Raw genomic sequence first — 94863 nt, forward strand, 5'->3', positions numbered from 1 at the left:
CCAATGTACATGCCGGGGCGTTTGCGCACCGGTTCGAGCCCTTCGAGGACTTCAATACTGTCGGCGTTGTAGTCATCAGGGCTTTTGCCCTGAAACAGGTCGTCTGCCATACCGCTGCTCTTTTGCTGTTTGGCGCCATTATGTCAGGGCCAAACAGCAGGGGGAAGACGAATTTGGCTTAGGCCGCGTGGCGGTCCTGTGCCTGAAAGCGTGTCAGGGGCTTCTTCGATACGCCACGGCGAGGGGCTCGGAGTAGGCCAAAGAACCAGCGACGGTCGTCGAAATGGGTGCGAGCAAAAGTCATGTCAATCTCCCAGGTCTTTATCCTTGTTTAATAGACCGTGGGAATGTGGCTGGATTGGGCTGAGGCCCAAACAAAAAGTGATTCTTTTCAATTGCTTTTGATGGATTAACAATCAGCCGAGGGGCTAGGATTGTTTCGAAGATTTGGGAGTTCCGTCGCGAAATTGGGCAGCAGTTCTTTGTTATATGTCCCACGGTTTTCGTTCCACCACGCTTTGGTGTTGTTAGCCTTGAGCTCTGCATGGAACGCTCTGGCGGTTTCGATGATGTCGGCCATTGCGGGCTTCCTGTGATTAATCCTACCGCATCATTGGCGATCGTCTAGCATGAGGGTTTACGCGGTCACCGAAGGGGCGTAGCCCTTCAGCATGGAACGGATGGCGCAGTCATATGGGGAACACAGCCGGGCAGCGTTGAAGTTGGGCCTGCCCCTGATTGCGAGCAACCTTGCGCAGTTTGCCATTCATATCACCGATACAGTGATGTTGGGCTGGTATGATGTGACGGCTTTGGCAGCTGTCACGCTCGCCACCACCGCCTTTTTCGTGACCTTTATTGTGGGTGCAGGCTTTGCCATGGCGGTGACGCCTTTGGTGGCCGCGGCGGAAGAAGAGGGCGATGACACGCAGGTGCGCCGGATCACGCGGATGGGTCTATGGTTGTCGGTTATCTATGGGGTCGTATTCACAATCCCATTCTTCTGGGCAGAACCGATTTTGCTGGCTACAGGCCAGACGGAGACGATTGCGGCCTTGGCGCATGACTATCTGGTCATTGCCTCTCTGGGGATGGTGCCTGCGCTATTGGTGATGACGTTGAAGTCCTATCTGGCGGCGTTGGAGCATACGGGGATCATTTTGTGGGGCACGGTGGCGGCTGCTGTGATGAACGCCTTCGTCAACTCCGCGCTGATTTTTGGCAACTGGGGTGCGCCGGAGCTGGGGATTCAAGGTGCGGCGATTGCATCTGTCCTATTACAGGTGGTCACGGTTGGGATCTTGTTGGCCTATGCGCTGAAAAAGCTGCCGCAGCATCAGTTGACGCGCAACATCCTCAAATCCGATTGGGAGGTGTTTGGCCGCGTGTTCCGGCTTGGTTGGCCGATTGGCCTGACGTCCTTGGCGGAAGGCGGGCTGTTCTCTGTTAGCGCGTTCCTGATGGGCTGGATCGGGGAGTTGGAATTGGCTGCCCACGGCATCGCAATCCAATTGGCGAGCCTCACGTTCATGGTGCACATCGGGTTGTCGCAGGCGGCTACCGTGCGGGCGGGTCGGGCGGTGGGACGCAAGGATGAGGAGCAGTTGCGCAAGGGTGGCATTGCGATCATCGGACTTTCGGCGGTGTTCGCATTGTTCACAGTCGCGCTCTTCCTGATCGTGCCGGAGGTCTTGATATCGCTCTTCATCGACCCTGATGAACCGTTGAAGGGGGAGCTTATTCGGATTGGTGTCCTGCTCTTGGCGTTTGCAGCGCTGTTTCAGGTGGTCGATGCGGCGCAGGTGATGGCGCTGGGGTTGCTACGCGGGGTGCAGGACACCGCGGTGCCGATGGGGATGGCGGTGGTGAGCTATTGGATCATCGGCATGCCGGTCAGCTATTATCTGGCGTTTGTCACGGGCTTGGATGAGGTCGGGCTGTGGCTTGGGCTTGTGGTCGGCTTGGCGGTGGCGGCTGTTTTGCTGATGGCGCGCTTCTGGACAAAGAGCGTGCATATTGAATAGCGGTGCACATCGTCGCAAAACCGTTACAAATCGGACTTAGGCGGTTCGGGGACTGCTGCTAAGGGGGGCCTTCCATGACAACTTATGCGCTGAACGGTTTGGGCCGGATCGGGAAGCTGGCGCTGACGCCACTGTTGGAGAGCGGGGCGGAGATCGCCTTTGTCAACGATGCGGTGGGCGATCCAGCGATGCACGCGCATCTGTTGGAGTTTGACACCGTGCATGGGCGTTGGGACGCCGAGTTTGTGGCGGCCGAGGACAGCATCACGATTGATGGGCAGCGCATTCCGGCGCTTAGCACACGGCGGATTGAAGAATTGCCGCTCGACGGGGTCGATGTGGTGATCGACTGCACGGGGGCCTTCAAGACGGAAGCTGCCCTTACGCCTTATTTCGCGGGAGGGGTGAAAAAGGTGGTGGTGTCGGCCCCGGTAAAAGACGGTCCGACCGCGAATATCGTTTATGGTGTGAATGACGGCATCTACGACCCTGCCACGCATCAAATCGTGACAGCGGCGAGTTGCACAACGAATTGCTTGGCCCCAGTGGTGAAGGTCATTCACGAGGGGGTGGGCATCAAACACGGGTCGATCACGACGATCCATGATGTCACCAACACGCAAACCATTGTGGACCGCCCCGCCAAGGATTTGCGGCGCGCGCGGTCAGCGCTCAATTCCTTGATCCCGACGACGACGGGATCTGCCACGGCGATCACGCTGATCTATCCGGAACTGACGGGTAAGCTGAACGGCCATGCGGTAAGGGTGCCGCTTTTGAATGCGTCGCTGACGGATTGTGTGTTTGAGGTTGCGCGGGAGACGACTGCCGATGAGGTAAACGCCTTGTTCGAGGCGGCGGCGGATGGGGAGCTGAAGGGCATCCTCGGTTATGAGACGCGGCCTTTGGTGAGCACCGATTACGTCAACGATGCGCGGTCTTCGATTGTCGATGCACCCTCCACGATGGTGGTCAACGGCACGCAGGTGAAGGTCTATGCGTGGTACGACAACGAATGGGGTTATGCGCATCGTTTGATTGATGTGGCGCGGATGGTAGGCGACAGCTTATGACTCGACCGGCCGGATTTGCCGCTTACATCACGGTGACGTCAGTCTATTGGGCGTTCATGCTGACCGATGGGGCCATGCGGATGTTGGTGCTGCTGCACTTCAACACGCTGGGTTTCTCGCCGGTGCAGCTGGCTTATCTGTTTGTGCTTTATGAGATCGCGGGCGTGGTCACGAACCTGTCCGCAGGCTGGATCGCGGCGCGGTTTGGTCTGACCTCAACGCTCTACGCAGGCCTTGCCATTCAGATCGGGGCGCTGCTGGCCCTGGCGCAGTTGGATCCGGCGTGGTCTCTGACGGGATCGGTTGTTTTTGTGATGGCCGTGCAAGGCGCGTCGGGCGTGGCGAAAGACCTTGCGAAGATGAGTTCCAAAAGTGCGGTGAAAATATTGGCGCCACAAGAGGACGGGAGCTTGTTTCGCTGGGTGGCGGTGCTGACCGGATCAAAGAACGCGGTCAAGGGGCTGGGCTTTTTGGTTGGGGCTGCGGCGCTGGCGCTTTTTGGGTTCGTGCCGTCCATTTTGGGGATGGCAGTGATACTGGCAGTGATCTTTGCAGTGATCTTGCTCAGGATGCCGTCTGGATTGCCGCAAGGCCGCAAGGATGCAAAGTTCAAAGAAGTGTTTTCCAAGAACTGGAACATCAACTGGCTGAGTGCGGCACGTTTGTTTTTGTTCGGGGCGCGGGATGTGTGGTTCGTGGTGGGTATCCCGATCTATTTCTATTCGGTTCTGTCGGATGGCACGGCGGAGGGGCAGCGCGCGGCGTTTTTCTTAATTGGCGGCTTCATGGCCATTTGGGTGATCCTGTACGGGATTGTGCAGGCGGCTACGCCGAAAGTGCTGCGGGCTGAGACGCGGTCAGGTGGGGTGTTGATCTCTGCCGCGTCATTCTGGGTTGGGGTGCTTATTGTCGTTCCCATCGCGCTGGCCTTCGCGACATTGCTGACGACTGGACAATCGACCGCGCTTACGGTGTTGATTGTGGTGGGTTTGTTGGTATTTGGGGCGATTTTCGCGGTAAACTCCGCCCTGCATTCTTACCTGATCCTTGCGTTCACGGATCGGACCCTTGTGACGATGGATGTGGGGTTCTACTATATGGCGAACGCGGCGGGGCGGTTGGTTGGGACAGTGGCGTCGGGCGCAAGTTACCAGCTTGGTGGTTTGCCGCTTTGCCTAGTCACAGCGGCGGCGATGATCGCCGCCAGCTGGCTTTGTGTCAGGCGGCTGGAGCCTTAGGGGCGGGGGGTGATACTTGCAACACGTCCCATGATTATGCCTCCCTCAGTTTGGCACCGGCTATTTTTACAGCGGCGCGGATGCGGGGGTAGGTGCCACAGCGGCAGAGGTTGCCGGACATGACTAGATCAATGGTTTCATCCGTCGGGCCTGGGTTGTCATAGAAGAGCGATGCCGCCTGCATGATTTGACCGGACTGACAGTAGCCGCATTGCGCGACCTAATGTTCGACCCACGCCTCTTGCACGGCGTGCATGGCCTCAGGGGTACCCAGTTTTTCGATGGTGGTCACTTCGCCGAAAAGATCGCTCACGGCCACTTGGCAGGAGCGCACTGCGACACCGTCGATTTGGACGGTGCAGGCCCCGCATTGCGCGATACCGCAGCCATATTTGGTGCCGGTGAGGCCTAATTCATCACGTAAAACCCAAAGGAGGGGCATATTCGGGCCAACGTCGACCTCGTGTTCCGTTCCGTTCACCGTTAGCTTCATGAGATCACCCTCCCATGCGTAGACATATTGACATTTTTAAAAAAAATGTCAAATTTGACAAAACATAGCAAGATGTAAAATAAGGGCCTTATGGCAAAGTCAGAGACCCATATTATCGAGTCCGCGATTTCTGTGATTTCGCGCTACGGGTACAAGAAGACCACGATGGCCGATTTGGCCGACGCGGCAGGTGTGTCCCGTCAGACGCTTTATAACAAATATCCCAACAAAGAGCAGGTGCTTGTTGCAGCAATCCGGTTTGGAGCCGAAACAGGGTTGGCGCAGGTGGCTGAATTGTGGGCATCTGGGGCGAGTGTTGCTGAGAAGATCGACATGTTTTTCCAGATCGGGCCGCTCAACTGGTACGACATGATCATGTCCTCCCCCGAATCGGCGGATTTGATCGAAGGGTTCAACACCCATGCGGTTGATGAGATGACCGAAGGCACAAAGAAGTGGGTTGAGGCGCTGACCGGTGTCTTCGCCCCGTTTGAGACCAAGCTGGCGGATCAGGGGATCAGCACGGACGCCTTTGCGGATTTCTTCTACACGACAAGTGCTAATGCGAAATACAATGCCACATCGCGGGCGCAGCTTGAGACTCGGCTGGCGACCTTGCGGGCAACCACTCTGGCGACTTTGGGAGAACGCTGATCATGTCTAAGACTATTTTTGAGGTACCCGTGGCGCCGTTGGTGTCGATCCACGGAAGCGATCAATTCTTTCCGTTGGGGCGCATTTTCTGTGTGGGGCAGAACTATGCTGCGCACGCGACGGAGATGGGCAGCACGGCGGACTATGAAGCGCCGTTTTATTTCACCAAATCCCCTGCGTCCGTGGTGTTGAGCGGAGCGACGATCCCTTATGCGTTGAAGACAACGAACCTGCATCATGAGATGGAGTTTGCCGTCTATCTATCAGGCGATGCGTTCGAGGTGACAGAGGCGGCGGCGCTGGATGCGGTCTATGGCTATGGTTGTTCTTTGGACCTGACCCGCCGCGATTTGCAGATTGCGGCGAAGGACAAGCAGCGCCCGTGGAGCGTGGCCAAAGATTTTGAGGATGCGGCGGTGTTGGCCCCGATTACCCCGAAAGAGGCGTTTGGCGCGATTGATGATCAGCGGATTGCGCTGACGGTAAACGGCGACTTGAAACAGGATTCGACGCTGGATGATCTGATCCATTCGGTGCCCGCAATCATCGCAGACCTGTCGACGTTTTATCATCTGCGGGCGGGTGACGTGATTTTAACGGGCACACCTGCCGGTGTCGGGCCGTTGGTGTTAGGCGACACAGCGCAAGGCACAGTAGACGGGCTGGAGCCTGTCAGCATCACCATTGCTTGAGGGGGCGTACCTTGGCAGTCCCTAGGGGAATCGAACCCCTCTTTCCAGGTTGAAAACCTGGCGTCCTAACCGATAGACGAAGGGACCGCTCTTGGTGAGGCGCTTTTAGGGAAACCCAGTGCCAAGGGCAAGAGGGTTTTTTGCAAAATTCCTGGATGATTTTTGGCGGCTAAACGGCTGGTGCTGCGTCTTCCAATCGAAGCTGTGGGGAGGTGCGGCCTTGCCATGTGTTGAGATCCAATCGTCCCGCCAGATGGAAGCGCCCGCCACCGTGTTGTGGCAGCTCTTGCCCAATCGGCCCGTCCATTGCGTTGAACGCGATGGCATCCAGCCGCGCGCCCATCCCGTCACTAAAAGCGACCTTGAGATGGTTGGTGCCCACTTGTTTGGCAAAGAGGATTTGGCAATCAGGGAAAGCAAACCGCGGGGCGGAGGCGCCAGCCCCAAAGGGGCCAGCGGTTTCGAGCTGTTCAACAAGTTCCACCGTCACTGCGCTGGGCATCAGAATCCCGTTGAGCGTTATGTCACGTGGGCCAAGCTTACCCGCGCCTTGCTTGTCGAGCAGTTCTGCCAGCCGCGCCATCGCGGGTTCCAGTTTACCGCGTGCCACGGTCAGACCAGCGGCCATCTTATGACCGCCGCCTTTGAGCAATTGTCCTTCGCCCGCCAAGCGCTGGATCGACGCGCCAAGGTCGATGCCTGTGACGGAGCGGCCCGATCCTTTGCCTTCGTCGCCGTTCAAGCCAATGACCACAGCGGGGCGGTTGGTGAGCTCTTTGAGGCGGGAGGCAACGATGCCCACGACGCCTGGGTGCCAGCCTTCGCCAGCCGCCCAGACAAGCGGCGCGTCCAGCCCGCGTTCGGTGGCTTGCTCCAACGCCAAATCGCGGACAATGTTTTCAATTTCGCGCCGTTCGGTGTTGAGTTCGTCGAGCTTGGCGGCAAGCGATTTCGCCTCTTGCGGGTCGGTGCTAGCCAGAAGTCGTGCACCAAGGTCAGCCTTGCCGACACGCCCGCCTGCGTTGATGCGCGGGCCGAGCAAGAAGCCCAGATGATAGGCGCTGGGGGCGGAGGCCATACCAGCCTCATCCGCCAACGCCACCAGCCCTAGCCGTTCGCGGCGGGCCATGACCGCAAGGCCCTGTCTGACGAAGGCGCGGTTGACGCCGATGAGGGGTGCGACGTCGGCGACGGTCGCAAAGCCCACAAGATCGAGCATCGCCATGAGGTCAGGGCCAGCTTTGCCCGCTTCGCGGAGTTGGCGGTTCGCCTCCACCAGCATCAGGAACACAACTGCGGCTGCGCAGAGGTGGGCGAGCGATCCATCCTCATCTTGCCTGTTGGGGTTTACGACGGCCAAAGCGTCGGGCAGCGTTTCGCCTGCGAGGTGGTGATCGAGGACGATGACATCTGCGCCTTTTGCCGCTGCGATTGGTCCGTGGGACAGCGTGCCACAGTCAACGCAGATGATCAGGTCATGATCCTTGGCGAGGGCGGACATTGCCGCGTCGTTGGGGCCGTAGCCTTCGTCAATTCGGTCGGGGATGTAGAGCGTTGCAGGCTGGCCCATCTGGCGCAACCAATCGAGCAGGAGTGCCGCTGAACTGCCGCCATCAACGTCGTAATCCGCGAAGATGGCGATCTTTTCGAGGGTTGTTGCGGCTGCCACGAAGCGTTTGGCGGCCTTTTCTATATCGCGGAGGCTGCGCGGGTCAGGCAGGAGGTCGCGGAGCTTGGGCTCCAGAAACCCCGTTGCATCAGAAGAATCGATCCCGCGTCGCACCAACACGCGGCACAGTGGAGCAGGTAGACCCGTGACTTGTTCCATCGCGTCGGCCATGCGGTCCTCGGCCAAGGTTGGGCCAATCCAGCGGCGGCCTGTCAGGGACGCCTCCACATTCAGGAAAGCGGGTGTATCTTGTGTGCTGCTCATTGCGCGCCACAATAGAGAGAGGGCGCAGCCTTGGCCACGCCCTCAATTCGTTCTTTGCGAATTTCTTTAGCCCGTCGGGTTGCGGTAGGTCATCCGCCGGACGGAACCGGTTTTGGACCGCATCAGAACGGTTTCGGCGGTGACATATCCGACCTCACGCTTGATGCCAGGTAGGAGAGAGCCGTCGGTCACGCCAGTTGCTGCAAAGATCACATCGCCTGTCACCATGTCGTCGCGGGTGTAAACGCGATCGAAATTGGTGATGCCTGCTTTTTTGGCGCGGGCGCGTTCGTCATCATTGCGGAAGGTGAGCTGTCCGAAGATTTGCCCGCCCATGCATTTCAGCGCAGCCGCAGCCAACACACCTTCTGGCGCGCCGCCAGAGCCCATGTACATGTCAATGCCGGTTTTCGCGGCTTCGGCGCAGTGCATTACGCCTGCAACGTCGCCATCGGTGATCAGACGGATGGAGGCACCTGTGTTGCGGATTTCTTCGATCATGTCTTCGTGGCGTGGGCGTTCCAGCACGCAGACGGTAATGTCGTTGGTGGAGCAGCCTTTCGCGGCGGCGAGGGCTGAGACACGCTCTGACGGGCTCATATCCATCGTCACAACGCCGTCGCGATAGCCGGGGCCAATAGCGAGCTTGTTCATGTAGACATCCGGCGCGTGCAGCATGGAGCTGCGCGGGCCCATTGCGATCACCGCCAATGCGTTTGGCATGTCTTTGGCGGTCAGCGTGGTGCCTTCCAGCGGGTCGAGCGCGATATCGACGCCTGGGCCGGTGCCCGTGCCCACTTCTTCGCCGATGTAGAGCATCGGCGCTTCGTCCCGCTCGCCTTCACCGATCACGACGACGCCAGAGATGTCGAGGCTGTTGAGCTGCGTGCGCATCGCGTCCACGGCAGCTTGATCAGCTGCTTTCTCATCACCACGTCCAATAAGGGGTGCGCAAGCGATGGCGGCGGCTTCCGACACGCGGGCAAGGCCGAGTGACAGGGCGCGGTCGTTAAAATCAGCGGCTTGGGGCATTGAAACATCCATTGGTTATTGAGGATCGGTTACCGAGGTGACCTTCGGGCTGCAATACTGGGTGCGCTAACATACTGTGAAAACGCTAAAGAAAGGTTTGATGTGTGGCGGGTTTAGACCGTCTCGATCCGAATGGTCACGGGGTCGCCTTCGACCAGTCCGGTGGCGACGCAGCCCTCCATCGCCTCATCAATTGCGGTGCGGGTGGTTTTGTGGGTGACGATCAGGATCGGGGCGGAGGGTTCGCTGTGTCCGTATTGGCGCATCCTGTCGATGGAGACGCCCGCATCCCCCAAGACCGCCGCGATTTTGGCAAGCGATCCGGGTTTGTCGACGATTTGCAGACGGATGTAATAGGGCGCGGAAACAGCTGCGCGTGCGGGGCGCGCCTTGACGAGTGATGTGGCGGGCTGGCCGAATGTTGGCAGGCGCAGGCCGCGGCCGATGTCTATGACGTCCGCTGCAACCGCACTTGCAGTTGGCCCTTCACCCGCGCCTGGGCCGCGCAGAACGATCTGTTCTACGGCGTCGCCTTCCAGCACGACCATGTTGGTGCCACCTTGGAGTTGTCCGAGCGGTGAGGTGTCGGGCACAAGGCACGGTGACATGCGCTGTTCGAGGCCGCGCCCTGTCAATTGCGCGACGCCCAGAAGCTTGATCCGGTAGCCCATATCCGCGGCTTGGTTGATGTCTTCGATTGTGACGGAGCCGATCCCTTCAAGGTCGACCGCGTCGAAATCCACCTGCGTACCGTAAGCGATGGAGGCGAGGATCGCGAGCTTATGCGCCGCATCGATGCCGCCCACGTCAAGCTGGGGGTCCGCTTCGAGGTAGCCTAGGGCGTTGGCCTCGTCGAACACCTCTTCATAGGTCAGGCCCGCGTCTTGCATCCGTGTCAGGATATAGTTGCAGCTGCCGTTCATGACGCCCATCACGCGGGTGATTTCGTTTCCGGCAAGCCCTTCGGTCAGGGCTTTCACTACAGGGATGCCGCCCGCGACGGCGGCTTCAAAGCGGATCACCTGACCTGCCGCTTCGGCCTGTTCAGCAAGTGCTTGGCCGTGGATGGCAAGCAGGGCTTTGTTGGCGGTGACCACGTCTTTGCCCGCAGTGATGGCGGCTTCGATGCTGTCTTTGGCGGGGCCGTCGTGGCCGCCCATCAGTTCAACATAGACATCCACATCATCGCGCTGGGCAAGGGCGACGGCATCATCCTCCCATGCATAGGCGGAGAGGTCCGCGCCACGATCTTTGGTTTTGTCACGGGCGGAAACGGCGCTGATTTCAATGGGGCGACCCGCACGCAAGGCGAGTTTGTTAGCATGGTTCTGGACGATCTTCACCATCCCGATGCCAACTGTTCCCAGTCCAGCAATTCCGAGGCGCAGGGGTTTGGTCATGGCAGGCTTCCGTCGGTAAAGATCATACTCCGCGCGGTGTTATCCAATTCGGCGGATCATCGCAACGGATCAAAGGCGATCGGGATCAATTGGAGATGGGCTGTGCGCGCAAGCTGTTGGCCTTGGCGTTGAGCGCATCAATGCGGCTTTGCAGGCCAGCGGTGTCTGGATTGGTCGCTGGCGCCGTCGCGGTGATGTCGTCGATGTTGATGAGGCCCGGATAGGGTGCATTGCGGGCGGCATCGTCGATTGTGCCGTCAAGCTGGGGGAATTCAGCGCAAGCTGTCAGGAAAAGAGTTGTTGCGCTGATGAACCACCGCATGAAGAAGCCCTTGCTTTTGATGGTGCGGGTATACGATATGGGGTTCGCCCTGCGCAACCTATGTGCAGGGCCAATTTTTGTGTGTTGGCGCTAGTGTGCCGGCTTGATAAAGGTGCCGTTGTTGAGGTCTTTGATCGCTTGGCGCAACTCGTCGCGGGTGTTCATTACGATGGGGCCGTGCCATGCGACCGGCTCTTCCAACGGCGCGCCAGATATGAGCAGGAAGCGCATCCCTTCATCACCCGCTTGCACGGTAATTTCGTCGCCGGTTCCAAAGCGGACCAGCGTGCGGTTGCCGGACATGTCGCGTATGTTGACCTCTTCGCCCATCACTTCTTTTTCCAAAAGCACACCTGTGGGTTTGGACGCATCGACAAAGCTGCCGCTGCCCGCGAAGACATAGGCAAACGCGCGGCGATAGGTGTCGATCTTGATCGTCTTTTTCACGCCTGCGGGGATTGAGACGTCGAGGTATTGTGGATCCGCGGCGATGCCATCGACAGGGCCGGTTTTGCCCCAGAACTCGCCAATAATGACGCGCACAGAGGTGCCATCATCATCCACAACGGTTGGGATGTCCTTTGCTTCGACGTCTTGATAGCGGGGTGCTGTCATTTTGAGAGACCCGGGCAGATTCGACCAAAGCTGGAAGCCATGCATCTGGCCGTTGGCGTTTCCGCGTGGCATTTCCTGGTGCATGATGCCCGATCCGGCGGTCATCCATTGCACGTCGCCTGCATTTAGATCGCCGGTGTTGCCAAGGCTGTCGGCATGGCTGACGGTGCCGTCGAGCACATAGGTGATCGTCTCAATGCCGCGGTGGGGATGCCACGGGAACCCTTTTTCAAAGTCTTGAGGGAAATCGTTGCGGAAATCATCGAACAGTAGAAACGGATCAAGCTCCGTCGGGTCTTGGAACCCGAAGGCACGTTGCAGTTTGACGCCTGCCCCTTCCATCTTTGGGACGGCGTGGCGTTGTTCAAGAACGGGACGAATAGACATAGTGTTCTCCTTTGCACCTCAGCTAGTGCGTGCAGAGTGGGGGATCAATAGAACGCATTGTGCATGAACGCACATCAAGGCGACCAAAAAAGCGTCGTAAATGGAGCAGACCTGTGCTGCGCAGGCAATCAGCGTTTGGCCAAAGGCGAGGGAGAAGAGAATGCGCGTCGGGTTTATTGGATTGGGGAACGTTGGGGCCAAGCTTGCAGGCAGCTTGCTGCGCAATGGGCATGACCTGTGGGTGCATGATTTGGATGATGCGCTGATACAGGGGTTCGTGGACTGTGGGGCGATGGCGGCATCTTCCCCCGCTGAGTTGATGAGAGAATGCGAGGCGGTTGTGACCTGCCTGCCGTCGCCTGCGGCGTGCAATGCCGTGGTCAGTGCCATGATTCCGGAGGTGACGGACGGCACAATCTGGATGGAAATGTCGACAACCGATGCGGAAGAGGTGAAACGCCTCGCCGCTTTGGTTGAGGCGCGGGGTGGGGCGGCGGTGGAATGCCCCGTCTCGGGGGGGTGTCACCGTGCTGCGACGGGTAACATCAGCATTTTTGCGGGGTGCGATCGGGCGACGTTTGAGCGGGTGTTACCATTGCTGACGACTTTGGGCCGGCGGGTGTTGCACACGGGGCCGATTGGATCGGCGAGCCTGTTGAAGGTGATGACGAACTATCTGGCGACCGCGAACCTTTTGACCTGTTGCGAGGCGCTGGTGACGATGAAGGCGGCGGGGCTTGATTTGTCGACGACCTATGAGGCGATCAAGATCAGCTCGGGTACATCGTTCGTGCATGAAACCGAAAGCCAGATGATCCTGAACGGCTGCCGCGATATCAATTTCACGATGGATTTGGTGAAAAAGGATATTGGACTGTTTCAAGAGATTGCGGAACGGCATGAGGTGCCGCTGGAAATTAGTCCACTGATGATCAGTATATTCGAGGATGGCATCGCGCGTTTTGGGGAGCGGGCGCAGTCCGATGACATTATCAGGCGGCTGGAGGAGGCGACGGGTCTGGACATTACGGCCCCAGGTTTCCCGGCAGAGATGATTGACGATGAACCGGAAGAGCCGGGCTATGAGGTGGTACCCAATCGGTAGGGTAGTCAATCTTTCGTGCCTTCGCTAAACCAGCGGTATTGTGAGGGAGGCGGCGATGGCTAGTGAAAGTTCTGATCCAATTTATGCCCGTCTTGGGGCTGCCGCCCCGCGGCGGTGGTTTGGATTTCTTGTCGTGTTCGGGCTGGGAATTCTGCTGATTTATTTGAGTTTCGTGAGCCTTGGCGGTGTTATCTCCCGCGCGTTTCTGATCGCCTTCGGAATCCTTTGCATTTATGCCGCTGACAGGTTGAGGATCGCCACGCAAGGTACAGTTTTACTGACAGAAAATGGGATTGAAGCGGGTGACGGGTCACTGCTGGTCGCTTGGGATAACATCAAGCATGTGGAGCGCGGGGCGTTTGCCTTGAAGCCGTCGAATGGCTTCACGGTCCACACGAAAGAGCCAATGCAGCACGCATGGGAGCCTGGCCTTTGGTGGCGGCTAGGGCGTCGGTTTGGCGTAGGAGGTGTGTCGTCAGCGGGCCCGGCTAAATTTATGGCCGAACAGATTGCGTTTAGGCTCGCAAAGCAGGATTAGCAGACTGAGTTGTTTTCGCTTCCAAAGCAGATTTGATCCATCAAGACGTCGCTATCCCAACGTGAGCACTTCTCGCGTGTGATGTCATAGTAGTTCCAGCGTTGACCGAGATGGCTGTAGTAGTAGTCGAGGTAGGTCTGATCACCCCAGTGCGCGATTTCGCTGACCTGGTTATAGTGCTCATCCCGTAGATGCCGAATGTCCCAGTTCTGACAATCCGTCATAACGAAATGTATTGCAGAGTGCCGCCCAAGCTACCTGCAGATCCAAACGCCACGGGGCGATCAGAAAACGCTGAGCCGCGCATGTGCCTCGGCAAACTGTTGTAGGCAGCATTTATGGATGGGTCCAACAAGGCTGCGCTTAATTTCAGGCCCTGGTAAATTGCAGTAGATGCGGGCGGCTCGAAATCATCAATCGCGGTTAACAGATCAGATTTATCTTGTGTGAGCGGGATGATTTGCTCGTAAATCTCAACTGGGCAAACACCATTATTCCAATTGCGGTAAGTGAAGTGCTGAGCTTGCTCCAATTTGTCCATGTTAGGTTCGTCTGCAAGATCGATGGTCGCGCCGGTTGTCGGCCAAATCGTCGTGTCGAAATCTGTGCAACGGAAGTTCACACATTCGGAAAACCAATGCTTGCGCGGCAGGTTAACGGCGTCGAACAGTTCAGGCCCAGCATTTACGTTGGTTGTGTAGGGGATCAAAAAGATAGAGATGCGATCTTTGTGGTCATTTGTCAGCAATTGCTCGACAAAGGCTGTGGACGCTTCTTTCAATTTGCCCATCCGGGTTGTGCCCGCACCGGAAACCCAAGTCCCCATAGAGCCGGAAATATCCAATACGAGCGACACTTCGACATTTCCAACGCTTTCGATCGCTGTCGACGTGGCGCGGGCTGTCAACTGGTTCACGCCCAAGAATTTAAGAAAGTATGTGTTCAGGTCCAATTTGCAGTTCGCGGTAACGCTTCTGAAGTTTGACCCGTTTGTCATGATCGGATCGCCGTCCAGGCAATTCGCGTCCTTTGCTTTTTCAACGCAGTCGCGAACCACCGCGTCTGGATCACCCTGCTGGTCTAGGTCAGCAGCGGCGAGCACGGCACGGTCGACGGCGCCTTGCATAATAGTACGTCGCGATTCAAACCGCATGAAGTCAACGGCCATGCCTACCAAGACGAGTAAGAGAATGAGGATAAAGAGTGTGAAGATCGTCATCTCACCGTCTTCGTCACGGCGGCACCGGCGCAAAAATGCAGCTGGCGATGAGATAGATAACTTGCTTGTCAAACGCGGGGCATAACTCATTGTACTCAATCCTTATTGTTCGTCCGGCAAAACGAAGCCAAGACACGACATCCCAAGGGCTATAGATCATTTGGATGTGTTCGAATTGGGGCGCGTCGGCGAAAAAAATCTACCTTCGGCGTGCGTTCTAGAAACGAATACGGGGTTCCAGGTGCCATTGTTCACAAAGCGGAACCGCTAATAGGTTCTGGATGCCGTTTCGGGTCATCACGTGCGATCACAGATGAGGAAAAGAGGTGTGCTAGCGTCAGTTAATCTTCTAAGGTTCTGAATACCGAGAGTCCTTTTTGCCTCCGTGATATTTGATCAAAACAAAGGAGTGCCAAAATGGCACCTGAATCCTCTAAGAATGAACCGAGTTTTCGCGAGTCCGTCGACATCATGTTTAATCGTGCTGTTGCGCTGATGGGATTGTCGCCGGGGTTGGAAGAGAAAATCCGTGTCTGTAACGCGACCTATACTGTGCGGTTTGGCGTGCGGCTGCGGGGCGACATTCACACGTTTGTCGGATATCGCTCGGTCCATTCGGAGCATATGGAACCGGTGAAGGGCGGTATTCGCTACGCCCCCAGCGTGAACCAGAACGAAGTGGAGGCGCTGGCCGCTTTGATGACCTACAAATGCGCTTTGGTTGAGGCGCCGTTTGGGGGCTCCAAGGGCGGGCTCTGCATCAATCCGATGGATTATGAGGAGCATGAGTTGGAACTCATCACGCGGCGTTTTGCGTATGAATTGGCCAAGCGCGATCTGATCGATCCGTCCCAGAACGTACCCGCGCCAGATATGGGCACGGGCGAGCGGGAGATGGCGTGGATCGCCGACCAGTACCGCCGGATGAACACGAGCGACATCAACGCTGCCGCCTGTGTCACCGGTAAGCCGCCGAATGCAGGTGGTATTGCCGGCCGTGTCGAAGCGACGGGGCGCGGTGTGCAATATGCCTTGCAGGAGTTCTTCCGGCACCCAAAGGACATTGCGGCTGCTGGGCTTGAGGGCACGCTCAAGGGTAAACGCATCATTGTCCAAGGTCTGGGCAACGTGGGCTATCACGCGGCGAAATTCTTGTCCCAGGAGGACGGCGCGAAGATCACGGGCATTATTGAGCGCGATGGTGCGCTGCATGATGAGAACGGGCTGGACGTCGAAGCCGTGCGCGCTTGGATTACCAAGCATGGCGGCGTTGCGGGCTACCCTGATGCGCGGCACCGTGGGGACGGGGCCGAAGTGCTGGAAGCGGACTGCGATATTCTGATCCCTGCGGCGTTGGAAGGTGTGATCAACCTCGACAACGCAGAGCGGATCAAAGCACCTTTGATTATTGAGGCCGCGAACGGACCTGTCACGGCTGGTGCCGACGAAATTCTGCGGGATAAGGGCTGTGTCATCATTCCGGACATGTATGCCAACGCAGGCGGTGTGACGGTGTCATATTTCGAGTGGGTCAAGAACCTGAGCCACATCCGCTTTGGCCGGATGCAGCGCCGCGCGGAGGAAAGCCGCCACCAATTGCTCGTTGATGAGTTGGAGCGTTTGTCGGGCGACAAGGGCCTTGGCTGGGAACTGTCGCCAGGGTTTAAGGACAGGTACCTCAAAGGCGCGGGGGAGTTGGAGCTGGTGCGATCTGGCCTCGATGACACGATGCGCAAAGCCTACCAGGACATGCGGGAGGTCTGGCACGGCCGTGATGACGTGAAGGATTTGCGGACGGCGGCCTACCTTGTCTCCATTGGCAAGGTGGCGGCGAGCTACAAGGCCAAAGGGCTCTAGAGTCATTCGAGCGCAGCGGATGGTGCGTTCGCTGCGCTTTTATTTGCGACGATGACTTCTCGACTCTGCCGACGGCTGGCGGAATAATGCGAATATGAGTCTGCCACCCGGATTTTTGGACGAATTGCGCACCCGACTGTCGATGGGACAGGTCGCGGGGCGGAAAGTGATGTGGGACAACCGCAAGTCCAACCCTGGAAAGGGGGATTTATGGGCGCCATGCCCGTTTCATCAGGAAAAGACCGCCAGTTTCCACGTGGATGACAAGAAGGGCTATTATTATTGCTTTGGCTGTCATGCGAAAGGGGATGCAATTTCTTTCGTGCGTGAAACGGAGAATGTCGGCTTCATGGAAGCGGTGAAGATCCTTGCGGATGAGGCTGGGATGCAGATGCCCGAGCGCGATCCGATGGCGCAGCAGAAAGCGGATGAGAGGACGGAATTGGCCGAAGTGATGGAACAGGCGGTCAAACATTTCCGCCTGAACCTGCAAACTGGTGCGGCAGGGGCTGCGCGGGGTTATCTGGAACGGCGCGGTCTGGATGCGGAGGCACAGGCGCGCTGGAACATCGGGTTTGCGCCGGACAATGGCGGGGTGCTGGCGCATCTGACGGGCAAGGGCGTGGAACAGAAGAAGGTTCTGGATGCTGGCCTTGCGGCTGAAAGTGATCGGGGTGGCTCGCCTTATGATCGGTTCCGCGGCCGGATCATCTTTCCAATTCGCGATGCGCGCGGGCGGGCGATTGCGCTGGGCGGGCGTGCGATGGATCCAAATGCGCGTGCCAAGTATCTGAATTCGCCGGAGACTTTGCTGTTTGATAAGTCTCGAACCCTCTACAACCACGGCCCTGCGCGGGAGGCGGCGGGCAAAGGCAATCCGCTGATCGTGGCTGAGGGGTATATGGACGTGATCGCGCTGTCGGAGGCGGGCTTTCCCGCCACGGTCGCAGCTCTGGGCACGGCGATTACGGAGCATCATTTGCGGATGCTCTGGCGGATCGCGCCGGAGCCGATCCTTGCCTTGGACGGGGACACGGCGGGTCTGAGGGCGGCGATGCGGGTGATCGACATCGCGTTGCCGTTGTTGGAAGCGGGGCAATCCTTGCGCTTTGCTATCATGCCTGAAGGGTTGGATCCCGACGACCTGCTGAAACAGCAGGGCAAAGGCGCGATGCAAAAATTGCTCGACGATGCGATCCCAATGGTTCAACTGCTTTGGCGGCGGGAGACGGATGGCAAGACATTTGACAGCCCCGAACGGAAAGCTGCGCTTGATAAGGCGTTGAGGGATAAAATCAAATTGATCGCGGACCCATCGATCCGGAGCCATTATGGGCAGGCGATCAAAGACCTGCGTTGGCGGCTTTTCTCTGCCCGTCCGAAGGCTGCGGGGGCCGGTCCAAAGGCGAGACCGCGCGCGGGGTACGGACGCTATCAAGCGGATTGGCAGCGCAATGTCGCGCCGATTGCGAGCAGCAAAACTTCTGCATTGGCGTTAGGGGTCAGCAGTGAGGAATATCTTCGAGAGGCTGTCATCCTTGCCACTTTGGTCTCGACCCCTGCGATCTTGGTGGAGTTTGAGAGCGACATCGAAATGATGGAGTTTCGTGACACTTATCACGGACGTTTGCGTGATGTAATCTTGCGGCATGCCGAAAAAGATGACCTGCGCGGCGCAATTGATGCAGAGATTGGCACCAGCGCCCTTGAAAAGCTGTTCGGTCAAAACCATGTCGCCATCACACCAGCAGTGCGACGGGCAGGTGATCTGGAAACGGCCCGTCTGTGTCTGTCTGGCGAGTTTGGGAAAATGCGGGCGCGCGCGGGTCATCCGGCGGAACTTGCCGATGCAATGCAAGAAATCGAAGGCGTAACCGATGAAGGGCTGACATGGCGGTTGGCTCGGGCGGCGGAAGCGCTGGATCAAACCGCGAAGATCGCCGGCGGTGACGACACAGACTACGAAGAAGCCGAAAACGGCGCGAAATTAAACAAAGATGAACTTGGATCGCTTAACGATCTTCTGAATCAGATAGACTTTACTAAGGGTGGGTCACGGTCTAGGTCGTGAATCGCCAAAGGGAACAAGAGCAACAGAGCCAAAAAATAAGCATCTGATGCTTGCGAATCAGTCGTTCAAGGGATTGGTTCGGTTTAATGCGAATCACCCGAATCACTCCGGGTATATGTGACGTATGATGCAAGGGAGCCACCATGGCCGCCAAGGACACGGACGACCGTAAGCCCACCGATCAGGATGACGTATCGCTCGACATGAGCCAAGCCGCTGTCAAAAAGATGATCGCTGATGCGCGAGAGCGCGGATATATCACCTACGATCAGCTGAACGCGGTATTGCCGCCAGATCAGGTGTCCTCCGACCAGATCGAAGACGTGATGTCGATGCTGTCCGAAATGGGCATTCAGGTCACCGAGGAAGAAGAATCCGAAGAGGCAGAGGAGAACCAAGGCTCCACCGAGGTCGCGACCGTCAAAGGTCCAGGCGAAGTTGCGATCTCCACTGGTGAGACGGAGAAGCTCGACCGCACGGATGATCCTGTTCGGATGTATCTGCGGGAAATGGGCTCCGTCGAGCTGTTGTCCCGCGAAGGTGAGATTGCAATTGCGAAACGGATCGAGGCCGGCCGCAATACGATGATCCTCGGGCTGTGTGAAAGCCCGCTCACGTTCCAAGCGATCACCATCTGGCGCGACGAATTGCTCAATGAGGACATCCTGTTGCGCGACGTTATTGATCTGGAAACCACCTTTGGAAACCAGATGGGTGAGGATGATGAGGAAGAGGAAGTTGTCACGTCCTCTGCCACTGCCGCGCCTGCTGAAAAGAAAGAAGAAGCGCAAGAATTGGATGCCGATGGCAACCCGATTGCAAAAGATGATGACGACGATGATGATGACGTTGCAAGCATGTCTTTGGCGGCGATGGAAGCCTCGCTCAAGCCGCGTGTGCTTGAGACGCTGGACTTGATCGCGCGCGACTTTGCCAAGTTGAGCGACATGCAAGACGCGCGGATGTCCGCAACGTTAAACGAGGACAGCAGCTTTTCTGATAAAGAAGAGAAGAAATACCAAAAGCTCCGTCAGGAGATTGTGGACTACGTGAACTCGCTTCACCTCCACAACAACCGGATCGAAGCGCTGATCGACCAGCTTTACGGTATTAACCGTAGAATCATGTCGATCGACAGCGCCATGGTCAAACTGGCCGACCAAGCCCGCATCAACCGTCGTGAATTCATCGACGCTTATCGTGGGCGGGAACTTGACCCGAACTGGCTTGCCGAGATGGGCGAAAAGACTGGTCGCGGCTGGCAGATGTTGATGGAACGCTCCACCGACAAAATTGAAGAGCTGCGCGGGGATATGGCGCAAGTTGGTCAATACGTTGGTGTTGATATCACCGAATTCCGCCGCATCGTGCAGCAGGTTCAAAAGGGTGAGAAAGAAGCCCGTCAGGCGAAGAAAGAGATGGTCGAAGCCAACCTGCGTCTCGTGATCTCTATCGCCAAGAAATACACGAACCGTGGCCTGCAATTTCTTGATCTTATTCAGGAAGGTAACATCGGCCTTATGAAAGCGGTCGATAAGTTTGAGTATCGCCGCGGCTACAAATTCTCCACCTACGCGACATGGTGGATCCGTCAGGCGATCACTCGCTCGATCGCAGACCAAGCCCGCACAATCCGTATTCCGGTGCACATGATCGAAACGATCAACAAGCTTGTGCGGACCGGTCGGCAGATGCTGCATGAGATTGGCCGTGAGCCAACGCCAGAGGAATTGGCAGAAAAGCTGCAAATGCCTTTGGAAAAGGTCCGCAAAGTCATGAAGATCGCGAAAGAGCCGATCTCCCTAGAAACGCCGATTGGCGACGAGGAAGACAGCCAGCTTGGCGATTTCATCGAGGACAAGAACGCAATCTTGCCTTTGGACAGCGCGATTCAGGAGAACCTGAAAGAGACGACGACACGTGTTCTGTCCTCCCTAACGCCGCGTGAGGAGCGGGTTCTGCGGATGCGCTTTGGCATCGGCATGAACACTGACCACACGCTTGAAGAGGTCGGCCAGCAGTTCAGCGTGACCCGCGAACGGATCCGTCAGATCGAAGCGAAGGCTCTCCGTAAGCTCAAGCACCCAAGCCGGAGCCGCAAACTGCGGAGCTTCTTGGATCAGTAAGCCTTGGCAAGTTCGCTGACCAAAGGTCAGCACAATTGGGCTACGTTTATTGCATTCGCGGCCACTGTTAGTCCCACGGTCCTTGTCCCGCTCTGGTCGCTGTTTTTTGTGAAGCGGGCAACGTTCAGCTAGGCCTTCAACCAATGTCATGTTGGCCCGATTGGGATTGGTTGGGTGATCTGTCGAATTATATTCGAGTAAGATCGCTTCTGCTTTTTCTTCTGGCCGGACTTCCGCTAGTTTTATACGTCGGTTTGGTCGTCGTTTTGTTCATCTACGTTAGGAGATTTATGATGTGGTTATTTGGGCAAAAATCGAAGCTCGCTGAAGCCCCAAAAGCTGAAGAGTATAATGGGTACCGCATTTTTGCGGAGCCTATCAAAGAAGGCTCGACCTATCGCCTTGCGGCGCGGATTGAAAAGGACGCACCGGATGGGGTGAAGACCCATCAGGTGGTCCGCGCGGATACGTTCGGGGATTTGGATGAGGCGACGGAGATTTCAGCCGCCAAAGCGCGGCAGGTGATCGACCAGATGGGCGACGCGATCTTCGACTAGAAGAACTCCGATATCTGATCCAACGGCTTCTTGTACTTGGCCACCTCTGGAACAGTCGCATCCTCGGCCGCGTGGCCGACGGTGATGATCATTGTTGGTTTTTCGGACGCGGGGCGGTTTAGGGCGCCATTGAGGAATTTCATCGGGTTCGGTGTATGGGTCAGTGTGCTAAGACCCGCGTTGTGGAGCGCGGCGAGCAAGAACCCCGTGGCGATGCCCACGCTTTCCGGCACGTAGTAGTTTTTGTAACGGGTGCCGTCCTCAAATTCCCCCCACCGCTGCGCGAAGACGACGATCAACCACGGCGCGGTAGTGAGGTGCGGTTTGTTGGCGTCGGTGCCGATGGGTTCGAGCGCTTTGATCCATTCATCCTCAATCCCGCGTTCGTAGAATTTCTGTTCTTCAATCTCGGCCTCTTCGCGGATTCGGGCTTTCATCGCAGGGTCAGAAATGGCGGCGAAGAACCACGGCTGGTGATTAGCGCCGGAGGGGGCTGAGCCCGCCGTCATTAGGCAATGTTCGATCACTTCGCGCGGGACAGGTTTGTCGCTGAATTCACGGATGGAGTGTCGCTTACTCATGTAGTCGCGAAACGCCTCTGCATGGTGGAGCGCGTCCGCGACCGAGCGGGAGACGTGGTGCGGCAGGGGCAGCGCCCTATAAGACATGTTGCGTTTGTCGAGCATGGGTTTCCTCTCTGATCTTGCGGTACCATACGCGCTGCGTCAGGGTCAGGGAAAGGAGTGGGCATGAAGATTTTTGAGATCGAGACGCGTGGGCAAGGACTTTATGAGTTCACCGGCGATGTGGCGCGGTGGGTGCAGGCGTCGGATGTCGGTGAGGGGCTGCTCACGCTATTTGTGCAGCACACCTCTTGTTCGCCGCTCATTCTGGAGAATGCGGATCCAGAGGTGCAGGTGGATTTGCCAAACTATTTCGCCCGCTTGGTGCCGCCGACGACGGACCCGTCGATGTCCTATCTGCCCCATACACACGAAGGGTCGGATGATAGGCCTGCGTATATCAAGGCGGCGATGATGCCAGTAAGCTTGTCTATTTATGTCATGTCAGGGCGTTTGGCGCTTAGAACATGGCAGGAAATTTACTTTTCGAACGTCAGGACTGTCCGCACAGCAGCCGTGTGGTGGCGCATCTGTCAGCATAGGTCGGTGCCAAACCGACACATCATTTGGTGGTTGTGTTTTGGGCCTACCCAAACTCTGGCAAGGTGCCTATAGTATCTGTGGATAACTTGGGAAGATACCCAAGACGAAAGAGATGAGGACAGGCCCATGCGTTGCCCCTTTTGCGGAAACGTTGACACACAAGTGAAGGATTCCCGCCCTGCGGAGGATCACGCAGCCATCCGGCGGCGCCGGTTTTGTCCGGCCTGTGGCGGACGATTCACGACCTATGAGCGCGTACAGCTGCGCGATCTGGTAGTGATCAAGTCCAACGGTCGGCGCGAAGATTTTGACCGCGATAAGCTGGAACGCTCGATCCGGATCAGTCTTCAGAAACGCCCGATTGATCCAGACCGAATCGACCAGATGATTTCCGGCATCGTTCGGCGGTTGGAGAGTATGGGCGAGACCGACATTCCATCGACCACCATTGGTGGGATCGTGATGGAAAGCCTCGCGCGGATCGACACGGTGGCCTATGTGCGCTTCGCCAGTGTTTACAAGAACTTCCAAGCGGCGGACGACTTCGACAAATTCGTCAGTGAGTTGCGGCCTGACGACTCCCCAGCCTCGTGACGACCCACACAGATGTAGATTTCATGCGCACCGCGCTGTCCCTTGGGCAGCGCGGTTTGGGTCGAGTTTGGCCCAATCCGGCGGTGGGCTGCATTCTGGTGAAGGCAGGGCAGGTCGTGGGGCGTGGCTGGACCGCGGATGGTGGACGTCCCCATGCAGAGGTTGTGGCGCTGGCCGAAGCTGGAGCTTTGGCGAAAGGCGCCACGGCTTATGTGACCTTGGAGCCTTGTGCCCATATCGGCGAGACCGGTCCTTGTTCGGAGGCACTGATCGCCGCCGGTGTCGCGCGGGTTGTTGTGGCGACGACAGACCCTGATCCACGGGTGAGTGGCAAGGGGATTGAAATGCTGCGCACCGCGGGCGTCGACGTTGCGGTTGGTGTTTGTAAGGGCGCCGCCAATCGTGACCATGCTGGCTTTTTTGCGCGGGTGTCAATTGGTCGGCCATTTGTCACGTTGAAGTTGGCAGGGTCCGTGGACGGGCGGATCACGACCCGCACGGGCGAAAGCCAGTGGATCACGGGGCCGGAGGCGCGGCATGTAGTGCATGCCATGCGAGCTCGGCATGACGCCGTGATGGTTGGGGCCGGCACGGCGCGGGCCGATGACCCATCATTGAACGTGCGGGGCATGGCTGATGTGCCTCAGCCGGTGCGGGTGGTTGTCAGTCAGAACTTGAACATTCCGACGGATGGTACGATTGCGCGAACGGCAAATGAGCAGCCGGTGTGGGTTCTGCATCAGTCTGGTGCGGCGACCTCGGTTTGGGAAGGGCTGGGTGCGCGGTGCTTTGACTGTGATGCGCCGATGGATTTGGCCAAGGGGCTCGAAGCCTTGGCCGAAGCCGGGTTGACCCGCGTGTTCTGCGAAGGTGGCGGTGGGTTGGCCGCGTCGCTTTTGCGAGCGGGTCTTGTCGACGAACTTGTTGTCTTCACCGCAGGCGTTGGCATCGGCGCGGATGGGATGTCGAGCTTGGCGTCGCTGGGGGTAGAGGCCCTTTCAGACGCACCGCGCTTTGCGCTAGAGGATGTGCGGTCCGTGGGGCCTGATACGATGACTGTCTGGCGTCGCTAGCGCCAAAGGTGGGCGTAGCTCGCAAACAGCCCTTGGAGTTTTGAGAGGCTGCGATTGAAACGCCCGGGCGCGGGTATTTCGCCTTTGTCAAGCCGGTCGACGATCACTTCCACAGGGCAGGGACGACCCGTGACGGGATCGCGGTAGCGCGGATAGTCAATGAGCATAGCGTGGACCAACGCGCGACACGTCGGCGCCAGCTTTGCGCAGCATAGTCGCCAATTTGTGGAAGAACGGGCCGTGCGGGCCCTGCAAGAACAAGAAATTGCGAACAGATGACATGATCATACCGACAACATCCGCATTAATACTTGTTCCTATACCCTGATGATTTGCCAAAAATATGGCAGAGATCTTGGCCTGAAAACTTGTCTGTCGACAGCTTGACCGCTAGGTCAGGGGAAACAGCAAGGAATACCATCATGTTCACTGGGATCATCACCGATATCGGGACCGTGCTTGAGTTAGAGCAGCGCGGCGATCTGCGGGCACGGATCGGCACGGTTTATGATGTGGATAGCATTGATTTGGGCGCGTCGATTGCCTGCAACGGCGTGTGCCTGACGGTGATCGCTTTGGGACGGGAGCCGCAGAACTGGTTTGATGTAGAGATCTCTGCCGAAACTGTTGGTGCGACAAATGTGGGATCATGGCGCGAAGGGGCGCGGGTCAACCTTGAGCGGGCGTTGAAGGTTGGGGATGAGCTTGGTGGCCACATCGTTTCCGGTCATGTAGATGGCGTGGCTGAGGTGGTGGATGTTCGGGATGAGGGCGACAGCACCCGTGTGACGTTCCGCGCGCCAGAGGCATTGGCAAAGTTTATTGCGCCGAAGGGGTCGGTTGCACTCAATGGCACTTCGCTGACGGTGAATGAGGTCGCGGGCGCGGATTTCGGCATCAACTTTATCCCACACACAAAGTCCGAGACAACTTGGGGCGATGTCGCCGTGGGTGACAAAATCAACATCGAAATTGATACGATGGCGCGCTATGTCGCGCGGTTGCGCGAATACGGGTGACCATGTCAAGTCGCGTTTGCGATCAACGTGGCGTCCTGGCCCCTTTCAAACAATTGGCGGGTCGGTTATGCGCTGTGAAACCACTGCATGGGGATGCACATGAGCACCACGTTTGAAACACCTGGTCAGGTTGAACGCGATTGGTCCGACGCGATCTCTCCCATTGAGGAGATCATCGAAGATGCGCGTAATGGGAAGATGTTTGTTCTTGTCGATCATGAGGATCGGGAAAACGAAGGCGATCTGGTGATCCCAGCGCAAATGGCGACGCCGGACGCGATCAATTTCATGGCCAAGCACGGGCGCGGATTGATCTGTTTGACGCTCACGAGCGAGCGGATCGATGCGTTGGACCTGCCGCTGATGGCGAGTCACAACTCCTCCCGCCATGAAACGGCGTTTACGATTTCGATTGAAGCGCGTGAGGGTGTGACCACGGGCATCTCCGCGGCGGATCGCGCTCGGACGGTCTCAACAGCGATAGATGCCTCTAAGGGTGCGGCAGATATTGCAACGCCGGGGCATGTCTTCCCATTGCGCGCGCGGGATGGCGGCGTTTTGGTGCGGGCCGGTCATACCGAAGCGGCGGTGGATATTAGCCGGTTGGCGGGCCTGAACCCGTCTGGCGTGATCTGCGAGATCATGAAGGAAGATGGGGAGATGGCACGTCTGCCGGAACTCGTTTCCTTCGCGCAGCTTCATGGTTTGAAGGTTGGCACGATCAGTGACCTGATCGCTTACCGCCGCCGCCACGATAACCTTGTCAAAGTCCGCAAGACGGAGGCGATCACGTCTGAATTTGGTGGTGAATGGCAGCTGCGTGTTTACTCAGACGAGACACAGGGCGCGGAACATATCGCATTGATAAAAGGCGATATTTCAACGGATGAGCCGGTGCTTGTACGGATGCATGCGCTGGACCCAATGCTGGATATCGTGGGCACAGGGCCGAAGGGTCGCCGAAATGAGTTTGGCGATGCGATGCAGGTGATCGCGGAAGAAGGTCGGGGTGTGCTGGTCCTGTTGCGCGACGTGCATATGCAGATTGACCCAACCGAAGAAGGCTCCCCCCAAACATTGCGGCAGTATGGTGTGGGCGCGCAGATCCTCAGCACGCTGGGCTTGAGTGACATCACGCTTTTGACTAACTCCCCTCAGCCGAAAGTTGTCGGGTTGGATGCCTATGGCCTTGAAATTGTCGGCACGCGCAAGATTTCGGAGATCGGATAATGGCTGGACCGTCCCACTATGTGATGCCGCGTGCGGAGATGGAGAAGCCCACGAAAATCCTGATCGTAGTGTCGCCGTATTACAAAGACATTGCCGACAATATGATTTCGGGCGCCGTGGCGGAAATTGAAGCCTCCGGCGCGACGCATGAGATTGTTGAGGTGCCAGGTGCGCTGGAAATTCCGACTGCGATTGGTATTGCGGAGCGGATGTCAAACTTTGATGGCTACGTTGCTTTGGGCTGCGTCATTCGGGGGGAGACGACGCATTATGAGACGGTCTGCAACGACAGCAGCCGCGCGATCCAGTTGCTGGGACTTCAGGGGCTTTACATTGGCAACGGCATTTTGACCGTTGAGAACCGCAAGCAAGCCGAAGTTCGGGCTGATCCCGCCGATCAGAACAAGGGCGGCGGTGCGGCGGCTGCGGCCTTGCACCTTGTTGCGCTGTCTCGTAAGTGGGGCCGCCAGGACAAGGGGGTGGGGTTCACTTCTGATATCCTGTTGGCTCAAGACGACACCAAGACGGTATGACCCTTTCAAACAACCAAAAACGCAAAATGCGCTCTGCCGCGCGGCTTTACGCGACGCAGGCGCTGTTTCAGATGGAGGCCAGCGGCCAATCCGTCGAGGGCGTGATGCGCGAGTTTGAGGATCATCGCTTTGGCGCGGTCTATGATGATGTTGAGATGCAAGAAGGCGATCTTGACACGTTTCGCAGCTTGATGGAACGGGCTGTGAATGAGCAGGCCAAGATCGACCAATTGACCGATCGTGCCTTGGTCGCGAAATGGCCAATCGCGCGGATTGATCCAACGCTCCGCGCGGTGTTCCGTGCAGCAGGGGCAGAAATGTTGGAAGGCGACACGCCGCCCAAGGTCATCATCACTGAGTTTGTGGACGTCGCTGGCGCGTTCTGCACCGATGAGAAAGAACCGCGGTTCGTGAATGCGGTTTTGGATCACATGGCGCATGAGGTTATGCCGGAGAAGTTCTAGGACGTCAGGCAGTCGATTGAACCGGTCAGAGTGGATTGTCCGCGTTCATCCATTGCGCCCCACACTGCGCCGCTTGGTTTTCAAAGAGTGCAATCCTAGATCTAGACAAAGTTGATGTTGTCGACTTTGGTCTTGCACTGGCGTGTCGATGAGGTGTCGATCAGCAACGCATGCAGTTCGTGAGGGACGACAGTCCAGCAACAGTCTGAAAAGGAAATGGTGGCGGGATCCGCAGCGACCGTCGAAGGTTTATTCCCGAGGACCTGTATATACAGGTGGGCGCCAGATAACTGAACCAGGGCTCAGACAGAGCCAGCTCCCTCGGATTTGCTTAAGGCCACTGGAATGTAACCAACATGCATGACGAGAAGAGCAGACCACCGCCGCCTTTGCAGGTAGGACGAGGTGCGTGCAATCTCAAGCGGTAAATGAAATTATTCAGATGTGACGAGCAGGAGACCGTTGGAGCCAACAAGTGGGTCTGGCAACATCGGGAGGGCAAACCGTTCAATCCAACCTAGCGCGATAAGGGCCAAGCAAACGTCCATGAAGGCGATGTCGAACACTGAACTCATTATTCACTCCCAGGTGTTGATGTTTAATGGATCGTTGAGAACTTGGGCAAGAAAATGGTGGAACTGAGAAAAAGATTCACAATCGGAGGGTGAATGCGGGGCAAATCCATTAGCTCTTGGCACTTCGGGTTGACCGATGTTTATGTTTTGTTCATGTTTGCGGCATGCCGAACGAACTTCCTCCACAAAGCCTGATGCCAGGGCAATTGCTTGCTCGTGGGGTGTCTCGACACCTGCGGCAGCATGATTTTGTTAGTGTTGAAGAGTTGGTGCCGACCTTTGGTTTGCGTGTAGATGTGATGGCATTGGGACCGAAAGGTGAGATTTGGGTCATTGAGTGCAAATCATCCCGTGCAGATTTTCAATCAGACTCAAAATGGGTAGGCTATTTGAAGTGGTGTGACCGCTTCTTCTGGGCGGTGGACCAGGATTTTCCGACCGACTTGCTGCCGGAGGATACAGGTTTGATCATCGCGGATGGCTACGATGCAGAGATCATTCGCGTCGGGCCCGAGCGCAAGCTGCCACCTGCACGGCGGAAAGTGATGACGCAGAAATTCGCCCGGCATGCGGCCGTGCGGGCGCAAGCAGCGCGTGATCCGAACGCGCAGTTCGCTTGGTAGCCTAGCCGAGGTTCAGGGGCGGGAGCGCCTTTACCGTATCATCCACAGCTTTCATCTGTGACAGAAACGGTTCCAATTGATCCAAGGGCAGGGCGCTTGGTCCGTCGCAGAGCGCCTCATCAGGGTTTGGATGCGCTTCTAAGAAAAGCCCTGCGATCCCCACAGCCAATCCCGCGCGACCCAATTCGGCGACCTGATCCCGACGCCCGCCAGAGGCTGCAGCCCCCGCTTCGCGCATTTGCAGCGCGTGGGTCACATCAAAGATGATTGGGGCGTCATTGCTGAAGTTGCGCATGGTGCGGAAGCCCAGCATATCGACAACGAGGTTGTCGTAGCCGAAGTTCGTGCCGCGCTCGCACAGCAGGATCTTGTCATTGCCTGCTTGTGTGATCTTTTCGACGATATTGCCGATCTGAGGTGGGCTCAGGAATTGCGGCTTCTTGACGTTCACAACTGCGCCGGTTTTGGCGATGGCTATTATGAGGTCGGTTTGCCGGGCCAGAAACGCAGGGATTTGCAGGATATCGCAAACCTCGGCCACGGGGGCCGCTTGGGCGATTTCATGCACGTCTGTTATGATCGGGACGCCGAACGCCGCTTTCACATCTGAAAAGATGCGCAAACCCTCATCGAGGCCGGGACCACGGTAGGAAGTGATGGAGGAGCGGTTGGCTTTGTCAAAGGAGGCTTTGAAAACGTAAGGAATGTCCAGCTTTTCGGTCACTTTGACATAAGCTTCGGCCACTTGGAGGGCCAGATCGCGGCTTTCGAGCACGTTCATGCCGCCCAGCAGCACCATTGGTTTTGCGTTGTCGATTTGGATGTCGTTGAGTGTGACTGTGGCCAATCTATTTGCCCTTCACGGCGCGCGCAGCCATCGCGGCGGCTTTCAACTCTTCAGCGATTTCTTCGGCCTCGGTAGGGTCAAAATCCATCGGGATTTCAACGCCTGTGCCTTCGACGTAGATGCGGACCATGCCTTGGTCCGTGGGGCCAATCTGGATGTTGGCCTCGATATCGCGTTCGTCGTTGATGCCCATGGGAATTTTTCCTTTGTCTTGGCCCCGTGCCTATCGCAGCGCGGTTGGGTTTGGCAAGTCAGGGTAACTGCCCAAAGGCCGTGGGTTTTCCAACCAATTTGACGACAAATACCTTGTCATCGCAGTATAGCGGGGTTACATCGCCCCACGTGCCGCCTTAGCTCAGTTGGTTAGAGCGCTTGATTGTGGATCAAGAGGTCCCTGGTTCGAGACCAGGAGGTGGTACCAATCCTACCTTATTCTTGTGTATTTCATGTGGAACTGGCCTGCTCATTGAGGGGCCTGTTCTTCTTAAACATGTTGATTGAGACTCAGCGAACACCCGGGGTCTCAGAGGGTGTGTGGGGTACGTACGTACGTCCTCACCTGCCACAATTGGGCCGTATTTAGAGCCGTTTGTTTCCTATGAATAAACAATCGGTAATCGGCGGCTAAACAATTGTTTGTGTTTGCGGCAGATAGCACATCAGACACACGTTTTGGGCATGCGCCACTGACACTTGACGAAATCCGTGGGCGTTCGATCGTTTTACATCATGGGCTTGACCAGGATGGTGAGAGCGGGCCTAAGGTCGCTTGTGGGATTATCCCTGAGGTTTTAGTTGCGGTTTGTCGGGATGCGTACGACAAGCTGACTATGACGCACCGCACAATCCATTTCACAATATCTGCCGATCCGCCCAAGCGGTTGGATAAGGCTTTGGCGCGGGATGTGCCGGAGGATGCGGCTTTAAGCCGGTCGCGGATGGTGAAATTGATCGAACAAGGGGCAGTGTCTGTCGACGGTGTTGTGTTGGATCAACCACGCGGCTCCGTTGTCGAGGGGGCCGAGGTGTCGATCACCGTCTCGGAAGCCGTCGAGAGCCATATCGCGGGGGAGGATATCCCACTCAAAGTAGTTTTTGAGGATGACGACCTGATCGTTTTGAATAAACCCGCGGGCATGGTGGTGCATCCGGCGCCGGGAACGCCGTCTGGTACGCTTGTAAATGCGCTTATTCATCATTGTGGGGAGTCGTTGTCTGGTGTTGGCGGGTCGAAACGGCCAGGGATCGTGCACCGGATCGACAAGGATACCTCTGGCCTGTTGGTAGCGGCGAAATCTGATGCTGCGCATCAGGGATTGGCGAATCAATTCGCGGCCCACACGGTGGAGCGGCGGTATTTGGCGGTTTGTTACGGAGCCCCTGACAGCAATGATCCGCGGTTGCGCGGGATCAAAGGGACGAGTTTTGAGCCTGGGAATATCCTGAAGGTGCAGACGTTTCTTGACCGCCACAAGACGGACAGACAGCGGCAGGCTGTGTTCTTTGAGCGCGGACGGCACGCTGTGACGCGGGCCCGCATTGTTGAGGCGCTGGGCAACCCAGTTTCAGCCGCGCTGATCGAATGTTGGTTGGAAACCGGCCGGACCCATCAAATTCGGGTGCATTTAGCCCACTGTGGGCATTCCCTGATTGGCGACCCGGTTTACGGCGGGCGGCGAAAGCTATCCCCCAAAGCGGTCGGTGCGGTAAGCGCTCAGAACGCAGCGGCGTTTCTGCGTCAGGCGCTTCACGCAGCGACCTTGGGGTTTGAGCATCCTGTGACCAAGGACACCCTGTCATTTGAAGCGCCAATGCCGGCCGATATGGCGGAACTTGTCGCGAATTTGCGGGTTGGGGCATGAAATAATCTATCCCATGTGCGTGAGCGCACTGAAACGTGACTTTCAATGCCCTACGGCGCTGCTCATATGTATTTGACGAAAAGTGTTATTGGTCCTCTTGAAAAGGGTCGTTAGCGCAACCATATTGATGTTAAGCCTATAAACATAACCGAATATTGGGAGACACATGAGCAATTATTCCAACCTTCCGGCCCCATCGCCAGAGCAGGGCCTCAACCGCTATATGCAGGAAATCCGCAAGTTCCCGATGTTGGAGCCTGAGGAAGAGTACATGCTGGCCAAGCGGTGGGTGGAGGATGAGGATACAGAATCCGCTCATAAGCTTGTCACATCTCACCTGCGCCTCGCAGCGAAGATTGCGATGGGATACCGCGGCTATGGCTTGCCACAGGCTGAGGTGATCTCTGAAGCGAACGTCGGCTTGATGCAGGCGGTCAAGAAGTTTGACCCTGAGAAGGGCTTCCGCCTTGCGACCTATGCGATGTGGTGGATCCGTGCCTCCATTCAGGAATACGTCCTGCGGTCATGGTCGATGGTAAAAATGGGCACCACCAGTGCTCAAAAGAAGCTGTTCTTCAACCTGCGCAAAGCAAAGAGCCGGATTGGTGCGCTTGAAGACGGGGATTTGCGTCCTGAAAACGTCTCGCGGATCGCGAATGATCTGGGCGTGACGGAACAGGAAGTCGTCAACATGAACCGCCGTCTGTCGGGGGGTGATGCATCGCTCAACGCGATGGTCGGCACCGATGGCGACAGTGCGACACAGTGGCAGGATTGGCTTGAGGACGAAGATGCCGACCAAGCGGCTGCCTATGAAGAGCATGATGAGCTGACTGCACGTCGTGAGCTTTTGGCGGAGGCAATGGATACGTTGAACGATCGTGAGAAGGACATTCTGATGCAGCGCCGACTGTCGGAAGAGACGATCACGCTGGAAGATCTGAGTTCGCAGTACGGTGTGAGCCGTGAGCGTATCCGCCAGATAGAGGTCCGCGCCTTTGAAAAGCTGCAAAAGCGGATGAAGGAACTCGCCGGCGAAAAGGGCATGCTGGAGACAGCCTAAGCATTTGAAACCATGAGACTCCCGGTGGTGTATGCCCCCAGGGTTTTTCTTTGGACTCTTTGCGGTAACCACGTAGTCTCGTCCCAAGGCAGAGGGGACCGTTCATGACATTTCGTTGGGGCATCTTGGGCGCGTCAAAGTTTGCGGCGGGGCACATGGGGCCTGCGATCCATGCGGCGTGTGGGAATACTCTGGCCGCGCTGGCGACGTCATCGGCGGAGAAGGCCACGCCGTTTGTCAAAATTGCGCCGGATATCCACGTTTTTGAGGATTATGAGGCGTTGTTGGCGTCTGATGCCGTGGATGCGGTCTACATCCCATTGCCAAACCACTTGCATGTGCCTTGGTCCGTCAAGGCGTTGGAGGCTGGCAAGCATGTGCTTTGTGAGAAGCCAATCGCGCTTCACGCCGATCAGATCAATGACGTGATTGCGGCGAGGGACGCCACCGGCAAACACGCGGCGGAGGCGTTGATGATCGCGCATCATAGCCAGTTCAAACGTGCCAGAGACTTGGTGCACTCAGGCGCCATTGGCACGCTACGCCATGTCGATGCGGTCTTTACCTTCAACAATGCAGGCGATGTGAGCAACATCCGCCATGACCCCAGCAAGGGCGGTGGCGGGCTGTATGACATTGGCGTTTATACCTGTTCTGCTGCGCGGATTGTGAGCGGGCAGGAGCCGGATCGGATCACCCTCGCTAATTTGGAGCAGGAGCATGGCGTCGACGTCTACGCCCAATTCGCGGCGCAGTTCCCAAGTTTCAGCATGTCGTCGATGGTGTCGATGCGGTTGGCCAAGCGGCAGGAGGTTGTGTTCCATGGCGATGCGGGTGTCCTGAAGCTCACCTGTCCGTTCAATGCCAATGTCTTTGATCTGGCGGAGGTGTCGCTTGAGGATGCGTCGGGTCAAAGAACGCTTGAGCGCTGGCCAGCGGAGAACCATTATTTCAAGCAAGTGGAAAACTTCGCCGCGACAGCCCAGACAGGGGCAGACTACCCTTGGCCGTTGGAGCAGAGCATTGGCACGCAGCGTATGCTGGATATGATTTTTGAAGCTGGTGGCGGCCAGCCCGCCCAGTTGGTTGGAGAGACAACCTAACCGAGCACGAAACGCCAGAGTCCGACTATGACAACATGTTCATCCGCCTGATCACGATGATTATCGCGGCGGTGTTGATGAGCATGGCGCAGACGCTGCTGGGTCTGATCACGATGGCGCACTTCATCATTATGCTGATCGCCCAGCGGGAGCCGAACGAGCAATTGGAAGAGTTCGGAACAACCATGGGCATGTGGATGGCCAAAGCCACGCGATACCAAACGGCTGCAAGCGAAGTGAAACCGTAGCCGTTTACGCAGCTTGATTGACTCACGAGCTGCTCAAGGTTTGGTGATTTAGGAGGCCCGATCCTCAAATCCGATATCTTTGTGGCTTCTATCGCGGAATGGCTTGTTGTTGGACGCCCCGCACCGGCAAAGGAAGATGTTCTTGCCCTGAACAATTTTATGTCCCGTGCCGGTGGTCAGTTCCACGTTTCCGGCCACTTTCAACGGGCCGTCTGGGACACGGGCGGCGGTAACGTTGCCGCCGGTCTCTTCGACAGGGGCGGGTTTCTTCGGTTTTGGCTCACCTGAGGCGGCAAAACCCGTATCGACATGGCTGTAGTCGCAATAGGGTTTGTTTTGGACAAACCACAGCGGCAGAGCGTGGCGCGTGTGGTTTCATCACCTTCGATGTCGAGGTCGCCCGATACTGCGAGGGGGCCATTTTTCAAAATAGCAATGCGGTTTAGCTTTGGTGGCGCCTCGGCTGCGCCGTCATTGTAGCGAAACCCGAGCGCGCCGGAGGGGCAGGAGCGGATCATGGCTGCAACCTCTTCCGCAGGGGCCTTGTCAGGTTGCATCCAAGGGCGCTGGGCGGGGTTGAAGGCTTCGGGAAGCTTCAGAAAGCAATTTCATGCGTGGATGCATTTTGACATGTCAAACGTGACGGTGATGTCTTGGCCCAGGTATTCTTTGCGTTTCATGGTGATCCTCCGCTTTGCTGAGCTTTCGTGCAGCCTAGCGAGAGTGTGCCCCCTCACCAGATGTGTTTGCGCACAGCCGATCGTGACCGCCTGCACAGGTTAGTCTTCCATCGCTTCCAACTCATCGATGAAGCCTTCGATCATGCTGAGGCCCTTGTTCCAGAAGGCTGGATCGCTGGCATCAAGGCCGAAGGGGGCCAAAAGCTCTTTGTGGTGCTTGGAGCCGCCCGCCTTGAGCATGTCAAAGTATTTGGCTTGGAAATCCGCGTCGCCTTCTTCGTAGACGGCATATAGCGCGTTCACGAGGCCGTCGCCGAAGGCATAGGCGTAGACGTAGAAGGGTGAGTGGACGAAGTGGGGGATGTAGGCCCAGAACGTTTCATACCCGTCGGCAAAGTCAAAAACATCGCCAAGGCTTTCGGCCTGCACCGACATCCAGAGTGCGTTGATGTCGTCGGGGGTGAGTTCACCCTCTGCACGGGCGGCGTGGAGTTTGCATTCAAAGTCGTAGAAAGCGATCTGACGCACCACGGTGTTGATCATGTCCTCAACCTTGCCAGCCAAGAGCACCTTACGCTCTTCCTTGCTCGCAGCCCCGTCCAGCAGTTTGCGGAAAGTGAGCATTTCCCCAAAGACGGAAGCCGTTTCAGCCAAAGTCAGCGGGGTGGAGGACAGGAATTCGCCTTGTTCGGCGGCCAAGACCTGATGCACGCCGTGGCCCAGTTCGTGGGCCAATGTCATCACATCGCGTGGTTTGCCCAGATAATTGAGCATTACGTAAGGATGGACTGTCGTGACAGTCGGGTGCGCGAAAGCGCCTGGTGCTTTGCCGGGTTTCACTGTCGCGTCGATCCAGCCTTTGGTGAAGAAAGGCTGCGCCAATTCGGCCATTTTCGGGTCGAAGTCGCCATAGGCGTCGAGCACGGTCTTGGTAGCATCATCCCAGTTGACCAGCCGCGTGTCATCCATCGGCAGTGGCGCGTTGCGGTCCCAGACCTGCATCTGGTCAAGGCCGAGCCATTTGGCTTTGAGCTTGTAATAACGGTGCGACAGGCGCGGGTAGGCGCCTACGACTGCATCGCGGAGGGCTTGGACGACCTCAGGCTCCACATGGTTTGACAGATGGCGGCCGGTCTGCGGTGTCGGCATCTTGCGCCAGCGGTCCTCAATCTCTTTCTCTTTGGCGAGTGTGTTGTGGACGCGGGCGAAGATTTTGATGTTGTCTTTAAAGACATCGGCCAGCGCGTGTGTCGCTGCCTCCCGCTTGGCGCGGTCCTGTTCTGTGAGCAGGTTCAGCGTAGCTTCGAGGTTGAGGGTTTCACCATCGACGGAAAATTCCAGCCCCGCCATGGTTTCATCAAAAAGGCGGTTCCAGGAGGCGGATCCGACGGTGGATTGATCGTGCAAGAACTTTTCTAACTCATCAGACAATTGGTGCGGTTTCATCGCACGCATCCGATCGAAAACGGGTTTGTAGCGAGCGAGATCTGCATTCTCGGCCAGCATGGATGCGAGAGTATCATCGTCCAACCGGTTGAATTCCAATGAGTAAAAGACAAGCGGCGTGGTGAAGCCTGTGATCTTGTCCTGCATGTTCGCCATGAACTGCGCACGTTCGGCATCCGTGGTGATCTGGTAATAGCGCAGACCCGCAAAGGACATGATGCGGCCTGCAATCTCGCTGATCTTTTCGTTGCGCTGGACGGCTTTCAAAAGACCTGCGGCGTCCAGTTCGGCCAATTTATCTTCGTAGTCAGCAGCAAAGCTTGCGCATTCTTTTTCCAGCCACCCAAGATCGCGCTTCAGCTCTGCGCTGTCTTCGCTTGGGTAGAGTTCAGTCAGGTCCCATTCAGGCAGGTCGCCAAAATCGTCGCCGCTGTCAGAGTGCGCATTGAAAACAGGAGTTGGAAAGCGCATTGAGTGTCCTTTGTGCAATGTCTTTTCGCTAGATAGGGCTTCGGGGTGCGCTGCAACACCCATTGCGATCAAAACTTGTAAAGCTGGGCCGGATTGTCGACCAGAATCCGGTGCCGCGTCGTCTCATCGGTGACAACGCGGTGGAACGCGGACCAGAGATCGGCAGTCTTGGGCATTTGCGCGCCGTTCAGCATGATATGCGGCCAATCAGAACCCCAGAGACAGCGTTCGGGGTTCGCCTCCACCAGTGCCGCGACAAAGGCGTCGGTCTGTTCATAGCCCGCGTCATCGAGCCGGTAGAGGCCGGAGAGCTTGATATAGACATCGCCCGCTTTCAGTGCATTGCAAAGCGCTTGGAAACCGGGGTGTTCTGGCCCTGCGTTCAGGTCCGTGGGCCAGCCGATGTGATCGAAGACAACCGGCACGGGGCAGGCCGCGACGTCGGCAGCGAGTTCTTCCATGTGGAGGTCAGCGTGCATGAGCATCTGGATGTGCATGCCCTTGTCAGCAATCATTGGTGCCATCGCCTTTGCGCCGTCCCAAGTCAGCACGCCGCCATGCACGTAGTTGAGCCGAACGCCGGAGAGGTTCCATTCGCTAAATTGGTCGAGATCGGTATCGCTTGCGCCGTCCGGCAAAAGACCTATCCCTTTGAAGCCGTCCCCCATTTGGCGCACGGCCTCTACCGTGACGCTGTTGTCGGTGCCGTAAAAGATGGATTGCACAACAACGCCGCGGGTGATGCCTAATGCGCCGAGGTGGTTGCGGTAATCTTCCATATAGGCGGTAAAGCTTTGGGCGGGGTCTTCGGTGCGTCCCTCGAACAGTGGAAATTCCTCTGGCGCCGCCAGAAGGTGAACGTGTGTGTCACAAGTGTCGGCAGGCGCGAGCGTGTCGACGGGGATCGACATGGGCGGCAGGGGGGCGATGGGCTTATCCATAGGTGTCTAACATCTCTTTCAGATCGGCGAGGGTATTCGCCTCCGCCACGGGTTTGTCTTTGCGCCAGCGGAGCATACGCGGAAAGCGGAGCGCAACCCCAGATTTGTGGCGGGGCGAGGCTTGAATGCCCTCAAACGCGATTTCAAACACGTGTTCGGACGGGACGTGGCGGACGGGCCCGAACCGCTGAAGGGTGTTTTTGCGCACCCAACTGGTAATCTGTCGAAACTCTGCATCGGTGAGGCCGGAGTAAGCCTTGGTGAAAGGTATAAGTTCGTTGCCGTTCCAAACAGCGAAGGTGTAGTCGGTGAAAAGGTTGGCGCGTCGCCCGTGACCGGCCTGCGCATAAATCATCACCGCGTCGATGGTGAGCGGATCGACCTTCCATTTCCACCAGTCACCCCGCTTGCGCCCCGCAAGGTACGGACTGTCGAGCCGTTTGAGCATCAAGCCTTCGGCATTCAAATAGCGGGACCGATCGCGTTCTTTTCTGAGGGCGTCCCATGTCTCGAAAGGCACTGAGCTTGATAGGCGGACGGGGGCTGTCTCGGGTAGGTGATTAATAATTTTTGTCAAATGGTTACGGCGCTTTTTGAAAGTGTCTTTTCGAATGTCTTCGCTATCTTTTTCGAGCAAGTCATAAGCCATCAGAATGACCGGTGCTTCGGTCAGCAACTTCTTTGGCACCGTCTTCCGCCCAATCCGTTTCTGCAAAGCGTTGAAGCTGAGCGGCATGTCATCTTGGAAGGCCAAGACCTCCCCGTCAATCACGGTGCCATCTGGTAGGTAGTCAACAAGTTGATGGAACTCTGGAAAGCGGTCGGTCATCAGATATTCGCCCCGCGACCAAAGGTGGTATTCGCCACCGCGCACGATTAATTGGCCTCGAATTCCATCCCATTTTCGTTCGGCATTCCAGTGGTTTGGATCATCCAATTCATCCAAATCATTGAGGCCATGTGCAAGATAGAACGGATAAGGTTTGGACAGATCGGCGGTTGGATCGTCATCCTCCACCAGTTGCTGCCATGTCGTCGTCTCTGGCGTCCAGCGTCCCATCAGTTTGTGGGTGAGTTCGGCGGCGTCTTGGCCCGTGGCTTTGGCCAGTGCGCGGATCATCAGCTTGGTGCTGACCCCGACGCGGAAACTACCAGTGAGCAGCTTGTTGAAAATGAACCGCTGGTCAGATGGGAGCGAGCCCCAGCTTTCTAGAACGGCGGACTTTCTGTCGCCTTCTTCCAAATCGCGTAGAGATTTTGTATATTCAATCCATTGAGTTAGGGACTGTTCTTTGATCATCGCAGGATCGGGTAGGATGAGGGAGATCGTCTCCGCCAGATCGCCAACGACGGTGTAGCTGTCCTCAAAGAGCCAGAGCGGGAGGTCAGCTTCCTCCGCCGCCCATTCGCGCAAGCGGGTTGAGGTGACGCTGCGCTTTGGGCGACGATCAGAGAAGAGCGCGATCGTCCAGAGCTTGTCGTCTTCGGGAGCAGTCGCGAAATATTCGGCCAAGGCATCCACTTTGACCGTTGTTTTGGTAGTTTGGTCGATGCGTTTGAAGAGGTCGGTGAAGGCTTTCATTTGGGCACGTCCTCATCACTCACGTAATCCGTGCTGACGATGTGGGCGTCATAGCCTTGCTCAGACAGCCAACGCTGAAATTGTGAGGTATAGCCGTGGGTTACGAATATTTTCTCAGCCCCAGTTTCTTTGATCGCCGTATTAAGGCTGACCCAATCGGCGTGGTCAGAGACGATGAAACCCTGATCGGTAGCGCGGCGGCGACGCACGCCCCGCAGCGCCATCCAGCCGGACGCGAAAGCGGTGGAAGCGGGCGCAAAGCGTCGCGCCCAGCTTTGCGCCAAAGCACCGGGTGTGGCGAGGACCAAAGCGCCGGGATAGTCTTTCACATTCAGATCTTGGGTCACGCGGATGGTTTTGGGGAGCGCGATGCCTTGGCCGCGCAACACCTCATTCGTGTTCTCAATGGCCCCTTGGGTCAGGATGGGCCCGATGGAGGTGTCGACGGTGGTGAGCAGCCTTTGCGCCTTGCCAAGCGCATACGCCCCAAGGATGGATGTGCGGCCTTCGGACTTGTTCTTGGCCCACCAGCCGTTGATTTGATCGGCAAGCTGGTCCTGTGGCGTCCATTTGAAAACGGGAAGGCCGAAGGTGCATTCGCTGATGAAGGCATGACATTTGACAGGCTCGAAGGGCTCGGAAAGGCCATCGGCCACGGTTTTGTAGTCGCCCGACGCGACCCAGCTTTCGCCTTTGACGGTGACTTTGATCTGAGCGGAGCCTGGGACGTGACCTGCTGGGTGAAAGGACACGATAGCATCGCCGATGCGCAACTCGGTCTTATAGGGTTGGGTTTTGATGACTGCGTCAGGCCCTAATCGATGCTGCATCACAGGGGCAGCGGCAGGGGTGGCAAGGTAACGGCCCATCCCATGGCGAGAGTGGTCCGCGTGGCCGTGGGTGATTAACGCTCGGTCCACAGGTTGCCAGGGGTCGATATAGAAATCGCCCGCCGCGCAATAGATCCCGCGATCTGTGAAGGTGAGAACGTCAGCCATAGCGCAAAGATAGCGCATTGGTCAGGCAAGAAAACGGTTAGCTGTTGGCCTCAAACAAGGCAACGGAGCGGTCAAAGAAGTCGTCTCGCACCTCCGGCACTTCGATCATGATCTCGTGTTTGGCGTCTGGGTAAACGGCAATCTCGCCACGCGGCCAGCGGGTCATGCGGTCCTTGACGCGGTCTTGATCGACGATGGTTTCTGCTGTGCCTATGCCGGCAAAGCAGGGGTAGTTCGGGCTATCCATCTTGTTAAGCGCGTCCATCTCCCAAAGTGCTTCACCAATCCAGTTGACTGATGGGCCACCAAGACCGAGGTCCGGATGCACTTTCAACTGGTCGTTCAAGTAGGTGTATGTCACGGGGTCGTTCGTCAGCTCATTGCCCTCAAAGGGCTGGTCTTCCACATAATTTGTCGTGCTGCGCCCGGGGGCAACCATGGTTTTGAGGCCGATCTTGGGGCCTACGGTGCCAATCGCCCATGCTGCGGCTTTCAGCGGCTGCGCGATATCGACACCCCACATCGGTGCGGAGAAGGCTACCGCCTTTACAGGCATGCCATTGTGCAGGGCACGCAGGCCAATGCACCCGCCCATGGAGTGGGCGATCAGGTAGTGAGGGGCGGGGATGTCATGTTCTTTGACAAAATCCACGACGGCGTCCACGTCTTGTTGATAGTCCATGAACTTGCCCACGTGACCCAATCCACGATCCTGGGTCATGCGATCGGCGATGCCTTGGCCGCGCCAATCGACGGCCAACATGGCATAACCGCGCGCTGCATAGTCTTTTGCCGCGCGGCCATATTTTTCGGCGTATTCGGTGCGACCGGTGAACATCAGGATGGTTCCCTTTGCCCCCTCTAGCGGCCAGTGCACCACGCGAATGCGTAACCCATCCTTCGTTCGCAGCCAATAGGCTGCGCCGCCAGCAGGTGCATCGGCGACATCTTCGAAATAGGGTGCACTTTCAGTCATTTAGCCCAGAACCCCGGCGAGTTTCATCGCAAGGCCCATGTCGCCATCGACGGACAGTTTGCCGGTCATAAAGGCGGCTACTGGGTTCTCTTCACCGTCCAAGATCGCTTGGAACACGTCTGCGGAAGCGGTCATTGTGACGTCTGCGTCTGCGTCTGATGCGCTGGCACCATTTTCGTTTATGATGATGCTGCCTTCATCCTCAATGACGAATTTTGCAGTGCCATCGAATCCTTCGCCGCTCATTTTTTCGTTCAAGGCTGCAACTGCTGTTGTGATCGCGTCGCTCATTTAGGTCATCCCTTTAATTTCATTTGTTCTGCGTCTTGCGCTGGCACGTTCGGCCAAAGACGCTACATTTAGGTCATGGTAGCGCGGATAGCATCATTCAAATGTGTCTTGACGGCATTTTTTCTCGCAAGTGGGTTGGGATCGCCTGTTGTGGCGCAAACTGCGGCGTTGGATGAGCTTTATGATGAGCTTTTGACCGCAAAGGAGCAGACGCATGAGGCCATCGCGGATGAGATTCGCCGCGAGTTTCAGCGATCCGGTTCGCCTGCGATGGATTTGTTACTCAGACGCGGTGGGGACGCGATGGAAGAGGGCGACACCCAGCAGGCAATTGAACATTTCACGGCGCTTGTGAACCATGCGCCCGATTTTGCCGAAGGGTATCATTCGCGTGCGTCTGCCTATTTTGCGGCGGGCCTCTGGGGACCGGCTTTGGATGATTTGCGTGAGGTGCTGGTTTTGGCACCCCGGCACTTTGGTGCGTTATTTGGCGTTGGTAACCTGATGGAAGGGTTGGATCGGCCAGAAGATGCGCTAGACGTCTATCGGTTGATTCTGGAGATTTATCCGCTCAATCAGCAGACATTGGACGCCGTCGCGCGTTTGGAAGAACAGCTTCGGGGTCAGTCGCTCTAAGCGCGCCCCTCTGACAGGGTTTTGAGAGATGAAGACTGCCCGCGTCACGGCTGTGTTGGGACCCACAAATACCGGAAAAACACACTATGCGATTGAGCGGATGCTGATGCATCGCACAGGTGTTATGGGCCTCCCGCTGCGGCTTTTGGCGCGGGAGGTTTACGACCGGATCGTTGAAAAACGCGGTCCAAGTGTCGTTGCATTGGTCACGGGGGAGGAACGGATCGTCCCGCCGCGTGCCGCCTATTGGGTCTGCACGGTTGAGGCGATGCCCGAAGGGATGGGCTGCGATTTTTTGGCCGTCGATGAGATCCAGCTTTGCGCGGATGCTGAGCGGGGGCATGTCTTTACCGACCGATTGTTGAACGCCCGTGGTTTGAAGGAAACTGTGCTTCTTGGCGCCGAAACCATGCGCAGCGCGATTGCCGCTTTAGTGCCAAATGTAGATTTTGTAAAAAAAGAGCGGTTTTCCGACCTCACCTATTCTGGTTCGAAAAAGCTAAGTCGAATGCCGCCTAGAAGCGCTATTGTCGGGTTTTCTGTTGAAAATGTGTATGCCATTGCCGAATTGCTGCGTCGTCAAAAGGGCGGTGCGGCAGTCGTGATGGGGGCGCTCAGCCCACGGACCCGCAACGCGCAGGTCGGGATGTATCAGAACGGTGATGTGGATTATCTGGTCGCCACGGATGCCATCGGGATGGGTCTGAATCTCGATATCAAGCACGTTGCATTCTCTGGGTTGGCAAAGTTCGACGGTCGCAAGATGCGCCCGCTTTTTGTTGAGGAGTTGGGGCAGATCGCGGGGCGTGCGGGGCGGCATACGGAGAACGGCACATTTGGCGTTACGGGGGAGGCGGCCCCGCTGCATGAAGAGGTCGCGCAGGCCATCGTGTCGCACAGATTCCGACCTGTGAAAAAGCTCCAGTGGCGAAACAGCGACCTTCAATTTGGGTCGGCGAAGCGTCTTATCCAATCGCTCGAACAGCACACGCAGGACAACTGGCTGACACGGGTGCGCGAAAGTGATGATTTAGCGGCTTTGAAAGCGCTGGCGGCGGATGAATTGGTGGCGGCGCGTGCGACGGATGGGCCGTCAGTCAGGCTTTTGTGGGATGTGTGCCGGATCCCAGATTTTCGCGGGATCAGTCCAGCGGAGCATGCGGCGCTTGTCTCGAAGATTTTCATCGACTTGCATGAGGACGGGGTCATCGATCAAAGCTGGTTTGCGCTGAAACTTGCCCGCATTGACCGAACGGAAGGTGACATTGATGCGCTGTCCAAACGCCTGGCCTATGTGCGGACATGGACCTATGTCGCGCAACGCGATGGGTGGCTACGCGATGTTTCTCATTGGCGTGGGGCCACGCGCGCGGTAGAAGACCGTCTATCAGATGCGCTGCATGGCGCGTTGACGCAAAGATTTGTGGACCGGCGGACGTCTGTTTTGCTTCGCCGGCTCAAACAGAAGGAGAGCCTTTTGGCGGACGTGAATGAGAACGGTGAAGTCACTGTCGAAGGTGAATTCGTAGGTAAGCTTGAAGGGTTCCGCTTCCGCATGGACAAGGCGGGGAGTGCGGATGAGGCAAAGACACTCCGTCAGGCATCGGTTCAGGCGCTCAAGCCGCATTGGCATTTGATGGCCGACAAATTCTACAACGCGCCCGATACGGAGATCGATTTCACCGAACAGGGCGGTCTGATGTGGGGCGAAAAGGCGGTTGGCAAGCTGGTGAGCGGTGCCGATATGTTAAAGCCTACAGTTGAGGTGTTTGTGGATGAAGAAGCAGGCGATGACGTCAGCACCAAGGTGCAGCGCCGTTTACAGCATTTCATCGACCGCAAGATTGCGACCGCGTTCGAGCTTTTGCTGGCGTTGAAAAATGACGAGACCTTGGTGGGTTTGGCCAAGGGGTTCGCCTTCCGCATGGTCGAAGGTTTCGGGGTCATCCCACGGGGCGAGATTGCTGACGATGTGAAAGCGCTGGATCAGGATGCACGTGGCACGCTGCGCAAACATGGCATCCGCTTTGGTCAGTTCACGATCTTCATGCCATTGCTTTTGAAGCCTGCGCCAACGCGGTTGCGATTGGTGCTGTGGTCTTTGGCGAAAGACCTGTCAGAATTTCCGGAAAGCCCACCACCTGGCTTGGTGACGATCCCTAGCGAAGGGTCCGTGCCGACAGGGTTCTATGCGATGGCCGGATATCGCGCAGCGGGTGCTCGCGCGATCCGCATCGACATGCTGGAGCGTTTGGCCGATATGTTGCGCGATCAAGACAGGCGCGCCGGGTTTGAGGCGACCGCGGACATGCTGTCGATCACGGGTATGACGCTGGAACAATTCGCCGATCTAATGCAGGGCCTTGGCTATACGGCCGAAAGGGGCGAGCGGGAAAAAGTGAAAGCCACCGACTCTGTGCCACAGGCAGAAGCGGCTGCCGAAGCACCGGCTGAGGCCGCTGAGACCGGACCAGAGATGGAGGTGTTTTACACCTTCGCATGGGGCGGTCGTGCGCAGCACCAGCAGCGCCCGCAAGGGGAGCGTCCGCGTGGCAAAGGCAAGCCAAAAGGCAAAGGTCCAAAGAACACCAAGCCTCAAAGTTTTTCCACCAAGCCCAAGCGGGAAAAGAAGGTTGATCCAGACAATCCGTTTGCCGCCGCGCTTGCTGGCTTCAAGACAGATTGAGCGCGCCAAAAGACACGATAAGGCTGGACAAATGGCTGTGGCATGCGCGGTTCTTTAAATCGCGCAGCTTGGCGGCTAGTGCGGTGACAACAGGCAAGGTGCGGGTCAATAGCACGCCCGTGAGCAAGCCCGCGCGGTCCGTTTGCCGTGAGGATGTTCTGACTTTTTCGAAAGAACAGCAGGTCTACGTCGTGCGCATCTTGGACTGCGGTACACGGCGCGGCCCCGCGCTCGAAGCGCAATCGCTTTATGATGATATGTCGCCAGAGCGGATCGCCCGTCCCAAAAATCCGCGATTTGAAGGGAAGGGCAGACCGACAAAGAAAGATCGGCGGGACATGAAGTCTCACTTCCCTGACGGCTGATCATTCACGCTTGAACGCCGGTTCGAGTTAGCCTACCTCACTGCGGAACGAATTTGGAAGGCTGACCATGACCTACATCGTCAACGACAACTGCATCGCCTGCAAATACACCGACTGTGTTGAGGTGTGCCCCGTAGATTGCTTCTACGAGGGAGAGAATATGCTGGTGATCCACCCTGACGAATGTATCGATTGCGGCGTATGTGAACCCGAATGCCCCGCTGACGCGATCCGTCCGGATACGGAACCGGATATGGAAAAATGGGTGGAGCTCAATCGCAAGTATGCTGAAATCTGGCCCGTCATCATCACCAAGAAAGACCCGCTGCCCACGGCAGAGGAGATGGATGGCAAGGAAGGCAAGCTAGAATTGCTCTCCGAGAACCCTGGCGAGGGCGGCTAACGTCGCGGCAGCTTTGCCGGAAATGGGGAGGGGCTTTTTGTCACGTCGAAAATGTGATACCGTTTCCTCAATGAAGTCACTCAACTGACCTATTGTGATCACTTTTCGAAACTGACGGAGCTGGGCAAGCACCGCCGGTTTTTTTATCGCGTCAGGGTCAAACGTCCATGGAAGGGATAACATGGCCAAGAAGAAATATGAGTTTAAGCCGAACGATTTTGTCGTTTATCCGGCGCATGGCGTGGGCAAGATCACGGCGATTGAAGAGGAAGAGGTCGCGGGTTTCGCGCTTGAGCTCTTCGTGATTGCGTTCGAGAAAGACAAGATGACCCTGCGCGTGCCAACAAACAAAGTGGCCGATGTGGGTATGCGTGCATTGGCAACCGCCGATGTGGTGGGCGACGCGATGAAGACGCTGCGTGGCAAAGCGAAGGTCAAAAAAGCCATGTGGTCCCGCCGTGCGCAGGAATATGAGCAAAAGATTAACTCTGGCGACTTGATTGCGATTGCCGAAGTTGTGCGCGACCTGCACCGGCAAGATGATCAGCGCGAGCAGTCGTATTCAGAGCGTCAGCTTTACGAGGCTGCCCTTGAGCGTCTGACCCGTGAGATTGCTGCTGTCGCAGGCAATGATGAGGACGCCGCGCAGGCGGAGATTACTGAGGTTTTGGTCAGCCGCGCCGCCTAATCGCATTGCTCCAGAAATGCAAAAGCCGCGCAATCTGCGCCACTGTTGCGCATTCATGGCTGCCCCTTTGGAGCAGCGGTGCCTCCGGCGCGGATATTTTTGGCAAGAGGAAGTTAGAGTGCGCGCCAGCCAATATCGCGGCGGCAGAACCCTTCGGGCCAATCGATCTGATCCACCATCGCGTAGGCGCGGGTGTGCGCGTCGCTGAGGCTGTCGCCGCGGGCCGTGACGGCCAGCACGCGCCCGCCGGTCGCGGTTATCGCGCCGTCAACAGCGGTTGTGCCTGCGTGGAACACCGCATTTCGGCTGTCGCTTGGTAGGTCAGCTAGCCCTTTGATCACGGACCCTTTCTCGTAGGAGCCGGGATAGCCGTTTGCGGCCAGCACAACGGTGAGCGCGTGGTCGTTGGCCCATTCCGCTGTTACATCACCAAGGCGGTTTTCGACGCAGGCTTGGATCAGGTCGAGGACTTGCGCGCCCAGCCGCATCATCAGGCATTGGCATTCGGGATCGCCGAAGCGGACGTTGTATTCAACCAGCCGCGGCTGCCCATCTTGGATCATCAGCCCAACGAAGAGCACACCTTGGAACGGCGTGCCACGGTCCGCCATCACTTGCATCGTTGGGCGGACAATTTCATCCATGGTTTTTTGCACGACGACGTCGGTCATCACCGGCGCGGGGGAGTAGGCGCCCATGCCGCCGGTGTTGGGCCCTGTGTCACCATCGCCCACACGCTTGTGGTCTTGCGCGGTGCCGATGGGCAAAATGGTAGTGCCGTCGACAAGGCAGAAGAAGGAGGCTTCTTCCCCTTCCATAAACTCTTCGATGACTACCTCGGCGCCCGCATCGCCGAAGCTGCCGTCAAACATATCGTCAATGGAGGTGAGGGCCTCATCTTCGGTCATCGCGACAATCACGCCTTTGCCAGCGGCCAATCCATCGGCTTTGACGACGATCGGCGCGCCTCGGTCACGGATGTAGGCTTTGGCGGCGTCCGCGTCGGTGAAATGTGCATAGGCGGCTGTTGGGGCCGTGGCGTCATCGCAGACCGATTTTGTGAAGGACTTGGAGGATTCAAGCTGTGCGGCGGCTTGGCTGGGCCCGAACAAGGGGATGTTTTGTTCGCGCAGCACGTCCGCAACACCTGCGGCCAGCGGCGCTTCTGGCCCGACGATCACTAGGTCGATGGCATTGGATTTGGCCCAATCGGCCACGGCGTCACCGCTGAGAATGTCGAGTGCAATACACTCCGCCACCTCTGAAATGCCAGCGTTGCCGGGGGCCACGACAAGGCGGTCGCATTTTGGGTTTTGCTTGACTGCCCAAGCCAGCGCGTGTTCGCGCCCGCCACTGCCCAAAATCAAGATATTCATGTCCGCCCCCGCTTGGCCTTTTGTTGACCGCGTTCTAAGGTTGCGCCATGCGAAGAACAAGGGTGGCGGATGGACCTTTTTGAAGACAAATCGGCAGAAAGCAACGCGCCTGAGTTCACGGTTTCGCAGCTCACGGGATCGGTGAAGAAAACGCTGGAAGGGGCGTTTGGTCGGGTTCGGGTGCGGGGCGAGGTGGGCCGTGTTGTGCAGGCGCGGTCGGGCCACATTTATTACGACATCAAAGATGATCGGAATGTCGTGGCTTGCAACACTTGGAAGGGACAGGTTGCGGGTCTTGGCGTGATCCCGGAGGAGGGGCTGGAGTTGATCGTCACCGGCAAGCTTTCCACCTTTGGGCCGCAGTCGAAGTACAACATCAACGTCGATAGCATCGAAGTGGCGGGTGCTGGTGCGCTGATGGCGATGCTGGAGAAGCGCAAGAAGGCGTTGGCGGCGGAAGGGTTGTTTGCGCCGGAGCGCAAGAAGCCGATCCCTTACCTGCCGGAGAATATCGGTGTTGTCACCTCGCCCTCGGGCGCGGTCATTAGGGATATTTTGCACCGTTTGCGCGACCGGTTTCCGCGCAAAGTTTTGGTTTGGCCTGTGGCCGTGCAAGGGGCCAATTGTGCGCCAGAGGTGGCGCGGGCGATTGACGGGTTCAATGCGCTGACCCCGGGCGGTGCTTTGCCGCGGCCTGATCTGCTGATCGTTGCGCGCGGCGGCGGATCGATAGAGGATTTGTGGGGCTTTAATGAAGAGATTGTGGCGCGGGCGGCGGCGGCGTCAGAGATCCCGCTGATTTCCGCGGTGGGGCATGAGACGGACACGATGCTAATTGATTTCGTCTCTGACCAGCGGGCGCCGACACCCACGGCGGCGGCAGAACTAGCGGTGCCGGTGCGGTTGGAATTGCTGGGCTGGGCGGATCAGCAGGGTGTCCGCTTGCGGCATGCGCTGGCCACGAGTGTGCAGTGGCGAAAGCAGCGTTTGAGCGATTTATCGCGGGCGTTGCCACAGCCAGAAGCGCTGACCTCAACCGCGCGGCAACGGCTTGATTTCGCGGCTGAAAAACTGCCGCAGGTGTTGATGTCGGTGATTGCGAAGAAGCGGTTGAAACTGGCAGAGGCGCCATTAAGGCGCGGGCTTTTGGCGCGGGGCGTCCAGCAGGATCGCCGTCGCTTGACCGACCTTTCCAGCCGTTTGGGACCGGCACTCGACCGGCAGACAAAGCTGGAGCGCGAACGGCTTCAAAGGTTGCATGTGCGGGCGCCGGATCTTGCGGTGGCGCAGGCGCGATATGATGGCGCAGCGCAGCGGTTGTCGGTGGCCGCCACTGCGCAGCATGCGGAACGCAAGGCGCGGCTGACGTCGTTGGATCGTCTGCGGGAAACCTTGGGCTATCGGGAGACGCTGAAGCGTGGCTATGCCGTCGTGCGGGGCGATGGAGCACTTGTGACGTCACAAGCCGCAGCAAAGACGGCCAAGACGCTGGAGATTGAATTTGCGGATGGTCGGATGACCGTTGGGGGTAAGGCGAAATCAGGTGGGGTCAAGCCTTCTGGTGACGATCAAGGGAGCCTGTTCTAGCTGAACAGATCCCCGCAAACGAGCACGCTTGGGTCCTCATATGTCGCAACATAACGGTGGTGCACTAGCACATGGGCAGAGGTGTGATGGCCAAACAGCAGGGAATATACATTACATCCCCAACCGATGCAGCAGGCGGGATTTGCGGTGAATAAGCTCATGCGCGGTGGAGTTGCCGACTTGTCCAAAGAACATGCCAGCAGCGATGAAGGTGCCGATAGTCTCCCAAGCCTCCAGTTCGCCGGTGCTGAATCGCCAGACCAAGATGGCGAGCAAGGGGAAGTGCAGGGAGGCGATGATGGTCAACAGCGTGTCGCCTGCAGGAAACTCGGCATTTGCGTCCTTCAAGCCTGCGCTTTTCACCAGCGTGTCGAGCATTAAAATCAGGCCGGTCATGTAGGTCAGGGCGGCGACAGCAAACCATCCGCTCCAAAAGGACGCTGCCGGAAGAAGCGGGAAGGGCAGAAGCGTCGCAAGATAGAACCATGCCATACCCCGCGCTTAGCACAGTTTTTGTTTCCGATAAGCTGCTGAAATTGACGCATCTGGCAGCGCAACCTCGCATCAGACGACAGAGATGTCGCATTTGCTTCACCCGATGTGTCGGTTTTCGATATTCTGATGCGGAAGAGGGAGAGGACCTGACATGGCACTGGATGATCGCAAGGGTGTTTGGAAGTCTGGCAAGGGCAAAGGACGGCATCGTCCGAAGGGCCGTCAGGTTGAGGATCAGGCTTGGGACCAAGTGCGCGCGCTGCTGGAACAGCGGCCGCGTGATCGGGACATGCTGATCGAGTTCTTGCACCTCATTCAGGATGAATACGGATGTCTGTCTGCGCCGCACATGCGGGCGTTGGCCGAGGAGATGCGTCTAAGTCAAGCCGAGGTTTACGAAGTAGCAACTTTCTATGCCCATTTCGATGTGGTCAAAGAAGGCGAAGCGGAGCCGCCCGCCTTGACGATCCGCGTTTGCGACTCGCTTTCTTGCGAATTGGCAGGGGCGCAGCAGTTGAAAGCGGCGTTGGAAGACGGGCTGGATGCGTCGAAGGTGCGTGTGGTGCGTGCGCCTTGCATGGGCCGTTGTGATACCGCACCGACGCTAGAATTGGGCCACAACCATATCGACTTTGCGACGCCTGAAAAGGTCAAAGCCGCGATTGAGGCGGGCGACACCCACGCGCATATCCCTGATTATCAGGCGCTCAACGCCTATGTTGCCGATGGTGGCTATGCGACATTGAAAGAGCTCCGCACCAACGGCGATTGGGGAGATGTGCAGGCGAAGGTGAAAGAAAGCGGGCTGCGCGGCTTGGGCGGCGCGGGTTTCCCATCTGGCACCAAATGGGGCTTTGTCCGTGCGAACGAAGGGCCGCGTTACATCGCTGTGAACGGCGACGAAGGTGAGCCGGGGACGTTCAAAGACCGTTACTATCTTGAGCGTACGCCGCATCTGTTCTTGGAAGGGATGCTGATTGCTGCTTGGGCGGTGGAGGCGGAAAAAGCCTTTATCTACATGCGCGACGAATATCCGGCGGTGCTGCATATCCTCGCGGAAGAAATCAAAGCGCTGGAAGCGGCTGGAATTGTTGAGGAAGGCTACATCGATCTGCGGCGCGGGGCGGGTGCCTATATCTGCGGTGAAGAAAGCGCGATGATCGAGTCGATCGAGGGTAAACGCGGTATCCCGCGTCATCGTCCGCCGTTTGTGGCGCAGGTCGGTATCTTCAACCGCCCGACTTTGGTGCATAATATCGAGACGCTCTATTGGGTCGCAAAGGTCTGTCGTGAGGGCCCGGAGTGCCTCAACAGCACCGAAAAGAATGACCGAAAGGGTCTGCGCAGCTATTCGGTCAGTGGCCGTGTGCAGAACCCTGGCGTTTATCTGCTGCCTGCGGGGTCCACGATCACGGACATCATCGACGCCTGTGGCGGTATGGCCGATGGTCATACCTTCAAGGCCTATCAGCCGGGGGGACCATCCTCTGGTCTCTTGCCTGCATCGATCAACGACGTGCCGCTTGATTTCGACACGTTGCAGCCGCTCGGCACGTTTATTGGCTCTGCCGCCGTGGTTGTTTTGTCTGACAAAGACAGTGCCAAGGCGGCCGCCTTGAACATGTTGCGGTTCTTTGAGGATGAAAGCTGCGGGCAGTGCACGCCGTGCCGCGTGGGCTGTGAAAAGGCCGTGAAGCTGATGGACAAAGACAGTTGGGACCAAGACCTACTGGGTGAGCTTTGCACCGCGATGGCGGATGCGTCGATCTGTGGTCTGGGGCAGGCCGCGCCGAACCCGATCAAGTCCACTATCAAGTACTTCCCAGACGAGATCTAAGCCTTCAAGCACCCCCTGAGAGTTGAGCGATTAAGGGTCAGCGTGACGGCTGACCCTTCCATCTGGTTGCGTTGACGATTAGATCAGTGAAAACAACTGATAAGGCGCGGCCCATGTCGTTCTTCAAAAAGCTTAAAGACAAGCTCTTCAAATCATCTTCCAAAATCGATGAAGGTCTTGATGCGATCGTCAGTGATGGCGGGGAAGAAGATGTGGTTGAGGTTGCAGAAGCCCCCTCTGGTCCGTCGCCTGAAGAGATCGCGGCGGCACAGGAAGCGGCGCGACTGGCCCAAAAGAAGGCCGAGGCTGAAGAACGCGCGCGGCAGGAGGCGTTAGAGGCTGAGAGGGCGGCCGAACGCCAGCGCCAAGCCTACCTTGAGCGGGAGCGTGAAGAGGAGCGAAAGCGTCAGGAACAGCTTGAGGCTGAGCGCGAGGCCGAGCGTTTGCGTCAGGAAGAACTGGAGCGGGAGCGCGAAGCGGAACGACAGCGACAGGAAGAATTGGAACGCGAGCGTGAAGCCGAACGCCAGCGTCTGGCTGAGCTGGAGGCAGAGAAAGCCAAAGCAGAAGCCGAAGAACAAGCGCGAATAGCTGCGGAACAGAAAGCTGTGGAGGAAGCTGCACAAGCAGCAGCCGATTTGGCTGAGAAGGAGCGGCTTGAGTCGCTCGCCCGTCAGCAGGAGGAAGAACGCAAGCGCTTAGAGTTGGAGCGGGACGCGGAACGCCAGCGACTTGAAGCCGAAGCCGCCGAGAAGGAAGCGCAGCGCCAGCGGGAGGCCGAGGAGGCGCTGCGCCGTGAGGAAGAACGCCAGCGCGAGGAAGCGGAAGCGAAAGGGCGGGAAGAGGCACGTCTGAAAGAAGAGGCGGAGGCGCAAGCGCGTGAAGAAGCACGGCTGAGGCAAGAGGTCGAAGCCGCCGCCCGGGAGGCCGAGCGGGAGCGTTTGGCAGACGAAGCGCGCATCGCGGAAGAGGAACGCTTGGCCGCGCTTGCAGCGCGTCCCACACCCAAAGCGGTAATGGAACCGATGACAACGCTGACCGCGTCACCACTCGATGAGATGGAGGGCGAGTCAGAACCGGAAGAGAAGAAGGGCCTGTTGGGGCGCCTCTTTGGTGGGCAGAAGAAAACAGTCGTTCGCCGGACACTTGATGACGATATGCTTGAAAAGTTGGAAGAGCTGCTCATCACCGCCGACATGGGCGTCGACACAGCCTTGCGTGTCACGGCCAACATGGCCGAGGGGCGCATGGGTAAGAAATTGTCGGTGGAAGAGATAAAGACGCTGCTGTCCCAAGAAGTCACCCGCATCATGGACGGTGTGGCTAAGCCAATGCCGCTCTATTCCCACAAGCCGCAGGTGGTGCTGGTAGTGGGCGTGAACGGTTCGGGCAAAACCACGACAATTGGCAAGCTCGCCAGTCAGTTCAAAGCGGCGGGCAAATCGGTTGTGATTGCAGCGGGCGATACGTTCCGCGCGGCAGCGGTGGAGCAGTTGCAAGTCTGGGGCGATCGGGCCGGTGTGCCTGTGTTGACCGCGCCAGAGGGCACCGATCCGGCAAGCCTTGCATTTGATGCGATGGATCAGGCGCAAAAGGATGGGTCTGATCTTTTGATGATCGACACCGCTGGACGCCTGCAAAACCGCAGCGATTTGATGGAAGAACTGTCCAAAATCGTGCGGGTTATTCGCAAGAAAGACCCAGACGCGCCGCACAACACCTTGTTGGTGCTGGATGCGACGACGGGTCAGAACGCGCTGAGCCAAGTGAAGACGTTTCAAGAGCTTGCCGATGTCTCTGGCCTAGTCATGACAAAGCTGGATGGCACTGCCAAAGGCGGTGTTTTGGTTGCGCTTGCGGATAAGTTTGGCCTGCCGATCCATGCGATTGGTGTGGGTGAGCAGATTGACGATCTGGCGCCGTTTGATCCTGAGGACTTTGCCAAAGCGCTTGTTGGTTTGGAGTGATCGCCGACCTCAGCACATGGTTTGCGGGCCTTGAAGGGACGGCGGATGGGGCGCGGGTGGCGGCCCTGCTCGCGCTTATCTCGGCGATGGCACATGCGGTGTTTGGCGCCCTTCAAAAGGGGCGGCATGATCCATGGCTGACGCGCGGGGCAATTGACACCTGGCTCGCGGTGATTTCAGCACCTATCGCGCTATTCTTGGTGCCGTGGCCGGACAAACACGTTGCAATCCTCTTGGTTGGCGTGTTCTTCATTCACTTTATTTACAAACTGACAATGGCGCTGGCGTATGAGCGGGCGGCCTATACGGTTGTTTACCCCATCGTGCGCGGCACTGGACCTGCAATAACGGTGATCGCCGCAAGCCTTGTCTTCAGCGAAAGTTTCACTGCGTTGCAGTGGTTTGGGATCTTGTGTTTGTCAGGGGGTATCCTGTTCATCGCGGTTTTGAACCTGCGGCAAGAGACACTGGATGCATCAGCGGTGAGACTTGGGATCATGTGGGCGCTGATGGGCGGGCTGATGGTTGCGGTCTACACGACCTTTGGCGCTTACAGTATCCGCCAAAGCCCTGACCCCTTTACGTTTTTGGCGTGGTTCTTCTTCATCACGGCGCTCGATTTTCCGTTCATTGCGTGGTGGCGGTATCGGCGGATGGAGAACCGACCAGCCTTGGGCGCACTGAACCTGCGCGGTTTTGCCGGGGCCGTGATTGCGTGGTTCAGCTTTGGCGGTGTGATGCTTGCCACGCGGATCAGCGACGTGGGCGAAGCGGCGGTTTTGCGCGAAACCTCCACCGTGTTTGCGGCGCTTATCGGATGGCTCATCCTGCGCGAAAAGGTGGGGCCTGTCCGAATTTTGATGATGGTGCTGGTTGCACTTGGTGCGATCATCGTCGAAATGGGGGGATAACGGAGGCACCTATGGCTGAACGAAAGATCAATTCTGTCCTCAAGCAGGTCCTTGAACTGGGCCCGACGCTTGCGTTTTTCCTGCTTTACCTGCGGATCAGGGATGAGACCTTCACCTTTGCCGGCACTGAATACTCTGGCTTTATCGTTGCGACGGTTGCCTTTGTGCCGATACTGCTGGCCGCGATGGGTATCCTTTGGGCGATGACGGGGAAGTTGAGCCGGATGCAGCTTTTCACGGCGTTCATGGTCATCTTCTTTGGCGGGTTAACCGCCTATTTCAATGATGAGCGGTTCTTCAAGATCAAAACAACCATTGTCTATGGTTGTTTCGCTGTGATCCTTGGCATCGGGCTTCTCAAGGGGCAGAGCTTTCTGGAGTGGGTCATGGGAGAGTTGTTGCCGATGCAGCAAGAAGGCTGGATAATCCTAACTAAGCGACTGACCGGTCTTTTCATCGCCTTGGCGATTGCCAACGAAGTGGTTTGGCGCACGCAATCCACCGACCTTTGGGTGAAATTGGAAACCTTCGCCTTTCCCGCCGTGATGTTCGTGTTCTTGTGGCTGCAGATCGTGGCGTTGCAAAAGTATTTGATAGAGCCAAACGACGAAGATATCTGACGCGGTTTCTTGACCTGCGCTGCACTGCGGCGTATCAAGCGATGTGGCGATTTGTTACCGGATTGCGGGCCACGTTAAATATTCCGCTAAAAGGTCGAAGGGCGTTGCCCCGATACCTGTCCGGTGTCGGGGTTTTTTGATGGCTGATCGCCAAGGATAACGTGATGAAAAACTGGAACAAGCGCACCAAAGCCGTCCACAGCGGCGTTCGCCGCAGTCAGTACAATGAGGTGAGCGAAGCGATCTTTATGACGCAGGGCTTCGTTTATGAAACGGCGGAGGATGCAGAAGCACGGTTTTTGAAGTCTGGCGATGATGAGTTCATCTATGCCCGTTACGGCAACCCGACCGTCGCCATGTTTGAAGAGCGTATCGCGACGATGGAAGGGACGGAGGATGCCTTTGCTACGGCCAGCGGTATGGCTGCGGTCAACGGGGCGCTGATGTCGATGTTGAAAGCGGGGGATCATGTTGTTTCTGCCCGCGCGCTGTTTGGGTCCTGTTTGTATATCTTGGAAGACGTCCTGACGCGATATGGTGTAGAGGTGACGTTTGTCGATGGCACTGATTTGGATGCATGGAACGCAGCGATCCGGTCTGACACCAAGGCGGTGTTCTTTGAAAGCGTATCGAACCCGACGCTGGAGGTTATTGATACCAAAGCGGTCGCCAAACTGACGCATGCGGTGGGGGCCTTGGTGATTGTTGACAACGTCTTTGCGACGCCTGTGTTTTCAACGGCTGTGGCGGATGATGCAGATGTCATCGTCTATTCCGCGACCAAACATATCGATGGGCAAGGGCGGGCGCTGGGCGGCGCGATCCTCGGCTCGAAAGAGTTCATCCGTGGAACGGTGGAGCCATATCTGAAGCATACCGGTGGCTCCATGTCGCCGTTTCACGCTTGGATGATGCTGAAAGGGTTAGAGACGATTGATCTGCGCGTGCGGGCGCAAGCGCAATCGGCCAAAGCCATTGCTGAAGCGGTGTCAGGACACAAGGCTTTGGCAAAAGTGGTTTATCCTGGACTTTCAGATCATCCGCAACATGATTTGATGCCGAAAGGTGGGACGGTGGTTGCGCTGGATTTGGGTGATCAAGCGGCCGCGTTTCGGTTCCTGAATGCGCTGGATATAGTCATAATCTCCAACAACCTCGGCGACGCGAAATCCATTGCGACCCACCCCACGACGACGACCCATCAGCGATTGAGTGACGCGCAGCGGGACACGCTGGGCATTGGGCCGGGGTTGGTGCGGCTGAGTGTCGGGCTTGAGGACACGGATGATTTGATTGCTGATATTTTAGGCGGTTTGGACGCGGTAGGTCGCAAATAACCACCATTCTGGTGCTTTCGCTCGTAATCCGTCATGTTCATGTATGTTAAGGCTGAAGGGTACAGGGTGCGAATTTAAAAGATCGTTCAAATTCAAAGGCCTGTCTGAACTGGGAAAGCGAAGCGATGTCTGATTCACGGGCAGATTTATCCCGTTTTTTTTGGGAAAGTGCTGGAAAAGAAAAAGCGCAGACCCATTTAAAAGGCTCGAACGCACCAGAGGGGGCCGATGAGATGAATTTACATACTCGTGACCTGAACCGCCAACCAAGTCGGGACGAAGCAGAAGACGCACTTGCATTGCTGCGGCGCTGGGCGGCGGACGTGACCCCAGAAGAGGTGGCAACGCTCGATCCGCTCGTGGCGCGTTTGATCCCCGGTCAAGAGGTGTCGAATTATCTTGCGCTTGCGCGTGCGTATCCAGAGGATTTTGAGGTCGATGAGACCTACAAAGCCTCTATGCCCGACTTGCAGAACGGCCCGTCGAGCCTGATCCGCGGGGCCAAGCAGCAAATCCAGCACGTCGGTATTTCCAACTTCCGACTTCCGATAAGGTTCCATACCCGCGACGGGGGCGACATCACGCTCGAAACCTCTGTCACTGGGACGGTGAGCCTTGAGGCGGAAAAAAAGGGCATCAACATGTCCCGCATCATGCGCACGTTCTACAAGCATGCGCAGGAGACGTTCAGCTTCGAAGTGATCGAGCGGGCGTTGGATGCCTATAAGACCGATCTCGAGAGTTTTGACGCGCGCATACAGATGCGGTTCAGCTTCCCGATGGAGATGGAAAGCCTCCGCTCCGGCCTGTCTGGGTATCAGTATTATGACCTCGCCTTGGAATTGGTTGAGACGGACGGTGTGCGCAAGAAAATCATGTATCTGGACTACGTATATTCCTCCACATGCCCGTGCTCTTTGGAACTGTCCGAACATGCCCGCCAGTATCGCGGACAGTTGGCGACGCCGCATTCGCAGCGATCGGTTGCGCGGATTTCTGTGCTGATCGAAGATGACCAAGACATCCTCTGGTTCGAAGACCTGATCGACCGCGCCCGTGCTGCTGTCCCGACGGAGACGCAGGTGATGGTCAAGCGTGAGGATGAACAGGCGTTTGCAGAATTGAACGCCGCAAACCCCATTTTCGTGGAAGACGCGGCGCGCCTGTTCACAGAGCAGTTGAAAATAGACCAGCGCATTTCTGATTTCCGCGTCATCGCGAGCCACCAGGAAAGCCTGCATTCGCATGATGCGGTGTCCGTGCTGACAGAAGGCCAGACCTTCGCCTCGGAAAGCCTTGATCCGCGTCTGTTCCAGTCGCTGTTCCACGTCGGCTAGGCCCGCGCGAGCGACAGCAAAACGTTCGCGGGTGCTTGACACACAAGGCCCGCAACGCCACCCATTGCACATGATTGATTTTCGCCCGGTTTTTTATGTGGTCGGCCTCCTTGTCGCAGCGCTGGGCATGACAATGCTGTTTCCCATGTTTGCGGACCTTTGGTACGGAAATGGCCATTGGTTTACCTTCCTGCAGTCGGCGGTATTGACGATCGTTTTCGGGGGCATGGTTGCGCTGTCGTCGGCCAATGGGATCAGTGGCGGGTTGAGCCGGCGTCAAACCTTCCTGCTGACCGCGCTTGTGTGGCTCACCTTGCCCGTCTTCGGAGCCTTGCCGTTTGTGTTTGGGGCGACCGCGTCGTCTGTCCCTGATGCGTTCTTCGAAGCCATGTCCGGCCTGACGACAACAGGCGCCACTGCTATTGCCAAGCTGGGACCGTTGCCAGAAGGGCTGAAGCTTTGGCGCGGCATCCTGCAATGGCTGGGCGGTGTTGGTATCATCGTTGTGGCAATGGTGTTTCTGCCGGAACTGCGTGTTGGTGGTATGCAAATCTTCCGATCCGAAGGCTTTGACACTAGCGGCAAGATTCTACCACGGGCGGGTGAAATCGCACGGAGTATTTCGTTTATTTACATCGGCCTGACAATCGCCTGCGCCTTGGCTTATGCGTTTAGTGGTCTGTCGCCGTTTGATGCGCTCGTCCATTCCATGACGACTGTTTCGACGGGGGGTATGGGCAATTACAACACCTCCTTTGCGGGCTTCGGTGCACTGACGCAATATGTCGCTGTGCTCTTCATGGTTTTGGCCGCGCTGCCCTTTGTGCGGTTCGTACAATTGCTTGCTGGTACCGCGGAGCCATTGTTCGTCGACCCACAAATCAGGGTCTTTCTGGCGACAATCGCGATCATCGTCCTGCTGATGGCGTCTTGGGCGGCAGCCCGGGATGGCGTGGTCTCAGAAGACGCGTTTCGCGCAAGCCTATTCAACGTCGTCTCCATCATGACGGGTACAGGCTATGCCAGCGCGGATTACATGACATGGGGCAGCTTCCCCGTAATGATGTTTTTTCTTATCGGGTTGATCGGGGGTTGCGCGGGGTCGACCTCATGCTCGATCAAGGTCTTCCGGTATCAGCTGCTCTTTGCCTCGATCAAAAGTCAGATCCGGCAAATCCACTCTCCCCATGGGGTGTTTCAACCCCGCTATGCCGGGCGCGCGGTGAGCGAGGATGTTCTGAATTCGGTCATGGCCTTTTTCATTGCGTTCCTTTTGTCGATGGGGTTGATTGCCGTTGCTTTGGGCCTGACGGGGCTTGATTTCATCACCTCTGTTTCGGGGGCGGCAGCGGCGCTCGCCAATATTGGCCCTGGGCTGGGTGATCAGATTGGTCCGGCGGGGAATTACGCTGGTCTTAACGATGCGGCCAAGTGGATTTTAGCGATGGCGATGTATGTCGGACGATTGGAGATTTTGGTGGTTCTCACAATCGTGTCGCTGAAGTTCTGGCGGGACTAAGTGGAGCTGGTTTACCAGCAGCTCACAAGAACAGTTTGATCATTGGCACGGCGGGACAGCGTTTCGGGCGCCATAAACGCCACAGATGATGTCGTTTCTACAGCAATGTTTGCGGCGGCAAGGGCCGCAATGATGGTTTCGCTGTCGAGGGAGAAGCTCACCTCTTCGGGCAGAACCTGACCCTCAATGGATTGCTGTGGCAAAAGCATCCCAAGCACTGCGCCACCGTTGTCAAAGACAGGGCCACCGACATCGCCATCCCGAGCACGGATGTTGAGGCGTTTCACCTCAGTTTCACCATCTAGGCCACGGATGTCTGCCAGCTTTCCAAATGTGACGGAGGCTGAATTGAGCACGCTGCCAAACGGGAAGCCGGCCACTGCGACGTCAGACTGTATGCGCGGGACGCCGGTCTGGAAGGCTGCAACACCGAGCGGCGCGAGGGTTGCCTTTGGGCGCAACACGGCGAGGCCGAGGTCGGCGTCGGTGAAGGCAAGCTCCGCCTCATGGTCGAGGCCGATAGTCAGCCTTTCGCAGCTGTTCGCGATGGTGGAGGAGGTCAGGACGGTACCTGTGCTATCGATGAAGAAACCGGACTGACTGAAATCCGGTGTGCGGATGGCAAGACCGGAAACCAAATCAACCGCTTGATCCTCCCCGGGTACTGAAAGCGCAGGATCGAGCACGCCGTCAACAACCGCGAAGCTTTTGCGCATTTCGTCCAAAACGCGGAGGCGGCGTTCTTCGTCATCCGAAGGCCAAATCAAAGCGAAGCCTTTGATCGTCTCATTGGACAGTGTCGCCGTGACAAAGGTGGATTTGGTCGCGTCCGCACCTTCGATTGTAAACGAACTGCTGCGCCGTTCACGGGGCCCGTCCATCGGTACGATTTCCAGCGTTTGCAGGATCTCATAGAGGCCGAAAAGCCGGTCCTGATTGCCTTCCTGTGAGATCAGCAGTACCTGCGCTTTAATTTCGCCCGTAGCGTCGAAGCGGGCGAATGGCGGTTCATATTCAGTGAATGCCACAACGCCTGTTGGGATTGGTATTTGGATGCCCGAGGCGTCATCACGAACCAGTTCAAGGTCCACTCCATCAAGCACCGAATTGTAGTCATCCAGTGCGATGGCCCGCTGCTTGCTTGTCATCACGCTAGTGGGTTCAAAGTTCTTTGCCTCTTGCCAGAGCCGCATTGAATTGCGGGTGCCACGGCCATAAAGCCCGTCGATGGTCCCATTGTAGAAGCCCGCCCATTGCAGTGCGACTTGCAGCTCTTTCTTCTGTTCGCGGTCGAGCAGGGCCTCAGAAGCGCGCGCCTCCCGCAGGGTTTCGTCAGACGGTGTGATAATAATAGGCTCTTCAACTACCTTGGCCGTGTCTTCGGCTGGCTGCGCAAGGGCCGTGGGCGCTTGCGCTTGTGTCGGGGCGCTTTCGCCCACGGGCCAGAATTGCTGACGGAAGGAGGTCCCCGTGGCAATGAAGCTGTCACCCGGAATGCGGCCCGACCCCCGCAACTGGCGGAGGAGGGCGGTGGCATCAGGCCGGCTGTAGGGGCCAAGGACGATGGCGTACCAGTTGCGACCAGTGTAGAAGCCCGCGACATCATCGAGACGTGCGTCATAGATGCTGACCCGCTCTTGCGCTTGTTGCAGACTTGGCTGAGCCTCGATCTGAATCCAAACAGGCTGCTGTCCCAAGACGGTGGATGCCGAAAATACCAAAGCCAACACGACAGCAAAAAGACGTTTCATACCGAACCCATCAACGAATCTGAAAGCCGGGCAGATCCGGCTGGCGTGCAACCTAGCAGAGTGTTTGCCGGATGCAGCATAAAACGCGCGTGAGACGGTAGAATAATGCGCCTGTGTGCCAATTGACCCTTACGGCGACGAGGCCTATTGAACACACAAACGCAGAAGAGGGCACCATGGCCGACAAACCAAGCAGTTTTCAAGAGATTATCCTGAGGTTGCAGACCTATTGGGCTGGCAAAGGCTGCGCGATTTTGCAGCCTTACGACATGGAAGTTGGGGCAGGGACATTCCATCCGGCCACAACACTGCGTGCGCTGGGCTCAAACGCATGGGCTGCGGCCTATGTTCAGCCGTCGCGCCGTCCAACGGATGGCCGATATGGCGAGAACCCGAACCGTTTGCAGCACTACTACCAGTATCAGGTGCTGATTAAGCCATCGCCGCCCGACCTGCAGGAGCTCTACCTCGGATCGCTCGGCGCGATTGGGATTGATGCGGATATGCATGACATCCGATTTGTCGAAGACGACTGGGAAAGCCCGACACTGGGCGCTTGGGGGCTGGGCTGGGAAGTTTGGTGTGACGGGATGGAAGTAAGCCAGTTCACCTATTTCCAACAGGTCGGCGGGCACGACTGCAAACCAGTCTCAGGCGAGCTGACCTACGGGTTGGAGCGTTTGGCGATGTATGTCCTTGGCGTCGATCACGTTATGGATATGCCGTTCAACGATCCGCAATCGCCGATCGCGCTGACCTATGGGGACGTCTTCAAACAGACCGAAGAAGAATATGCCCGCTGGAACTTTGATGTGGCCGACACAGACACGTTACTTCAGCACTTCAAAGATGCCGAAGCGGAATGTGCCCGCATTCTTGCGGAGCCGCATAAAGACCGGAAAACGGGTAAGCGGATAATTATGGCGCATCCGGCCTATGACCAGTGCATCAAGGCGTCCCACGTCTTTAACCTGCTGGACGCGCGGGGCGTAATCTCCGTCACCGAACGGCAAGCCTACATTGGCCGCGTGCGGGCCTTGGCTAAGGACTGCGCCGAAGCCTTTGTTCAAACGGCCGCTGGGGGCCAAGACGCGGCATGATGGGCCGCATCGTTATAGGATTGCTTTTGATGTTTGCTTTGGCTGCTGCGGTTGCGATGTATTACCTGCAAGTCTACGCCTTTTATGATGAGATGTCGGCGGACGGGGATGCTGTGGTGTTGACCACGCTCTTTGATGGGCAGCCTGAGCCGATCCTTTATGAAAATTTCTCTAACATCGACAGTAACAGCAGCCCGATCCGCTATCGCGCGTGTTTTGAAACGCCGACAAGCTATGCGCTGTTGACCGAAACCTATGTCGTCGTTGAGGCGGCGGAGCCGAAGATTGCCCCCGGTTGGTTCGATTGCTTTGACGCTGAAGCGATTGGTCAAGACCTCGAAAGCGGGGATGCGGTGGCTTTCATGGGGATTGAAAATGTCGATTACGGCATTGATCGGATCGTTGCCGTCTACCCCGATGGCCGCGCCTTTGCGTGGCACGAGATCAACGCCTGTGGGGAGGTTGTCTTTGACGGCGATCCTGTTCCAGAAGGCTGTCCAGACCCCGCAACAGGATTAAATTAATGCCTGATCTTCTGATTGAACTCTTTTCCGAGGAAATCCCAGCACGGATGCAAACCCGTGCGGCGGAGGATTTGAAGAAGCTCGTCACGGAAGGGCTGGTTGAGGCTGGACTGACCTATGCGGGGGCTGCGGCCTTTACCACGCCCCGGCGGTTGACGCTGTCGCTTGAGGATTTGCTGGCCGAAAGCAAACCCGTGCGGGAAGAGCGGAAAGGCCCGAAAGTGGGCGCGCCCGATCAGGCGATTGAGGGGTTCTTGCGTGGGGCTGGTGTGTCCAAGGATGATCTGGAAATCCGCGACGACAAAAAGGGTCAGGTCTATTTCGCAGTGATCGAAAAGCCGGGGCGTTTGGCGTCGGACATTATCGCTGAGGTGCTGGAAAAGACGATCCGCAACTTCCCGTGGCCCAAGTCGATGCGCTGGGGTTCCGGCACGCTGAAATGGGTGCGCCCGCTGCATTCGATTGTCTGTCTGTTGACGGATGAGGCGGGGGCGACGGTTGTGCCGGTTGATGTCGATGGCATCACGTCAGGCGATTTCACCTATGGGCATCGCTTTATGTCCAATGCTGTGATTTCTGTCACATCTTTTGAGGATTACGAGGCGAAGTTGAAGCACGCGCATGTGATGCTGCGCGCAGACGAGCGGGCCGAAGCGATCTGGCAAGACGCCACTAATCAAGCATTCGCGCAGGGCCTGCAAGTTGTCGAAGACCGTGTGCTTTTGGCGGAGGTGGCGGGGCTTGTCGAATGGCCTGTTGTCCTGATGGGCAAGATCGATGAGGAGTTCTTAGCGCTGCCGCCGGAGGTGTTGCAAACCTCCATGAAGGAGCATCAAAAGTTTTTCTCCGTCCGAAATGAAAAGACCGGCCGGATTGAGCAGTTCGTGACGGTTGCAAATATCGAGACGTCGGACAATGGCGCGACAATCCTTGCGGGAAACCAAAAGGTGCTATCGGCGCGTCTGGCGGATGCAAAATTCTTCTGGGAGAACGACCTACGGGTTGCGACGAAAGAGAAGATGCAGCCGTGGCTCGATGCACAGGCCAATGTGACATTCCACAACAAGCTTGGCTCGCAACGTGATCTTATCGAACGCATGATCGCGCTGGCGAAAGAGTTGGCTCCGGCTGTAGGCGCTGATCCTAAATTGGCAGCGCAGGCGGCGCAGGTCGCCAAGGCCGATCTTGCGTCAGAGATGGTCTATGAATTCCCGGATCTTCAAGGACTTATGGGGCGTTATTACAGCGATTCTGCTGGTCTGCCTGCTGAGGTTGCTGCCGCCTGTGAGGAGCATTACGCACCATTGGGGCCATCTGATGAAGTGCCAGCCGCGCCGACATCCGTGGCTGTGTCTTTGGCGGAGAAGTTGGACAAGCTGACCGGTTTTTGGGCCATAGATGAGAAGCCGACGGGGTCAAAAGATCCGTTTGCGTTGAGGCGTGCCGCGCTGGGTGTCATTCGCGTTGTTTTGGACAATGATCTGACTGTGAAGCTGGATCGGTTCATTGATGCGCAGTTGCTGCGGCACGAAATCAAAGTGAACCGAAACGGTGCCGAACAGGATGAAATTGACACGTTAGAACAGATCCTTGAGGAGATAGCCGAGCACGGGGTGTTTGGGGCTGCGTTGGAAGCGGTGAAGGATGCTGCTAAGGCAGGCAAGACGGTCGATGCCGTTGCCGCCCAGTTGCCTGACAAAAGCGTTTCGCTGCTTGCATTCTTCCACGACCGCCTCAAGGTTTACCTGCGCGATCAAGGCATTCGCCATGACATCATTGACGCCTGTATCGCGATGCCGGGGAATGATGATCTGACGCTGTTGGTCAAGCGGGCGCGGGCGTTGTCGGAAACGCTCTCCACCGATGACGGGGAAAACCTGATCCAAGGGTTCAAGCGCGCCAACAACATCCTGACCCAAGCGGAAGAAAAGGATGGCGTTGAATACTCCTATGGGGCGGACATCAAGTTTGCCGAAGGCGATGCTGAGAAGGCGCTGTTCAAAGCATTGGACGATGCGGATGCGGTCATTAAACCCGCGATGGCGGTGGAGGATTTCACCACCGCAATGGCTGCGATGGCAGGTCTGCGCGGTCCGATCGATGCATTTTTCACCGATGTACAGGTCAATGCGGATAGTGACGTTTTGCGCCGTAACCGATTGAATTTGTTGTCTCGCATTCGGTCGATATGCCTTGCTGTGGCGGATTTGACCAAGATCGAAGGTTAACATTCCTTAGCGTCACATTTTCCTTACATTGGGCGCATTCTGATCTTATGCTGCGGTTGAACAATGGGAATGCCGCAGTGCAGAAACACAACACTTTCGACGATGTGACCCTGATCACACCGACCGCAGCGATGTCGCCTGCGGCGCATGGCAATCGAGCGAAGTGTCTGCAACGCCTGATCCGGCTGGACATGCCGGTGCCGACAACCGTCGCCCTGTCATTCGATGCGGTGCGCAAGGTTGCAGCGGGGGAGATGCCCGATATGGCGCAAATCCTTGCCCCCTTCGGTGATTTGCCGCTGCTTTCTGTCCGGCCCTCAAGCCAAAGCCTTGACTGGGGTGGGCCGGCGGCTGTTCTGAACATTGGGATGAACGACCAGCGCCTAGAAGCCATGAAGGACGAAGTAGGGGAGGCTGCGGCCATCGCGCTCTACGCCCGCTTTGTGCATTCCTACGCGATTGAGGTGGCGCGGTTGGAGCCGGAGGTTTTCACCCTTCCTGCCAAACCGACAATGGCAGATCTTACAAGCGCGCTGGAAACGTACGAATTCGAAGCGGATGAGCCGTTTCCGCAAGACCCCGCGCAGCAATTGTCCGATGTTCTGCGATCTATGGCGCGGGCGTGGGGTGGCACCTCCGCGAGGCTGTTGCGGGAGGCGAAAGGCGCCCCTGCCAATGCGGGGCTGGGCCTTGTGGTGCAGAAAATGGCGCTGGGGGTTGGTAGTTCGGGGGAATGCGGCTCCGGCGTTATCCAATACGTCGACAGCGAAACCGGTCTGCCGATGGTCAAAGGCCGCTATTTGGGTCAAAGCCAAGGCCGCGCGGCGCTTGGCGATGTAGAAGGCGCGATTTATCTGACAAAAGACCCGCGCGGGTCATCGCTCGAAGAGCTATGCCCAGAGATTTTTGCGGAACTACTGAGCTATCACGACATTTGCTGCCGACGGTTGAAAGAAGAGATGGAGGTGTCGTTCACGATTGAGAATGACCACCTCAACGTCCTTGACGCGATCACGGTGAAACGCTCAAGCCGTGCGGCGGTGCAAATCGCTGTGTCCTTGGCCGAGAACGAGTTTATCCCGCGTGAAGAGGCTGTGATGCGCATCGCGCCTGCGGCTTTGTCCGAAATGCTGCACCGGCAGATCGATCCGGAGGCGGAGCGGGATGTGATCGTGCGCGGCATCCCGGCAAGCCCTGGCGCTGCCACAGGGCGGATCGTGTTTTCAGCGCAAGAAGCGCAGGCCAGCGCAGCGCGGGGGGAGCCTTGCATCCTTGTACGGCGCGAAACCACGCCGGACGACATTCGTGGGATGCATGTGGCGCAAGCGGTGCTGACGGTCCGTGGCGGTGTGACCAGCCATGCGGCTGTGATCGGGCGCGGGCTTGGCTTGCCATGTGTTGTTGGCGCGTCTGACCTGACTGTGCATCGCAAACGCGGGTCGATGACTTGTCCCAATGGACGTGTCTTCAAAAAAGGGGAAACCATCACAGTTGATGGCACGACAGGTGAAATCCTCGCTGGATCACCAAAGATGATGGAAGCGGCCCTTGACGGTGGGTTCCAGACGCTGCTCGCCTGGGCGGATGAGTTTCGCGACATTGGCGTACGTGCAAATGCGGATACGGTTGCGGATGCCACGACGGCAGAGATGTTTGCAGCCGAAGGTGTCGGTCTTTGCCGGACGGAGCATATGTTCTTTGAAGGTGACCGCATCGGTCTGATGCAAGAGATGATCTTTGCTGAAACCGAAGAGGACCGCCGCGCAGTGTTGGAGCGTCTTCTGCCTCTACTAAGGGCGGATTTCACTGCGCTCTTCAAAATCATGGACGGTAAACCGGTCTGCATGCGACTATTCGATATGCCGCTGCATGAGTTTTTGCCCTTTGATAAAGCCGGTCAGCGGGATCTTGCCGCGCAATTGGGCCTACCGTTACCCAACGTCGTAGACCGGGTTCAGGCGCTCAGTGAATACAACCCGATGCTTGGAATGCGGGGCATTCGGCAGGGGATCGCGCTGCCTGAAATCTATGAAATGCAAGCCCGCGCCATTTTCGAAGCAGCGGTGGCTGCTGCGAAAGACGGCGTGGTCATTGCGCCGGAGATTATGATCCCCCTCATCAGTGCAATGAAAGAAGTCGAACTGATGAAAGCCCGCATCGATGCGGTGGCCGTGGCGGTGCAGGCGGAGACGAAAACAGACTTTGACTTCAAGCTCGGCGTGATGGTGGAAACCCCGCGCGCCGCTTTGCGGGCCGAAGATATCGCACAGCATGCGCAGTTTTTATCGTTCGGCACCAATGACTTGACACAGATGACTTACGGCCTGTCGCGCGACGATGCGGGGCGGTTCATGTCGGCCTATGTCCAGCAAGGGGTTTATGAGGAAGATCCCTTTCACACCCTTGATACCGAAGGTGTGGGAGAGCTTTTGTCGATTGGCGCGGCCCGTGGGCGTCAAGGGCGGCCTGATGTCGTGCTATCAATCTGTGGCGAACATGGGGGGTCGGCGGCTGCAATTGCGTTTTGCCGGCGTGAGGCGTTCGATTATGTCTCTTGCTCGCCGTTCCGCGTTCCTTTGGCGCGTTTGTCTGCAGCTCAAATTGCCTTGGCGGAGCGTATTCAACGCTAATCTGGCGGATTTGACTAACCTAAAGGTGAGCCGCGGACCCCTTTACCTTTCGCAAACACTGCACTAAAGAGCCGCCCGCTTGCACGGGGCTGGCCGTGTGACACCTGTGGTGGAAAAATGTTTGATTGGGGACGTGGCGCGTTGATCGCCGCAAGTTTGATGGTCGCTGCTGTTGCGCCAACGTTTGTTACGGCTAACGAAGTCTTGGAAAGCCGCCTGTCGGCCTTGCTTGGTCAGGAGCGAAGCGCTTTGCAAGTTGTGCCAGATACACGTTTGGCAACGCTCACCTCGGTGCCCTTGCCAGAGGACCGTGGGGTGGTGACATCGCCGGTATCCATTGACTACTCCAATGCATTCCTCGCAGGGCTCCCGCCCGCTACAGGCGGTGCGCAATGGCGCTGCTTGGCTGAGGCGCTTTATTTTGAAGCACGGGGAGAATCCACCAAAGGTATCTTTGCTGTTGGTGAAGTGATCTTGAACCGTGTGGACAGCGCTGCTTATCCAAACAGCCTGTGCGGCGTGATCAATCAAGGGACTGGCCGCAAGTATCAGTGCCAGTTTACGTACACCTGTGATGGCCACGCCGAAACAATCCGCGAGCCGCGCGCGTTTAGCAAAGTGGGAAAAGTCGCACGTCTTTTGATCGACGGTGCCCCACGTGAGTTGACCGCTGGTGCCACGCATTATCACACGAAAGGGGTCAATCCGTCTTGGGCGCGCCGTTTCCCGCGGACTGCAACCATCGGGTTCCACTACTTCTATCGTCAGCCGACACGTTCTGCGTCAAACTGACGTTTCAGTCGCAAACATGCGCGATCCTGCCGTCCCTTTCGCTTGTGAGGGGCGGGCCACTGGCGTATCGAATGTCAGATGATGAATCGTGGACGCCATGACTGACGATATTCGCCTTGCCTTTGCGCATCCGGCCGAACGGGCCGCTGCCAGCACTGACATCCCTTATGACCGTATTTCCCTGCGGGATTATATCGTAGAGGTTGAAATTGGTGCGTTTCAGCAGGAGCGTGGCAAGCTTCAAAGGGTGAAGTTCAATGTCGTGGTAGAGGTTTTGCCCGACCAAGGCCCCATTGACGACGATGTGGACCGGATTCTGTCCTATGACAAAGTGATCGAAGCGATTGGGATCGAGCTTGAGGCGGAGCGGATCAATCTGCTTGAAACCCTTGCGGCGCGTGTGGCGGAGCGGGTTCTGCTCGAGCCGATGGCGGAGCGGGTGTTTGTCCGCATTGAAAAGCTGGATCGGGGGCCGTTTGCCCTTGGGGTGGAGATTGTCCGCTCTAGCGACGGCAGCAAGCCAGCGGGTCAGGACCATATAGAGACCCCGCATCCGCGGGTCGTCTATCTGTCCAATGAGGCGCTAGTGTCCGGCAATTTGACCTCATGGATTGATGATTTTTCAAAAGACGATGCGCCTGTCATCCTATGCGTTGGGGCGGGGGAGTTACCAGTCATTCAAACGGGTCATGCCATGACCCAGCGCCGCATCGATTTGCTGGCGATTGAGCAAAACGCTTGGCTCGTTGGGGCCAAAGATCATCGTTGCAAGGTTGTCGCCACACGAACAGAACTCGATTGGGCAATGAAAAACGGCCAGATTTGCGTCTGGGCCCCGTCGAAAATCGTTCTGGACGCGGTGGATGGCCCCTCGGCCAGTCCGCGCGATGCGCTGGCGCTGGTCAGTTGGTTCGCGGCGGAGATGGAAGCCAAAGAGCTGGTAGTGATTGGCGATGATGCGCCTGCCTCAGACGTACCGACACGCACGATTGCCGTGACTGGAGCATCCAACGGATGACGGTCTATGCCCGCCCTATTGTTATGGACGATGCGGTGCGCCCTGATGGGGCCGTCCCGCTGGCAGAGGGGTGGTGTTGGTTTGAAAATGTGGAGCTTTTGTCACGCGATGCGCCCGCGCAGGTGATCGCAGCAAAGGAGCTGCCTTTGGATGTTCTGGATCGGCTGACCCAACCGCGAGGGAGCATTGCGACGCTGGCCATGGGTGCGCCGCAGGTCATGGGAATTTTGAACGTGACGCCGGATAGCTTCTCCGACGGTGGAAAGCATAATGCCGTTGACGCTGCCGTTGCCCGCGCTTTGCAGATGGTGAAAGAAGGCGCGGCGCTGATCGACGTTGGCGGCGAAAGCACGCGACCTGGGGCGGCTTTCGTCCCAGAGGACGAGGAATTGCAGCGGGTGGTTGGCCCAATCTCCTCCCTCCGTCAGGCCAGTGATGTGCCCATTTCCATCGACACACGGAAGTCGGTGGTAGCCACAAAAGCGCTTGGGGCCGGGGCATCTATGCTCAATGACGTCTCCGCTTTCACATTCAACGCAGATATGCCGGTCGTCGCCGCGGAATCTGACGCCCCAATTTGCATCATGCACGCGCTTGGCGATCCCAAAACGATGCAAGACGCGCCGACCTACGACAATGTGTTGCTCGACATCTATGATTTTCTGGCGGAGCGGATCGAGGTTGCTGTCGCAGCAGGCGTTGCGCGGGATCGGATTGTCGTTGATCCAGGGATCGGGTTTGGAAAGACGCAAGAGCATAATCTGACACTGCTCAGAAACATCTCACTTTTTCATGGTCTGGGATGTCCGATCTTGCTGGGGGCATCGCGCAAGCGGTTTATTGGGGCCATCGGCAACGCGCCTGATGCCAGTGACCGGCTCGGCGGGTCTGTGTCGGTTGCGCTTTTTGCGCTTCGGCAGGGGGTGCAAATTCTGCGCGTCCACGATACATTTGCCACCAAGCAGGCGATTGACCTGCATATGGCAATGATCGGGGCACCGGGGTATGGCGCGTAAATTTTTTGGTACTGATGGCGTTCGGGGCACAGCGAACACCTTTCCGATGACGGCAGAGATAGCGCTAAAGATTGGCGCTGCGGCTGGGCGATATTTCCGCAATGATGGCTCAAACGGACATCGTGTTGTGATCGGCAAAGACACGCGGTTATCGGGCTATATGTTTGAAAATGCGCTGACTGCGGGCTTGACGAGCACTGGGATGAATGTGCTGCTGCTAGGGCCTGTCCCAACACCTGCGGTCGGTCTTTTGACCACATCCATGCGCGCGGATGTGGGCATCATGATCTCGGCCAGCCACAATCCGCACCATGACAACGGCATCAAGTTCTTCGGTCCAGATGGGTTCAAATTGAGCGACGACGTGGAGATGGAGATTGAACGCCTGATCGCGAGCAAGATTGAACCGGAGCAAGCTGAAAACATTGGACGTGCGAAGCGGATCGACGATGGGCGGTTCCGTTATGCGGAACGGGTGAAGTCGACGGTTCCGTCTGGCCTTACGCTCAATGGTCTGAAGGTTGTGATCGATTGCGCGAATGGCGCGGCGTATAAAGCAGCGCCCGAAATCCTGTGGGAGCTTGGCGCGACTGTCATTCCGGTGGGCGTTGAACCAAACGGCTACAACATTAATGAAAATTGTGGCTCGACCCATACAGACAACGCGGCCGCGGCCGTCGTTGCGCATGGGGCTGATGTGGGCATTTGCCTTGATGGGGATGCAGACCGCGTGATGATCCTTGATGAGAAGGGGGATGTGGCTGACGGCGATCAAATCATGGCGCTCATGGCGACCCGCTGGGCGGCGCAAGGCCGCTTGGGCGGCAGCACATTGGTGGCCACGGTGATGTCGAACCTTGGGCTTGAGCGCCACATGTCCTCTAACGGGTTACGATTGAAGCGGACAGGTGTCGGCGACCGCTATGTGGTCGAAGCGATGCGGAGCGGGGGCTACAACCTTGGTGGGGAGCAGTCGGGTCATATCGTGATGACCGATTACGCTACTACGGGGGACGGTTTGCTCGCCGGTCTTCAATTCCTCTGCGCGATTGTGGAGACGGGGCAAAAAGCCAGCGCGCTGACCCGTCAGTTCGATACGGTCCCGCAGCTTTTGAAGAACGTGCGGTATTCAGATGGCTCCGATCCGTTGAACGCGAAATCTGTGATGTCGAAAATTGCGAACAGTGAAGCCAAACTTGAAGGTAAAGGGCGGTTGCTGATCCGAAAGTCGGGGACAGAACCCTTGGTCCGCGTGATGGCCGAATGCGAAGACCCTGATTTGTTGCTTGAAGTCGTGGATGGGATCGTGGCTGAGGTTGAATCAGCGGCCTAGACGCGCCTCACGTGTTGAGGCCAGCGCGTGTCACGCTGGCCCCAAAGTTATCAAAACAGGAATGCGTCTGTTTCGAGGTTCAGAGTGTTGGTGTCAGACTGGCTGTTATAGCTCCGGTCGGACACAAACTAGCTGCGGCTGTCGAGCTTGTTGCTCTCTACATCAAAGGTCCGGTCGATCCAGTAGCCTTTGAACGTCACCTGTTCGACGTCGGCCAAAGCTTTCAGCCCGTAGGTGTCGCTTTCCATATAGAGAACGCCATCGTCATGGAGATAGATGTCGTAGTCTAACACCTTCCCTTCGACGAACACTTCATCCTTGCCCGCGCAACCTGCAACGCGGTCTGTGCTAGTTGAGAGGTCGAAGTGATCGTCGCCGCCAAAGCCGTCGAGCGCGTCATTGCCTTGGCCATCGCGCAGTTTGTCCCCTGCGTCCGTGCCTAGCAAGAAGGCATCGGATCCGTAGTAATCGGACGTCATGCGGGACACATCGCTGACCCGTGTGATCCCGCGCAAAACGGGTGACAACGCCGCAATCACGACCGTCGGGTCGGTTTGGATTTCGTCGTAGAACGTGCTGTTCGCAAGGGTTGTGTAGGGTGTTTCGAACACCCCGCACACATGCGCAGCCCAACCGTTTGTCACGTTCAGAAGGCTGAAGATGCCAAGTGGGAACAGTGGGTTTGCATAAACATCGTCGAATAAGACGATGTTGTCAGTGGAGCCTATGAAGGTTTTGTCGTCGTTAAAAACGACCTCATAGAGACCTGCGACAAGGCTTTCGTCCACGTCACCGACCGCGCGGTAGGCAAATCCGAAATAGTTGGAGTCGGCATAAAAGCCGTTGCTGATTACGCCTGATTTGAAACTGAGGGCGTTGGTGACGGCGCCGCCCAAGCTGTATCCGGTCACGGTGATATCTGACCCAATGAGTCCATTGGCTTGCGCGAAACTGGCCTTCACATCCAGAATTCGCTCAAACCCAGACATGATGCGCTGGTCCTCTAGATCGAGGTAGGCCAGCACGTCGCCAAAGTCGGACGTGCCCGCGAAAGCAACGCCGATTTCGGTTAGTTGGCCGTTCTCAAACTTGCCTGTGATCTTCACCTGCGCGCTTGAAGACGTTGCTGATGAATAGATACCAAGCCCATCGCAGAGCGAGGGATCAACATCCAATTCGGATGGCAACAATTCGCGCCATCCAGACGGAAGGTCGAAGTTTGTGTCATAGTCAGAACCGCTGAACAATTTCACAACTCGATTGTCGACAAGCAGACTGATCCCACCAAAAGCGTTGATCTGACTTACACGCGCCAGTTGATACGCTTCGATGACATCCTCAGAGGCGCCTTGCCCCTTATAGTCGAAAATTGCCAGTTTCTTCTCTTGCATGTAATTTTATTGCGCAAAAGCTTGCGGGCCGAAATTGATGTGGCAACAGCTACGACAGAGTGACGCCACGTCGCTGACTTTACGTAAGCCAATGGAAAAAGTTGAAAAGAGAAACGGTCTGCCGGCCTTTCGCAGCAAATGACTAAGAATTAGTCAAACTGACTGCACCTTTGGAGACTGTGCGAGATATTTCTTGGGCGCGGGTTTGGTCTGGATTACCGCTTGCTCTGAAACAAGCGCGCCAAACTAAACCATTGGCTGATTGCGAGGCCGAACAGGATGAGCGCCAAAGCCGCGAAAAATCTCAGCGGCAAGACTTCGTTTAGAACCCATGCGCCGAATAGCATGGACCAAACGGGCACTTGGTAATTCACCAAGGTCATGAAGACACTGCCGGCAGATCGAATGACTGAGACGCGCAGCAGTGCCGCGAGCGCGGTGGGAAAAAATCCAAGGAAAAGGATGGCGAGGCTGGATCGCGGATCGCTCCACATTGGGAAGCCTTCGATGATTAGCATCAGCGGGATCAAAGCGACTGAACCAACGATCAGCGTCCATGCGGCCAAGGCGAGCGGGTCCATCGGCGGAAAATTTCGCGTCAGGATGCTGGAGACTGCGTAGGACATAGCTGCCAAGAGGCAGGCAATCTGGCCCAATGGCTCCAACCCTTCACCAATGCGCAGCACGCCGGGGCCGATAAGAACTGTCGCGCCGATAAAACCAAGGCAGACACCAAGCGCTTTGCGCAGGTTGAGCGGCTCATCCGAAAAGACGTGGGCGAGCGGAAGTACGAAAAGGGGAAGCGCGGCCATTGAGATACCAGCAAAGGCAGAAGGCACATATTGCTGGCCCCAACTGAGCAGGGAAAATGGCAGCGCCGTGTTCATCAGACCCATCACGATCATCAGCCTCAACGGGCGTCCGGACAAAGAGGGTAAGGGTTTGCGCAAAAGCCTCAACGTCACCACCAACGCGACCGCCCCAAGCGTGGTTCGGGCGCAGGCGACGGTAAAGGGTCCGTATCCTTCAAGCGCGATGCTCACGACCATAAATGTCCCACCCCAAATGACACCAAGGGCAAGGATACTGATCCAGTTCGCGAAAGTTGGGGTCGACGTCATAGCGCGTTTCGACCACGCCAACTGAACGTTGTCCATATCAGATTTGGGCGCCCGCCTGATTCATTAAGCGTTCGAATATTGGGTGTAGAGACCTCTCAAGAAAGACAGTTGGCTCGGAATGCACCCTTAGCCTATGGAACTTTTGCGCGCCTTTTCGGTTGTAACCACAACAGATTGAACCATTCGGAGCACGAGATATGACCTTTGAGACGCTTGTATTTGTTTTACCACTCTTCATTCTTTTGGCAGTTGCCGCTTTCGCTCTTTGGAGCCGTCATCGGACCAAAAAAGAAATGCGGCGTTACACGCACGAAAAATCCAGCCTTGCAAAGGACGGGCCTGGCCCGTAGCCGCTTCGGTAAGGTTCCACAAAAAAGGCGGGCAACTCGGGCCCGCCTTTTTCGATTAGATCTAAGTGATCAGTTCTTTTCTTTGTCGACCATCTTGCCTTCTGAAATCCAAGGCATCATCGCACGCAGCTTGGCGCCGACGATCTCGATCTCGTGCTCGTCGTTGGCACGGCGGGACGCTTTGATCGTCGGTTGAGATACGGCGTTTTCTAGCATGAAGTCGCGGACGAACTTACCGGTCTGGATGTCGGACAGAACTTCTTTCATCGCTTTCTTTGTCTGCTCGTATGGCAAGATGCGTGGGCCGGAGACGTACTGACCATATTCCGCCGTGTTGGAGATGGAGTAGTCCATGTTCGCGATGCCGCCTTCGTAGATCAGGTCCACGATCAGCTTGGTTTCGTGCAGGCATTCGAAATAGGCCATCTCTGGCTCGTAGCCGGCTTCAACCAACGTCTCAAAGCCGCAGCGGATGAGTTCAACGATACCGCCGCAAAGAACAGCCTGCTCACCGAAGAGGTCGGTTTCGCATTCCTGACGGAAGTTGGTTTCGATGATGCCGGAGCGGCCGCCACCGATGGCGGAGCAGTAGGAGAGGCCGATCTCTTGCGCTTTGCCAGATGCGTCGGTGTGAACCGCGATCAGGCAGGGTACTCCACCACCTTTGGTGAATTCGCCGCGCACGGTGTGGCCCGGACCCTTTGGCGCCATCATGATGACGTCGACGCCTTCTTTTGGCTCGATCAGACCAAAGTGCACGTTCAGGCCGTGGGCGAACGCGATTGCGGAGCCTGGCTTGATGTTGTCGTGGACGTATTTCTTATATGTTTCCGCCTGAAGCTCATCAGGCATTGTGAACATGATGACGTCGCACCATGCAGCGGCTTCGGCGATGCCCATAACAGTCAACCCCTCAGCTTCTGCTTTCTTGGCAGAAGGGGAGCCCTCGCGCAGTGCAACGGCGAGGTTCTTCGCGCCGGAATCGCGCAGGTTTAAAGCATGAGCGTGGCCTTGGGAGCCGTAGCCGAGGATTGCGACCTTTTTGTCCTTGATCAGGTTAACGTCGCAGTCGCGGTCATAGAAAACGCGCATATCAAATCTCCAAAGATGGTTTCTGCCGGGGTTATGAGGTATGATTGGCGGATTTACGATATTGGATTTGAGTGTTTTTGCTTAATTAAGAGAATTGTTATTCGTCGATAAATTAATTATGATAAAAATCATGCTTGATGACCTCTCTCGCGTGATTTTGCGCCATCTGCAATCAGACCCAACTTTTACGGTTCCCGAGTTGGCGGACTGCGTGCGCTTGTCGCCTGCGCAAGTCGCCCGACGTTTGGATAAATTGGCGGAGGAGGGAATCATCAAAGGACAGGAAGCACAGATCAATTGGGCGGCGCTGGGTTATGATGTGCAGGTCTCTTTGCGCATCACACTCGACAAAACAGCAAACCGCGCGTTCGATGATTTTCAAAGCGCCGCGCGGGACATTCCCGAGGTTTTGGAGATACAGACGTTTCTGGGGCGGGTCGATGTGCGGCTGTCTTTGGTGGCGCGTGACTTGCCGCATTATCAACAGGTCTACCGTGACCGCATCCTTACCTTGCCGCATATCGCCGATATCGAAGCCCTGATGACGGTCGCCAACGTCAAGCAGGATGAGGAGTTGCCGCTGTGAAACTGGACGACCTGGACCGCGATATTTTGCGGGCTTTATCGGCAGATGCGTCTCAGTCGGCCAGCCATCTGGGGCGAAAGCTGAAGCTGTCCCAACCTGCGACGTGGCGGCGGATCAAGCGGTTGCAGGATGCAGGCATACTTGCGGGCAGGCGGCTTGTGCTCGATGCCGAAAAACTGGGGTTCGGCGTCACAGTTTTTCTCGGCGTCAAGCTCGCCACAAAAGGCCGCGTGAGCTTGGAGGATTTCGAACGTGCCGTGAGCGCGATCCCCGAAATCCAAACGGTTGAGCATGTGTTAGGTCTCTATGACTATCGCCTGCGCGTCGTGGCACGGGATTTGGCGGATTTTGAGCGGGTTTTGCGCCGCCGGATCATGACTTTGCCAGGGGTGGGGGATGTGGAAGCCAACGTGCTTTTGAGTGAAGAAAGGCGTCCGGGGCCGATTTGAGCGCTATCGGAAATACGGTTTTCTCATGGTGCGGACTTGGTGCCATTGTATACCCAGATAGACTTTGATTTTCGCCCGTCTGAGGCTTAGCTGATGACCAAACGGAGGAGTTATTATGGACGGCACACCGCATTCAGTTGACCCTGATGGTTTGATGGAATTTTCGGTCGTTTTCACGGATCGATCCCTGAACCACATGAGCAAGGCGTTTCAAGGTGTCATGAATGACATCCGCGAGATGCTAAAAGAGGTTTATAACGCTGACAAGGTGGCCTTGGTCCCCGGGGGCGGCACCTATGCGATGGAAGCGGTGGCGCGTCAGTTTGGTGGCAATGCACATGCCTTTGTCGTCCGCAACGGATGGTTCTCCTATCGCTGGAGCCAGATTTTTGAGGCGGGTGATTTCACGGCACATACCACGGTAATGAAGGCCCGCCAGTCTGGCAATGACACCCGCGCCCCTTTCGCGCCAGCGCCGATTGAAGATGTGGTTGCCGCCATCAAGGAGGCGAAGCCGGATGTGGTATTCGCCCCGCATGTGGAAACCTCTGCTGGGATCATCCTGCCGGATGATTACATCGCTGCGTTGGCCGATGCTGCGCATGAGGTCGGTGCGATTATGGTGCTCGATTGTATCGCCAGCGGGTGCGCATGGGTCGATATGAAAGCCACGGGCGTTGATGTGCTGATCTCCGCGCCTCAGAAGGGGTGGTCTTCCACGCCGTCGGCAGGCTTGGTGATGATGTCGGATCGTGCTGTTGCGCGGATGGAAAACACATCCTCTGACAGTTTCACGGTTGATCTGAAGAAATGGACGTCGATCATGGATGCTTATGAGAACGGCGGCCATGCGTATCATGCGACGATGCCCACCGATGGGTTGCGCGCGTTCCGTGACACGATGCTGGAAACGCGGGAGTTTGGATTTAACAAACTGAAAGACGCGCAGTGGGCTTTGGGCAATGCGGTGCGTGCGGCGTTGGCCGACAAAGGGATCAAATCCGTTGCGGCCTACGGCTTCGGCGCCCCGGGTGTTGTCGTGAGCTATACCGATGATCCAGATGTTCAAAATGGGTCCAAGTTCGCCGCCGAGGGCATGCAGATCGCAGCAGGTGTGCCGCTGCAATGCGACGAGCCTGAAGATTTCCGCACCTTCCGGATCGGGCTTTTCGGTTTGGATAAGCTCTATGATGTGGACGGGACCCTGGATCGGCTCCTGCCTGTCCTCAATCGCGTCCTTTAGCCTTTCGCACCAAGCCCCATCTGCATCAATCGGGTGCGGATGGGTTTGATGCCGTGTAAGGCTTTGATGCCTGCACGCCGTGCTTCTTGCGCCAACGGATTGCCAGCCATTGACGTGCGGTTCAGCATATCAATGCCAGCCACCCGCAATTTGATGTCCCCGTGGCGGGCGCGTTGGTAGGCGTCGAGCATAGCCGGGCTGCCCAAATCATCGCGATGCCGCACCGACAGGTCGAGCAGGTGGCTAAGATCCGTGAGCGACATATTCAGGCCTTGCGCGCCGATCGGGGGCATAACATGGGCAGCCTCAGCGACAAGCGCCGTCCGCGCTGCGACCAGAGTGTCTGCGATTTGGCTAATGATGGGCCAAGCCGTGCGCCGCGATACGAGTATCAGTCGCCCCAAAACGCCACCGCTTCGCTCCGTCGCTTCTTCTTCAAATTGGTCTGTTGGGATGGTGCGCAGACGCTCCGCCTCCTTACTGTCGGTCATCCAGACCACGGCGGAGCAAGGCCGGCCATCCTGATCTGGCAAAGGCACAAGGGTGAAAGGTCCACCCGATTTGTGCACCTCGGTTGAAATATTTTCGTGTGGCGTGTCATGCGCTACGGCAAAGGTGAGTGCGTGCTGCCCATAGCGCGTGGTGCTGACCTCAATGCCCGCAGCCTTTCGCACGGCGGAGTTTCTGCCATCTGCACCAATGACCAATGATACGTCGATGCGTGTGCCATCTGTCAGGTGGGCGATGACCCCGTTGGTGCGGGCGAGGTAATCCTGAAACTCAACGCCGAGCCTGATTTCAACGGTATCCAACTCCTCAATTCGCGCCATCATCTCACGACGGAGCAGCCAATTGGGCAGGTTCCAGCCAAACGGCCGGTCGGAGATGTCTTCCGCATCAAACGCACGCTCAACCGTGTCGGGGCGCGAGGCATCGATGATTTGCATGGTTTGCAAAGGCGTCGCAAAGCCGCTCAACCGATCCCAAAGAGCTGCGCGATCCAGAAAATCACGCGCGGGCTGAAGGAAAGCCGTGGTGCGCAGGTCAGCGCCCTCGGCATCGGCATCTGTGATAGGTGGATGGGGGTCGACGATCACAACTTTGAAGCCAGCGGACCCAAAAGCGGAGGCCGCGGTCAGGCCCGCAACACCACCGCCAGAAATCAGAATATCAAACCGTTCTCTGCTCATTTCTTACACATAGGGGCCGGTGCGAAGACAGGAAAGGCACAAGATGACACATGCGACACATCGTCGGTGTTTTTGCGTATGCTTGCGTCAACCTAGGTTTACAGCCTAAGTTGCTTCGACGAATGGAAGGACGGAACCATGCAGGATCGCCGAGCGGGGCAAAAGGACGCCTACGATCTGATTTTGGAAGCGATTGACGAACATATCTATGTTCCAGGTGATCGCTTGGTTGAAAGTGAATTGGCGGAACGCCTTGGGGTCAGTCGCACGCCGGTGCGCGAGGCGCTGCAGCGATTGGAAACTCAGTCGATCCTGACCCGCGATGGCCGCTCACTGATCGTGGCATCGCTCGACCACACGCAATTGTCAGAGCTTTACGTCGTGCGGGGGGAGCTGGAAGGCTTGGCCGCACGATTAGCAGCACGCCATGCGACACCTGAGGAGGTGCGCGTGCTCCGCGACATGCTCGACGCAGATAAAGCCCTCATCAATGATCCAGATGCAATGAGCCGCGCCAATCGGCGCTTTCACAAGCAGATTCACCTTGCATCCCACAACCGGTTTCTAGTGCAGCAGCTTGATCTGGTGCACAGATCCATGGCGCTCTTGGCGTCGACGTCGATCCGTGCTGACGGTCGGGGCATTGATACCCTGAATGAGCATGAGGCCATCGTCACGGCTATTGAAAAGGGCGATGGGCAGGCCGCTTATGAGGCCCTCTGTGACCACATCAGTACGGCTTATGAGATCCGGCTGCGTTTGGATGCGGAAAAGGCCGACCTCGGTCGATAGGGAGACCACATCACCCCTTGTTGGGTTTTGTCCTAGTAGAATGGCTTCCAGAACAGTTCCATCACGCCTTTGATTGCGGCGAGTGTGTCGAGTGGGAAATTGACCATTAGTGTGGGTGCCCACTTGATCAGCCATGGCTTGCCGGCGCGAAGACTAGCCACGCAATGCGCTTGAGGATGTGGCGTAGCTCACCTCAACCCCCTTTTAGAGCTTTCAAGCGCTTCGAAAGCCGCTTTGGGGGTCAATGCAGATCGCTCTATCAGCAAGCGCAACAGCCATGGCAATTTTTGTCAGCGCTGGTGTTCCACAGTCCAATTGATGCATGACTGAAAACTCATTGGTTCCTTGGGAAAGCTGAGGAAACCTAAGGAATCTTAGTTAACGCTTGTTAAGGCGAGTTAAGACGCTGCGCGCTTGTCCATCGCATCGGCAAACCGCTCAAACAGGTAGTAGCTGTCTTGCGGGCCAGGGCTTGCTTCGGGGTGGTATTGGACCGAAAACACCGGACGATCCGTCATGCGGATACCACAGTTTGATCCGTCAAAAAGCGATGTGTGCGTTTCTTTCACGCCATCCGGCAGGCTTTGACTGTCCACCGCAAACCCGTGGTTCATGGAGGTGATCTCTACCTTGCCGGTTTCGAGGTCTTTGACCGGATGGTTCGCGCCGTGATGGCCGTGGTTCATCTTGACTGTCTTGCCGCCCAGCGCCAGCGCCAGCATCTGATGGCCAAGGCAGATGCCAAACACAGGCAGGTCGGAGCGGTCTAACACGCCTTGGATCATTGGCACCGCATAAGCGCCTGTCGCTGCTGGGTCGCCCGGACCGTTTGACAGGAACACCCCATCAGGGTTCAGCGCAAGAATGTCGTTAGCAGTCGCGGACGCTGGAAGTACCGTTACATCGCATCCAGCAGAGGCAAGGCAGCGCAGAATGTTCCGCTTGGCGCCATAGTCAATGGCGACGACTTTGTGCTTGGGATTGGTTTGCGCTTTGTAGCCCTCCGGCCAAGCCCACCGCATTTCGTTCCACTGGTACGACTGTGCACACGTCACCTCTTTCGCGAGGTCGAGACCCTCAAGCCCAGAAAACCCGCGGGCGGCTTTGACGAGTGCGTCGATATCGAAATTGCCGTCAGGGTCATGGGCCAGCGCGACATGCGGTGCGCCCTGCTGTCGGATCGCACGGGTCAAACGGCGCGTGTCGACACCCCCAACGCCGATGCGCCCGCGCTTGGACAGCCAGTCGGTTAATTCTTCGGCGGCGCGCCAGTTTGAGGATGCGGTCGGGTCCCATTTGACAACCATGCCTTCAGCGACGGGATCAGCGGTTTCATCATCCTCTGGATTGACGCCGGTGTTTCCGATGTGGGGGAAGGTGAAGGTGACGATCTGACCGGCGTAAGAGGGATCGGTCATGATCTCCTGATACCCTGTCATGGCAGTATTAAAACACAGTTCTGCGGTGGTCTGGCCCGTGACCCCAAAACCAATGCCGTAAAAGACTGTGCCGTCTGCCAATGCTAGGCAGGCTGTGGGCTTGCGAGTGGCTGTTTCCAACATGGCAGATTCCCCAAGATGCACAAATTGTTGGGGTAGTAAGGGTGTGACACACAAGGGTCAAGGGGCCAAAGTGGGAGATTTTCCGTTACATCCGGTTGGGTCGGAAAATCATTGTCAGCGTGCGGTCGCATGGCTAAGTTGCGGGTTCGTTCGAAGCAATCGGGACAAAAGCTTATGGACATGCGCACTCGGGTCACTGACGCCCTGAAAGATGCAATGAGATCGAAAGAGGCGGATCGCCTTGCCACCCTGCGACTGATCAACGCAGCGATCAAAGACAAAGACATCGCATTGCGTGGCGAAGGGGATGATCAGATCGTGACTGATGCGGATGTTCTGGCGATTATGGGCCGCATGGTGAAACAACGCCAAGAAAGCGCGCGGGCCTACGATGAAGGCGGCCGGATCGAACTGGCGGAGAAAGAACGCGCCGAAATCAAGGTCATTGAAGAGTTTCTGCCAAAGCAGCTTGATGAGGCCGAAACCGAAGCCGCCGTCGCCGCGGCGATAGAGGCTGTCGGGGCTGAAAGCATCCGCGACATGGGGAAGGTCATGGGCGAGCTAAAGGCCAAATACACTGGCCAGATGGATTTCGGGCAGGTGGGGCCTCTGGTGAAAGAGCGCTTGGGGTAAATCAAGCGCCTTAAGCGTTTACCAACGATTGTCTAAACGCCGTTCAAACGGTTGGCGCGTCCGCAGTTTCCGCGCCTTTTCCAATTCGGAATGCAGTATCATGTCGTAGTGGCTGAAGCGCTGAAGCATGGCATCCTCTGTACGCGTTGCAGTGCGGAGCGATTTCGAAAAAATTCCTAACATTTGAGGTCTCCTTTGGTCTGTTAATTGACAAATAAGCCTCTTGGGTGAACCACACCACTCAATATGGTTTGCAATATGTTATATGAAATTTCAGATGCAATGGTCTGATATCCCATCGTTGTCCGCACTCCGCGCTTTGGAGGTGACAATCCGCAACCAGAGCTTCTCCAAGGCGGCGTGAAAGCCCAATGTCACTCATGCGGTGATTGCGCAGCATGCCCGCGCTTTGCAGGCTGAGTTTTCACAGTCCTTGGTGCTGCGTCAGGGCAGGGGGCGTTGTCGGGACAGAGTTAGGTCAGCGATTGGCAGCAGTCTTGAATGATGGGTTTTCGACGATTGGTTCTGCCGTGGACGACCTTCGCCGCACGGTGGAGGAGCGACCGCTCAATGTCACACTGACCCCCGTCTCTGCATTAAATTGGCTGATGCCGTGGATGGGGAGTTTTGGAGCAAGCATCCCGACATCTCCATCAATCTCAATCGATCGAACGGCTTTGTGGACTTGCGCGAAGATGGCTTTGATTTGGCCATACGTCACGGGTGAGGGGATTGGCCGGGAATGGAAGCCAAGCTGTTCACAGGTATCGACTATTGGGCGGTCGGAGCGCCCAAACTTCCCGGCAATAAACCGATGGATTGCTTCTCAGATCTCATCGACCTGCCTTGGCTTATTGAAGAACACATGCTGGAACTGCGGCGCGTGATCGCTTTGTCGGGGTTGGATTTGAACAGCGTCAATCTCAAGGTGTTGGGCACCAACGGTCTGGTGATTTCTGGCGTGAAAGCGGGGCGAGAGGTGAAGGTGCAGCCGAGGTCGCTTGTGGAGGATGACGTCAAGCGCGGTGAATTGCGAAAGGTCTGCGCTTTGGAACATTCGGAGCTAGGGTATTTTACCGTCGTACTGCCGGGGCGGTCGCCGCGGGGTTTGCGAGAATTTATGAAATGGCTCCATAGGGCGGCCTGAAACCCATCAGACAAAGAAAAAGCCCCGCTGAGTAGCGGGGCTTCTTTTTCTCGAAACCAGCTTAGTGTGCGCGGCTTTTGTCCCAGTCTTCCTGCTTTGGCAGGATTTCGAACGTATGCTCTGGTGGTGGGGATGGCAGTGTCCATTCCAGCGTGTCGGCATATTCGTTCCAAGGGTTTGCCTCGGTCACGCGGCGGCCTGCTGTCAGGGTGTAGAAGATCACACCGATGAAGAACAGGAAGGACGCGAAGGACAGGAATGCACCCCAAGATGAAATATAGTTCCAGTACGCAAACGCCTCTGGGTAGTCGATGTAGCGGCGGGGCATACCCTGACGACCCAAGAAGTGCTGAGGGAAGAAGGTGATGTTGGCACCGATAAACATCATCCAGAAGTGCAGCTTACCCGCCCATTCAGGATACATGCGGCCGGACATCTTTGGCAGGTAGAAGTAGATACCCGCGAAGATGGAGAAGACCGCACCAAGGCTCATCACATAGTGGAAATGTGCCACAACGTAGTATGTGTCGTGATACGCACGGTCCACACCAGCTTGTGACAATACGATGCCTGTCACGCCACCAACGGTGAAGAGGAACAGAAAGCCAAAGGCCCAAAGCATCGGTGTCTTGAACTCAACAGACCCGCCCCACATGGTCGCAATCCAAGAGAAGATTTTGACACCGGTTGGAACCGCGATGACCATTGTCGCCAGCATGAAGTAAGATTGCTGTGTCAGCGACATGCCCACCGTGTACATGTGGTGTGCCCAGACAACGAAGCCCAATGCGCCAATCGCAACCATCGCGTAGACCATTGGCAGGTAGCCAAAGATCGGCTTGCGCGAGAATGTTGCGATGACGTGGCTGATAATGCCGAAGCCTGGAACGATGATGATGTACACCTCTGGGTGTCCGAAGAACCACAGAATGTGTTGATAGAGGATCGGGTCACCGCCGCCAGCAGGATCAAAGAAGGTCGTGCCGAAGTTGCGGTCTGTCAGGAGCATTGTGATCGCACCAGCCAAGACAGGCAGCGCCAAAAGGATCAGCCACGCTGTGACGAAGATCGACCATGAGAACAGCGGCACTTTGTGCAGCGTCATGCCTGGTGCGCGCATGTTCAAGAAGGTTGTGATCATGTTGATCGCGCCAAGGATCGACGACGCACCGGAGACGTGCACCGCGAAGATCGCAAGGTCCATCGACAGCCCGGCTTCACTGGTGGAAAGCGGTGGATAGAGGACCCAGCCTACACCCGAGCCCAGCTGACCATTCCCGCCGGGGGCCAACATGGACGCAACGCCGAGAGATGTACCCGCAACATAAAGCCAGAAAGACAGGTTATTCATGCGTGGGAACGCCATGTCTGGCGCGCCGATTTGCAGTGGCATGAAATAGTTACCAAACCCGCCGAAGAGGGCAGGGATCACCACAAAGAACATCATCAGGACGCCATGATAAGTGATCATCACGTTCCAAAGGTGTCCGTTTGGCGTACATTCCGCGCCACCATCAGCGATGAAGCGTGCGCCTTCCATACACATGTACTGGACGCCTGGGTTCATCAGCTCCATCCGCATGTAGACGGTGAAGGCGACGGAAATGAAACCGGCCAGACCTGCAACAAACAGATACAAGATGCCGATATCTTTGTGGTTTGTGGACATAAACCAACGGGTAAAGAACCCGCGGTTGTCTTCGTGCTCATGGCCGTGGATGGCTGCGTCTGCCATTTGGCTCTCCTCGCTTGGCTAAGTCGATAAGAGGGACGAGTCACCTCGTCCCACCGTTTCACCTGCTTCTAGTGGACACCCACGCCGTGGGCAATCATCTAAGTGCGTATTTGGGTGGGTAAAAATGGCGCAGTTAAGCGTTGAAGGGGCAGGTCTTGCGCAAAGCCACGTCAAGGTCGTTCATTGTGACGGGCAGACCAAGGTCGGTGAGCGATGTCACGCCGTGTTTTTGGATGCCACACGGAACAATGCCGTCGAAATGACTGAGGTCTGGTTCGACATTGATTGAAAGCCCATGAAACGACACCCATTTGCGCAATCGGATGCCAAGGGCCGCGATTTTATCCTCGGCCACGTCTCCATTGGCATATCGGGGTTTTTCTGGCCGCTGAACCCAGACCCCGACACGACCATCGCGCCGTTCGCCCACTACATTGAACTCCGCCATCGTGTCGATGATCCAACCTTCAAGCTGGTTGACGAACGCGCGCACGTCCCGTCCGCGCTCTCCAACATTGAGCACGGTGTAGACAACCCGCTGTCCTGGGCCGTGGTAAGTGTATTCCCCGCCGCGCCGCGCCTCAAATACAGGAAACCGGTTCGGATCGACGAGATCGGCGGGCTTCGCTGAGGTGCCTGCGGTATAAAGCGGTGGATGCTCCAATAGCCAAATCAACTCTGCAGCCTGACCCGCCGCAATGTCGTTGGCCCGCGCTTCCATCACCTCAAGCGCGTGCTGATAATCGGTCAAACCGTCGCTGATTTTCCATTCAACCATTGCGGCCTCGGGGCAACAGATTGGCCTCGCGCAACGCTGGCATGTAGCTGCGGCTGACAGGGATGGCATCACCGGTTGTCATGTGGCAGGCGGCGCGATCACCCGTGCTTTCAACGCGCATAATGTGAGAAGTGGCAACCCAATGCGAACGGTGAACTTGCAACCCGTCGACAGGGGCGCATTTTGCAATGGCATCGGGCAGGCGCATCAAGATCATGGTTTGTCCTTTGGTCGTAATGATATTGACATAGTGATCTGACACGGTGAGAGCCATCAGTGCGCCGCGCTTTTCCAAAGGCAATCGCAACAACAGGGCGGGGACGGCACGATCTTGCAGGTCATCGATGCAGAAAAGGCTGCCGATGACGATTGCCGTGCAAATGGGGGTGATGCGGATCAAATGCTGCCACCTATCCATCAGCGACGAAGGCCACTGATCAAGCAGGGCACCGTTGGAAAGGCCGATGAAGGCTGCCACCACCAGCGATAGGCCAACGGATGTCGCCATTAGCCCCAGCCGTGTGTCGAGACGGTTGAGCGCGGTTCCCATCAAATCGGTGGCGATGCTTCCGAGACAGTAGGTGCCGATCACCATAAAACTCCAATATCGAATGTGGTGCCACAGCCCCATGAATTCAAACGGTTGGAACGGGCCAGAGACGCCGATGATCAGCGAAAAGGCCAAGAGCATGGCCAACGTCTTGCGCTGCGTCAGCTCAGCCCGCAGCGCACAAAGCGCGAGTTGTAGAGCCCCGTCATTCACAAATTTATCCGACCTTTCACGTATCGCGCGTTGATTTGTCCGCAGTCTTTTTCGCATTGTGGTATTTCATACCCGCGATTGGAAAAGGTCACAAATGTCCGTCACTCCATCACCCCTATTGAATGCGCCGCCGGAGATTGAATTTCATGTGGTGAGTGCCTTCTGCGTAATCTTGCTGGGCCCAATGGCCTTGTTTCGACGATCGCGTGATCGGTGGCACGAAGCCTTCGGATATTGCTCGGTTGTGGCAATTTTCGCGACAGCTGCCTGGTCGTTTTTTATTCTGGGCAGGCCCATTCAGCATCATTCACGGTCTGTCGGTGCTGACACTTGCAGGGCTATGGCAGCGCCTTGTCGCGGTGCGATCAGGCGATATCGCCCGCCATCAGGCCGAAATGCGCAATCTCTATTTCTGGGCGATGGGGGTTGCGGGCTTGTTCACCTTTCTGCTTGGTCGTCGCATGAATCGCGTCTTCTTTGCTGATATGCCTGTCGTCGGCTTTGCAGTTGCAGCCGCAATCATTGGGGCAGGGTTGGCATGGTATTGGGCGCGGTACCGGCGCTTTACTGCGTAGCAAGTTTTTCGCTTGGCAAGGTCAAACTCCTGCACTAGAAGCGCCCCAGCTAGGATTTGCGATCGTGGCGGAATTGGTAGACGCGCAGCGTTGAGGTCGCTGTGAGGTAACACTCGTGAGGGTTCGAGTCCCTCCGATCGCACCACATCTCCCTAATAACCATTTGATCTTACTGTCTAATTTGACTTTAGGGAGTGTCTACATGGGTTGCATTCTGGATACATCGAACTCACAATCAACTATTCCTCATACGGTTATCCGTGGGAGGACCTGCTGCTTTCAGATGAGAGTGCCAAAGCGACATCAGCAGTTATACGGGCAATTTATTCGGGCTAGGCTGTCTCAGCTTGGAGGCAAAGGCACGAATGGTGGTATGCAAAGCGCAGAAGTTAAAACTGGGTTACTACCCACGTGGCGCGCTAGAACCTTAGTCGATGAACAGGTTCGTGATATTGTCCTTACCACCATCTACTCGCATACCTTGAGTTAATACGAATGGGCCATGACGCTTATTAGGCTTAGCTAAGCTGACCAGCTTGTCAGTCACCTCTCGCCATACTTGGTTCATCTGATCTCGGCTCTCTTTTAGCTCAGTCTTGAGGTCAGATACCTCCTGCTTCAACTTCGCATTGTCATGCTCGGATGCCTCTAGCCTCTGCTTAACGAAGCTTAGCTCTAACTTTGCTTTTAATGCGTCCAGTTCATGTTGTGGTGTGGCAGCTATGGGGGGGATGCCACTTTTATTCTCACTGGGAGCTTTTGGGTATCGTTTCTCACGCTCCCTCATCCAATTAGCTAAATCAGTAGGTCTAATCGCCCAGTGGTTCTTATTGTTCCTGTGGGCGGGTAGCTCCAAGCTTTTGATGCTGTTCATAACAGTATTACGACTAACACCTGCTTTGGTTGCGGCTTTTGCAGGTGAGAGCATCATCGGAGTAGCGGTCCTATCAGCTATTGGGTTAACCTATCGGTATCACTGGGACCTCTCACCATCAAGAGTGTGATGTTTCACAGCAAAACAGTCGTGCCAAAGTCGCCCTCTCTTGTACCCAACACTGAAGTTGTAGTCCGTGTCACATTGGTCAGGAGATCAAGTAGGGATCACAGGACAGCCGTAAGGGCCCTACAGGGCCTCGCTGAATCCGTTGAGGACGTGGACGTAGGCATGGGTAGCTGAGACGATCTAAAAGCTATCAGCTGGGGGGGGGCGTGCTGCGCTACTCAGCTCCCTCAATTATCATCAGGTCTGTGTCGGAACAGGTCTCACGTACAACTTTTGCAGCCTGATATTCTTCGCTGAAGTAGAAAGTTTCAGCAGCTTCTTTGCTCTCGAACTCAATCATCATAACCGTACCGCTGAGTTTACCTTCGTGTCTATCGGCTGATGGGCCTCTTGCTAAAACCTTGCCACCGTATTTCTTGATAGCTGGTGCTGCCATTCCAGCAAATGCTTGGAACTTTTCGGCGTCAGTTACCCTAATGTTGGCTACTAAGTATCCTTTTGGCATGTTTCTGACCCTCTAAGTTGTTAGTTAACTTTTAGCACAGTTTCATAACTTAGCCAAACTCAGTTCGGATGGATGTAATGAACTCGTCAAAGGTAGCGAAAGTGATATTCCTGCTGGTTGTTTAAAACAATGTTGTCTCACATTGGTCCGGGGATCAAGTCGTGCTCATGGGGCAGCCGTAGAGGCGCTGGAGAGTCCCTCCGATCGCACCAAACCCCCCTTACAAAATCGATAATTTGGAGTTTATGGACTGTCTGTACTGCCCGATGTGTGGGGGCTTGAGACAGCGATCTTGGCGCGGAGCTAGGGCAATAGCGTCAGCCAGACCCAAATTGTCAGAATCGATAGGGCCGTGCCCAACAGAACGCTACTGGCCGCGACCCTTTTCGCGCGACCGTACATGTTGGCAAATACATAGGTGTTTATCCCCGGCGCCATCGACGCCGTCAGGATGGCCGAGCGGAACGCGTCAACCCGCAGTTCGTTGTAAGAGCCGATAACCCAAACAATCATTGGATGCACGACAAGGGAGAGGGAGACGACAAAGAGGATCGTCCGCATGTCCCCCTCCGGTCGATAGCGGTACAACACGCCGCCCAGTCCAAACAATGCGGCGGGCAGCGCCGCGCTGATCATCAGATCGATAGCGTCCCAAAGCACACCAGGCATCGGCAGGCTAAAGACATTGACCGCAAAGCCGAGCGCGATCCCAAGAATCAGCGCATTGGAAAACATTGCGGTTAGCACCTTACGGGGCAGTTTCCGAAGGGTGTTCCCACGATTGCGCGCAATCTCCATCGCTGTGATGCCGACGCCGTAGCAAAACGGTGAATGGATTGCGATGATGGTGTAATTCGAGGTCAGCGCATCGACACCATAGGCCCGCTCGGTAATGGGCAAGCCCAAAAGAACGGAGTTTGAGAAGAGACCGCAAAACCCAATGGCGACAGCATCCTCCCAATCGCGCTTGAAAAGAAGTCGCGCACCGAAGAAGGCAATAATGAAGCTGAAAAACGCGCCAACATAGAAGCTGGCCAAAAGGGCCAGATCAAAGTTCTGATCCAGATCCAACGTCGCAATCGCCCGAAATAAAAGGCACGGGATTGCAAATTTCTGGGTAAAGTCCATCAGGCTGTCGACGCCAGCCTCCGAAAAAAAGCCGCGCCAAACAGCCGTGAAGCCAAAACCGATCACCAAAAAGACGGGAAGGATGACGTCTAACAGCGTCTGCAACTTCGTTTCCTCGCAAAGGTGACAAGATCACCATTTGCGCACACGGTTACCCGCCGGAACGGGGAAGGTCAAAACCGGAATGCTTAAGGTGCTGTGATGGATAGCCCATCGTAGGCGGGATGAATGTGCGCAGGCGTCTCCCCTTCAAGCGTTTCATAGTCCAAATCGTTGTGCAGATTTGTCAGAATCGCTTGTTTCGGTTCGGCCCGTTTGATCCATTCCAGCGTCTTGGCCAGATGCGCATGGCTTGGGTGTGGGTCGCGGCGCAGCGCGTCGACAATCCAAGTGTCGAGCCCTATCAGCGTGGGCCAAACATTATCTGGGATGTCTGAGACATCTGGAAGATAGGCGACATCACCAATCCGGAAACCAAGCGCGTCGATGCTGCCGTGGGTGACTTCGAAAGGTGTCAAAGTGATCGGCCCACCGGCCCCTTTGATGGTCAGATCGCCATCGATGGTGTTGAGCTCCAAGATCGGCGGGTAGGGGGAGCCTTTCGGCTGCACAAAAGCGTATCCAAACCGGTCGAGCAGGGCGTTGCCGGTCGGTCCATCGGCCCAAACCTGTAGCCGTTCGCGGATATTGAAGACGATCATTCTGAGATCATCAATGCCATGCACATGATCGGCGTGTGAATGGGTGTAGACCACGGCATCAAGCTTGCCGACGTCTGCGTCCAAAAGCTGTTGGCGCATATCGGGGGAGGTATCGATCAAGATGCGCGTCGTGCCCTTATCGCCGACCTTCGTGATCAAGAGCGAGCACCGTTTGCGGCGGTTCCGTGGGTTGTTGGGATCACAAGCCCCCCACAGCCCACCCAACCTTGGAACGCCGCCTGAAGAGCCACAGCCCATTATGGTGAAGGTGGTGGTCATGGCGATGCCTTCCAGAACAGACGGTCGAAATTGGCGGTCGTTTGCGCGGCAAAATCCTTATAACTTAAACCATAGACCTCTGCACCGACGCGCGCGGTATGGGCGGTATACGCAGGCTCATTCCGCTTTCCGCGAAAAGGCGGCGGGGCGAGGTATGGACTGTCGGTTTCGACCAAAACGCGGTCGACAGGGGCCGCCATAAAAATATCGCGCAACTCTTGGCTTTTAGGAAAGGCGGCAATGCCTGACATCGACAGATAAAATCCCATGTCGAGCGCGGCTTTTGCAAGCTCCGCTGAACTGGAAAAGCAGTGCATGACGCAGGTGTAGGCCCCGTTATCGAAGCCTTCACGCAGGATGCGCGCCATGTCATCATCGGCGGAGCGGGCGTGGATGATAAGCGGCAGACCGGTTTCACGCGCCGCGTCGATGTGAACGCGCAAGGATTGCTGCTGAATGTCTTTGCTGTCAGCCGTATAGTGATAGTCGAGCCCCGTCTCACCGATACCTACGAACTTTCGGTGCTCGGCCAAACCCACAAGCTCGTCAACTGTCGCAAGTGGTTCGTCTGTTGCGCTCATCGGATGGGTACCCGCGGCGTAATAGACGTTTTTGAATCTCTCCGCGATTGCCCTGACCTGTGGTTCCAGACGTAGCCGTGTGCAGATCGTCACCATTCGGGTCACGCCCACCTCAACGGCACGCGCGACCACATCTGCCCGCTCCTCGTCAAAGTCAGGGAAGTCCAGATGGCAGTGGCTGTCGACGAGTTGGGGCGTTGTCATGGTCACTCAGTTCAGGGCACAGTTGTCTTTTGCGCGATCTTTTCGATCTTGAAAATCATATCGAGGATCATTGAGGCAGGGTCAAGATTGACCGCCTTGCCATGCCGCGACCTGTTGACCAGCTGTTGCTGCAATTCTGCCCAGTGCCGCGCGGCCACATCATGGGGGGCGAGTCGCGCCAAAAGGCGGGCCTCGCCCGGCGCGCCTTGTTGATTTGGTTCGCCGACCAGCCCCGCGCGGGCGGCGCGGCTAATGAAGACGTCCATAAGGTCAAGCGTAATCGCAAACCGCGTTTCAGACCCCCGACCGGCGCAGCTATCCGCGAGTTTGAGTGCGATGGGTCGGTTGATATTCGGTAGCCCATCGAATAGCGAGACAAGCTTTGCATAAAGCGGCAAGCCATCGTAATTGAGCAGGCGGATCGCATCGCCAGCGGAGCCAGAGCAAAGTGCGGTCAGTGCATCCGGTGCCTCGATCTGCATGTTGGCTTGTTCCAAAGCCGCTGTAAGATCGGTCGCACTCAGCGGCGCACACCGCAACTCCGTGCAGCGCGATCTGATCGTCGGCAGCAGGCGGGACGGTTGGTGTGACAGCAGCAGGAGGGTTGTGTTGGTAGGGGGCTCTTCCAGCTCTTTCAGAATGGCATTGGCCGCGTTGCGGTTCAGCTCATCGGCGCAATCCACGATGACAACCCGCCGCCCGCCATCCGCCGCGGACATTTGAAAGAACCCTTTGAGCCCGCGGACTGCATCAACGGTAATTTCGGATTTCAGCTTGTGCGTCTTCTCATCCACTGGACGTCTGACCACATACAAGCGCGGATGTGCGCCCGATTGCACCAGCCGCGCGTCCGGGTGTTCGGAGGAAACGTCCAGCGATGTCGCCTCTGCCAGACCTCCAAAAAGGCCGCTAGCGGCGTCTTCGGACAAAAGGAACGTTGCAATCTTCCACGCAAGGGTTGCTTTACCGATCCCACGGGGGCCGGTCAGCAGCCAGCCAGAATGCAGACGGCCAGAGTTATATGCCTCCAAGAACCGTGCGACGGCGGCGTCTTGTCCGAACAAGCGCTGGGTTTCTCTGGGGTGGGGCGCACCGTCGATGCGATCTGATTCAGGAAGCTCTTCGCTCATGACCGCGCGGCAAACCTTGCGGCAACGTCGGCGGCCACGGCGGCGACATCGCGGTTCCCGTCAATGAGAACACAGCGATCTTCGGAATGGGCGAGCGACAGGAAGCCGTGGCGCAGTGTTTCCTGAAACCCAAGGCCAAAATCTTCAAACCGATCTTCGCCGGATTCACGGGCTAGACCACGATTCAACGCCGTTTCAGGGTCCATATCGATGACGAAGGTCAGATCAGGTTCTCGCCCGATCATCAGTTTGTGGAGCTGATCGACAATCTCGCGCAGATTACCGCGGGTCGCCCCTTGGTAGACGCGCGTGCTATCTGCAAACCTGTCTGAGATCACTGTTTTGCCTGCGGTGAGTGCAGGCAGGATCGTCCGTTCCAAATGGTCGCGACGCGCGGCGGTGAAGAGCAGGATTTCCGTCTCAGCCGTCCAGCGGTCAGGATCGCCGGTCAGCAGCAATTTACGGATTTCTTCGGCACCAGGGCTGCCACCAGGTTCGCGTGTCAGAACAACATCATCCAAACGCTCCGCCAAAAGCCGCGCTTGGGTTGATTTTCCAGACCCATCAATACCTTCAAAGGTGACAAACATGTAGTGGGTCTTACCTGAACTAAGCGGGGTTGTCAGCGCCGCGCAGGGCGTTGAGCTTTTCCATAAGGACCTGTGCTGCGACGCGCAACCTTGTTTCAAAACCACCCTCTGCCACATCAGCGGAAGCAACGAGCGGCACGGTGGTTTCAGGCAGACCTTCAATCGTGATGACCAAAGACCCAACCGTTTGACCGGCGGTGATGGGTGCGGTGAGCGGGCCCTCATAGACCACTTCTGCGTTCAGTTTGTCATCCGCCAACACAGGAACGAGGAGCGACAAGTCCTCCTCCACTGTCAAACCAACAGTGGGTTGCGCGCCCATCCACACCTCCGCTTCCACGATGCGGGATCCGGCGCGTACGACGTCCTTTTGGGCAAACTGTCGGAACGCCCAATTAACGATGCGCTCCGCTTCTTCGGCGCGTTCAACTTCGCTGTTGAGCCCAGTGATGACAAAAATGATCCGGCGATCGCCCTGTTTGGCGGACCCAACGAGACCGTAGCCTGCTTCCTGAGTGTGACCGGTCTTTAAGCCATCAGCGCCGATGTTGAGTTTCAAGAGTGGATTTCGATTGTTACTGTTTGCGGGCGCACGCCCATCAAAGGCAAAGCTTTGCTCGGCAAACAGGGGGTAGTATGTCGGGAAGTCCGAGATCAAGCGATCTGCCAGAATTCCCAAATCCCGCATTGACATGCGGTGGCCCGTCGCGGGCCAACCGTTGGAGTTCACGAAGGTGGAATTGGTCAACCCCATCCGTTTGCCGCGTTCGGTCATCAAGCGGGCAAACTCAGCCTCACTGCCGCCAATGGCTTCGGCCAAAACGGCGCTGGCGTCATTGCCGGACAGTACAATCACACCGCGCAACAGGTCTTCGACTGATACGCGATCCGTGGTGTCCAAGAACATGGTCGAGCCGCCATAGCTGGATGCAAAGGATGAAACGGGCAGTTTTTCCCCGATCCCCAAACGTCCGTCGGCCACAGCCTCGAACGCCATATAGATTGTCATGAGCTTGGACATTGACGCAGGCGGCAACGGCTCATCCGCGTTCTTTTCCAACAGTACGGTCCCTGTGGTCTGGTCCAATACATAGGCGGCCTGCGCGCGGGTATCGAAATTCTGGGCCAATGCAGCAGCCGTACCAAAGCAAGCCACGAGCACTGAACAAAGGATCAGACGAAGCGCAAGCAGCATAAATGGACCCTCGGTTTAGTTGGTGAAGAAGTAGACGTCGGTGAAACTGGGCAATTCAAAACGCACCTCGTCTTCACATCCGGCCAGCGCCAAAAGGCCAAGGCCCGAGGCGAATACTTTGGTTTTGCCCTGCGTTTTAAGTGCCTTGCTCGACATTTTACGCCTTTACCGCTTTGCCGTCAGCCCGCGCCAGATCTTGTTTTACAATCTGTTCGCCAGCTGCGGTCGTTGTCTTTTGCGACAGCTTAGCGATTTGGACGTTGTTTTGAAAGGCTTCATCACACTTTCTCGGCGGAAAACCCCAAAGCATTTTGAGCACTTTTCGAATCGTACGAACGTGGCTAAACGGAACGTACGCGGAAGCTTGGCAGAGTGGTCGAATGCACCGGTCTTGAAAACCGGCGAGGGTGAAAGTCCTCCCAGGGTTCGAATCCCTGAGCTTCCGCCACCCCCCCCCGATATTGCCTTATTTGCCAACAAAACAAGGGGTTTTGTGGCTGGCGCGGAATGACCTACGACACACGTTGACCACACACGCTCCCAACCGAGCGAATGCTGTTGAATCACTTTGACATGTGAACGCTTCAGCCAGCCCAGCGCATAAAGCAACCGACGGCAATAATGTTGTTGCTACCGAAGTATCCAGCCGCTTCAAAATCTTGTCATCTAGCTCACAGGTTCTCACAAACGCGCATACCTCTCTCAGCGGCCTGTGTGGTGCTGGTAGGAGCCATGCGCTTGTTGGCTACTCGATAAATTTCTTTGAACGCTGCTTTGTTTTGGGGAAACCACAGCGTCCAACAAAGATTTGTCTAAAGCTAACAGCTGGTATCAGATAAACTGTTACAAGACCGTCTCATTTT

At 56.8% G+C, this 94863-nt stretch carries 92 protein-coding genes, 4 tRNA genes, 1 other RNA gene, 4 pseudogenes and 1 riboswitch; of the genes and pseudogenes, 54 read left to right on the forward strand and 47 right to left on the reverse strand.

What is annotated here, in order from left to right; translation table 11 throughout:
- Positions 1-409: 409 nt before the first annotated feature.
- Positions 410-580, reverse strand: coding sequence for a hypothetical protein (locus tag ACTF5F_RS09590; RefSeq protein WP_438956655.1), 171 nt, complete (start codon positions 578-580; stop codon positions 410-412).
- Between the two features lie 91 nt (positions 581-671).
- Here ACTF5F_RS09590 and ACTF5F_RS09595 point away from each other — a divergent pair, with 91 nt between their 5' ends.
- The 3 genes from ACTF5F_RS09595 (at position 672) to arsJ (ending at position 4335) form a co-directional block, all read left to right on the forward strand.
- The gene (locus ACTF5F_RS09595) at positions 672-2024 is read left to right on the forward strand and encodes an MATE family efflux transporter (RefSeq protein WP_438956656.1); all 1353 of its coding nucleotides are present in this window, start codon (positions 672-674) and stop codon (positions 2022-2024) included.
- A 74-nt stretch (positions 2025-2098) separates the two neighbouring features.
- The gene (locus tag ACTF5F_RS09600) at positions 2099-3097 is read left to right on the forward strand and encodes an ArsJ-associated glyceraldehyde-3-phosphate dehydrogenase (protein ID WP_438956657.1); all 999 of its coding nucleotides are present in this window, start codon (positions 2099-2101) and stop codon (positions 3095-3097) included.
- On the forward strand, positions 3094-4335 hold the full coding sequence (gene arsJ / locus ACTF5F_RS09605; RefSeq protein WP_438956658.1) for an organoarsenical effux MFS transporter ArsJ: 1242 nt from the start codon (positions 3094-3096) through the stop codon (positions 4333-4335). Before ACTF5F_RS09600 ends, arsJ begins: the two co-directional genes overlap by 4 nt.
- A 34-nt stretch (positions 4336-4369) precedes the next feature.
- Here arsJ and ACTF5F_RS09610 read toward each other — a convergent pair.
- Positions 4370-4828: pseudogene (locus ACTF5F_RS09610) on the reverse strand ((2Fe-2S)-binding protein).
- A gap of 90 nt (positions 4829-4918) precedes the next feature.
- Here ACTF5F_RS09610 and ACTF5F_RS09615 point away from each other — a divergent pair.
- Positions 4919-5482, forward strand: a complete 564-nt coding sequence (locus tag ACTF5F_RS09615) for a TetR/AcrR family transcriptional regulator (protein WP_438956659.1) — start codon at positions 4919-4921, stop codon at positions 5480-5482.
- 2 nt (positions 5483-5484) lie between these two features.
- Positions 5485-6174: a fumarylacetoacetate hydrolase family protein gene (locus ACTF5F_RS09620; protein WP_438956660.1), complete on the forward strand. Its 690-nt coding sequence runs from the start codon at positions 5485-5487 to the stop codon at positions 6172-6174.
- Positions 6175-6186: 12 nt separating this feature from the next.
- Here the strand turns inward: ACTF5F_RS09620 and ACTF5F_RS09625 are convergent.
- The 6 genes from ACTF5F_RS09625 to ACTF5F_RS09650 form a co-directional block, all read right to left on the reverse strand.
- A tRNA-Glu gene (locus ACTF5F_RS09625) sits at positions 6187-6261 on the reverse strand.
- An 82-nt stretch (positions 6262-6343) separates the two neighbouring features.
- On the reverse strand, positions 6344-8107 hold the full coding sequence (gene recJ / locus ACTF5F_RS09630; protein WP_438956661.1) for a single-stranded-DNA-specific exonuclease RecJ: 1764 nt from the start codon (positions 8105-8107) through the stop codon (positions 6344-6346).
- Between the two features lie 66 nt (positions 8108-8173).
- Positions 8174-9139, reverse strand: coding sequence for a class II fructose-bisphosphatase (gene glpX / locus ACTF5F_RS09635; protein WP_438956662.1), 966 nt, complete (start codon positions 9137-9139; stop codon positions 8174-8176).
- 113 nt (positions 9140-9252) lie between these two features.
- The gene (locus ACTF5F_RS09640) at positions 9253-10539 is read right to left on the reverse strand and encodes a homoserine dehydrogenase (RefSeq protein ID WP_438956663.1); all 1287 of its coding nucleotides are present in this window, start codon (positions 10537-10539) and stop codon (positions 9253-9255) included.
- An 85-nt stretch (positions 10540-10624) separates the two neighbouring features.
- Positions 10625-10861 carry a hypothetical protein gene (locus tag ACTF5F_RS09645; protein ID WP_438956664.1) on the reverse strand — a complete coding sequence of 79 codons (237 nt, stop codon included), beginning with the start codon at positions 10859-10861 and terminating at the stop codon, positions 10625-10627.
- A 90-nt stretch (positions 10862-10951) separates the two neighbouring features.
- Positions 10952-11863 (reverse strand): pirin family protein, encoded by a 912-nt coding sequence (locus ACTF5F_RS09650; RefSeq protein ID WP_438956665.1) that lies wholly within the window; start codon positions 11861-11863, stop codon positions 10952-10954.
- 160 nt (positions 11864-12023) lie between these two features.
- On the opposite strand from ACTF5F_RS09650, the gene ACTF5F_RS09655 reads away from it, so the two are divergent.
- On the forward strand, positions 12024-12968 hold the full coding sequence (locus ACTF5F_RS09655; RefSeq protein WP_438956666.1) for an NAD(P)-dependent oxidoreductase: 945 nt from the start codon (positions 12024-12026) through the stop codon (positions 12966-12968).
- Positions 12969-13023: 55 nt separating this feature from the next.
- Positions 13024-13506, forward strand: a complete 483-nt coding sequence (locus ACTF5F_RS09660; RefSeq protein WP_438956667.1) for a hypothetical protein — start codon at positions 13024-13026, stop codon at positions 13504-13506.
- On the opposite strand, the gene ACTF5F_RS09665 is transcribed toward ACTF5F_RS09660, so the two are convergent.
- Together ACTF5F_RS09665 and ACTF5F_RS09670 are read right to left on the reverse strand one after the other, a co-directional pair.
- Positions 13503-13730: a hypothetical protein gene (locus ACTF5F_RS09665; RefSeq protein ID WP_438956668.1), complete on the reverse strand. Its 228-nt coding sequence runs from the start codon at positions 13728-13730 to the stop codon at positions 13503-13505. The two genes, ACTF5F_RS09660 and ACTF5F_RS09665, sit on opposite strands and share 4 nt — an antisense overlap.
- Positions 13727-14725 carry a pilus assembly protein TadG-related protein gene (locus tag ACTF5F_RS09670; RefSeq protein ID WP_438956669.1) on the reverse strand — a complete coding sequence of 333 codons (999 nt, stop codon included), beginning with the start codon at positions 14723-14725 and terminating at the stop codon, positions 13727-13729. The genes ACTF5F_RS09665 and ACTF5F_RS09670 overlap by 4 nt, the downstream gene beginning before the upstream one ends.
- A 417-nt stretch (positions 14726-15142) precedes the next feature.
- Here ACTF5F_RS09670 and ACTF5F_RS09675 point away from each other — a divergent pair, with 417 nt between their 5' ends.
- From ACTF5F_RS09675 to ACTF5F_RS09690, 4 genes are all read left to right on the forward strand, one after another.
- Positions 15143-16582 (forward strand): Glu/Leu/Phe/Val family dehydrogenase, encoded by a 1440-nt coding sequence (locus ACTF5F_RS09675; protein WP_438956670.1) that lies wholly within the window; start codon positions 15143-15145, stop codon positions 16580-16582.
- A 94-nt stretch (positions 16583-16676) separates the two neighbouring features.
- Positions 16677-18653 carry a DNA primase gene (gene dnaG, locus ACTF5F_RS09680; protein ID WP_438956671.1) on the forward strand — a complete coding sequence of 659 codons (1977 nt, stop codon included), beginning with the start codon at positions 16677-16679 and terminating at the stop codon, positions 18651-18653.
- Positions 18654-18796: 143 nt separating this feature from the next.
- Positions 18797-20779, forward strand: a complete 1983-nt coding sequence (gene rpoD, locus ACTF5F_RS09685) for an RNA polymerase sigma factor RpoD (RefSeq protein WP_438956672.1) — start codon at positions 18797-18799, stop codon at positions 20777-20779.
- A gap of 290 nt (positions 20780-21069) precedes the next feature.
- Complete coding sequence (locus ACTF5F_RS09690; protein ID WP_438956673.1) at positions 21070-21336, forward strand: HlyU family transcriptional regulator; 267 nt, start codon at positions 21070-21072, stop codon at positions 21334-21336.
- Here the strand turns inward: ACTF5F_RS09690 and ACTF5F_RS09695 are convergent.
- On the reverse strand, positions 21333-22022 hold the full coding sequence (locus tag ACTF5F_RS09695) for a nitroreductase family protein (RefSeq protein ID WP_438956674.1): 690 nt from the start codon (positions 22020-22022) through the stop codon (positions 21333-21335). The genes ACTF5F_RS09690 and ACTF5F_RS09695 overlap by 4 nt on opposite strands.
- Before the next feature lie 63 nt (positions 22023-22085).
- Between ACTF5F_RS09695 and ACTF5F_RS09700 the strand changes: the two are divergent.
- From ACTF5F_RS09700 to ribD, 3 genes and pseudogenes are all read left to right on the forward strand, one after another.
- A pseudogene (locus ACTF5F_RS09700) lies at positions 22086-22501 on the forward strand (secondary thiamine-phosphate synthase enzyme YjbQ).
- A gap of 127 nt (positions 22502-22628) precedes the next feature.
- Positions 22629-23096 (forward strand): transcriptional regulator NrdR, encoded by a 468-nt coding sequence (gene nrdR / locus ACTF5F_RS09705; protein WP_438956675.1) that lies wholly within the window; start codon positions 22629-22631, stop codon positions 23094-23096.
- Positions 23093-24169, forward strand: a complete 1077-nt coding sequence (gene ribD / locus ACTF5F_RS09710) for a bifunctional diaminohydroxyphosphoribosylaminopyrimidine deaminase/5-amino-6-(5-phosphoribosylamino)uracil reductase RibD (RefSeq protein ID WP_438956676.1) — start codon at positions 23093-23095, stop codon at positions 24167-24169. The genes nrdR and ribD overlap by 4 nt, the downstream gene beginning before the upstream one ends.
- Here ribD and ACTF5F_RS09715 read toward each other — a convergent pair.
- Positions 24166-24363 (reverse strand): annotated as a pseudogene (locus ACTF5F_RS09715) (hypothetical protein); the annotation flags it as partial. The gene ribD and the pseudogene ACTF5F_RS09715 overlap by 4 nt on opposite strands.
- Positions 24344-24451, reverse strand: a pseudogene (locus ACTF5F_RS09720) (capsule biosynthesis protein CapA); the annotation flags it as partial. The pseudogenes ACTF5F_RS09715 and ACTF5F_RS09720, both read right to left, overlap by 20 nt.
- A 140-nt stretch (positions 24452-24591) precedes the next feature.
- Between ACTF5F_RS09720 and ACTF5F_RS09725 the strand changes: the two are divergent.
- The 4 genes from ACTF5F_RS09725 (at position 24592) to nusB (ending at position 27415) form a co-directional block, all read left to right on the forward strand.
- Entirely contained in the window at positions 24592-25188 is a 597-nt protein-coding gene (locus tag ACTF5F_RS09725; RefSeq protein ID WP_438956677.1) for a riboflavin synthase, read from the forward strand.
- 99 nt (positions 25189-25287) lie between these two features.
- Positions 25288-26418, forward strand: coding sequence for a 3,4-dihydroxy-2-butanone-4-phosphate synthase (gene ribB, locus ACTF5F_RS09730; protein WP_438956678.1), 1131 nt, complete (start codon positions 25288-25290; stop codon positions 26416-26418).
- A complete protein-coding gene (locus tag ACTF5F_RS09735; protein ID WP_438956679.1) occupies positions 26418-26951 on the forward strand; it encodes a 6,7-dimethyl-8-ribityllumazine synthase in 534 nt (177 codons plus the stop codon). The genes ribB and ACTF5F_RS09735 overlap by 1 nt, the downstream gene beginning before the upstream one ends.
- On the forward strand, positions 26948-27415 hold the full coding sequence (gene nusB / locus ACTF5F_RS09740; protein ID WP_438956680.1) for a transcription antitermination factor NusB: 468 nt from the start codon (positions 26948-26950) through the stop codon (positions 27413-27415). The genes ACTF5F_RS09735 and nusB overlap by 4 nt, the downstream gene beginning before the upstream one ends.
- A 222-nt stretch (positions 27416-27637) precedes the next feature.
- Here the strand turns inward: nusB and ssrS are convergent.
- Together ssrS and ACTF5F_RS09750 are read right to left on the reverse strand one after the other, a co-directional pair.
- Positions 27638-27797: non-coding RNA, 6S RNA (gene ssrS / locus ACTF5F_RS09745), on the reverse strand.
- 52 nt (positions 27798-27849) lie between these two features.
- The gene (locus ACTF5F_RS09750; RefSeq protein WP_438956681.1) at positions 27850-27990 is read right to left on the reverse strand and encodes a hypothetical protein; all 141 of its coding nucleotides are present in this window, start codon (positions 27988-27990) and stop codon (positions 27850-27852) included.
- Between the two features lie 164 nt (positions 27991-28154).
- Between ACTF5F_RS09750 and ACTF5F_RS09755 the strand changes: the two genes are divergently transcribed.
- Complete coding sequence (locus tag ACTF5F_RS09755) at positions 28155-28613, forward strand: MmcB family DNA repair protein (RefSeq protein WP_438956682.1); 459 nt, start codon at positions 28155-28157, stop codon at positions 28611-28613.
- A gap of 1 nt (position 28614) precedes the next feature.
- Here the strand turns inward: ACTF5F_RS09755 and kdsA are convergent, their stop codons facing one another.
- Both kdsA and ACTF5F_RS09765 read right to left on the reverse strand, forming a co-directional pair.
- On the reverse strand, positions 28615-29460 hold the full coding sequence (gene kdsA / locus ACTF5F_RS09760; protein WP_438956683.1) for a 3-deoxy-8-phosphooctulonate synthase: 846 nt from the start codon (positions 29458-29460) through the stop codon (positions 28615-28617).
- Between the two features lies 1 nt (position 29461).
- A complete protein-coding gene (locus ACTF5F_RS09765) occupies positions 29462-29653 on the reverse strand; it encodes a DUF6324 family protein (protein WP_438956684.1) in 192 nt (63 codons plus the stop codon).
- A 151-nt stretch (positions 29654-29804) separates the two neighbouring features.
- Between ACTF5F_RS09765 and ACTF5F_RS09770 the strand changes: the two genes are divergently transcribed.
- The 5 genes from ACTF5F_RS09770 (at position 29805) to ACTF5F_RS09790 (ending at position 33736) form a co-directional block, all read left to right on the forward strand.
- Positions 29805-29881: transfer RNA gene (locus tag ACTF5F_RS09770), tRNA-His, on the forward strand.
- Positions 29882-30290: 409 nt separating this feature from the next.
- Positions 30291-31322, forward strand: coding sequence for an RluA family pseudouridine synthase (locus ACTF5F_RS09775; RefSeq protein WP_438956685.1), 1032 nt, complete (start codon positions 30291-30293; stop codon positions 31320-31322).
- Positions 31323-31488: 166 nt separating this feature from the next.
- Positions 31489-32385: an RNA polymerase sigma factor RpoH gene (gene rpoH, locus ACTF5F_RS09780; RefSeq protein WP_438956686.1), complete on the forward strand. Its 897-nt coding sequence runs from the start codon at positions 31489-31491 to the stop codon at positions 32383-32385.
- Between the two features lie 104 nt (positions 32386-32489).
- A complete protein-coding gene (locus ACTF5F_RS09785; protein WP_438956687.1) occupies positions 32490-33488 on the forward strand; it encodes a Gfo/Idh/MocA family oxidoreductase in 999 nt (332 codons plus the stop codon).
- Between the two features lie 35 nt (positions 33489-33523).
- Positions 33524-33736 carry a DUF4389 domain-containing protein gene (locus ACTF5F_RS09790; protein WP_438956688.1) on the forward strand — a complete coding sequence of 71 codons (213 nt, stop codon included), beginning with the start codon at positions 33524-33526 and terminating at the stop codon, positions 33734-33736.
- A gap of 48 nt (positions 33737-33784) precedes the next feature.
- On the opposite strand, the gene ACTF5F_RS09795 is transcribed toward ACTF5F_RS09790, so the two are convergent.
- The 8 genes from ACTF5F_RS09795 to ACTF5F_RS09830 all read right to left on the reverse strand — a co-directional run bounded on the left by ACTF5F_RS09795 (position 33785) and on the right by ACTF5F_RS09830 (position 41121).
- Entirely contained in the window at positions 33785-33934 is a 150-nt protein-coding gene (locus ACTF5F_RS09795; protein WP_438956689.1) for a CDGSH iron-sulfur domain-containing protein, read from the reverse strand.
- Positions 33935-33936: 2 nt separating this feature from the next.
- Positions 33937-34335 (reverse strand): (4Fe-4S)-binding protein, encoded by a 399-nt coding sequence (locus tag ACTF5F_RS09800; protein WP_438956743.1) that lies wholly within the window; start codon positions 34333-34335, stop codon positions 33937-33939.
- A 180-nt stretch (positions 34336-34515) separates the two neighbouring features.
- A complete protein-coding gene (locus ACTF5F_RS09805; protein WP_438956690.1) occupies positions 34516-36333 on the reverse strand; it encodes a M3 family oligoendopeptidase in 1818 nt (605 codons plus the stop codon).
- A 68-nt stretch (positions 36334-36401) separates the two neighbouring features.
- Positions 36402-37274, reverse strand: coding sequence for an amidohydrolase family protein (locus ACTF5F_RS09810; RefSeq protein WP_438956691.1), 873 nt, complete (start codon positions 37272-37274; stop codon positions 36402-36404).
- Positions 37267-38856: an ATP-dependent DNA ligase gene (locus ACTF5F_RS09815; RefSeq protein WP_438956692.1), complete on the reverse strand. Its 1590-nt coding sequence runs from the start codon at positions 38854-38856 to the stop codon at positions 37267-37269. The genes ACTF5F_RS09810 and ACTF5F_RS09815 overlap by 8 nt, the downstream gene beginning before the upstream one ends.
- Positions 38853-39854: a ligase-associated DNA damage response exonuclease gene (locus ACTF5F_RS09820; RefSeq protein WP_438956693.1), complete on the reverse strand. Its 1002-nt coding sequence runs from the start codon at positions 39852-39854 to the stop codon at positions 38853-38855. The genes ACTF5F_RS09815 and ACTF5F_RS09820 overlap by 4 nt, the downstream gene beginning before the upstream one ends.
- A 37-nt stretch (positions 39855-39891) precedes the next feature.
- Positions 39892-40830 carry an alpha/beta hydrolase gene (locus ACTF5F_RS09825; protein WP_438956694.1) on the reverse strand — a complete coding sequence of 313 codons (939 nt, stop codon included), beginning with the start codon at positions 40828-40830 and terminating at the stop codon, positions 39892-39894.
- Positions 40831-41121: an SCP2 sterol-binding domain-containing protein gene (locus ACTF5F_RS09830; protein ID WP_438956695.1), complete on the reverse strand. Its 291-nt coding sequence runs from the start codon at positions 41119-41121 to the stop codon at positions 40831-40833. It abuts the gene before it with no gap.
- A 150-nt stretch (positions 41122-41271) separates the two neighbouring features.
- Here ACTF5F_RS09830 and ACTF5F_RS09835 point away from each other — a divergent pair, with 150 nt between their 5' ends.
- From ACTF5F_RS09835 to ACTF5F_RS09855, 5 genes are all read left to right on the forward strand, one after another.
- A complete protein-coding gene (locus tag ACTF5F_RS09835; RefSeq protein WP_438956696.1) occupies positions 41272-41757 on the forward strand; it encodes a tetratricopeptide repeat protein in 486 nt (161 codons plus the stop codon).
- A gap of 28 nt (positions 41758-41785) precedes the next feature.
- A complete protein-coding gene (locus ACTF5F_RS09840) occupies positions 41786-44443 on the forward strand; it encodes a helicase-related protein (RefSeq protein ID WP_438956697.1) in 2658 nt (885 codons plus the stop codon).
- Entirely contained in the window at positions 44440-44808 is a 369-nt protein-coding gene (locus ACTF5F_RS09845) for an RNA-binding S4 domain-containing protein (protein ID WP_438956698.1), read from the forward strand. Before ACTF5F_RS09840 ends, ACTF5F_RS09845 begins: the two co-directional genes overlap by 4 nt.
- 67 nt (positions 44809-44875) lie before the next feature.
- Positions 44876-45211, forward strand: coding sequence for a ferredoxin FdxA (fdxA, locus tag ACTF5F_RS09850; protein WP_438956699.1), 336 nt, complete (start codon positions 44876-44878; stop codon positions 45209-45211).
- A gap of 181 nt (positions 45212-45392) precedes the next feature.
- Positions 45393-45899 carry a CarD family transcriptional regulator gene (locus ACTF5F_RS09855; RefSeq protein ID WP_438956700.1) on the forward strand — a complete coding sequence of 169 codons (507 nt, stop codon included), beginning with the start codon at positions 45393-45395 and terminating at the stop codon, positions 45897-45899.
- Between the two features lie 113 nt (positions 45900-46012).
- Here ACTF5F_RS09855 and purD read toward each other — a convergent pair whose 3' ends face one another.
- On the reverse strand, positions 46013-47275 hold the full coding sequence (gene purD / locus ACTF5F_RS09860; protein WP_438956701.1) for a phosphoribosylamine--glycine ligase: 1263 nt from the start codon (positions 47273-47275) through the stop codon (positions 46013-46015).
- A gap of 69 nt (positions 47276-47344) precedes the next feature.
- Here purD and xseA point away from each other — a divergent pair, with 69 nt between their 5' ends.
- Positions 47345-48862, forward strand: coding sequence for an exodeoxyribonuclease VII large subunit (gene xseA / locus ACTF5F_RS09865; RefSeq protein WP_438956702.1), 1518 nt, complete (start codon positions 47345-47347; stop codon positions 48860-48862).
- A gap of 111 nt (positions 48863-48973) precedes the next feature.
- On the opposite strand, the gene ACTF5F_RS09870 is transcribed toward xseA, so the two are convergent.
- The gene (locus ACTF5F_RS09870; RefSeq protein ID WP_438956703.1) at positions 48974-49354 is read right to left on the reverse strand and encodes a hypothetical protein; all 381 of its coding nucleotides are present in this window, start codon (positions 49352-49354) and stop codon (positions 48974-48976) included.
- A 154-nt stretch (positions 49355-49508) separates the two neighbouring features.
- Between ACTF5F_RS09870 and ACTF5F_RS09875 the strand changes: the two genes are divergently transcribed.
- The 7 genes from ACTF5F_RS09875 to ACTF5F_RS09905 all read left to right on the forward strand — a co-directional run bounded on the left by ACTF5F_RS09875 (position 49509) and on the right by ACTF5F_RS09905 (position 58885).
- Entirely contained in the window at positions 49509-51194 is a 1686-nt protein-coding gene (locus ACTF5F_RS09875) for an NAD(P)H-dependent oxidoreductase subunit E (protein ID WP_438956704.1), read from the forward strand.
- Between the two features lie 587 nt (positions 51195-51781).
- Entirely contained in the window at positions 51782-53161 is a 1380-nt protein-coding gene (gene ftsY, locus ACTF5F_RS09880) for a signal recognition particle-docking protein FtsY (protein ID WP_438956744.1), read from the forward strand.
- On the forward strand, positions 53161-54072 hold the full coding sequence (locus ACTF5F_RS09885) for an EamA family transporter (protein ID WP_438956745.1): 912 nt from the start codon (positions 53161-53163) through the stop codon (positions 54070-54072). Before ftsY ends, ACTF5F_RS09885 begins: the two co-directional genes overlap by 1 nt.
- A gap of 11 nt (positions 54073-54083) precedes the next feature.
- A complete protein-coding gene (locus ACTF5F_RS09890) occupies positions 54084-54692 on the forward strand; it encodes an inner membrane-spanning protein YciB (RefSeq protein WP_438956705.1) in 609 nt (202 codons plus the stop codon).
- Between the two features lie 33 nt (positions 54693-54725).
- Positions 54726-54802, forward strand: a riboswitch (SAM riboswitch).
- A gap of 54 nt (positions 54803-54856) precedes the next feature.
- Positions 54857-56029 carry an O-succinylhomoserine sulfhydrylase gene (gene metZ / locus ACTF5F_RS09895; RefSeq protein ID WP_438956706.1) on the forward strand — a complete coding sequence of 391 codons (1173 nt, stop codon included), beginning with the start codon at positions 54857-54859 and terminating at the stop codon, positions 56027-56029.
- A 233-nt stretch (positions 56030-56262) separates the two neighbouring features.
- Positions 56263-57366: a GTP cyclohydrolase FolE2 gene (folE2, locus tag ACTF5F_RS09900; RefSeq protein WP_438956707.1), complete on the forward strand. Its 1104-nt coding sequence runs from the start codon at positions 56263-56265 to the stop codon at positions 57364-57366.
- A gap of 70 nt (positions 57367-57436) precedes the next feature.
- The gene (locus tag ACTF5F_RS09905; RefSeq protein ID WP_438956708.1) at positions 57437-58885 is read left to right on the forward strand and encodes a TrkH family potassium uptake protein; all 1449 of its coding nucleotides are present in this window, start codon (positions 57437-57439) and stop codon (positions 58883-58885) included.
- A gap of 11 nt (positions 58886-58896) precedes the next feature.
- On the opposite strand, the gene ACTF5F_RS09910 is transcribed toward ACTF5F_RS09905, so the two are convergent.
- Positions 58897-60636 carry a trypsin-like peptidase domain-containing protein gene (locus tag ACTF5F_RS09910; RefSeq protein WP_438956709.1) on the reverse strand — a complete coding sequence of 580 codons (1740 nt, stop codon included), beginning with the start codon at positions 60634-60636 and terminating at the stop codon, positions 58897-58899.
- A gap of 176 nt (positions 60637-60812) precedes the next feature.
- On the opposite strand from ACTF5F_RS09910, the gene ACTF5F_RS09915 reads away from it, so the two are divergent.
- The 8 genes from ACTF5F_RS09915 to glmM all read left to right on the forward strand — a co-directional run bounded on the left by ACTF5F_RS09915 (position 60813) and on the right by glmM (position 71277).
- A complete protein-coding gene (locus tag ACTF5F_RS09915; RefSeq protein ID WP_438956710.1) occupies positions 60813-61736 on the forward strand; it encodes a glycine--tRNA ligase subunit alpha in 924 nt (307 codons plus the stop codon).
- Complete coding sequence (locus ACTF5F_RS09920; RefSeq protein WP_438956746.1) at positions 61736-62260, forward strand: DUF6446 family protein; 525 nt, start codon at positions 61736-61738, stop codon at positions 62258-62260. The genes ACTF5F_RS09915 and ACTF5F_RS09920 overlap by 1 nt, the downstream gene beginning before the upstream one ends.
- Complete coding sequence (glyS, locus tag ACTF5F_RS09925) at positions 62260-64488, forward strand: glycine--tRNA ligase subunit beta (RefSeq protein WP_438956711.1); 2229 nt, start codon at positions 62260-62262, stop codon at positions 64486-64488. Before ACTF5F_RS09920 ends, glyS begins: the two co-directional genes overlap by 1 nt.
- Positions 64489-64535: 47 nt before the next feature.
- Complete coding sequence (locus ACTF5F_RS09930) at positions 64536-67118, forward strand: putative PEP-binding protein (RefSeq protein WP_438956712.1); 2583 nt, start codon at positions 64536-64538, stop codon at positions 67116-67118.
- A 117-nt stretch (positions 67119-67235) separates the two neighbouring features.
- Positions 67236-67910 (forward strand): cell wall hydrolase, encoded by a 675-nt coding sequence (locus tag ACTF5F_RS09935; RefSeq protein ID WP_438956713.1) that lies wholly within the window; start codon positions 67236-67238, stop codon positions 67908-67910.
- A gap of 97 nt (positions 67911-68007) precedes the next feature.
- Positions 68008-68928 (forward strand): dihydroneopterin aldolase, encoded by a 921-nt coding sequence (locus tag ACTF5F_RS09940; RefSeq protein WP_438956714.1) that lies wholly within the window; start codon positions 68008-68010, stop codon positions 68926-68928.
- Positions 68925-69944 carry a dihydropteroate synthase gene (gene folP, locus ACTF5F_RS09945; protein WP_438956715.1) on the forward strand — a complete coding sequence of 340 codons (1020 nt, stop codon included), beginning with the start codon at positions 68925-68927 and terminating at the stop codon, positions 69942-69944. Before ACTF5F_RS09940 ends, folP begins: the two co-directional genes overlap by 4 nt.
- Positions 69934-71277, forward strand: coding sequence for a phosphoglucosamine mutase (glmM, locus tag ACTF5F_RS09950; RefSeq protein ID WP_438956716.1), 1344 nt, complete (start codon positions 69934-69936; stop codon positions 71275-71277). The genes folP and glmM overlap by 11 nt, the downstream gene beginning before the upstream one ends.
- A 128-nt stretch (positions 71278-71405) precedes the next feature.
- Here the strand turns inward: glmM and ACTF5F_RS09955 are convergent, their stop codons facing one another.
- From ACTF5F_RS09955 to ilvC, 3 genes are all read right to left on the reverse strand, one after another.
- Positions 71406-72668, reverse strand: a complete 1263-nt coding sequence (locus ACTF5F_RS09955) for a hypothetical protein (protein WP_438956717.1) — start codon at positions 72666-72668, stop codon at positions 71406-71408.
- A gap of 215 nt (positions 72669-72883) precedes the next feature.
- Positions 72884-73789 carry a DMT family transporter gene (locus ACTF5F_RS09960; RefSeq protein WP_438956718.1) on the reverse strand — a complete coding sequence of 302 codons (906 nt, stop codon included), beginning with the start codon at positions 73787-73789 and terminating at the stop codon, positions 72884-72886.
- A gap of 419 nt (positions 73790-74208) precedes the next feature.
- The gene (gene ilvC / locus ACTF5F_RS09965) at positions 74209-75231 is read right to left on the reverse strand and encodes a ketol-acid reductoisomerase (RefSeq protein WP_438956719.1); all 1023 of its coding nucleotides are present in this window, start codon (positions 75229-75231) and stop codon (positions 74209-74211) included.
- Between the two features lie 130 nt (positions 75232-75361).
- Here ilvC and ACTF5F_RS09970 point away from each other — a divergent pair, with 130 nt between their 5' ends.
- From ACTF5F_RS09970 to ACTF5F_RS09980, 3 genes are all read left to right on the forward strand, one after another.
- Complete coding sequence (locus ACTF5F_RS09970; protein ID WP_438956720.1) at positions 75362-75817, forward strand: Lrp/AsnC family transcriptional regulator; 456 nt, start codon at positions 75362-75364, stop codon at positions 75815-75817.
- Positions 75814-76266, forward strand: a complete 453-nt coding sequence (locus tag ACTF5F_RS09975; RefSeq protein WP_438956721.1) for an Lrp/AsnC family transcriptional regulator — start codon at positions 75814-75816, stop codon at positions 76264-76266. Before ACTF5F_RS09970 ends, ACTF5F_RS09975 begins: the two co-directional genes overlap by 4 nt.
- 115 nt (positions 76267-76381) lie before the next feature.
- Complete coding sequence (locus tag ACTF5F_RS09980; protein WP_438956722.1) at positions 76382-77509, forward strand: aminotransferase class V-fold PLP-dependent enzyme; 1128 nt, start codon at positions 76382-76384, stop codon at positions 77507-77509.
- Here ACTF5F_RS09980 and ACTF5F_RS09985 read toward each other — a convergent pair.
- The gene (locus tag ACTF5F_RS09985; protein ID WP_438956723.1) at positions 77506-78699 is read right to left on the reverse strand and encodes a UbiH/UbiF family hydroxylase; all 1194 of its coding nucleotides are present in this window, start codon (positions 78697-78699) and stop codon (positions 77506-77508) included. The two genes, ACTF5F_RS09980 and ACTF5F_RS09985, sit on opposite strands and share 4 nt — an antisense overlap.
- A 138-nt stretch (positions 78700-78837) precedes the next feature.
- Here ACTF5F_RS09985 and ACTF5F_RS09990 point away from each other — a divergent pair, with 138 nt between their 5' ends.
- Positions 78838-79491, forward strand: a complete 654-nt coding sequence (locus ACTF5F_RS09990) for a GntR family transcriptional regulator (protein ID WP_438956724.1) — start codon at positions 78838-78840, stop codon at positions 79489-79491.
- Between the two features lie 32 nt (positions 79492-79523).
- Here the strand turns inward: ACTF5F_RS09990 and ACTF5F_RS09995 are convergent, their stop codons facing one another.
- The gene (locus ACTF5F_RS09995; RefSeq protein ID WP_438956725.1) at positions 79524-79652 is read right to left on the reverse strand and encodes a hypothetical protein; all 129 of its coding nucleotides are present in this window, start codon (positions 79650-79652) and stop codon (positions 79524-79526) included.
- 237 nt (positions 79653-79889) lie between these two features.
- Positions 79890-81053: a glutamine-hydrolyzing carbamoyl-phosphate synthase small subunit gene (gene carA, locus ACTF5F_RS10000; protein WP_438956726.1), complete on the reverse strand. Its 1164-nt coding sequence runs from the start codon at positions 81051-81053 to the stop codon at positions 79890-79892.
- Positions 81054-81227: 174 nt separating this feature from the next.
- Here carA and ACTF5F_RS10005 point away from each other — a divergent pair, with 174 nt between their 5' ends.
- Complete coding sequence (locus tag ACTF5F_RS10005; protein WP_438956727.1) at positions 81228-81686, forward strand: GatB/YqeY domain-containing protein; 459 nt, start codon at positions 81228-81230, stop codon at positions 81684-81686.
- A gap of 18 nt (positions 81687-81704) precedes the next feature.
- Here ACTF5F_RS10005 and ACTF5F_RS10010 read toward each other — a convergent pair whose 3' ends face one another.
- The gene (locus ACTF5F_RS10010) at positions 81705-81869 is read right to left on the reverse strand and encodes a hypothetical protein (RefSeq protein WP_438956728.1); all 165 of its coding nucleotides are present in this window, start codon (positions 81867-81869) and stop codon (positions 81705-81707) included.
- Positions 81870-82428: 559 nt separating this feature from the next.
- Here ACTF5F_RS10010 and ACTF5F_RS10015 point away from each other — a divergent pair.
- Positions 82429-82833, forward strand: a complete 405-nt coding sequence (locus tag ACTF5F_RS10015; RefSeq protein ID WP_438956729.1) for a hypothetical protein — start codon at positions 82429-82431, stop codon at positions 82831-82833.
- Positions 82834-82894: 61 nt separating this feature from the next.
- Here the strand turns inward: ACTF5F_RS10015 and ctaD are convergent, their stop codons facing one another.
- The 3 genes from ctaD to ACTF5F_RS10030 all read right to left on the reverse strand — a co-directional run bounded on the left by ctaD (position 82895) and on the right by ACTF5F_RS10030 (position 86109).
- On the reverse strand, positions 82895-84568 hold the full coding sequence (gene ctaD, locus ACTF5F_RS10020) for a cytochrome c oxidase subunit I (protein ID WP_438956730.1): 1674 nt from the start codon (positions 84566-84568) through the stop codon (positions 82895-82897).
- Between the two features lie 133 nt (positions 84569-84701).
- Positions 84702-85346: a lipoyl(octanoyl) transferase LipB gene (gene lipB, locus ACTF5F_RS10025; protein WP_438956731.1), complete on the reverse strand. Its 645-nt coding sequence runs from the start codon at positions 85344-85346 to the stop codon at positions 84702-84704.
- Positions 85339-86109 carry a LytTR family DNA-binding domain-containing protein gene (locus ACTF5F_RS10030; RefSeq protein ID WP_438956732.1) on the reverse strand — a complete coding sequence of 257 codons (771 nt, stop codon included), beginning with the start codon at positions 86107-86109 and terminating at the stop codon, positions 85339-85341. The genes lipB and ACTF5F_RS10030 overlap by 8 nt, the downstream gene beginning before the upstream one ends.
- 320 nt (positions 86110-86429) lie before the next feature.
- On the opposite strand from ACTF5F_RS10030, the gene ACTF5F_RS10035 reads away from it, so the two are divergent.
- Positions 86430-86684, forward strand: coding sequence for a hypothetical protein (locus ACTF5F_RS10035; RefSeq protein ID WP_438956733.1), 255 nt, complete (start codon positions 86430-86432; stop codon positions 86682-86684).
- Positions 86685-86742: 58 nt separating this feature from the next.
- Positions 86743-86829: transfer RNA gene (locus ACTF5F_RS10040), tRNA-Leu, on the forward strand.
- Between the two features lie 282 nt (positions 86830-87111).
- On the opposite strand, the gene ACTF5F_RS10045 is transcribed toward ACTF5F_RS10040, so the two are convergent.
- The 9 genes from ACTF5F_RS10045 to ACTF5F_RS10085 form a co-directional block, all read right to left on the reverse strand.
- Positions 87112-87615 carry a helix-turn-helix domain-containing protein gene (locus ACTF5F_RS10045; RefSeq protein ID WP_438956734.1) on the reverse strand — a complete coding sequence of 168 codons (504 nt, stop codon included), beginning with the start codon at positions 87613-87615 and terminating at the stop codon, positions 87112-87114.
- Between the two features lie 286 nt (positions 87616-87901).
- Entirely contained in the window at positions 87902-88192 is a 291-nt protein-coding gene (locus ACTF5F_RS10050; RefSeq protein ID WP_438956735.1) for a DUF1330 domain-containing protein, read from the reverse strand.
- A gap of 303 nt (positions 88193-88495) precedes the next feature.
- Positions 88496-89425, reverse strand: a complete 930-nt coding sequence (locus tag ACTF5F_RS10055) for an AEC family transporter (protein ID WP_438956736.1) — start codon at positions 89423-89425, stop codon at positions 88496-88498.
- A gap of 83 nt (positions 89426-89508) precedes the next feature.
- Positions 89509-90300 (reverse strand): MBL fold metallo-hydrolase, encoded by a 792-nt coding sequence (locus ACTF5F_RS10060; protein ID WP_438956737.1) that lies wholly within the window; start codon positions 90298-90300, stop codon positions 89509-89511.
- Positions 90297-91085 carry a TatD family hydrolase gene (locus tag ACTF5F_RS10065; protein ID WP_438956738.1) on the reverse strand — a complete coding sequence of 263 codons (789 nt, stop codon included), beginning with the start codon at positions 91083-91085 and terminating at the stop codon, positions 90297-90299. Before ACTF5F_RS10065 ends, ACTF5F_RS10060 begins: the two co-directional genes overlap by 4 nt.
- A gap of 11 nt (positions 91086-91096) precedes the next feature.
- A complete protein-coding gene (locus ACTF5F_RS10070) occupies positions 91097-92215 on the reverse strand; it encodes a DNA polymerase III subunit delta' (RefSeq protein ID WP_438956739.1) in 1119 nt (372 codons plus the stop codon).
- Entirely contained in the window at positions 92212-92805 is a 594-nt protein-coding gene (gene tmk, locus ACTF5F_RS10075; RefSeq protein WP_438956740.1) for a dTMP kinase, read from the reverse strand. Before tmk ends, ACTF5F_RS10070 begins: the two co-directional genes overlap by 4 nt.
- 19 nt (positions 92806-92824) lie before the next feature.
- Positions 92825-94000, reverse strand: coding sequence for a D-alanyl-D-alanine carboxypeptidase family protein (locus ACTF5F_RS10080; protein WP_438956741.1), 1176 nt, complete (start codon positions 93998-94000; stop codon positions 92825-92827).
- Positions 94001-94015: 15 nt separating this feature from the next.
- A complete protein-coding gene (locus ACTF5F_RS10085) occupies positions 94016-94156 on the reverse strand; it encodes a hypothetical protein (protein WP_438956742.1) in 141 nt (46 codons plus the stop codon).
- Between the two features lie 202 nt (positions 94157-94358).
- On the opposite strand from ACTF5F_RS10085, the gene ACTF5F_RS10090 reads away from it, so the two are divergent.
- A tRNA-Ser gene (locus ACTF5F_RS10090) sits at positions 94359-94448 on the forward strand.
- Positions 94449-94863 lie beyond the last annotated feature (415 nt).

It is taken from the genome of Cognatiyoonia sp., from assembly GCF_965661665.1.
GTDB lineage: Bacteria > Pseudomonadota > Alphaproteobacteria > Rhodobacterales > Rhodobacteraceae > Cognatiyoonia.

Excerpts from the sequence above, each read along its gene's own strand:
- tmk (WP_438956740.1), bottom strand. The coding sequence starts at position 92,805 with ATGTTTGTCACCTTTGAAGGTATTGATGGGTCTGGAAAATCAACCCAA.
- ACTF5F_RS09940 (WP_438956714.1), top strand. The coding sequence starts at position 68,008 with ATGACTGACGATATTCGCCTTGCCTTTGCGCATCCGGCCGAACGGGCC.
- ACTF5F_RS09815 (WP_438956692.1), bottom strand. The coding sequence starts at position 38,856 with ATGAAAGCCTTCACCGACCTCTTCAAACGCATCGACCAAACTACCAAA.
- ACTF5F_RS09820 (WP_438956693.1), bottom strand. The coding sequence starts at position 39,854 with ATGGCTGACGTTCTCACCTTCACAGATCGCGGGATCTATTGCGCGGCG.
- ACTF5F_RS09960 (WP_438956718.1), bottom strand. The coding sequence starts at position 73,789 with ATGACGTCGACCCCAACTTTCGCGAACTGGATCAGTATCCTTGCCCTT.
- folP (WP_438956715.1), top strand. The coding sequence starts at position 68,925 with ATGACGGTCTATGCCCGCCCTATTGTTATGGACGATGCGGTGCGCCCT.
- ACTF5F_RS09980 (WP_438956722.1), top strand. The coding sequence starts at position 76,382 with ATGGACGGCACACCGCATTCAGTTGACCCTGATGGTTTGATGGAATTT.
- ACTF5F_RS09890 (WP_438956705.1), top strand. The coding sequence starts at position 54,084 with ATGGCTGAACGAAAGATCAATTCTGTCCTCAAGCAGGTCCTTGAACTG.
- ACTF5F_RS10050 (WP_438956735.1), bottom strand. The coding sequence starts at position 88,192 with ATGCCAAAAGGATACTTAGTAGCCAACATTAGGGTAACTGACGCCGAA.
- ACTF5F_RS10060 (WP_438956737.1), bottom strand. The coding sequence starts at position 90,300 with ATGACCACCACCTTCACCATAATGGGCTGTGGCTCTTCAGGCGGCGTT.
- ACTF5F_RS09825 (WP_438956694.1), bottom strand. The coding sequence starts at position 40,830 with ATGACTGAAAGTGCACCCTATTTCGAAGATGTCGCCGATGCACCTGCT.
- ACTF5F_RS09785 (WP_438956687.1), top strand. The coding sequence starts at position 32,490 with ATGACATTTCGTTGGGGCATCTTGGGCGCGTCAAAGTTTGCGGCGGGG.
- ACTF5F_RS10045 (WP_438956734.1), bottom strand. The coding sequence starts at position 87,615 with ATGATGCTCTCACCTGCAAAAGCCGCAACCAAAGCAGGTGTTAGTCGT.
- ACTF5F_RS09765 (WP_438956684.1), bottom strand. The coding sequence starts at position 29,653 with ATGGGCATCAACGACGAACGCGATATCGAGGCCAACATCCAGATTGGC.
- ilvC (WP_438956719.1), bottom strand. The coding sequence starts at position 75,231 with ATGCGCGTTTTCTATGACCGCGACTGCGACGTTAACCTGATCAAGGAC.
- ACTF5F_RS09750 (WP_438956681.1), bottom strand. The coding sequence starts at position 27,990 with ATGAGTTCAGTGTTCGACATCGCCTTCATGGACGTTTGCTTGGCCCTT.
- recJ (WP_438956661.1), bottom strand. The coding sequence starts at position 8,107 with ATGAGCAGCACACAAGATACACCCGCTTTCCTGAATGTGGAGGCGTCC.
- ACTF5F_RS09650 (WP_438956665.1), bottom strand. The coding sequence starts at position 11,863 with ATGTCTATTCGTCCCGTTCTTGAACAACGCCACGCCGTCCCAAAGATG.
- ACTF5F_RS09910 (WP_438956709.1), bottom strand. The coding sequence starts at position 60,636 with ATGAAACGTCTTTTTGCTGTCGTGTTGGCTTTGGTATTTTCGGCATCC.
- ACTF5F_RS09790 (WP_438956688.1), top strand. The coding sequence starts at position 33,524 with ATGTTCATCCGCCTGATCACGATGATTATCGCGGCGGTGTTGATGAGC.
- ACTF5F_RS10010 (WP_438956728.1), bottom strand. The coding sequence starts at position 81,869 with ATGTTAGGAATTTTTTCGAAATCGCTCCGCACTGCAACGCGTACAGAG.
- ACTF5F_RS10015 (WP_438956729.1), top strand. The coding sequence starts at position 82,429 with ATGGAAGCCAAGCTGTTCACAGGTATCGACTATTGGGCGGTCGGAGCG.
- ACTF5F_RS10080 (WP_438956741.1), bottom strand. The coding sequence starts at position 94,000 with ATGCTGCTTGCGCTTCGTCTGATCCTTTGTTCAGTGCTCGTGGCTTGC.
- glyS (WP_438956711.1), top strand. The coding sequence starts at position 62,260 with ATGCCTGATCTTCTGATTGAACTCTTTTCCGAGGAAATCCCAGCACGG.
- xseA (WP_438956702.1), top strand. The coding sequence starts at position 47,345 with ATGGACCTTTTTGAAGACAAATCGGCAGAAAGCAACGCGCCTGAGTTC.
- glmM (WP_438956716.1), top strand. The coding sequence starts at position 69,934 with ATGGCGCGTAAATTTTTTGGTACTGATGGCGTTCGGGGCACAGCGAAC.
- ACTF5F_RS09590 (WP_438956655.1), bottom strand. The coding sequence starts at position 580 with ATGGCCGACATCATCGAAACCGCCAGAGCGTTCCATGCAGAGCTCAAG.
- ACTF5F_RS09970 (WP_438956720.1), top strand. The coding sequence starts at position 75,362 with ATGCTTGATGACCTCTCTCGCGTGATTTTGCGCCATCTGCAATCAGAC.
- ACTF5F_RS09990 (WP_438956724.1), top strand. The coding sequence starts at position 78,838 with ATGCAGGATCGCCGAGCGGGGCAAAAGGACGCCTACGATCTGATTTTG.
- glpX (WP_438956662.1), bottom strand. The coding sequence starts at position 9,139 with ATGCCCCAAGCCGCTGATTTTAACGACCGCGCCCTGTCACTCGGCCTT.
- ACTF5F_RS09930 (WP_438956712.1), top strand. The coding sequence starts at position 64,536 with ATGCTGCGGTTGAACAATGGGAATGCCGCAGTGCAGAAACACAACACT.
- ACTF5F_RS09690 (WP_438956673.1), top strand. The coding sequence starts at position 21,070 with ATGATGTGGTTATTTGGGCAAAAATCGAAGCTCGCTGAAGCCCCAAAA.
- lipB (WP_438956731.1), bottom strand. The coding sequence starts at position 85,346 with ATGGTTGAATGGAAAATCAGCGACGGTTTGACCGATTATCAGCACGCG.
- purD (WP_438956701.1), bottom strand. The coding sequence starts at position 47,275 with ATGAATATCTTGATTTTGGGCAGTGGCGGGCGCGAACACGCGCTGGCT.
- ACTF5F_RS09840 (WP_438956697.1), top strand. The coding sequence starts at position 41,786 with ATGAAGACTGCCCGCGTCACGGCTGTGTTGGGACCCACAAATACCGGA.
- ACTF5F_RS09655 (WP_438956666.1), top strand. The coding sequence starts at position 12,024 with ATGCGCGTCGGGTTTATTGGATTGGGGAACGTTGGGGCCAAGCTTGCA.
- ACTF5F_RS09640 (WP_438956663.1), bottom strand. The coding sequence starts at position 10,539 with ATGACCAAACCCCTGCGCCTCGGAATTGCTGGACTGGGAACAGTTGGC.
- ACTF5F_RS10070 (WP_438956739.1), bottom strand. The coding sequence starts at position 92,215 with ATGAGCGAAGAGCTTCCTGAATCAGATCGCATCGACGGTGCGCCCCAC.
- ACTF5F_RS10065 (WP_438956738.1), bottom strand. The coding sequence starts at position 91,085 with ATGACAACGCCCCAACTCGTCGACAGCCACTGCCATCTGGACTTCCCT.
- ACTF5F_RS09695 (WP_438956674.1), bottom strand. The coding sequence starts at position 22,022 with ATGCTCGACAAACGCAACATGTCTTATAGGGCGCTGCCCCTGCCGCAC.
- ACTF5F_RS09875 (WP_438956704.1), top strand. The coding sequence starts at position 49,509 with ATGGCACTGGATGATCGCAAGGGTGTTTGGAAGTCTGGCAAGGGCAAA.
- ACTF5F_RS09735 (WP_438956679.1), top strand. The coding sequence starts at position 26,418 with ATGGCTGGACCGTCCCACTATGTGATGCCGCGTGCGGAGATGGAGAAG.
- ACTF5F_RS09955 (WP_438956717.1), bottom strand. The coding sequence starts at position 72,668 with ATGCAAGAGAAGAAACTGGCAATTTTCGACTATAAGGGGCAAGGCGCC.
- arsJ (WP_438956658.1), top strand. The coding sequence starts at position 3,094 with ATGACTCGACCGGCCGGATTTGCCGCTTACATCACGGTGACGTCAGTC.
- ACTF5F_RS09620 (WP_438956660.1), top strand. The coding sequence starts at position 5,485 with ATGTCTAAGACTATTTTTGAGGTACCCGTGGCGCCGTTGGTGTCGATC.
- ACTF5F_RS09665 (WP_438956668.1), bottom strand. The coding sequence starts at position 13,730 with ATGACGGATTGTCAGAACTGGGACATTCGGCATCTACGGGATGAGCAC.
- ACTF5F_RS09725 (WP_438956677.1), top strand. The coding sequence starts at position 24,592 with ATGTTCACTGGGATCATCACCGATATCGGGACCGTGCTTGAGTTAGAG.
- ACTF5F_RS09905 (WP_438956708.1), top strand. The coding sequence starts at position 57,437 with ATGATTGATTTTCGCCCGGTTTTTTATGTGGTCGGCCTCCTTGTCGCA.
- ACTF5F_RS09920 (WP_438956746.1), top strand. The coding sequence starts at position 61,736 with ATGGGCCGCATCGTTATAGGATTGCTTTTGATGTTTGCTTTGGCTGCT.
- ACTF5F_RS09595 (WP_438956656.1), top strand. The coding sequence starts at position 672 with ATGGAACGGATGGCGCAGTCATATGGGGAACACAGCCGGGCAGCGTTG.
- rpoH (WP_438956686.1), top strand. The coding sequence starts at position 31,489 with ATGAGCAATTATTCCAACCTTCCGGCCCCATCGCCAGAGCAGGGCCTC.
- ACTF5F_RS09985 (WP_438956723.1), bottom strand. The coding sequence starts at position 78,699 with ATGAGCAGAGAACGGTTTGATATTCTGATTTCTGGCGGTGGTGTTGCG.
- ACTF5F_RS09855 (WP_438956700.1), top strand. The coding sequence starts at position 45,393 with ATGGCCAAGAAGAAATATGAGTTTAAGCCGAACGATTTTGTCGTTTAT.
- ACTF5F_RS09830 (WP_438956695.1), bottom strand. The coding sequence starts at position 41,121 with ATGAGCGACGCGATCACAACAGCAGTTGCAGCCTTGAACGAAAAAATG.
- ACTF5F_RS09810 (WP_438956691.1), bottom strand. The coding sequence starts at position 37,274 with ATGGATAAGCCCATCGCCCCCCTGCCGCCCATGTCGATCCCCGTCGAC.
- ACTF5F_RS09615 (WP_438956659.1), top strand. The coding sequence starts at position 4,919 with ATGGCAAAGTCAGAGACCCATATTATCGAGTCCGCGATTTCTGTGATT.
- fdxA (WP_438956699.1), top strand. The coding sequence starts at position 44,876 with ATGACCTACATCGTCAACGACAACTGCATCGCCTGCAAATACACCGAC.
- rpoD (WP_438956672.1), top strand. The coding sequence starts at position 18,797 with ATGGCCGCCAAGGACACGGACGACCGTAAGCCCACCGATCAGGATGAC.
- ACTF5F_RS09660 (WP_438956667.1), top strand. The coding sequence starts at position 13,024 with ATGGCTAGTGAAAGTTCTGATCCAATTTATGCCCGTCTTGGGGCTGCC.
- ACTF5F_RS09675 (WP_438956670.1), top strand. The coding sequence starts at position 15,143 with ATGGCACCTGAATCCTCTAAGAATGAACCGAGTTTTCGCGAGTCCGTC.
- ACTF5F_RS09935 (WP_438956713.1), top strand. The coding sequence starts at position 67,236 with ATGTTTGATTGGGGACGTGGCGCGTTGATCGCCGCAAGTTTGATGGTC.
- ACTF5F_RS09775 (WP_438956685.1), top strand. The coding sequence starts at position 30,291 with ATGACGCACCGCACAATCCATTTCACAATATCTGCCGATCCGCCCAAG.
- ACTF5F_RS09645 (WP_438956664.1), bottom strand. The coding sequence starts at position 10,861 with ATGCGGTGGTTCATCAGCGCAACAACTCTTTTCCTGACAGCTTGCGCT.
- ctaD (WP_438956730.1), bottom strand. The coding sequence starts at position 84,568 with ATGGCAGACGCAGCCATCCACGGCCATGAGCACGAAGACAACCGCGGG.
- ribB (WP_438956678.1), top strand. The coding sequence starts at position 25,288 with ATGAGCACCACGTTTGAAACACCTGGTCAGGTTGAACGCGATTGGTCC.
- ACTF5F_RS10085 (WP_438956742.1), bottom strand. The coding sequence starts at position 94,156 with ATGTCGAGCAAGGCACTTAAAACGCAGGGCAAAACCAAAGTATTCGCC.
- nusB (WP_438956680.1), top strand. The coding sequence starts at position 26,948 with ATGACCCTTTCAAACAACCAAAAACGCAAAATGCGCTCTGCCGCGCGG.
- ACTF5F_RS09870 (WP_438956703.1), bottom strand. The coding sequence starts at position 49,354 with ATGGCATGGTTCTATCTTGCGACGCTTCTGCCCTTCCCGCTTCTTCCG.
- ACTF5F_RS09670 (WP_438956669.1), bottom strand. The coding sequence starts at position 14,725 with ATGACGATCTTCACACTCTTTATCCTCATTCTCTTACTCGTCTTGGTA.
- ACTF5F_RS09805 (WP_438956690.1), bottom strand. The coding sequence starts at position 36,333 with ATGCGCTTTCCAACTCCTGTTTTCAATGCGCACTCTGACAGCGGCGAC.
- ACTF5F_RS09915 (WP_438956710.1), top strand. The coding sequence starts at position 60,813 with ATGGCCGACAAACCAAGCAGTTTTCAAGAGATTATCCTGAGGTTGCAG.
- ACTF5F_RS10005 (WP_438956727.1), top strand. The coding sequence starts at position 81,228 with ATGGACATGCGCACTCGGGTCACTGACGCCCTGAAAGATGCAATGAGA.
- folE2 (WP_438956707.1), top strand. The coding sequence starts at position 56,263 with ATGAATTTACATACTCGTGACCTGAACCGCCAACCAAGTCGGGACGAA.
- dnaG (WP_438956671.1), top strand. The coding sequence starts at position 16,677 with ATGAGTCTGCCACCCGGATTTTTGGACGAATTGCGCACCCGACTGTCG.
- ACTF5F_RS09755 (WP_438956682.1), top strand. The coding sequence starts at position 28,155 with ATGCCGAACGAACTTCCTCCACAAAGCCTGATGCCAGGGCAATTGCTT.
- metZ (WP_438956706.1), top strand. The coding sequence starts at position 54,857 with ATGAAAAACTGGAACAAGCGCACCAAAGCCGTCCACAGCGGCGTTCGC.
- carA (WP_438956726.1), bottom strand. The coding sequence starts at position 81,053 with ATGTTGGAAACAGCCACTCGCAAGCCCACAGCCTGCCTAGCATTGGCA.
- nrdR (WP_438956675.1), top strand. The coding sequence starts at position 22,629 with ATGCGTTGCCCCTTTTGCGGAAACGTTGACACACAAGTGAAGGATTCC.
- ACTF5F_RS09600 (WP_438956657.1), top strand. The coding sequence starts at position 2,099 with ATGACAACTTATGCGCTGAACGGTTTGGGCCGGATCGGGAAGCTGGCG.